Source organism: Pseudomonas sp. EU05-FHT14B02 (genome assembly GCF_058791055.1).
The window spans coordinates 1-111,394 of record NZ_JBYTDD010000026.1; the positions used below are offsets into that span (position 1 = coordinate 1).

General features: G+C 60.7%; 85 protein-coding genes and 3 pseudogenes. 30 read left to right on the plus strand and 58 right to left on the minus strand.

The window, feature by feature from the left end; translation table 11 throughout:
* The first annotated feature begins 98 nt into the window (after positions 1-98).
* The 6 genes from AC3WTM_RS21815 (at position 99) to AC3WTM_RS21840 (ending at position 2,859) form a co-directional block, all read left to right on the plus strand.
* Entirely contained in the window at positions 99-437 is a 339-nt protein-coding gene (locus tag AC3WTM_RS21815) for a DUF5629 family protein (RefSeq protein WP_102670972.1), read from the plus strand.
* Positions 430-1,599 (plus strand): lactonase family protein, encoded by a 1,170-nt coding sequence (locus tag AC3WTM_RS21820; protein ID WP_102670971.1) that lies wholly within the window; start codon positions 430-432, stop codon positions 1,597-1,599. The genes AC3WTM_RS21815 and AC3WTM_RS21820 overlap by 8 nt, the downstream gene beginning before the upstream one ends.
* Before the next feature lie 156 nt (positions 1,600-1,755).
* Positions 1,756-1,935, plus strand: coding sequence for a hypothetical protein (locus AC3WTM_RS21825; RefSeq protein WP_057715012.1), 180 nt, complete (start codon positions 1,756-1,758; stop codon positions 1,933-1,935).
* A gap of 216 nt (positions 1,936-2,151) precedes the next feature.
* Entirely contained in the window at positions 2,152-2,277 is a 126-nt protein-coding gene (locus AC3WTM_RS21830; protein ID WP_256586109.1) for a hypothetical protein, read from the plus strand.
* A 115-nt stretch (positions 2,278-2,392) separates the two neighbouring features.
* Positions 2,393-2,605: a hypothetical protein gene (locus AC3WTM_RS21835; protein ID WP_102670970.1), complete on the plus strand. Its 213-nt coding sequence runs from the start codon at positions 2,393-2,395 to the stop codon at positions 2,603-2,605.
* Entirely contained in the window at positions 2,602-2,859 is a 258-nt protein-coding gene (locus AC3WTM_RS21840; RefSeq protein ID WP_102670969.1) for a hypothetical protein, read from the plus strand. Before AC3WTM_RS21835 ends, AC3WTM_RS21840 begins: the two co-directional genes overlap by 4 nt.
* A 114-nt stretch (positions 2,860-2,973) precedes the next feature.
* Here the strand turns inward: AC3WTM_RS21840 and AC3WTM_RS21845 are convergent, their stop codons facing one another.
* From AC3WTM_RS21845 to AC3WTM_RS21855, 3 genes are read right to left on the minus strand one after another with little or no spacing between them, the layout of a single operon-like run.
* Positions 2,974-3,570 carry a glutathione S-transferase gene (locus AC3WTM_RS21845; RefSeq protein WP_102670968.1) on the minus strand — a complete coding sequence of 199 codons (597 nt, stop codon included), beginning with the start codon at positions 3,568-3,570 and terminating at the stop codon, positions 2,974-2,976.
* On the minus strand, positions 3,567-7,208 hold the full coding sequence (locus AC3WTM_RS21850; protein ID WP_102670967.1) for an AAA family ATPase: 3,642 nt from the start codon (positions 7,206-7,208) through the stop codon (positions 3,567-3,569). Before AC3WTM_RS21850 ends, AC3WTM_RS21845 begins: the two co-directional genes overlap by 4 nt.
* Positions 7,205-8,449, minus strand: a complete 1,245-nt coding sequence (locus tag AC3WTM_RS21855) for an exonuclease SbcCD subunit D C-terminal domain-containing protein (RefSeq protein WP_057715008.1) — start codon at positions 8,447-8,449, stop codon at positions 7,205-7,207. Before AC3WTM_RS21855 ends, AC3WTM_RS21850 begins: the two co-directional genes overlap by 4 nt.
* 410 nt (positions 8,450-8,859) lie before the next feature.
* On the opposite strand from AC3WTM_RS21855, the gene AC3WTM_RS21860 reads away from it, so the two are divergent.
* Positions 8,860-10,443, plus strand: coding sequence for an ATP-binding cassette domain-containing protein (locus AC3WTM_RS21860; RefSeq protein ID WP_102670966.1), 1,584 nt, complete (start codon positions 8,860-8,862; stop codon positions 10,441-10,443).
* 6 nt (positions 10,444-10,449) lie between these two features.
* On the opposite strand, the gene AC3WTM_RS21865 is transcribed toward AC3WTM_RS21860, so the two are convergent.
* From AC3WTM_RS21865 to AC3WTM_RS21895, 7 genes are all read right to left on the minus strand, one after another.
* Positions 10,450-12,099 carry a BatD family protein gene (locus tag AC3WTM_RS21865; RefSeq protein ID WP_102670965.1) on the minus strand — a complete coding sequence of 550 codons (1,650 nt, stop codon included), beginning with the start codon at positions 12,097-12,099 and terminating at the stop codon, positions 10,450-10,452.
* Entirely contained in the window at positions 12,096-13,829 is a 1,734-nt protein-coding gene (locus AC3WTM_RS21870; RefSeq protein WP_102670964.1) for a VWA domain-containing protein, read from the minus strand. Before AC3WTM_RS21870 ends, AC3WTM_RS21865 begins: the two co-directional genes overlap by 4 nt.
* The gene (locus AC3WTM_RS21875; RefSeq protein WP_102670963.1) at positions 13,826-14,908 is read right to left on the minus strand and encodes a vWA domain-containing protein; all 1,083 of its coding nucleotides are present in this window, start codon (positions 14,906-14,908) and stop codon (positions 13,826-13,828) included. The genes AC3WTM_RS21870 and AC3WTM_RS21875 overlap by 4 nt, the downstream gene beginning before the upstream one ends.
* Positions 14,901-15,395, minus strand: coding sequence for a DUF4381 domain-containing protein (locus AC3WTM_RS21880; RefSeq protein ID WP_057715004.1), 495 nt, complete (start codon positions 15,393-15,395; stop codon positions 14,901-14,903). The genes AC3WTM_RS21875 and AC3WTM_RS21880 overlap by 8 nt, the downstream gene beginning before the upstream one ends.
* The gene (locus AC3WTM_RS21885) at positions 15,392-16,336 is read right to left on the minus strand and encodes a DUF58 domain-containing protein (RefSeq protein ID WP_102670962.1); all 945 of its coding nucleotides are present in this window, start codon (positions 16,334-16,336) and stop codon (positions 15,392-15,394) included. Before AC3WTM_RS21885 ends, AC3WTM_RS21880 begins: the two co-directional genes overlap by 4 nt.
* A 5-nt stretch (positions 16,337-16,341) precedes the next feature.
* Positions 16,342-17,301, minus strand: coding sequence for an AAA family ATPase (locus AC3WTM_RS21890; protein WP_057715002.1), 960 nt, complete (start codon positions 17,299-17,301; stop codon positions 16,342-16,344).
* 285 nt (positions 17,302-17,586) lie between these two features.
* Positions 17,587-17,940: a hypothetical protein gene (locus AC3WTM_RS21895; protein WP_102670961.1), complete on the minus strand. Its 354-nt coding sequence runs from the start codon at positions 17,938-17,940 to the stop codon at positions 17,587-17,589.
* A gap of 503 nt (positions 17,941-18,443) precedes the next feature.
* Between AC3WTM_RS21895 and AC3WTM_RS21900 the strand changes: the two genes are divergently transcribed.
* Positions 18,444-23,342, plus strand: a complete 4,899-nt coding sequence (locus AC3WTM_RS21900) for an NAD-glutamate dehydrogenase (RefSeq protein WP_102670960.1) — start codon at positions 18,444-18,446, stop codon at positions 23,340-23,342.
* A gap of 90 nt (positions 23,343-23,432) precedes the next feature.
* On the opposite strand, the gene AC3WTM_RS21905 is transcribed toward AC3WTM_RS21900, so the two are convergent.
* From AC3WTM_RS21905 to pdxR, 5 genes are all read right to left on the minus strand, one after another.
* Positions 23,433-24,008: a hypothetical protein gene (locus tag AC3WTM_RS21905; RefSeq protein ID WP_102670959.1), complete on the minus strand. Its 576-nt coding sequence runs from the start codon at positions 24,006-24,008 to the stop codon at positions 23,433-23,435.
* A gap of 145 nt (positions 24,009-24,153) precedes the next feature.
* Complete coding sequence (locus tag AC3WTM_RS21910; RefSeq protein WP_102670958.1) at positions 24,154-24,867, minus strand: ATPase; 714 nt, start codon at positions 24,865-24,867, stop codon at positions 24,154-24,156.
* A gap of 228 nt (positions 24,868-25,095) precedes the next feature.
* Entirely contained in the window at positions 25,096-25,515 is a 420-nt protein-coding gene (locus AC3WTM_RS21915) for a cupin domain-containing protein (RefSeq protein ID WP_102670957.1), read from the minus strand.
* Positions 25,516-25,755: 240 nt separating this feature from the next.
* Entirely contained in the window at positions 25,756-26,049 is a 294-nt protein-coding gene (locus tag AC3WTM_RS21920) for a putative quinol monooxygenase (protein ID WP_102670955.1), read from the minus strand.
* 123 nt (positions 26,050-26,172) lie between these two features.
* The gene (gene pdxR / locus AC3WTM_RS21925; protein WP_102670954.1) at positions 26,173-27,606 is read right to left on the minus strand and encodes a MocR-like pyridoxine biosynthesis transcription factor PdxR; all 1,434 of its coding nucleotides are present in this window, start codon (positions 27,604-27,606) and stop codon (positions 26,173-26,175) included.
* A 204-nt stretch (positions 27,607-27,810) separates the two neighbouring features.
* On the opposite strand from pdxR, the gene AC3WTM_RS21930 reads away from it, so the two are divergent.
* The 4 genes from AC3WTM_RS21930 to AC3WTM_RS21945 all read left to right on the plus strand — a co-directional run bounded on the left by AC3WTM_RS21930 (position 27,811) and on the right by AC3WTM_RS21945 (position 30,551).
* Positions 27,811-28,251, plus strand: a complete 441-nt coding sequence (locus AC3WTM_RS21930) for a carboxymuconolactone decarboxylase family protein (RefSeq protein WP_102670953.1) — start codon at positions 27,811-27,813, stop codon at positions 28,249-28,251.
* Between the two features lie 73 nt (positions 28,252-28,324).
* Positions 28,325-29,305: a LysR family transcriptional regulator gene (locus AC3WTM_RS21935; RefSeq protein WP_102670952.1), complete on the plus strand. Its 981-nt coding sequence runs from the start codon at positions 28,325-28,327 to the stop codon at positions 29,303-29,305.
* Positions 29,306-29,389: 84 nt separating this feature from the next.
* Positions 29,390-29,911, plus strand: a complete 522-nt coding sequence (locus AC3WTM_RS21940) for a GNAT family N-acetyltransferase (RefSeq protein WP_102670951.1) — start codon at positions 29,390-29,392, stop codon at positions 29,909-29,911.
* Between the two features lie 145 nt (positions 29,912-30,056).
* Positions 30,057-30,551: a hypothetical protein gene (locus AC3WTM_RS21945; RefSeq protein ID WP_102670950.1), complete on the plus strand. Its 495-nt coding sequence runs from the start codon at positions 30,057-30,059 to the stop codon at positions 30,549-30,551.
* A gap of 57 nt (positions 30,552-30,608) precedes the next feature.
* Here the strand turns inward: AC3WTM_RS21945 and AC3WTM_RS21950 are convergent, their stop codons facing one another.
* Complete coding sequence (locus tag AC3WTM_RS21950; RefSeq protein ID WP_102670949.1) at positions 30,609-30,830, minus strand: CcoQ/FixQ family Cbb3-type cytochrome c oxidase assembly chaperone; 222 nt, start codon at positions 30,828-30,830, stop codon at positions 30,609-30,611.
* The gene (ccoN, locus tag AC3WTM_RS21955; protein ID WP_102670948.1) at positions 30,830-32,257 is read right to left on the minus strand and encodes a cytochrome-c oxidase, cbb3-type subunit I; all 1,428 of its coding nucleotides are present in this window, start codon (positions 32,255-32,257) and stop codon (positions 30,830-30,832) included. The genes AC3WTM_RS21950 and ccoN overlap by 1 nt, the downstream gene beginning before the upstream one ends.
* 262 nt (positions 32,258-32,519) lie before the next feature.
* On the opposite strand from ccoN, the gene AC3WTM_RS21960 reads away from it, so the two are divergent.
* A complete protein-coding gene (locus AC3WTM_RS21960; protein WP_102670947.1) occupies positions 32,520-34,193 on the plus strand; it encodes a nitrite/sulfite reductase in 1,674 nt (557 codons plus the stop codon).
* A complete protein-coding gene (locus AC3WTM_RS21965; protein WP_102670946.1) occupies positions 34,190-34,669 on the plus strand; it encodes a DUF934 domain-containing protein in 480 nt (159 codons plus the stop codon). The genes AC3WTM_RS21960 and AC3WTM_RS21965 overlap by 4 nt, the downstream gene beginning before the upstream one ends.
* A gap of 121 nt (positions 34,670-34,790) precedes the next feature.
* Here AC3WTM_RS21965 and AC3WTM_RS21970 read toward each other — a convergent pair whose 3' ends face one another.
* From AC3WTM_RS21970 to AC3WTM_RS22035, 14 genes and pseudogenes are all read right to left on the minus strand, one after another.
* A complete protein-coding gene (locus tag AC3WTM_RS21970; RefSeq protein WP_102670944.1) occupies positions 34,791-37,151 on the minus strand; it encodes a tetratricopeptide repeat protein in 2,361 nt (786 codons plus the stop codon).
* 156 nt (positions 37,152-37,307) lie between these two features.
* On the minus strand, positions 37,308-39,821 hold the full coding sequence (locus AC3WTM_RS21975) for a fused MFS/spermidine synthase (protein WP_102670943.1): 2,514 nt from the start codon (positions 39,819-39,821) through the stop codon (positions 37,308-37,310).
* A 205-nt stretch (positions 39,822-40,026) separates the two neighbouring features.
* Positions 40,027-41,607 carry an arylsulfatase gene (locus AC3WTM_RS21980; protein WP_102670942.1) on the minus strand — a complete coding sequence of 527 codons (1,581 nt, stop codon included), beginning with the start codon at positions 41,605-41,607 and terminating at the stop codon, positions 40,027-40,029.
* A 73-nt stretch (positions 41,608-41,680) separates the two neighbouring features.
* Positions 41,681-42,709: an HAD family hydrolase gene (locus AC3WTM_RS21985; RefSeq protein WP_102670941.1), complete on the minus strand. Its 1,029-nt coding sequence runs from the start codon at positions 42,707-42,709 to the stop codon at positions 41,681-41,683.
* A complete protein-coding gene (locus AC3WTM_RS21990; protein WP_256586110.1) occupies positions 42,706-44,052 on the minus strand; it encodes a hypothetical protein in 1,347 nt (448 codons plus the stop codon). The genes AC3WTM_RS21985 and AC3WTM_RS21990 overlap by 4 nt, the downstream gene beginning before the upstream one ends.
* Entirely contained in the window at positions 44,049-45,629 is a 1,581-nt protein-coding gene (locus tag AC3WTM_RS21995; RefSeq protein ID WP_102670939.1) for a VWA domain-containing protein, read from the minus strand. Before AC3WTM_RS21995 ends, AC3WTM_RS21990 begins: the two co-directional genes overlap by 4 nt.
* 1 nt (position 45,630) lies before the next feature.
* On the minus strand, positions 45,631-46,623 hold the full coding sequence (locus tag AC3WTM_RS22000; RefSeq protein ID WP_102670938.1) for a vWA domain-containing protein: 993 nt from the start codon (positions 46,621-46,623) through the stop codon (positions 45,631-45,633).
* The gene (locus tag AC3WTM_RS22005; protein ID WP_102685571.1) at positions 46,610-47,194 is read right to left on the minus strand and encodes a DUF4381 domain-containing protein; all 585 of its coding nucleotides are present in this window, start codon (positions 47,192-47,194) and stop codon (positions 46,610-46,612) included. The genes AC3WTM_RS22000 and AC3WTM_RS22005 overlap by 14 nt, the downstream gene beginning before the upstream one ends.
* Positions 47,191-48,126, minus strand: coding sequence for a DUF58 domain-containing protein (locus tag AC3WTM_RS22010; protein ID WP_102670936.1), 936 nt, complete (start codon positions 48,124-48,126; stop codon positions 47,191-47,193). The genes AC3WTM_RS22005 and AC3WTM_RS22010 overlap by 4 nt, the downstream gene beginning before the upstream one ends.
* Positions 48,123-49,103, minus strand: coding sequence for an AAA family ATPase (locus AC3WTM_RS22015; protein WP_102670935.1), 981 nt, complete (start codon positions 49,101-49,103; stop codon positions 48,123-48,125). Before AC3WTM_RS22015 ends, AC3WTM_RS22010 begins: the two co-directional genes overlap by 4 nt.
* 8 nt (positions 49,104-49,111) lie before the next feature.
* A pseudogene (locus AC3WTM_RS22020) lies at positions 49,112-50,059 on the minus strand (SphA family protein).
* A gap of 28 nt (positions 50,060-50,087) precedes the next feature.
* Positions 50,088-50,543, minus strand: a pseudogene (locus tag AC3WTM_RS22025) (DUF1254 domain-containing protein); the annotation flags it as partial.
* Positions 50,544-50,580: 37 nt separating this feature from the next.
* Positions 50,581-50,736: a hypothetical protein gene (locus AC3WTM_RS22030; RefSeq protein ID WP_158247452.1), complete on the minus strand. Its 156-nt coding sequence runs from the start codon at positions 50,734-50,736 to the stop codon at positions 50,581-50,583.
* 364 nt (positions 50,737-51,100) lie between these two features.
* Entirely contained in the window at positions 51,101-51,526 is a 426-nt protein-coding gene (locus AC3WTM_RS22035; protein ID WP_057714975.1) for a YciI family protein, read from the minus strand.
* Positions 51,527-51,841: 315 nt separating this feature from the next.
* Between AC3WTM_RS22035 and tpx the strand changes: the two genes are divergently transcribed.
* From tpx to AC3WTM_RS22070, 7 genes are all read left to right on the plus strand, one after another.
* On the plus strand, positions 51,842-52,342 hold the full coding sequence (gene tpx, locus AC3WTM_RS22040; RefSeq protein ID WP_102670934.1) for a thiol peroxidase: 501 nt from the start codon (positions 51,842-51,844) through the stop codon (positions 52,340-52,342).
* A gap of 319 nt (positions 52,343-52,661) precedes the next feature.
* The gene (locus AC3WTM_RS22045; RefSeq protein ID WP_102670933.1) at positions 52,662-53,978 is read left to right on the plus strand and encodes an MdtA/MuxA family multidrug efflux RND transporter periplasmic adaptor subunit; all 1,317 of its coding nucleotides are present in this window, start codon (positions 52,662-52,664) and stop codon (positions 53,976-53,978) included.
* Positions 53,975-57,079, plus strand: a complete 3,105-nt coding sequence (locus tag AC3WTM_RS22050; protein WP_102670932.1) for an MdtB/MuxB family multidrug efflux RND transporter permease subunit — start codon at positions 53,975-53,977, stop codon at positions 57,077-57,079. The genes AC3WTM_RS22045 and AC3WTM_RS22050 overlap by 4 nt, the downstream gene beginning before the upstream one ends.
* Positions 57,076-60,183 (plus strand): efflux RND transporter permease subunit, encoded by a 3,108-nt coding sequence (locus AC3WTM_RS22055; RefSeq protein WP_102670931.1) that lies wholly within the window; start codon positions 57,076-57,078, stop codon positions 60,181-60,183. The genes AC3WTM_RS22050 and AC3WTM_RS22055 overlap by 4 nt, the downstream gene beginning before the upstream one ends.
* On the plus strand, positions 60,180-61,661 hold the full coding sequence (locus tag AC3WTM_RS22060; RefSeq protein ID WP_102670930.1) for an efflux transporter outer membrane subunit: 1,482 nt from the start codon (positions 60,180-60,182) through the stop codon (positions 61,659-61,661). Before AC3WTM_RS22055 ends, AC3WTM_RS22060 begins: the two co-directional genes overlap by 4 nt.
* A gap of 196 nt (positions 61,662-61,857) precedes the next feature.
* Complete coding sequence (locus tag AC3WTM_RS22065) at positions 61,858-63,975, plus strand: putative bifunctional diguanylate cyclase/phosphodiesterase (RefSeq protein ID WP_102670929.1); 2,118 nt, start codon at positions 61,858-61,860, stop codon at positions 63,973-63,975.
* Positions 63,976-64,060: 85 nt separating this feature from the next.
* A complete protein-coding gene (locus AC3WTM_RS22070) occupies positions 64,061-64,807 on the plus strand; it encodes an SDR family oxidoreductase (protein WP_057714967.1) in 747 nt (248 codons plus the stop codon).
* Between the two features lie 150 nt (positions 64,808-64,957).
* Here the strand turns inward: AC3WTM_RS22070 and mapR are convergent, their stop codons facing one another.
* From mapR to AC3WTM_RS22085, 3 genes are all read right to left on the minus strand, one after another.
* A complete protein-coding gene (gene mapR / locus AC3WTM_RS22075) occupies positions 64,958-66,367 on the minus strand; it encodes a GntR family transcriptional regulator MpaR (protein WP_102670928.1) in 1,410 nt (469 codons plus the stop codon).
* 78 nt (positions 66,368-66,445) lie between these two features.
* Entirely contained in the window at positions 66,446-67,858 is a 1,413-nt protein-coding gene (gene ccoG / locus AC3WTM_RS22080) for a cytochrome c oxidase accessory protein CcoG (RefSeq protein WP_102670927.1), read from the minus strand.
* 192 nt (positions 67,859-68,050) lie between these two features.
* Entirely contained in the window at positions 68,051-68,284 is a 234-nt protein-coding gene (locus AC3WTM_RS22085; protein WP_102670926.1) for a DUF3203 family protein, read from the minus strand.
* Between the two features lie 121 nt (positions 68,285-68,405).
* Between AC3WTM_RS22085 and AC3WTM_RS22090 the strand changes: the two genes are divergently transcribed.
* On the plus strand, positions 68,406-68,906 hold the full coding sequence (locus AC3WTM_RS22090) for an MgtC/SapB family protein (protein ID WP_102670925.1): 501 nt from the start codon (positions 68,406-68,408) through the stop codon (positions 68,904-68,906).
* A 26-nt stretch (positions 68,907-68,932) separates the two neighbouring features.
* Here the strand turns inward: AC3WTM_RS22090 and AC3WTM_RS22095 are convergent, their stop codons facing one another.
* Positions 68,933-69,169, minus strand: a complete 237-nt coding sequence (locus AC3WTM_RS22095) for a hypothetical protein (RefSeq protein WP_102670924.1) — start codon at positions 69,167-69,169, stop codon at positions 68,933-68,935.
* A gap of 245 nt (positions 69,170-69,414) precedes the next feature.
* Positions 69,415-69,582, minus strand: coding sequence for a hypothetical protein (locus AC3WTM_RS22100; RefSeq protein ID WP_167362862.1), 168 nt, complete (start codon positions 69,580-69,582; stop codon positions 69,415-69,417).
* Positions 69,583-69,797: 215 nt separating this feature from the next.
* Here AC3WTM_RS22100 and AC3WTM_RS22105 point away from each other — a divergent pair, with 215 nt between their 5' ends.
* From AC3WTM_RS22105 to glgB, 3 genes are all read left to right on the plus strand, one after another.
* Positions 69,798-71,792: an alpha-1,4-glucan--maltose-1-phosphate maltosyltransferase gene (locus tag AC3WTM_RS22105; protein WP_102670923.1), complete on the plus strand. Its 1,995-nt coding sequence runs from the start codon at positions 69,798-69,800 to the stop codon at positions 71,790-71,792.
* A 167-nt stretch (positions 71,793-71,959) separates the two neighbouring features.
* Positions 71,960-75,301 (plus strand): maltose alpha-D-glucosyltransferase, encoded by a 3,342-nt coding sequence (gene treS / locus AC3WTM_RS22110; RefSeq protein ID WP_102670922.1) that lies wholly within the window; start codon positions 71,960-71,962, stop codon positions 75,299-75,301.
* A gap of 2 nt (positions 75,302-75,303) precedes the next feature.
* Positions 75,304-77,535, plus strand: coding sequence for a 1,4-alpha-glucan branching protein GlgB (gene glgB / locus AC3WTM_RS22115; protein WP_102670921.1), 2,232 nt, complete (start codon positions 75,304-75,306; stop codon positions 77,533-77,535).
* A 25-nt stretch (positions 77,536-77,560) separates the two neighbouring features.
* Here glgB and AC3WTM_RS22120 read toward each other — a convergent pair whose 3' ends face one another.
* The 9 genes from AC3WTM_RS22120 to glgA form a co-directional block, all read right to left on the minus strand.
* Positions 77,561-80,149 (minus strand): autotransporter family protein, encoded by a 2,589-nt coding sequence (locus tag AC3WTM_RS22120; protein WP_102670920.1) that lies wholly within the window; start codon positions 80,147-80,149, stop codon positions 77,561-77,563.
* Between the two features lie 181 nt (positions 80,150-80,330).
* A complete protein-coding gene (locus AC3WTM_RS22125; RefSeq protein WP_102670919.1) occupies positions 80,331-81,131 on the minus strand; it encodes an endonuclease/exonuclease/phosphatase family protein in 801 nt (266 codons plus the stop codon).
* 96 nt (positions 81,132-81,227) lie between these two features.
* Positions 81,228-81,986, minus strand: a complete 759-nt coding sequence (locus tag AC3WTM_RS22130) for a PIG-L deacetylase family protein (protein ID WP_102670918.1) — start codon at positions 81,984-81,986, stop codon at positions 81,228-81,230.
* A gap of 213 nt (positions 81,987-82,199) precedes the next feature.
* Positions 82,200-84,362: a glycogen debranching protein GlgX gene (gene glgX / locus AC3WTM_RS22135; RefSeq protein WP_102670917.1), complete on the minus strand. Its 2,163-nt coding sequence runs from the start codon at positions 84,360-84,362 to the stop codon at positions 82,200-82,202.
* Positions 84,363-84,505: 143 nt separating this feature from the next.
* A complete protein-coding gene (locus tag AC3WTM_RS22140; RefSeq protein WP_102670916.1) occupies positions 84,506-84,823 on the minus strand; it encodes a DUF2934 domain-containing protein in 318 nt (105 codons plus the stop codon).
* A gap of 21 nt (positions 84,824-84,844) precedes the next feature.
* Positions 84,845-87,640, minus strand: a complete 2,796-nt coding sequence (locus AC3WTM_RS22145; RefSeq protein ID WP_102670915.1) for a malto-oligosyltrehalose synthase — start codon at positions 87,638-87,640, stop codon at positions 84,845-84,847.
* Positions 87,637-89,715 carry a 4-alpha-glucanotransferase gene (gene malQ / locus AC3WTM_RS22150; RefSeq protein ID WP_102670914.1) on the minus strand — a complete coding sequence of 693 codons (2,079 nt, stop codon included), beginning with the start codon at positions 89,713-89,715 and terminating at the stop codon, positions 87,637-87,639. Before malQ ends, AC3WTM_RS22145 begins: the two co-directional genes overlap by 4 nt.
* The gene (treZ, locus tag AC3WTM_RS22155) at positions 89,712-91,508 is read right to left on the minus strand and encodes a malto-oligosyltrehalose trehalohydrolase (RefSeq protein WP_102670913.1); all 1,797 of its coding nucleotides are present in this window, start codon (positions 91,506-91,508) and stop codon (positions 89,712-89,714) included. The genes malQ and treZ overlap by 4 nt, the downstream gene beginning before the upstream one ends.
* 12 nt (positions 91,509-91,520) lie before the next feature.
* Positions 91,521-93,104, minus strand: a complete 1,584-nt coding sequence (gene glgA, locus AC3WTM_RS22160; RefSeq protein ID WP_102670912.1) for a glycogen synthase GlgA — start codon at positions 93,102-93,104, stop codon at positions 91,521-91,523.
* A gap of 558 nt (positions 93,105-93,662) precedes the next feature.
* Between glgA and AC3WTM_RS22165 the strand changes: the two genes are divergently transcribed.
* Together AC3WTM_RS22165 and nudC are read left to right on the plus strand one after the other, a co-directional pair.
* Positions 93,663-94,475 (plus strand): crotonase/enoyl-CoA hydratase family protein, encoded by an 813-nt coding sequence (locus AC3WTM_RS22165; protein WP_102670911.1) that lies wholly within the window; start codon positions 93,663-93,665, stop codon positions 94,473-94,475.
* 6 nt (positions 94,476-94,481) lie between these two features.
* Positions 94,482-95,312, plus strand: a complete 831-nt coding sequence (gene nudC, locus AC3WTM_RS22170) for an NAD(+) diphosphatase (protein ID WP_102670910.1) — start codon at positions 94,482-94,484, stop codon at positions 95,310-95,312.
* On the opposite strand, the gene AC3WTM_RS22175 is transcribed toward nudC, so the two are convergent.
* The 3 genes from AC3WTM_RS22175 to AC3WTM_RS22185 all read right to left on the minus strand — a co-directional run bounded on the left by AC3WTM_RS22175 (position 95,280) and on the right by AC3WTM_RS22185 (position 97,333).
* The gene (locus AC3WTM_RS22175) at positions 95,280-96,059 is read right to left on the minus strand and encodes a TSUP family transporter (RefSeq protein WP_057714950.1); all 780 of its coding nucleotides are present in this window, start codon (positions 96,057-96,059) and stop codon (positions 95,280-95,282) included. The genes nudC and AC3WTM_RS22175 overlap by 33 nt on opposite strands.
* A 178-nt stretch (positions 96,060-96,237) precedes the next feature.
* On the minus strand, positions 96,238-96,714 hold the full coding sequence (locus tag AC3WTM_RS22180; protein ID WP_020799197.1) for a nuclear transport factor 2 family protein: 477 nt from the start codon (positions 96,712-96,714) through the stop codon (positions 96,238-96,240).
* Positions 96,715-96,769: 55 nt separating this feature from the next.
* Positions 96,770-97,333, minus strand: a complete 564-nt coding sequence (locus tag AC3WTM_RS22185) for a TetR/AcrR family transcriptional regulator (RefSeq protein ID WP_102670908.1) — start codon at positions 97,331-97,333, stop codon at positions 96,770-96,772.
* 217 nt (positions 97,334-97,550) lie between these two features.
* Here AC3WTM_RS22185 and pssA point away from each other — a divergent pair, with 217 nt between their 5' ends.
* Positions 97,551-98,894, plus strand: a complete 1,344-nt coding sequence (pssA, locus tag AC3WTM_RS22190; RefSeq protein WP_102670907.1) for a CDP-diacylglycerol--serine O-phosphatidyltransferase — start codon at positions 97,551-97,553, stop codon at positions 98,892-98,894.
* A 183-nt stretch (positions 98,895-99,077) separates the two neighbouring features.
* Positions 99,078-100,094 (plus strand): AraC family transcriptional regulator, encoded by a 1,017-nt coding sequence (locus tag AC3WTM_RS22195; RefSeq protein ID WP_102670906.1) that lies wholly within the window; start codon positions 99,078-99,080, stop codon positions 100,092-100,094.
* A gap of 35 nt (positions 100,095-100,129) precedes the next feature.
* On the opposite strand, the gene AC3WTM_RS22200 is transcribed toward AC3WTM_RS22195, so the two are convergent.
* The 6 genes from AC3WTM_RS22200 to AC3WTM_RS22225 form a co-directional block, all read right to left on the minus strand.
* Positions 100,130-100,600: an LEA/WHy family protein gene (locus tag AC3WTM_RS22200; RefSeq protein WP_102670905.1), complete on the minus strand. Its 471-nt coding sequence runs from the start codon at positions 100,598-100,600 to the stop codon at positions 100,130-100,132.
* A gap of 58 nt (positions 100,601-100,658) precedes the next feature.
* Positions 100,659-102,131 carry a nucleobase:cation symporter-2 family protein gene (locus AC3WTM_RS22205; protein WP_102670904.1) on the minus strand — a complete coding sequence of 491 codons (1,473 nt, stop codon included), beginning with the start codon at positions 102,129-102,131 and terminating at the stop codon, positions 100,659-100,661.
* Positions 102,132-102,228: 97 nt separating this feature from the next.
* Positions 102,229-102,936 (minus strand): HPP family protein, encoded by a 708-nt coding sequence (locus AC3WTM_RS22210; RefSeq protein ID WP_102670903.1) that lies wholly within the window; start codon positions 102,934-102,936, stop codon positions 102,229-102,231.
* Between the two features lie 158 nt (positions 102,937-103,094).
* A complete protein-coding gene (locus AC3WTM_RS22215; protein WP_219736551.1) occupies positions 103,095-104,306 on the minus strand; it encodes an MFS transporter in 1,212 nt (403 codons plus the stop codon).
* Positions 104,307-104,488: 182 nt separating this feature from the next.
* Entirely contained in the window at positions 104,489-105,868 is a 1,380-nt protein-coding gene (locus tag AC3WTM_RS22220; protein WP_102670902.1) for a UDP-glucose dehydrogenase family protein, read from the minus strand.
* The gene (locus tag AC3WTM_RS22225; RefSeq protein WP_158247451.1) at positions 105,846-106,001 is read right to left on the minus strand and encodes a hypothetical protein; all 156 of its coding nucleotides are present in this window, start codon (positions 105,999-106,001) and stop codon (positions 105,846-105,848) included. The genes AC3WTM_RS22220 and AC3WTM_RS22225 overlap by 23 nt, the downstream gene beginning before the upstream one ends.
* Positions 106,002-106,254: 253 nt before the next feature.
* On the opposite strand from AC3WTM_RS22225, the gene AC3WTM_RS22230 reads away from it, so the two are divergent.
* Entirely contained in the window at positions 106,255-107,193 is a 939-nt protein-coding gene (locus AC3WTM_RS22230) for a site-specific integrase (RefSeq protein WP_102670901.1), read from the plus strand.
* Positions 107,194-107,197: 4 nt separating this feature from the next.
* On the opposite strand, the gene AC3WTM_RS22235 is transcribed toward AC3WTM_RS22230, so the two are convergent.
* The 4 genes and pseudogenes from AC3WTM_RS22235 to AC3WTM_RS22250 form a co-directional block, all read right to left on the minus strand.
* Positions 107,198-108,268, minus strand: a complete 1,071-nt coding sequence (locus tag AC3WTM_RS22235) for an ABC transporter ATP-binding protein (RefSeq protein WP_102670900.1) — start codon at positions 108,266-108,268, stop codon at positions 107,198-107,200.
* Positions 108,265-109,863, minus strand: coding sequence for an ABC transporter permease (locus AC3WTM_RS22240; RefSeq protein ID WP_102670973.1), 1,599 nt, complete (start codon positions 109,861-109,863; stop codon positions 108,265-108,267). Before AC3WTM_RS22240 ends, AC3WTM_RS22235 begins: the two co-directional genes overlap by 4 nt.
* A 3-nt stretch (positions 109,864-109,866) precedes the next feature.
* Positions 109,867-110,880 (minus strand): iron ABC transporter substrate-binding protein, encoded by a 1,014-nt coding sequence (locus tag AC3WTM_RS22245; RefSeq protein WP_102670899.1) that lies wholly within the window; start codon positions 110,878-110,880, stop codon positions 109,867-109,869.
* Between the two features lie 246 nt (positions 110,881-111,126).
* Positions 111,127-111,394 (minus strand): annotated as a pseudogene (locus AC3WTM_RS22250) (IS4 family transposase); the annotation flags it as partial.

Consider the following 111,394-nt stretch of genomic DNA (forward strand, 5'->3'; position numbering starts at 1 on the left):
GGATAGATGAAAGCAAGCCAAACACGCATCAAAACCAGTATTGCAGAAATGGGGGGATCCATAGATGTGGGAGCTTGCTCCCACAGAGGACGTGGCGCATGAGCTATCATTGGCGTTTTCCCATCCAAAGATTGACTGCCATGACTGCCGTAACCGACACCCTGCTCAATGCCCTCGAACACTGTGGAATGGTGAAAATCGACGGGCTGCATGCCTTCGAATTCGCCCTTGATGTCGATGACAACCTGCATATCGAATGCATGGACGGCCGCGCGGCCAAACATTGGGAGTTCACCCCGGTGCAGGTTCAGGCTGCGACATACGACACCTCACTGCAAAGCTGGTTGATCACCAATGATTCTGGCGAACACCGGCTGGTCTGCGTGGGTGACGTCGTCAGCGGTGACAACGATGACGATGAGCCTGAGGATGAATAAACTCTGGCCACTGTTGATGGCCGGCAGCATCGGCGCCATGGGCGTCCAGGTCGCATCCGCCGATGATTATCAGTTGCTGGTGGGCTCCTACACCGCCGGTCAGAGCCAGGGCATCTACCGCCTGGCTTTCGACAGCCGCACCGGGCAGATCGATGCCCGGCCCCTGCAGGTGATCAAAAGCGAAAACCCTTCGTGGCTGACCCTGTCGAAGGACCAGCGACACCTGTTCGCGGTCAATGAAAACGGCCCGGGTCAGGCCGATCCGGTGGGGCGCGTCAGCAGTTACTCGATTGATCCCAAGACCCATGCGCTGAGCCTGATCAGTCAGGTACAAAGCCTGGGCAACGAGCCGACCCATTCCAGTCTCAGCGCCGATGGCCGCCATCTGTTTGTCAGCAATTACTCGGTGGCCGAAGACCCGGGCGGCACTCTCGCGGTATTGCCGGTGGCGGCTGATGGCAAGCTCAAGCCCGTGGTGCAGATGAGCAGCCACCCGGCGAGCCGGGTCAATCCCGCGCGCCAGGCCTCGGCCCATGTGCACTCGACAATCCCGTCGCCGGACGGCAAATACGTGTTCGCCAATGACCTGGGCGCCGACAAGGTGTTTGCCTACCGCTTCGACCCCAAGGCCAACCCGGAACTGCCGTTGACTCCGGTCACCCCGGCATTCGTGGAACTGCCGCCGGGCAGCGGGCCGCGCCACCTGCTGTTCAGCGCCGATGGCAAACATGCCTGGCTGACCATGGAAATGAGCGCGCAAGTGGCGGTGTTCGATTACCACGACGGCCAACTCGAACAGACGCAGATGGTCGATCTGGCTGCCGGGCAACCGGTATCGGACAAGGCTGCGGCAGCGTTGCATGCCTCGGCTGATAGCAAGTTCCTCTACGTCAGCAACCGTGGCACGGCCAATCAACTGCTGGTGTTTGCCATTGATCCGGCCACCGGCCACCTCAGCGAGCTGCAACGCCGGGCGGTGGAGGGCGATCATCCGCGGGAATTCAGCCTCGATCCGAGCGGCAGATTTCTGTTGATCGCCAACCAGAAGAGCAACCAGATTGTCGTCGTCGAACGCGATGCCAAAACCGGTTTGCTGGGCAAGACTGTGCAAAAACTGCCGATGGACGCGCCGAGCGACGTCAGGTTTTTGCTGCGTCAATAAGCCGCAGGCCCCGGTTAATGGGGCCTGCCTGCTTTTATCAATGACGCTGATATCTGGTAATGCTACAAAGCATTTCAAGGCATGAACCCTCGAGGGTTAAGTTTGCTTCACGGCCCCACCGGGCAAGCAAGCCAACTGAATCCGAGGATTACCGCCATGAACTTCAACATCTTCTCTGTCATCGCCGCATCCGCCATTTCTGCCACCGTTGCGTTGCCAGCCAGTGCCAACGTTGAAATCAGCGACAAAAAAGCCCACACCCAGAGCTACACCCCGAAGTACCTGCAACAGAGCGCCAACTTCTACGCCGCGCTGGATCACAAAACCCAAGCCTGAACGTCAGCCCTGCCTTTATGCAGGAGCGAAGTCACTGATGATCGAAGAGCCTGATGTTGAAAAACAGGTGTTGAAAACGATCAGAGTGATGTCGCTCCTGCATAACGCATTTGCGACAGCATCACTTTGACATCAATGTCGCGCTTGATATCACATTGCCATGCGTTTAAATTGACGCTGATTTTTTGACTCCTCCTCACGGCAAGGATCGACAGCATGGTGACGCGTCTGGCATTGGCTCTACTTTTTCTCTATTCCACCCCCATTCTGTCGGCAGCCGACCCTGTTCCGGGTGAGCCGGATGCTGCGCGCGAGCGCTTGATGAGTTTTATTGAAGACTGAAATAGTCTGGCTTAATGATCAATGAAGTTGATGGTCACTATGGATATCCCTGAGTGGTTAACCAGGCTTTTTTGATCGATTCTGTGGGCATTGAAACATGCCTGCGGAGAACATCATGGCCAGCGCAATTCTCACTTCTGCCAAACACGGCGCCTATGTGGCAATCGGTCTTTACCTTGCCATGGTGCTGGTGGTCAGCCTTTCAGAACAGGCGCAATCCTCTTTCGAAGCACCGATCCAGGTCGCTCATCCGGGCATCCAGTTTGAACACCGTGCGCAAAACGCCAGCGCTGATCAGGCTGAACTCGCAGGAGTCGTCGGCGCATGAAAGGGCACAGACTTTGGGTCATCGCCTTCCTGGCGTTCATGACCAATGGATCCTCCCTGTTGGGGATCGGCCAGGGCTCGGCAGGTTCGGTGGCACGGGCTATCGAAGCCAATCACAACATTGCCCGCAGCATCGAAAACGCCAATGCCAAGGGCATGCTGGCCGGCAATCCGCCGATCAGGAGTGAAGGTGTGGTTTTCGGCCCGTTCCAGGTCGATTGCTCGGCCATCGGGATGTGTCAGGTGCTGGCCTGAGTCTTCGACGCACCACGGACCTTTGCAGGAGCCAGCTTGCTGGCGATGGTGTGTCAGGCACCGCAGCGTCAACTGACACACCTTCGCCAGCAAGCTGGCTCCTACAGGGGATGGTTATTTCTTCATGATCGATGTGAACAGGTCCGACTCCAAAAGCCGCTGTAGCCATGCCTGCAAGCGCAGGTAAGGCGTCTGCCCGAACCACTTGCGATCCACATGCGCAAACTGCCGTACAAACGGCATCAACGCCACATCGGCCAGGCTTGGATGACCGGCCAGCAAGTAGTCGCGCCCTTCCAGCAACTGATCCAGCCTGCGCAGGAACACTTCACCCTCGCTGCGATAAACCTCCATCGGCTGCTCGGGATAACGCTCGGCGTACTTGTAGCGATTCAAGTGCACCTTGAACACCTGATCGTTCTGTTCAATCAAAGGAGCGATTTGCTCCGCTGCGACAGGATCATCCTTGAGCAACCAGTCCTGCGGATCGTTCTGAGCCAGGGCCCAGCGCATGATGTCGAGGCTTTCGTCGATCACCCGGCCATCGACGCTGAGTACCGGCACCGTGCCTTTACCCGACAGTGCGAGCATCTCGGCGGGCTTGGCCTTCAGGCTGACTTCGACGATGTCCACCGCCACGCCCGAGTAGCGCAGGGCCATGCGCGCGCGCATGGCGTACGGGCAGCGGCGGAAGGAATACAGCGTGTTCATTTCACCTCCAGGGTACTCAGGCCGTTGCCCTGGCGCTGGACCTGAATCTGCACCGGAATCCGTTCATGCATTTCCTGTACGTGGGAAATCACCGCGACCTTGCGGCCCTGGGCCTGCAAGCCGTCGAGGGCATCCATGGCCAGTTGCAGGGATTCAGGGTCGAGGCTGCCGAAGCCTTCATCAATGAACAGCGACTCGATTTTCAGCGTGCTCGACGCCATCGACGCCAGACCGAGGGCCAGCGCCAGCGACACCAGGAAGGTTTCGCCACCGGACAGTGAGTGTACCGAGCGCAGTTCGTCGCCCATTTCCGTGTCCATCACCAGCAACCCGAGCATGCTGCCGCCGCGCTTGAGGCGATAGCGGCGCACCAGTTGGCGCAATTGCACGTTGGCGTGATGCACCAGCAGGTCGAGGTTGTAGGCCTGGGCGATCTTGCGGAATGTGTCGCCGGTGGCGGAGCCGATCAACGCATTCAGGCGTGCCCAGCGTTGATACTCGGTGTAGGCGTCGGCGATTTGCTGCGCCAGGGCCTGATTGGCGTTCTGCCGGCGCTGGTCCTCGGCCTGTTCGGCACGCAGTTCGGCGCAGTGTTGTTCGCTGGTGGCGGCGAGGTTTTGCAGGTCGATCAGCGCACTGGCCAATTGCTCGGCATCGAGGTTTCCGTTCTGTTGTGCCTGATGATTGAGCAGGTGTTTGTTGCGCTCCTGTACCAGGACGTTGGCCTGTTCGATGGCTTTCTCGCTGTGCTGCAAGCGCTGGCGCAGTTCGCTGACCTGGGGGGCGTCGACGCTCAACAGGTTTTCGAGGCCGCCGTCATCCAGCTCGGGATGGCGGGCACGCCAGTCGCCGATCTTGCCGGCGAGCTCAAGTTCTTCGCCTTCCAGTGCATGCAAGCGTTCGCGCTGGGCCTTGAGCTCGGCGGCGATTTGCACTGACTGCGTGACGACGCTTTGCAACGTCTGCGCAGTGCTGGCTTCGGCGCTGCGCGCCTGTTCCACGGCCTGTTCCAGTTGCTGCTGCCAATGCTCGGCGCTGCTGTGTTCGCCGAGTAATTGCCCGAGTGTGTGCTGGCTCGCCTGTTGCTGCTCAGCCAGCCCGGTGAATTGCTGTTCGGCGGCCTGCAATTGCTGCACGCGGCTTTGCTGGCGATCCTGTTCCTTCTCCAGCTGTTGCTGGCGTTGTTGCTGCTCGGCCAGTTCTTCCTTTTGTTGTTCGAGTTGCGCCAGGCGCTCGGCGATCTGCTGGTCGAGCTGCATGAAAGTCGCCGCCGGTTCGACGCGCAGCGCTTGCAGGGTTTCGGCCGGCAGCAGGTTGGCGAATGCCTTGAGTTCTTCGTCCAGACGCTGGCGGTCGTTGTTCAATTCGCGCTGTTGATTGCTCAGGTGCTGGGCCGCTTGCTGGTGGGCAGTTTCGGCATGGCGCAGTTGCTGGGTCAGGCGTGCGGCATCCTGTTGCAGGGTGAGCAGCGCGCTCTGCCGTTGCTCGTCCTGGCTGATGCTCTGGTTGAGCTGACTGTTTTGCTGGACGAGCCAGGCATCGCGTTTGGCGGCATCCTGATTCAGCAGTTGGGCCGCCAGCGGGTGCGCTTCCAGGCTTGGAGCGAGGGCTTGCTGCTGGGTCGCCAGTTGCTCCTGCTGTTGCAGCAGTTCCTTTTGCTGGGCGATCAGCCCGCCGACTTCGGCACGCAGGTCAGTGAGTTTTTCCTTGAGCAGGTCGACGGCCTTTTGCGCGTTGGCCTGTTCGCTTTCATCAAAACGACCGAGGCTTTGCAGCAGGGCTTCCGGCTGATGATACGGATGCTCGTTGCTGCCGCAGACCGGACATGGCTGGTCGTCCTGTAACTGCGCGCGCAGCTCTTCGACACTGGCACTACGCGCCAGACGCTGACGCTCCAGCAGTTCGCGAGTGACGTTGAGGGTCTGTTCGGCAACGCTCAGATCAGCCTTGGCCTTGACCCCGTCCTGGGTCAGGCGTTCACGTTCCTGCTGCGCGGTGAGCTGGCGCTGTTGCAGCTCGGCGCTGCGTTTGTCCAGGTCCTGCTGGCTGGCCCACAAGCGCGCCAGGTCTTCGACGGCGCGCAGTTGCTTGCGGTTGTCCTGCAACAGGCTACCCAGGATGCCGATCTGTTCGGCGACGGCATCCGGTTCGGCACCGGCCTCCTTGAACAGCACCTCCAGTTGCTGCTTCTGCGCGGTGAGCGCCTGGTCGGTGCTCGCGGCGTTTTGTTCGAGGCTGGCCAGTTCGGCCTGGCCCTGATTCAGTCGATTGCCGATCAGCATCAACTGTTGCAGCCGGTCGCGGTAGGCATTCCAGGCATCGCTCAGCGGTGCTAGATGCGTGCTTTGCTCAAGCCCGGTGGCGATGCGCTGCAAGTCCCCGGCGCCTCGGGCTTGCTGACCGAGCAAGGTCTCAATCGTGCCCTGGCCCTGGGTGCAGGCTTCTTGCGCCTGCTGCCTGGCTTCGGCGCTGAGGGCGGTGTCCCTGGCCAGGCGGGCGAGGGTGCTTTGGGCTTCGAAGGCCTGACGCAGCAACGGCGCGCTGTCGGCTTGTCGCTGTTGGGTTTCGCTCAAGGCGATCCGGGCGCTGCCGAGCTGGTGCTCAAGCTGCGTCTGGCGCTCGCCGAGTTCGCCATGTTGCTGCGTCTGCAAGGCAATTTGCGCCGCCAAGGGTGTCAGCAGCGCGTCGACCTCGGCTTTACGGGCGAACTGGTGCCGTTGCGGGGCCAGTTGTTCGAGACGGGTGAGCCTCAAACGCTCGCTGGCCAAGGCCTCCCAGTGGGACTGCGCCGATTGCAGTTGTTCGCTGGCGGCCAGATGCTCGTCCTGCAATCGTTGCAGGTCCTTGAGCCAGGTGTCCTGCAGTTCAAGCTGTTTGAGCTGCGCCTGCTGGGTCTTGAGTTGTTGCTGCGCCTGGCTGAAGCGCTCATCCAGTTCCGCGCGGGCATCGGGTGACAGCGGCGTTACCCCGCTGGCCTGATCCTGCAGCAGCTTGTGCGCCTCGCGGGCCTCCTTGGTCTTGTCGAAGGCCCGACGACCGAGGCGAGTGTAGAGCGCGGTGTCGGTGAGTTTTTCCAGCAGTTCGCTGCGGTCGTTGTCGTCGGCCTTGAGAAACGCGCTGAACTCGCTTTGCGCCAACATCACCGCGCGGGTGAATTGTTCGAAATTCAGCCCCAGCGCGGCTTCGAGCTGAGTCTTGTATTCGCCTTTCTGGCTGGCGAGCAATTGATCCTGATCGATGTCACGCAAGCTCTGGCGGCTGGCCTGCAGCTTGCCAGCGGCCTTGTCCCGGGCGCGATTGGCTTCCCAGCGGGCGCGGTAGCGGCGGCCGTCGACGCCGACGAAATCCACTTCCGCATAGCCTTCACCCGTGCCGCGACGCAGCAGGGTACGTGGGTCGCCGGTAGCGATTTCGCCGTCGGCGTCCGGCACCTTGGCGTCGCGGCCGGTGTTGTTCAGGCGCGGTACGGCGCCAAACAGCGCCAGGCACAGGGCATCGAGCAAGGTGCTTTTACCAGCGCCGGTGGGGCCGGTGATGGCGAACAGTCCGGCACTGGCCAGGGGTTCGGCAGTGAAGTCGATTTCAAATGGCCCGGCCAGGGAGGCGAGGTTTTTCAGGCGGATCGCGAGGATTTTCATGGTTGTTCGCTCTCCATCTGCACGTCCTGCAACAGCTCGGCAAAGTCCTTGAGGGTTTGCTCGTCGACCTCGCTGCCGTAGTTGTCCTGCCAGGCGCGGCTGAACAGTTCCTGAGGCGTGAGTTGGTCCAGTTCGATCAGCGTGCTGCCTTCGTCGGCACCGTCACGGCCGCCGTTGCCGGCGTACTCGGCGGCGATGCGCACCAGGCGCACAGCCTTGCCTTGCAGGGCGGTTTCCACTTGATTGCGCAGGTCGGGCTGCGGTTCATCGAGGCGAACCCGCACCTCCAGCCATGGCTGGCGCTGGATGTCGGCCAACAGGTCGATGTTCGGCAGGTCCGCCAATTGCACCAGGATCTCGCTCAATGGCGCCGGGCCGATGCGTTGCAGGTTGACCGCGCGGGGGATCAGTTTCGGCTCGACGCTGACCAGGGTTTCGCCATCGAGTTTGATGTCGAGGATCTGGTGCTGATAGCTGATCTCGGAGAACGACAGCGGAATCGGTGAGCCGCTGTAGCGGATGCGCTCCTCGCCGTTGACCTTCTGCGGCTTGTGCAAGTGGCCGAGGGCAACGTAACTGATGCTCGGTCCGAACAGGCTGGCGGGCAAGGCTTCGGCATTGCCGATGATCAGGCTGCGCTCGGAGTCTTCCGACACCGAACCGCCCGCCATGTGTGCGTGGCTGATGGCGATCAGCGCCTGGCCTTTCTTGCGCTTTGCGTTCGCCGCCTCGATCAGCCATTCATGGACCTGGCCAATGCCACGCAGGTAGTTGTCGCCCAGATGCGCGCCGGTGACTTCGGCAGGGCGCAGGAACGGCAGCGCCAGGCACCAGGCGACGGTTTTGCCTTTGGCATCCGGCAGCGGCAACAGCAAACGCTCGGCATCCAGTTGCCCGTCATCCAGCCACAACACACGACCGAGCGCGTGAGTGCGCAAGCGGCGCATCAACGGCGCGGGCAGTTCGATCCGCGAGCCGGAATCGTGGTTGCCGGCAATCATCACGATGGTCAGCAACGGCTGCTGTTCGTGGGCGCTGACGATGAAGTCGTAGAGACGCTCCTGGGCTTTGACCGGCGGATTGACCGTGTCGAAGATATCGCCGGCGATCAACAGCACATCCGGCTGGTCGAGCTTCAATTGACGCAACAGCCACTCGAGAAAACAGCCGTGTTCGAAATCGCGATCCTGGCCGTGCAGGTTCTGCCCGAGGTGCCAGTCGGAGGTGTGAAACAAGCGCAAGGCGAACTCCGCTACAAAATAGGTAATGGCCGCGTGAAAAATGAAGGCGGCGAAAGGGGGAAGAGTTTACTGGCAAACGGTCGGGAATGCAGAAGGCAAAAAAAGCAGCCTGCGACAGCTCCTACAGAGTATGCGCATATCCAATGTAGGAACTGCCGCTGGCTGCGCTCTTTCGAACTTGTTGTTGGTAGAGGGGCGCGCCTTGTCGAGATACATTGGCCTTCGGGACGTCTGGTGTTGAGGGTGATACAAGATCTTTCGACGTCGATCAGGGCCGGCATGCTGTTCGAAGGTCATTTTCAAATGTGGGCGGGCGCCGTGTTCACGGTTATTGCCCATCCACCGGGTGCTGTTGCGCACCATCAGGGAGTGGTTCAGTGCCTATCGGGCCGATTGTATAAGGAAGCGCCATGACTCAACGGTTACTCCAACTCGATCAAGTGTCGTTCAACCTGCCCGACGGGCGCGTGCTGTTCGATCACTTGAACCACACCTTCAGTACCAGGGCCACCGGCATCGTGGGTGCCAATGGCTGCGGCAAGTCGTTGCTCGGCCGGCTGCTGACGGGGGAGCAACTGTCCACCGGCGGCATCGTCCGTCGCGAAGGGCGGGTCTACACCGTGGCGCAATTACTGGAGCCCGAGTGCTACCCCAGCGTTGCCGCGCTGGCCGGGGTCGACCATATTCTCGCGGCGCTGGATCGCATTGCCCAAGGCAGTGTCGACGATGACGACCATTCGCTGGCGGTCGACCAATGGGATTGCGCCACACGTCTTGAGGCGCAGCTTGCGCAGATCGGTCTGGGTCATTTGAAGGGCGACTCCCGAACCGACGCACTCAGTGGTGGCGAGCGACAGCGGGTGGCACTACTCGGGGCATGGCTCTCCAGAGCCGACTGGCTCATTTTCGATGAACCCAGCAACCACCTGGATATTGATCAGCAACACAAGCTCGCGCAGCAGATCAATCGCTGGCCGAACGGCTTGGTGTTGATCAGTCACGACCGAGGCCTTCTGGAACACGTGAATGAAATTGTCGAGCTGTCGCCATTGGGGCTGGCGGTTTATGGCGGCAACTACAGTCAGTATGCGGCGGCACGCGAGCAAGAGCAGCAGTCGTTCCAGTCGGCATTGCAAGGGGAGCGGGCGCAAGCCAAGCGTGAACAACGTGATATGGTCGTGCAGATGGAGCGTCAGCAACGGCGTAATGCCCGCGGCGACCGTCAGGCCCGTGATGGTAATCAGACCAAGCTGATCACCAACGCCCAGAAAGAGCGCAGTGAAAACAGTCAGGGAAAATTGCGCCTCAATCAACAGGTGGCCCGGGAGCAGCAGCAACAACGGATCGCCGAGGCCCGCGCACGGTGCGCGCCGGACATTCAACGCATGATGTTGTCCCCAGAAAGCGTAGTGCCCAATGGCAAGCTGATTGTACAACTCAACGACGTGATTCTCCCGTTCGGTTACGCGGCACCGGTCAATCTGACGCTGACCGGGCCTATGCGCATGGCGATCCTGGGCGCCAACGGCAGCGGCAAGTCGACCCTGTTGCGAGTGATCGCTGGCCAACTGCCGGTGCACGAAGGCGAACTCATCCGCAGTTGCCATGTCGGTTGGCTGGATCAACACGCCGGGGTGCAGTACCCCGAACGTACGGCGGTGCAATGGCTCTACGAGAGCAATCCTGCGCTGCCCGAAGCCGAGGCACGAACCCGCTTGGCGCAGACGGGGATTGATGCTGACCGTGCGATGCTCAAGACCTGCCAGTTGAGTGGCGGCGAGCGCCTGAAAATAGCACTCGCTGCACAGTTGTATGCACAGCGGCCGCCGCAATTGCTGTTGCTGGATGAACCGGATAACCATTTGGATCTGCCCAGTAGAATCGCGCTGGAGCAGATGCTTAATCAATACCAAGGGGCATTGATCGTGGTTTCTCACGATTGCGCTTTTTTACACGCTATTCATCTAGATGCTGAGTTTCATCTCAAAAGCTAAAAACAATCACTTCGGATAAAGCGGCGGCAACCCACTGTCACCGACAGGGTCCTGAACCCGTTCGGCCATCGGGATCGCCTTGATCGCCCGCCACAGTTCGTCACCTTGCCAATACTGGCCGGTTTCGCTGTACAGCGCGCCGTTCAGGCCGTCGAGGGCGTCGGACAGAGGTACGAAGCGGGCGGCCATGTCGGCCAGGGTTTCCGGCTGCTGGCGGGCCCAGGCGTCGAGGGCCTGGCGGGTGGCGTGGGAGTCGTTGGCCTGGCAGGCGCGCTTGAGGTCGTCGAGCACGGTGCGCGGGCTCGGGCCGGTTTGCGCGACACGCGCCACCGCCGGTTGCCAGCGGCCACGCCACCAGAGGCCAAAGCCGAGCAGGGTGGTGCAGGCCAGGATCAAGGTACTGAGTTTCCAGCGCCAGAGTGCTTCGCTGTCGGCGCTGGCATCGACCGGTGAGGCGCCGGCCGGGGTGTCGGCCAGCAGGCTCGGATTGGCCACCACGTGCAGCGTGCGAGCAGGCAGGCTGCTGTGTTCCAGATGATCTTCGAAGGTGTTCCACCAGACCACGTCGACGGTGGGCAGTTCGATGGCGCCGGTCCTTGTCGGCACCAGGGCCTCGCGGTCTTCACGGCTGCCGACCAGGCCGCGTTCGCTGTTCTGGTTGCCGAGCACCGGTTGATCCGGATAGCGGCGCAGGCCGCCGACATCGGTGCCGGGCAGCGGAGGCAGTTGGGTGCTGGACAAGCCTTCGGCCTTCACCGTCAGGCTGCGGGTCAGCGAATCGCCGACCTGAGTGTGATCCGGCTCCGGGTTCCAGATTTCGCTCAGGGTCAGGCTGCGCGCAGGCAGCCATGGCGCGTCGGCCGGATAGGTGAGGGGCTTGGCCTTGACCGTCAACAGCAGTTCGGCCGAGGTAACGCGCATCAGTTTGCCGGCTTTTGGCCCCTGGGTTGCGTCCTGTACCGGTTGTGGGTCGACCAGCGCGGCGTTGAAGACCTGCGCCGGAATGACCAGCTCGCCGCTGTGTTGCGGGTAGATCGCGTAGCGCATTTCGATCACGCCATGGCGCAGGCCGTCGATGTCCTTTTCGTAGGTGCGTGAGTCACCCAATTGTTCGATGCGTGCGTCAGGTATCTGCAAGGGTGGCAGGCTGCTGTCGTCGTACAGCGACACCGAATGGTAGATGCGCAGGGTCAGGACGGCTTGCGCCTGCACGTACACGCTGGTTTGATCGAGGCTGGCATCGATGAATACCGCAGCCCGCTTGTTCGTGTTGTCCGGTGTTTCGCTCTCGACCACTTGCAGGGTGATCGGCTGGCTCTGCAGTTCCCCCAGTTGCAATGACGGAATCACCACGCTGCCGTTTTGCCGGGGCAGGAGGGTGACGATCCAGCGGGTGGTGGCCTGGTTTTCTCCGCTCAGGGTGTTCAGCTGGTTGACCTGGCGTGTGCCGCGCACTTCGAACAACGGTTCCAGCGCCGCCAGGTCCGGTTTGCCGAACTGAGTGACATCGCTGGATTCCAGGGTCAGCTCGACCGTCTCGCCTGAGCTCAGGCGACTGCGATCAACACTGGCGACCAGTTCTGCTGCCTGTGCCTGAACGGTGCAGAACAACAGGCCATGCAGCAGCGCGAGCAATAAAACGGTGAAGCGGGTCATCGAGTTTCTTCCTGATCCTGATGTTGTTGCTGTTCGTACCAGAATTTGCGCCTGAGCAGTTCACCGGGGTCATCCGGGATCTGTCGCAGCCATTGCTCCAGTGCCTGGCGCTGCTCACCTTCGATACTGTCGGTGGCCGGGCGCAAGGGCGGTGTGGTGTGTTGTTCGTCACCCAGTTCGCTGCCCGGAACCTCGTTGCCCACCGGTTTCGGCGGTGTGGTGGGTGGTTGTTCCTCACCCGGGCGGCTCGGTTGCCCCTCGGTTTTCGGTTCGCCGCTGCTCGAGGGTTGCGCGGCGGCACCGGGCGGTGGCTCCGGCGATTCGGCTTCGGGCCGGGCATTGCTGGCGGCGTCTGGCTCAGGAGGAGTATTTTTCTCCTTGAGCAGGCGTTCGACCAGCGCCTTGTTGGTCAGTGCCGGACGCAAATCCGGTTGACGTTCCAGTGCCTGTTCGTAAGCGTCCAGGGCAGCCTCCAGCTCACCGCTTTTGGCCAGGGCATTGCCTCGATTGTAGTGGGAGCGGGCATCGTCGCCTTCGGCAAACCGCTCGGCGGCGCCTGCGTAGTCGCCGGCCTCATAGAGCGCCACGCCTTGCCACTGATGGCTTTCGAAGCGTCGGGAGGCCTCCGCAGGGCGCTTCTGCTTGAGTAAATGCGCGCCTTGTTGGTCTGGACGCAGCCAAAGGTCTGCGAGGTCGAAGGCGTAGCTCGGTTGAGGCAGCGCCAATAGCAGCGGCAGGCACAGCAGCCAACCGCGACGTCCCGCGCAGGCCGCGAGCAGCAGCAGTGGCAGCAGCAACCAGTACCCCTGATCGGCCCAGGTGTCCAGGCGCAAGGTCTGACCGTCGTTGCGCAAGTGACGTGGACCGTCGAGCAGGCCAAGGGCGTGCAGATCGCTATCGTCCAGGCGTGCCTGGCGATAGCGGCCATCCAGGTCGTTGGCAAAACTTTTCAAGCCGGGTTCGTCCAGGCGCGGCACGAGAATGGCGCCTTGTTCATCCTTGAGGAAGCTGCCGTCTTCCTGGGTGATCGGCGAGCCTTCGGCGGTGCCGATGCCGAGCATCAAAAATTGGGTCGATTTGCCGTTCAGCGCGCGACGGATGCCCAGCCGCTCCTGGTCGGTCAGGGACGATCCAATCAGCAGGATCCGGCCATCGCCCAAAGCAGCCTGTTCGAGCAACGCCAGGGCCTTGAGCACCGCCAGATCGGCGCGATGACCGGCCGCTGGCATCAACGACGGTTTGAGTGCGTCCAACAGATTGCGGCTGGTGGAAAGATCATCTGACAGCGGCACCAGTGTGTGGGCACTGCCGGCGTAGACGACGATGGCGGTTTGCGCGTCGCTGCGAATCTGCAGCAGATCAAGCACCTTGCGTCGTGCCTGTTCGAGTCGGTTGGGTGTGACGTCGGTGGCGAGCATTTCCGGGGTCAGCTCGAGAATCACCACCAGCGGATCGGCGGGTTTTTGACTGGTCTGCTCGACACGCTGCCAGCCCGGACCCAGCAGGGCGAGCACGGTCAACAGCCACGCGAGACCGAGGGCGATCCAGGGCAATTTACTGTCACGTCCACTGCCACCGCTGAGCAATGTCGTGTGAAAGGCCGCAGGCAGGATCATTTGCCAGCGCCCGGCGCGCTTCTTGCGGTGCCAGAGTTGCCAGAGCAACCAGCCAAGCACCGGCAACAACAGCAGCCACCAGGGGCGGTACCAGTAAGGCCACAGCGCACTCATCGGCGCCTCCGCAGGCGCAGGCGTTTGAGACGCTGGCGCCAGTCGGGCAGCAATTGCGTTTGCAAAAACAGATCCCTGGTAAACAGGCGTTGCAACGGGTTGTCCGGCCAGAGTACGGGGGCCAGCAGCAGCATGCTCAACCACAGCGCCAGGGCCAGCGGCCAGTGATACAACGCTTGGGCCGGGCGGGCCTGGGTCGGTTGCTGGGTCACGGGCTCCAGTTGGTCAAGGGTGTCCTTGATCGATTGCAGTTCCTTGCCATCGTGGGCGCGGAAGTACTGACCGCCGGTGACTTCGGCGATGGCCTTGAGGGACGGCTCGTCGAGGTCCAGGCTCGGGTTGACGCCGAGGAAACCCACGGAGCCGCTTTGCTCTGGGTCGGCGCCAATGCCGATCGGATAGATTTTCACGCCTTCCTTGGCCGCCAGTCGGGCTGCGGTGAACGGGTCGATTTCACCGCCATTGTTGGCGCCGTCGGTGACCAGAATCAGCACGCGGCTTGTTGCCGGACGCGAGCGCAGGCGCTTGAGGGCCAGGCCGATAGCATCGCCGATGGCGGTGTTTTTGCCGGCAATGCCGATGCGCGCTTCATCGAGCCAGACGCGCACGGTGTGGCGGTCGAAGGTCAGCGGCGCCTGCACGTAGGCCTGGCTACCGAACAGGATCAGGCCGACCCGGTCACCTTCGCGGCTTTCGAGGAAATCGCCGAGCAGGTGCTGGACCAACGCCAGTCGGCTCACTTCTTCGTCCTGCCACTGCATGTCAGGGAAGTCCATGGAGCCGGAAACGTCCACCGCCACCAGCAAGTCACGGCCACTGGCAGCAATCGGCAAGGGGTCGCCGAGCCATTGCGGGCGTGCAGCCGCGACCAGCAGCAACAGCCACAGCACTATGAACGGTGCCTGCTGGCGCCATGCTGGCAGGTTGGCCCGGGCGCGACGCCCGGCGAGGCCTTCCAGGTCGCTGAGGAAGCTGACCTTGAGCGCCGGTTCGCCACTGTCGGCCACCGGCAATATGATGCGCATCAGCCACGGCAGCGGCAGAAGGGCAAAAATCCACGGCCAGGCGAACTCAAACATGCTTGCGAATCCATGTGTCGACGGCCTGGGTCAGGCCGGCGATGGCTTTGTCGTCGAGTTTGCATTCGGGTTTGTAGGCGCCTTCGACCAGCACCATCCAGCGAGTCAGGCCGGCGGCCGGGCAGCGATTGTCGAGGAACGCCAGCCATTTTCGTCCGTTGAGGGTGTGGCTTTGGCTGTAGGGGTAGTGGTTGCGGCACAGGCGTTTGAGCAAACCGTTGAGTTGCTGCAACCAGGCACCGGCCGGCGCACCGTCGTAGGGTTTGGGCATCAAGGCCAGCTCCGCCAGGGCGGCAAGACGCACCGGGTCAAGCGGCTGTTCTGCACGCACCACGGGACGCCTGTCCGGAATAAAACGACGTAGCTTCCACAGGCCCAAACCGATCAGCGGCACCAACAGAAGCAGCAACCACCAACCCGGTGCCGGAGGCCAGAATTCCACCGGTGGCGGGGATATCAGTGGTTGCAGTTGATCAAGGCTGCTCATCGACCTTTCCCCGGTTTCTGTGGGTTCAGGTATTCGCGCAATTGCTCGACCATTTCGCTCTGAGTGCTCAACGGCATCATCAGCACCCGCAGTTTTTGCGCGAGCAGCTCCCATCGCGCGATACGCGCTTCAGCCTGGGCCCGGTAAGCCTGGCGCAGGTCGAAATTCAGCGTATCGAGTTCCAATTGCGCTCCACGCTCGGCGAAACGTAAAAGGCCGGCGGCGGGCAGAGCATGATCCAGCGGATCGGACACCGGCAGCAGCAACAGGTCGCAATGACGCGATAACAGGCTCAGCTGTTGCTCGGCGCTTTCCGATAGCGCGCGTTCGTCGCAAATCACAATGACAAGGCTGCCCGGACGTGACACCTCACGCGCTCGGCGCAAGGCAATGCCAAAGGCGTCGCGGTCCGGCTCGCCCTCGGTGGTCAGCGACCGGTTGACCCGCACCAGACGGTTGAGCAACTGCAGCAGGCTTTGCTTGCTGCGCCGAGGCTTGATTTCATAGTGCTCATTGTCGCCATACACCAGCCCGCCGACCCGGTCGTTGTGGCCCAGGGCTGCCCAACCGATCAGGCTCGCGGCCTGGGCGGCGAGCACTGACTTGAACATCAGGCCTGACCCGAAAAACAACCGGCGGCTTTGTTCGACCATGATGAATATCGGCCGCTCACGTTCTTCGTGGAACAGTTTGGTGTGAGGCTCCTGGGTGCGCGCGGTCACACGCCAGTCAATGGTGCGCACATCGTCGCCGGCCTGATAGACCCGCACCTGATCGAAGTCGACGCCACGCCCGCGCAATTTGGAATGGTGCAGGCCGATCAGCGGACTGCGTTGGCCGGGCGTGGAAAACAGCTGCACTTCGCGCACGCGATGGCGCATCTCGATCAGGTCGGCGAGGCTGACACGAATGCCCGGCTCGGGCGGCAGGCTGGCGTTCATCGGGGTCAAGCGACGGCTACGACGTCGAGAATCCGCTGGACCACACGGTCCTGATCGATACCGGCGGCTTCGGCTTCAAAGGAAAGAATGATGCGATGGCGCAGCACGTCGAACAGCACGGCCTGGATGTCCTCCGGGCTGACGAAATCACGCCCGGCCAGCCAGGCGTGGGCGCGGGCGCAGCGGTCCAGGGCAATCGAGCCTCGGGGGCTGGCGCCGTAGGCGATCCACTCGGCCATCTCCGGATCGAATTTGGCCGGGGTGCGGGTGGCCATGACCAGTTGTACCAGGTACTCCTCCACGGCGTCGGCCATGTACAGACCGAGGATTTCCTTGCGTGCGACAAAAATCGTCTGTTGAGTAACCCGACGCTCAGGCTTGGCTTCGCCGTTCAGGGCTTCTCCACGGGCTTGCTGCAGAATCCGGCGCTCGACAGTGGCATCGGGAAAGCCGATTTTCACGTGCATCAGGAACCGGTCAAGCTGGGCTTCCGGCAACGGGTAGGTGCCTTCCTGCTCGATCGGGTTCTGCGTGGCCATCACCAGGAACAGCGGCGACAGCTCGTAGGTGCTGCGCCCGACACTGACTTGCCGCTCGCCCATGGCTTCGAGCAAGGCCGACTGGACCTTGGCCGGGGCGCGGTTGATTTCGTCCGCCAATACCAGGTTGTGGAAGATCGGGCCTTGCTGGAACACGAAGCTGCCGGTTTCCGGGCGGTAGATTTCCGTACCGGTAATGTCGGCCGGCAACAGGTCAGGAGTGAACTGGATGCGGTGGAACTGCGCTTCGATGCCTTCGGCAAGTTCTTTGATGGCTTTGGTCTTGGCCAGGCCAGGAGCACCCTCGACCAGCATATGGCCGTCGGCGAGCAGGGCGATGAGCAATCGCTCGATGAGTTTTTCCTGGCCGAGAATCTGCGTTGAAAGAAAGGTTCGCAGCGCTAGCAGCGCTTCACGATGTTCCATCGATGACTGTTCCTGCAAAAGGGTGGCCGAGGACGTTCGAAATGCGCCAGGGCTGGGGGCGTTACTTTAATCCATCGCGGGGGGTGGCGACTAACGGCATTTTGCGCAAAGTGCGGGAAAAGATGGGTGAAATTGTTGGAGGTTCGTTCCATTTCAGTATTGTGGCGGGCTTACTGACGCCATCGCGAGCGAGCTCGCTCCCACAGGGGACCACGCCGTCACTGAGGCATGCAATCAAATGTGGGAGCGAGCTTGCTCGCGATGAGGTCGGACAGGCACTGATTTTCAGAGCTGGCTAATGAAGGTGCCAGTGCCTTCAAGAATGTTCTGCAAGGTTTCTTCCACTTCGGCCATATCCACCATGTCGGCATCAAAGGCGATTTCCAGTACATCGTCGCCGTTGAGCGCATCGGCATCAGCCGCGGCAATTTCGATCTTCAGCAGGGAAGGGCTGAGGGTGACTTTCACGCCATCGAGGGTCGAAGGCTCGCCGTCCAGAGTGATTTCCAGCTCGTCTTCATCCGGGTAGCGGCTCATCAGGAACATTTCGCCCTGGTCGCTGTGGCAGCAGAGCATGGCCATGTTGTCTTCTTCGTCGTCGCAAGGGTTGACGATCAAGAGGGCGGTTTTCATTTTCATGGGAAATTCCTGGTTCGACGAGCGTGGTAAACGCAACAAGGGGCGATTCTGCCAGCCCGCGCACATTTCTGCTTGTCCGAGTGTCGATGACCGGGTATTGGACGGTCAGAGTGTTACTGGTCATTTCTGGTACGCATGTCCCGTAAAACCGGACGGAAATCCGTCATTTTCCTGTGCGAATGCTAGTGTTGTTCGATGCGCATGCGTTGAGCAGCGTACCGTTGACCGAATATGTCGCAGCACCGCAAGCACGGGCCTTGCCGCACTCGTTAAGCTGCGCAACGGATGAGCACCCGTAAAGACATTGCGCTGCACGCAGTCCAGTCGTTTTTGCAGATGCCCATTCACGGAAGGTGAATGTGACCTGAGTGTCTCGTCCAGCTTCACCCACCTGTCACCCTGTTTCCTCTGCCCGAGAATCAGGAACCGGGTGACGGACCACCCCGAAAGGGGTTTTGCACGCGACGCTTTCATCAATAACAAGCCCAAGCGGAGTACCACAGATGGCGTTCTTCACCGCAGCCAGCAAAGCCGACTTCCAGCACCAACTGCAAGCGGCACTGGCGCAGCACATCAGTGAACAGGCACTGCCACAAGTGGCGCTGTTTTCTGAACAATTCTTCGGCATCATTTCCCTTGACGAGCTGACCCAGCGTCGGTTGTCCGACCTTGCTGGCTGCACCCTTTCTGCATGGCGCATGCTTGAGCGCTTTGATCACGCGCAGCCGCAAGTGCGCGTCTACAACCCTGATTACGAACGCCACGGCTGGCAGTCGACCCATACCGCGGTCGAAGTGCTGCACCACGACCTGCCTTTCCTGGTGGACTCGGTGCGTACCGAGCTGAACCGCCGCGGCTACAGCATCCATACCCTGCAAACCACCGTGCTGAGCGTGCGTCGTGGCAGCAAGGGCGAGTTGCTGGAAATCCTGCCTAAAGGCACCCAGGGCGACGGCATTCAGCAAGAATCGCTGATGTACCTGGAGATCGACCGCTGCGCCAACACCGCCGAGCTCACTGTGCTCAGCAAAGAGCTGGAGCAGGTGCTCGGTGAAGTCCGCGTGGCCGTCGGCGATTTCGAGCCGATGAAGGCCAAGGTCCAGGACATCCTGACCAAGCTGGACAACAGCCAGTTCGCCGTCGATGGCGACGAGAAGAACGAAATCAAGAGCTTCCTGGAATGGCTGGTGGGCAACCACTTCACCTTCCTCGGTTATGAAGAGTTCGTGGTCAGCGATGAAGCCGATGGCGGCCATATCGTCTACGACAAGGACTCCTTCCTGGGCCTGACCAAGCTGCTGCGTGCCGGCCTGACCTACGATGACCTGCGCATCGAAGACTACGCCGTGAACTACCTGCGCGAACCGACCCTGCTGTCGTTCGCCAAGGCCGCGCACCCAAGCCGTGTACACCGTCCGGCTTACCCGGACTACGTGTCGATCCGCGAAATCGATGCCGACGGCAAGGTCATCAAGGAATGCCGTTTCATGGGCCTGTACACCTCGTCGGTGTATGGCGAGAGCGTGCGGGTGATCCCGTACATCCGTCGCAAGGTCGAGGAAATCGAACGCCGTTCCGGCTTCCAGGCCAAGGCTCACCTGGGCAAGGAACTGGCGCAGGTGCTCGAAGTGCTGCCGCGCGACGATCTGTTCCAGACCCCGGTGGACGAGCTGTTCAGCACCGTGATGTCGATCGTGCAGATCCAGGAACGCAACAAGATTCGCGTGTTCCTGCGCAAAGACCCGTACGGCCGTTTCTGCTACTGCCTGGCCTACGTGCCGCGTGACATTTATTCCACCGAAGTGCGCCAGAAGATCCAGCAGGTACTGATGGATCGCCTGAAAGCCTCGGACTGCGAGTTCTGGACCTTCTTCTCCGAGTCCGTGCTGGCCCGCGTGCAGTTGATTCTGCGCGTCGACCCGAAGAACCGCCTCGATATCGACCCGCTGCTGCTGGAAAAAGAAGTGGTGCAGGCCTGCCGAAGCTGGCAGGACGACTACGCCGCCCTGACCGTTGAAAGCTTCGGTGAAGCCCATGGCACCAACGTGCTGGCCGACTTCCCGAAAGGCTTCCCGGCCGGTTACCGCGAACGTTTCGCAGCCCACTCGGCTGTGGTCGACATGCAGCACCTGCTGAGCCTCAACGAAAAAAATCCGCTGGTGATGAGCTTCTACCAGCCGCTGGGTCAGGTTTCCGGTCAGCGCATGCTGCACTGCAAGCTGTACCACGCCGATACCCCGCTGGCGCTGTCCGACGTGCTGCCGATCCTGGAAAACCTCGGCCTGCGCGTGCTGGGTGAGTTCCCGTATCGCCTGCGCCACAACAATGGCCGCGAATTCTGGATTCACGACTTCGCGTTCACTGCCGCCGAGGGCCTGGAACTCGACATCCAGCAGCTCAACGACACGCTGCAGGACGCATTCGTCCACATCGTGCGTGGCGATGCCGAGAACGACGGGTTCAACCGTCTGGTACTGACCGCCGGCCTGCCATGGCGCGACGTGGCACTGCTGCGTGCCTACGCCCGCTACATGAAGCAAATCCGTCTGGGCTTCGACCTGGGCTATATCGCCAGCACCCTGAACAACCACACCGACATTGCCCGCGAGCTGACGCGGTTGTTCAAGACCCGCTTCTACCTGGCGCGCAAGCTGTCCGGCGACGATCTGGAAGACAAGCAGCAACGCCTGGAACACGCGATTCACAGCGCCCTGGACGACGTTCAGGTACTGAACGAAGACCGCATCCTGCGTCGCTACCTGGACCTGATCAAGGCCACCCTGCGTACCAACTTCTACCAGACTGACGCCAACGGCCATAACAAGTCGTACTTCAGCTTCAAGTTCAACCCGCACTTGATTCCCGAGCTGCCCAAGCCTGTACCGAAGTTCGAAATCTTCGTTTACTCGCCGCGCGTCGAAGGCGTGCACCTGCGCTTCGGCAACGTGGCCCGTGGTGGCCTGCGCTGGTCCGACCGTGAAGAAGACTTCCGTACCGAAGTCCTGGGCCTGGTAAAAGCCCAGCAAGTGAAGAACTCGGTCATCGTGCCGGTGGGTGCGAAGGGCGGCTTCCTGCCGCGTCGCTTGCCACTGGGCGGCAGCCGTGACGAGATCGCGGCCGAGGGCATCGCCTGCTACCGCATCTTCATTTCGGGTCTGTTGGACATCACCGACAACCTGAAGGACGGCGCCCTGGTGCCGCCGGCCAACGTCGTGCGTCATGACGACGATGACCCGTACCTGGTCGTAGCGGCGGACAAGGGCACTGCGACCTTCTCCGACATCGCCAACGGCATCGCCATCGACTACGGTTTCTGGCTGGGTGACGCGTTTGCGTCCGGTGGTTCGGCCGGTTACGACCACAAGAAAATGGGCATCACCGCCAAGGGCGCGTGGGTAGGCGTACAGCGCCACTTCCGCGAGCGCGGCATCAATGTCCAGGAAGACAGCATCACCGTGGTCGGTGTCGGCGACATGGCCGGTGACGTGTTCGGTAACGGCTTGCTGATGTCCGACAAGCTGCAACTGGTCGCAGCGTTCAACCACCTGCACATTTTCATCGATCCGAACCCTGAGCCGGCGTCGAGCTTCGCCGAGCGTCAGCGACTGTTCGACCTGCCTCGTTCGGCTTGGTCGGACTACGACACCAGCCTCATGTCCGAAGGCGGCGGCATCTTCTCGCGCAGCGCGAAGAGCATTGCGATTTCCCCGCAAATGCAGGAACGCTTCGATATCAAGGCCGAAAAGCTGACCCCGACCGAACTGCTGAACGCCTTGCTCAAGGCACCGGTGGATCTGTTGTGGAACGGCGGTATTGGTACTTACGTGAAGGCCAGCAGCGAAAGCCACGCCGATGTCGGCGACAAGGCCAACGACGCACTGCGGGTAAACGGCAACGAACTGCGCTGCAAAGTCGTGGGCGAGGGCGGTAACCTGGGCATGACCCAACTGGGGCGCGTCGAGTTCGGCCTCAATGGCGGCGGTTCCAACACCGACTTCATCGACAACGCTGGTGGCGTGGACTGCTCCGACCACGAAGTGAACATCAAGATCCTGCTCAACGAAGTGGTTCAGGCCGGCGACATGACCGACAAGCAACGCAACGAGTTGCTGGCGAGCATGACCGACGAAGTCGGTGGCCTGGTGCTGGGCAACAACTACAAGCAGACTCAGGCCCTGTCCCTGGCAGCCCGTCGCGCCTTGCCGCGGATTGCCGAATACAAGCGCCTGATGAATGACCTGGAAGGTCGCGGCAAGCTGGATCGCGCCATCGAGTTCCTGCCGGCCGAAGAAGCGATCAACGAGCGCATCGCCGAAGGCCATGGCCTGACCCGTGCCGAGCTGTCGGTGTTGATCTCGTACAGCAAGATCGACCTCAAGGAGCAGTTGCTGGGCTCCCTGGTGCCGGACGACGATTACCTGACCCGTGACATGGAAACCGCTTTCCCGCCAACACTGGTAAGCAAGTTCTCCGCGGCGATGCGTCGTCACCGTCTGAAGCGTGAAATCGTCAGCACCCAGATTGCCAACGATCTGGTCAACCACATGGGTATCACCTTCGTTCAACGACTCAAAGAGTCGACCGGCATGAGCCCGGCGAACGTGGCCGGTGCTTATGTGATCGTGCGTGACATTTTCCATCTCCCGCACTGGTTCCGTCAGATTGAAAACCTGGACTACAAGGTTTCCGCCGACGTACAACTGGAACTGATGGACGAGCTGATGCGCCTGGGCCGTCGCGCCACGCGCTGGTTCCTGCGTGCCCGTCGCAACGAGCAGAACGCTGCGCGTGACGTCGCGCACTTCGGTCCACATCTGGCGGCGTTGGGCCTCAAACTCGACGAATTGCTCAGTGGCGAGATCCGCGAAACCTGGCAGACCCGTTATCAGGCGTACGTCGAAGCCGGTGTGCCGGAGTTGCTGGCGCGCATGGTGGCTGGCACCACGCACCTGTATACGCTGCTGCCGATCATCGAGGCTTCCGACGTGACCGGCCAGGACCCTGCCGACGTGGCCAAGGCCTACTTCGCCGTGGGCAGTGCACTGGACATCACCTGGTACCTGCAACAGATCAGCGCTCTGCCGGTTGAAAACAACTGGCAGGCGCTGGCCCGTGAAGCGTTCCGTGATGACGTCGACTGGCAGCAACGTGCGATCACCATCTCGGTCCTGCAACAGGGCGACGGTTCCCAGGAGGTGGAAACACGCCTGGACCTGTGGATGCAGCAGCATGAAGGCATGATCGAGCGCTGGCGTGCCATGCTGGTGGAAATCCGTGCCGCAAGCGGTACCGACTACGCCATGTACGCGGTGGCCAACCGCGAACTGCTGGACCTGGCGTTGAGCGGTCAAGCGGTGGTGCCTGCCGCCGTCGCCGCCGCCGAGCTGGAACCGGCTGCCTGATCAGGCGTTGAATGAAAAAGCCCCGCATCGAGAGATGCGGGGCTTTTTTCATTCAAGGGGCAAGACAATACGCCGGCCCATGTTTGGAACTCAGCTGTAGGGTGTAGAGCTTGCAGGCGAAGAGACCTGCCTTTCCAGAATTTCCAGCTCGAACGTGACAGCGTCGCCAGTCTTATCGGTAAAGCACCTGCTGTACGCTGGATCACGCCAGATTTCTTGTCTGATAATTCCGGCGTTACGTGCTTTCAAATAAACGCTGGCTTTAGAGGCGTTCAAATCATCCAGTGTAATGATCTGATGATAACCATCCAGCAAATTGAAGGAGGTGGTATCACCGCCGGCCGCCGGATAGGCGCCAAGCACCCCTTGGTCGCCCTGGCTGAAATATTTCTGATAGTACGCTTCACTCAGAATCTGCATGTTGTAGTAGTCGTCATAACACCTGAAGTGGATGACCATGGCCGTCCGTTTTCTGCCTCCTACAGGGCGCATTGTTCGGCTTGCAGGATCATAGGCTTCAAAGGTAGACACTATATTGGGCGGGATCGGCGATTTGAGTCTCTGAGGTTCAAAATGACTCGCGCTCAATATCTGGTCAAAAAATGTCATGTTCATTCCATTGCACGTGATGCGGGCAATGAAGGATCTTTCCTGGTCTTTAGTCATGAGGACTTCCTTGTCTGTAGAAAATGGTGGTTGGCGCTGTAGCGCGGATCTGAAGATACCGCTATTTAAAAGTCGCGGTCTTGATTGATTGTGAGCAAACCCTTCCTGTCCCGGTCGGGGTTTACTCACAATATTTGTCGCAGCCTTAATACAGTTTCAGCTCTGACGCTGTGTCGATCATCGAGACATTACTTGTCGGGCTGGTCAATAAATTGCTGAGCGACCGGTCAAACTTCTGCAGCGCCCTTACTTGCACGTTTTGTTGCTCGTTAATATCGGCAACAATCTCTTCACTGCGTTTATAGTCCGCCCATACCGGGCTGAGCGCTCTGGCGTCATAACCTTGTGCCGTGCCGATGTAGTTGAATTGGCTGTCATAGAAATCGGCACTGACTTTGGACTCGACGTCCGAACTACGCGAGGTGATCAATTGGCTGCGGCTGTCGACAATGGCTACCACATCCGGTTTCGCGGCCTTGAGGCTCTGCATGTCCGGGTACACGGTGACCGATCCGAATTGCCGATGAAGCGAGGCCTTGACCCAATCTACTGCGAGGTCGGGTCTGGAGGTGGCGACATAGGCGTCGTGGATCTCCCGTACCAGCAGGCTCTGTCCGAAACCCGTGCCGGCATTGGCCTGGTAATTCTGTAGATAGGCACGGTTAGCCTGGGTGTTTTGGCTGTACACCACGCCCAGGGCCACATTGCTGCCGTTGGGAATACGAGTCGCGTTGCTGCGGCCGACCGGTTCGGTGAACACACTTTCCAGCGAAGGCCCCGCGGAGGGTGCGGTGGGAACCGAGCAGCCAGCCAAAAGTGCAGCTGATAGGGTAAGCGTACTGACAAGTGCAAGTTTCATTGTGTTACTCCAGTGAAACAACATTAGTAAGGAAATTGAAGTTGCCGGAATTGATCGGCAGTTGTTCCAGACTAAAGCGGGAAGTGCAGAATGAAACAGCCGATTGCGTGGATATCAGCCGGCCTATAGTTTTGTTTGATTTAAACAAGTTGGGTTAATTGCCCCGGGAAGTAAAAACGCCCGAATAGAAAATTTGGGCGTTTTTATTTATGGCTGTTCGTTCAGCGATCAGTTTTTCAGGGGGACCAGCACCTGTTCGTCCGGCGACAACACCATGAACACCAGCAACTTGGCAGGCTCGGTAGCGCTGGCGTTTTTCGATACCAGATGCTCGGATCCTGCTGCTTCATACCAGTATTCGCCCGCCTTGTACGTCACTGCTTTCTCGCCTTTCACCTGAGAGGTGACAGACCCCGACAGGACGTAGGCCATGGCGGTACCGTCGTGCTTGTGGGCGATGGACGATTGGCCGGGCTTGTAGTCGACTTCGATCATCAGTGCTTTTTTGCCCGGCACGTTTTTCAGCATGTGATCCTGCAATACCGTGACTTTTTCCGAGGGGGCGCCGGCTTCATGGGCGAATACCGGGGCACCGACGGTCAGGGTCAGGGCAACAAGGGGAGCGGCACAGAAGCGCAAAACGTTCATGGATCATTACCTGCGTTGGATAAGTGGTCAGGAACCAATCTAGTCCGCCGCGAGGGGCAATCAAACAGCCAATATTCGGGAAGGCCAGGGGACCAATGTCTGGGCAGCTCGCTCCAGCGGGGGGGTAATTCTGTAGGAGCGAGCTTGCTCGCGATGGATTCAGATTCACCGCGTTTAACCAGGAAGCACGCGTTATCGTTGACGACCATCGCGAGCGAGCTCGCTCCTACAAGGGGGGGCCTAGCGGATTGGAAAGCTGTTGAAGTCGACGGAGTTGGCCAGTTGGCAATCGATCAGGTCGATGAAACCCTGGACTTGCGGGCAGTTGAAATGCGATCGCATGGCCTCTTCCGATTGCCAGTGGGCGCTGACGGTCCAGCGATTGCTGTCCTCGGGGCAGCGGTCGACCATATAGGATTCGCACCCGGGAAGTTCACGCAGGGTTTCGACAATCTTTTGCAGTTGCTGACCCAGTTCATCCGAGCGCCCGGCGGCGGCTTGTACCTGTACGGTATTGATCACTTCATGGGACATTGCTCACACTCCTGAATCAGGCCGGACGAATCCTGCTCATTGAGGGATAACGCCTATGCAGGATAGGCCCCACCCCCGGGACCGCCAATAGCCAATCCCCGGATAAAACCGCAGGCCAATCCGTCAGGCCACTTGCTGCAGGATGTCGCGCAAACGGTCCAGGGCGATGTCGATGTCGAGGGTTTCGATGGCGCCAAAACCGAAAAAAAGCCCGGCCTTGGGCGTTTCCTGATAGAAAAAGCTATCGATGGCATATAGCCCGACTTCGACTTTTTTCGCCAGTTCGATCACCAATGGAATATCCATCGGCACTTTGCACATCACCACCATGTGGAAGCCGGCAGTGGACGGTACCGCCTCCAGCCAGGGCGAAAGATCGCCTGCCATGCGCGTCAGGATCCGCTCGCGGCGTCCGGCATAGATCGTATGGCAGCGCCGGATGTGCTTGAGCAGGCAACCTTCGGCGATGAACTTGGCCAGCGCCCATTGGGGCAGGGTCGAAGTGTGCAGGTCGGTGAGCTGCTTGGCGCGCATCACGGCCTCGAGGATCGCTGGCGGCAGGATCCCATAGCCGAGCCGCAGTTCCGGTAACAGGGTTTTGGAGAACGTCCCGACGTACGCGACGATTCCCCGTTCATCCATGCTTTGCAGGGAATCGGTGGGGCGGCCTTCATAACGGAACTCGCTGTCGTAGTCGTCCTCGATGATAATCGCACCCAACTCATGGGCCTTGGCCAGCAGTGCTTCCCGGCGCGCCTGACTCATTGGCATGCCCAGCGGAAACTGGTGCGAAGGGGTGACGTAGATCAGGCGCGTGCCGCGAGGAATCTGGTCCACCACAATGCCTTCGGCGTCCACCGGTACGCCAATGACCGTGGCGCCATGGGTGCCGAACAGCAGGCGCGCCGGCGGGTACCCGGGGTCCTCCATGGCGACCAGGCTGCCCGGACTGATCAGCACCCGGGCAATCAGGTCCAGCGCCTGCTGCGCGCCGTTGCACACCACCACATCCTCATCCTGACAATTGACCCCGCGGGAGAACGCGATGTGCTGCGCAATGGCGTTACGTAGCGCCGGCAAGCCCTCGGGCTGGCTGTATAAGCCCTTGGAACCGGCAATCTGGCGCAGTGCATGGGAGGTGCAGCGCCGCCAGTCATCCTGGGGAAACTGGCCCTTGCTGGTAGCACCACCAATGAAGTCGTAGCGCAGCGAGCCTTCCAGGGTCGGATGACGCAAAAACACCGGCAGGTTGCGCCAGTACTCGATCACCTCGAAGCCGCCGAGTTCGGTGTGGTTCTGTTTACGATGCACCTTCGACGAGCGCGCGTTGACATAGGTACCTTTGCCGACCACCCCGGTGAGGAAGTTTTCGTAAGTCAGTTGGGCGTAGGTGTCGGAAATGGTCTTGCGCGAAATACCCAGTTGTTCGGCCAGCAAGCGGCTGGGGGGCAGTTGTGTCCCGGCGGTCAGGCGACCGGACTCGATAGCGCTGCGCAGTTGGTTGTACAGCTGGCCGGCCAGGTCCTTGCGACCGTTGATGACAACATGTAGTTCCATACCGGCGAGGCTCCGGGGCTGTTGGGCGCGTGTGCGTCGCGCAAGATTACTCTTATCCGCTTGTTGTACAGAAGTTGTGCAGTGGAAAAACCGTCAATTGGTCTGGCGGCGGTGGCCCCCGGGGAAATCGCCTGATTGGATCTGTCATGCCCCTGCGCCAGCGACTACCGTGAAGATCACATCACGCCTGCACGAGATCGCCCCATGAACCCCCGTCTGGATTACTACAGCGCGTCCCCCAAAGCGATGAAAGCCATGATCGCCATGGAGGCCCTGGCCAGCAGCCTGAGTATCGAGCAGGGCCTGCTGCACCTGATCAAGATTCGTGCTTCGCAGCTCAATGGCTGTGCCTTTTGCACCGATATGCACTCAGTGGATGCACGGCGCCTGGGCGAAAGCGACCGGCGTCTGTATTCCATTGTGGTCTGGTGCGACAGCAACTTTTTCAATCCTCGGGAAAGAGCCGCGCTGGCCTGGACCGAGGCGGTCACCTTGCTCTCCGAAAGCCATGTGCCGGACGATGTCTACGCGCAAGCCAGAGAGCAGTTCAGTGAAAGCGAAATGGTCGACCTGACCATTGCCGTTACCACCATCAACAGCTGGAATCGCCTGGCCGTGAGCTTTCGGCAGACACCCAGCGCCTGAGTCATTGTCACAGCAGGTTCATGAACGATCCGCAGGATGCACCTGTCAGTGTCAGATCGACAGGGAGTCCTCGATGTCATTCATGCAAGCCAGCGCCCACCTGGGGGCTGCGGAGTATCGTGTAGCTATCGATAAAAACGCGTCATGGCGCCAGTTGGCGGCAGCTATCGACCCCGAACTGGCGCTGTGTTTCACCGTCAGCGCCCGTTGCGGTTGCTTCATGCAGGCCGCCCGCAGTCTCAACATCAAGACCACGCGCCTGCGCAGGCAACTGGTGCTGCTGGAAACGCAGCTCCAATGTTCGCTGTTCAACCATTGCGACAATGGTTTGAGCCTCAGCCGCGATGGCTTGCGCTTGCACGCACAATTGATCGCCCTGGCCCATGAGCGCGGTTTGCCGGTGGTCGAGCAGCCGTTGATTCGCCTGGCCGTGGCGGATTCGATCCTGCATGACATTCTCGGACGTGACCTGGTTGCACTGCTGCGGCGCAACGCCAGCGTTCGGCTGGAGATCATGACGCTCGACAGCGAGCTGGCTTTGCAGGCGGTCAGCGCCGACGTGGTGGTGTGGCTGGGCGAGACCGGATCGCCGTTACCGGGACCGAGTTTTGCCACCACCGAACCCCGGCGCCTGGCGCAACTCGATTACCTGCCGCACATTGCCAAGCGCTACTCGCGGGTTGCCTCCAGGCCGGAATGCCTCGATGACCTGGCCGATTTTCTCCTGGTGCAATGGCGGCAGGACGGCCAGGTTGAAAGCTTCCGGCCATGGAATACGCTGTTGGATCAGCGCCCGGCCGGGGTGGTGCAACTGCAATCCCGGGAGCTGATGCTGGAGATGATCCGTTGCAGTGCTGGCATCGGCCTGCTGCCGCACTACATGAGCCACTTCGACCGCGGGCTGATTGGCTTGCCGGGCCTGTTTGACCAGCCTATGCGGCGTCAGGTGTGGATGGCGATCAATGCTGATTCCGGGGACGACGAGCAGGTACGGATGATCGTCGAATTGATCGAAAACACTTTCAGCGAGCGCCGGGAGTGGTTCGAAAGCTGAGCCCGCTCCCACATTGTTTCGCGCCACACGCGAACGTCGCGTTGTAGAGTGAACGGCCATGTCTGCTTCAAGGATGATTCACCCATGCCAACCACCGAACCCGTCATTACCCTCGAACGCTTCAACGAATCCCATATCGAAGGCGTTGCGGCGCTGTACAACGACCCGGCCATCGCCCGTCAAACCCTGCAAATGCCGTTTCAGTCCACCGAGCTCTGGCGCGGTCGCCTGGCGCTGGATAACGAACGCTTGGTGCAAGTGGTGGCCCTGCATCAAGGCACGGTTATCGGCAACATTGGCCTGGAGCAGTTCTCACGCATTCGTCGCAGCCATGCCGGCAGTTTCGGCATGGGCGTTGCGGTGGCATGGCAGGGCAAGGGGGTGGGCTCGAATCTGCTCGCGACGGCGCTGGATATCGCCGACAAGTGGATGAATCTGCAGCGCATCGAGCTTTCGGTGTATGCCGACAACGAAGCGGCCATTTCCCTGTACCGCAAGTTTGGCTTCGAAACCGAGGGCCTGTTCCGTGAATATGCCGTGCGTGACGGCGTGCTGGTGGACACCTTGAGCATGGCGCGCCTGCGCCGCACGCCCAAGGCTGGTTGAGTCAGCCACCCAGGGCGAACGCCACCGCCTCCTGCGCATTCAGTCCGGCGGTGGCAGTACCGCTTACGCTTTTACTCGTACGCCCGCCACGCGCATCTGCCATGCTTGATATCCGCAACACCGCTTCAACCAAAGGAACACCGCTATGGACGATGTACAGCAACTGGGCGAAATGCTTCGCCACTACGCCGAAAGCGAAGCGCACAAAAAGCAAGTGTTCGAGTCGCAATCGGCCGAGTGGGCGAAGCGCATTGGTGCGCTGTTCGATCAGATCCAGCAGTGGCTGGAACCGGTCAAGGCACCTGACCTGCTCGAAGTGAACCGCGAAGTATACGTCGCGTCGGGGCCGAGTGTTCCGGTGGAGACCTCGCCGTTCAAGACCGAAAAGCTGAGCATCCTGATCGCTGGCAAACCGGTGGAATTCGTGCCGGAGGTGATGGGTGTCGGCGGGCAGATTTCCGTGGCGGTGATGGGCTTTACAGCAGCACGTTATGGCAGCGTGTCACTGGTGTGCCTGCCGCCATCCGCTGGCTGGCAGTGGCGCAAGACCAATGGCTTGAAAGACCCGGACACTTTTGAGTTCGATGCAAACTTCCTGGCGCAACAACTGCAAAGCCTGATTCCCCGAGAGCGTGCCTGAAATCTCGACATACAACCCTGTGGGAGCGAGCTTGCTCCCACAGTAATCGGTGCTACATCAGATATCGAGGGTATCCCAATCCGGGTTCGTCTCTTGCGGCGGCAGTGTTCTAACGGTTTTTCCGGTCGCCAATTCCACCCGCCGCGCCACTTCCGGGTCATCTGCAAACGGGATCAGGCTTGCATCGTCCAGGCTCTCGGCGGTCTGGTTGTGCAGACAATACTCGACGGCGAACCACAAAAATGCCACACCCAGAATGTTCAATATGACTTCAATCATCAGGCAAACCGCGCCTCGCGTTCGGCGATCGCCACGTCCGCTACCCGCACCGTGCGCCACACGTTGTAAGCCATCAGCAGCATGCCGCTGAGGAAGAACACTCCGCCGGCAAAGCGCACGACGAATCCAGGATGGCTGGCCTGCAAGGCTTCGACGAAGGAGTAGGTCAGCGTGCCGTCATCGTTGATCGCGCGCCACATCAGGCCTTGGGTGATGCCATTGACCCACATCGAGGCGATGTACAGCACTGTGCCGATGGTCGCCAGCCAAAAGTGCAGGTTGATCAGCGGCGTACTGTGCATCTGATCGCGCCCGAATACCTTCGGCACCATGTGATAGGTCGCACCGAAGGTAATCATCGCCACCCAGCCCAGCGCCCCGGCGTGTACGTGGCCGATGGTCCAGTCCGTATAGTGGGAGAGGGCGTTGACCGTCTTGATCGCCATCATCGGACCCTCGAAGGTCGACATGCCGTAGAACGCCAGGGACAGCACCAGGAAACGCAGGATCGGGTCGGTGCGCAACTTATGCCAGGCACCGGACAGGGTCATCATGCCGTTGATCATTCCACCCCAACTCGGCGCCAGCAGGATCAGCGACATGGCCATGCCCAGCGACTGCGCCCAGTCCGGCAGCGCGGTGTAGTGCAAGTGGTGCGGGCCGGCCCAGATGTACAGGGTGATCAGCGCCCAGAAGTGCACAATCGACAGGCGATAGGAATACACCGGCCGGCCCGCCTGTTTCGGCACGAAGTAATACATCATCCCCAGGAAACCGGTGGTCAGGAAAAAGCCCACGGCGTTGTGCCCGTACCACCATTGCACCATGGCGTCGGTGGCCCCGGAATACACCGGATAGGACTTGAACCAGTCGACTGGAATCGACAGGTGATTGACCACGTGCAGCATGGCGATGACCACGATGAATGCACCAAAAAACCAGTTGCCGACGTAGATTTGTCTGGTCTTGCGTTGCACTACGGTAGTGAAGAACACCACGGCGTATGCAACCCAGACCACGGTCATCCACACCGCGCCGGTGAATTCGATTTCGGCGTATTCCTTGGTGGTGGTGTAGCCCAGCGGCAGGGTGATCAGCATCACCACAATCACCGACTGCCAGCCCCAGAACGTGAAGGCAGCGAGTGTGTCCGAGAACAGCCGTACCTGGCAGGTACGTTGCACCGCGTAATAGCTGGCGGCGAATTGCGCGCTGCCGGCGAAACCGAAAATCACCAGGCTGGTGTGCAGCGGGCGCAAGCGGCCGAAGGTCGTCCACGGCAGGTCCAGGTTCATCTGCGGCCACACCAGTTGCGAGGCGACCCACACGCCCATCGCCATCCCCACGATGCCCCAGATTACGGTCGCCACGATGAATTGGCGGACGACCTTGTAGTTATAGGCCTGTCCGATGGTTGTTGTGCTCATGGTCAATGCTTCCTCGGTTGCAATGCCGTGCACTGTAAAAACACCGGTAAAAACAAAACAGGCTCAGGAAAAATTCATTTGTGCGGATCAGATTTTTCGCCACTCCTGCGGCTTTCAGTCGTGTTCTGATACGGTTTTTTAGAGTTCAAGTGAATCTGTAACGTACTGCGCCGCAAGCTCATAGTCGTTACCTCGAAACGAGCCGCAGAGCCCGACTTGCGCCCCTACAGGGGGCTGTGCCTAATTCTGATGAGGTAGCCAGATGTATCAGTACGACGACTATGACCGGGCACTGGTGCTCGAACGAGTTGCGCAGTTTCGCGATCAGGTCGAACGTTTCATGGCCGGTGAGCTGAGCGAGGAAGAATTCCTGCCGTTGCGCCTGCAAAACGGTCTGTACATGCAGAAACACGCCTACATGCTGCGGGTGGCGATTCCCTACGGCACGCTGAGTGCCCGGCAGATGCGCACGCTGGCGAGCATCGCCAGGGATTACGATCGCGGTTACGGTCATTTCACCACCCGGCAGAACATGCAGTTCAACTGGATCGAACTGGCCCAGGTACCTTCGATCCTCGAACGCTTGGCCGAGGTGGAAATGCATGCGATCCAGACCTCCGGCAACTGTGTGCGCAACATCACCACCGAAGCCTTTGCCGGGGTTGCGGCCGACGAAATGATTGACCCGCGACCGTTGGCGGAAATTCTGCGGCAGTGGTCGACCATCAACCCGGAATTCCTGTTCCTGCCACGCAAGTTCAAGATCGCCATCTGCTCGGCCGAGCAGGACCGCGCGGCGATCATGATGCATGACATCGGCCTTTATCTTTACCCAGGCCCCGAAGGACACATGCTCCTGCGAGTCATGGTGGGCGGCGGTCTGGGGCGCACGCCGATCCTCGGCGTGCAGATCCGAGAAGGCTTGCCGTGGCAGCACCTGCTGTCTTACGTAGAGGCGGTGCTGCGGGTGTACAACCGCCATGGCCGGCGGGACAACAAGTACAAGGCGCGAATCAAGATTCTGGTCAAAGCCCTGGGCATCGAGGCCTTCGCCCGGGAAGTGGAAGAAGAGTGGCAGTTCCTCAAGGACGGCCCGGCGCAACTGACCCTTGACGAGTTCGAGCGGGTGGCCAGTGCGTTCGTCGCTCCGTCATATCGTGATCTATCCGACACCAATCTCGATTTCGGCACGCACCTGGCCGAAAACCCGGCGTTCGCTCGTTGGGTGCAGCGTAACGTGCAGCCGCACAAAATATCGGGCTATGCCAGCGTGGTGTTGTCGACCAAGCCCGGCAGCGCTGCGCCACCGGGCGATGTCACCACCGAGCAGATGGAGGCGGTGGCCGAGTGGACCGAGCGCTTTGGCTTCGGTGAAATCCGCATTGCCCATGAGCAGAATATCGTCCTTCCGGACGTGCCCAAGGCCGATCTGTTCACCCTGTGGCGCCTGGCCTGCGAACACAATCTGGGCAGCGCCAACGCTGGATTGCTCACCGACATCATCGCCTGCCCCGGTGGCGACTTCTGCGCACTGGCCAACGCCAAGTCGATCCCCATCGCCAAGGCTATTGCCGCACGCTTCGAAGACCTCGACTACCTGCACGACCTGGGTGATATCAGCCTCAATATTTCCGGCTGCATGAATGCCTGCGGTCACCATCACATCGGCAACATCGGCATTCTGGGGGTCGATAAGAACGGCACCGAGTGGTACCAGATCACCCTCGGCGGCGCCCAGGGCAAGAACAGCGCGTTGGGCAAGGTCATTGGCCCGTCCTTCAGCTCCACCGAGGTGCCCGAGGTGATCGAGCGCATCATCGACACCTTTGTGCGTTATCGCGAGAGCGAAGAACTGTTCGTCGACGCCTTCCAGCGAATCGGGCTAGAGCCGTTCAAGGAGGCGGTCTATGCGAAAGTGCTGGAGGTGTCGGCATGAACAATCTGTTGCGGCTGGAAGAAGGCGTGGCGCGGATTGTCGCGGATGATCCGTGGAAGCTCGTGCGCGACCCGCAAGCACCGCTGCCCGTGGGTGCGACGATTCTGCCGCTGAGCCGTTGGCTGGAAAACCCGTCGCAAAATGGCGTGTGGCTGGGGCCGGACGATGAAGTGGAAAGCCTCCAACCGTGGTTTACCCAACTGCCCTTGATCGCCCTGGATTTTCCGTGCTTTCGCGATGGCCGCGGGTACAGCCAGGCGTATCTGCTGCGTGCGCGATTGGGTTGGGCCGGCGAGTTGCGCGCCATCGGCGATGTGTTGCGCGATCAACTCAGCCACATGCGCCAATGCGGTTTCGACAGCTTTGCCGTGCGTGAAGACAAATCCGCAGAAGATGCATTGAAGGGATTGGCGGGGATGAGCGTGTTGTACGGGCGTTCGGTGATTGAGCCGCGGCCGTTGTTCAGGCGGCGCTGAATTCGGTCCTTGCAGGAGCGAGCTTGCTCGCGATGAACGTCAACGAAAACGCGATTTTTTTGAATAAACGCGTCGCCTGTAACGCCATCGAGAGCAAACTCGCTCCTACAAGAATCTCCCGTCACTTCAACGCCGGATCTCCCATGTTCATTTTCTTCCAGCCCTGCAACAGCACTTGTGCCTTGGGCTCCTGGCCGTTGTCCAGGTAATACTGGATCAACGACAACCGGGCATTGCGATTGGCCGGCTGCACCTTCAACAGCCGTTCCAGTTCGGCGCACGCCTGGTCAATCTTGCCGCTGTCATGCAGGGCCACTGCCAGCACATAGCCGAACTGCCCGCTCTGGGGTTCCAGTTGTGCGGCCTTGCGCAGGTACGGCATGGCTTGAGCGGCCTGACCCGCACGAATCAGCGCCAGGCCCTGGGTGTGTTGCAGCAAGCCAGAGTCGGGGTGATCCTTGAGGCTTTGCGCCAGAAGGGCACGAGCCTCCTGACTGCGACCGTTGGCCTCCAGCCATTGCACCAGGGTAACCAGCGCCGGGTAGAAGTCGGGATCACGCTGCAGGGCGGTACGCAGCAAAGCTTCGACTTCTGCGCTGCGGCCATCGGCCTGATAGAGCATGGCCAGGTTCAGGTTGGCCTCGGCGCGCTCGGTCAGACTTTTTTGCACCGCTTCGTGCTCGGCAATGGCGGCATTCCAGGCGTTCTGGGCGCTGCCCAAGCCATTGCGTGCAACGCTGAGCAGGTCCCGGGCGACGGCGATGCGTACAGCGCGCACCGGGTCGCTCAGCAACGGCGTCAACAATGGTGCGCGCTCAGCCGGCGGCAGGAAGGCGCTGACCGCCCTCACTGCGCTCTCGCGGACTTGTGGCGCCGGGTTGCCCAGATCCCTGGTAGCCAGTTTCAATGCCTGTTCGCTCGGGTACGCTGGCAGTTCGGCCAGCAGCGTCGCGCGCTGGATCGCCGGCAGGTTGCTGCGTTGCAGTTGTTCGAACAGCGCCTGCGCCGCACCCGGTTGGCCGTTGCGAATCAACCACAGGCTTTCGTCGTAGCGAGGGGCTTGCACCGCGCTGGCGTTGACGGTGTTCCACAGCTTGAACTGCTCGGTGACCTTGTCGCCGGCCTTGCCTTTGTGGCAGGTCAGGCAGGCGTCAGGTGTACCGAGTTTCTTTGCCCGATCGGGGTTGGGAATGCTGAAGCTGTGGTCATGCCGCAAGTCGTTGCCCATGTAGAACTTGCCGGGCATGTGGCAATCCACGCACTGCGAACCCGGCTGGCCCATGGTGTGGCGAGTGTGTTCGATGGAATCGTAGTTTTTCGCTTGCAGGCCCTTGCCGTCGACGCCTTCCACGGTGGTTTTGCCAGCGGTGTTGTGGCATTGCAGGCAAACACCGTTGCCGGGTGCCTTCAACTGTGTACTGTGGGGGTTGTGGCAGTTGCTGCAACGCACGCCCTTGTCGAACATTTTGCTCTGGGCGAAGGAACCGTGCTCGAACACCTCGTCCTTGATCTTGCCGTCCAGTGCGTACAACTCACGGGTCAGGACGCTCGGCAGGTAGTCATCCATCAGCCGCTTGCCGACCGTGTAGCCATCGTCCAGGGGCGCGCGGCGAGAGTGGCAGCGGGCACAGGTTTCGATTTCGACGGTGGCGCTCTTGTCCTTGAGGTCGACGGCAAAGCCTGCGTGGATCAGGTCGGTTTTCTTCGCGGTCCATTCCAGGTGATTGGACGCCGGGCCATGGCAGGCCTGGCAGCCGACACCGAGGCTGTTCCAGTGACTGTCGAAGGTGTTTTTCGCCGCATCGAAATTGCGCTTGTAACCGGTGGTGTGGCACTCGACGCACATGAAGTTGGCGTTCTGGCTCGGCTTGCTCCAGTGCAACGGGTTCTTGAAGGTCACGCCCTGACCCGGATAGAGGTGAAACCAGCGCTGCTTCTCGGTATCCCAGGCCACGCCGAGGGCCTGGAGCCGGCCTTCGCCGACCTCGATCAGGTATTGCTGCAAGGGGGCGATGCCAAAGGTGTAGGCGACCTTGAAGTCGGCATTCTTGCCATCGATACCCGGCGTGTTGACCCAGAATTCTTCACCTTTGCGCGAGAACACCGTGGTCTCTTTTTCGGCCTTGAAGGTGACGTTGTTGAAGTCGCCGAGCAGGGTGTCCGCGTTGGCTTGCTGCATCGCCAGTTGGTGATGGGAGCCTTGCCAATCCTTGATCTGCTCGCCGTGGCAGCCCTGGCAATGTTGCTCATCGACCATTTTCGCAGGCTCGACAGCGACCGGTTGCGGTTTGGCCGATTGCACGGCAGGCGTGCTGACGGGGACTGGCTTGAGCGGCGTCGGTGTACTGCCCAGCAAAAACCAGCCAATACCCGCCACAGCCAGCAGCAGGATGCCGATGGTGACAGGGAACAGGTAACGGTTGATCAGGGTCGGTTGCGAATCAGGGTTTGGGGTTGCAGCTTTATTTTTATGTTTCGGCATTACGACTTCCATGGTCCAGGTGCGATTGCCTTGCGGCGCGCGATGAAACTCGATGCAGCTTTGCCGGATGGTCGGCGTGTGTCAAATGGCGGATGTCGTGAAGCTGATGCCCCCCATCGCGGGCTTGCCCGCGATGGCGATCTGTCAGGCGCCACGTCACTCCCCGACAAACCACCGGTAATACGGATTCCCGGAATCCCCACGCATCACCTCGCGCATATCCCTGGCCCAGGCATCACGGTTTCCGTCGTACGCATGCAGGCTCGCCCGATAGAACTGCATCAGGCGTTGTTGCTGGGTGTTCATGCGCTCGATAAACCCGGCGTCGGCGTTCAACACGGCTGGCGACTGGTGCAGGGCGAGCAGGGCTGGCAACACGCGGCTGATCTCTTTCGAGCGAACCCAGGGCGCGTATTCGATTCTGGGCTGATCGTCCGTCACCGGTTGTGCATCGCCAGCGAAGCGTTCAAGCCCCTCACGATCAGTCACCCATGTTGCGAGCAACGCTGCGGCCGAGCCGACGCCTACATCCTGCAAGGTGCTGCGAACGCTGTCCTGCTGGAAGTGCGCGTTGATTTTCGCCGCATCCAGTTCAATCGGCTCCATCGAACCCACCAGCAGCATCTCGTGGAACTCGCTAGTCCACAGGGTCGCGTACGGGAACACGTCGAGGAAGCTGCGCACCAGTGAGCGTGAGTCGTCGATGTTCTGCGTCGGCAGCGGCAGCCATTGCGCGACCAGACCTTGTTTGTGCAAACGGCTGGCGGCCAGTTGATAGAAGTCCCGGGAGTACAGGTTGACCACGCCGGCAGCGGAGGGCGGTGGTGGCTCGAGCGTGATCAGGTCGTGGCGCTGCGGATTGCGCAGCAGTTCCTGGCGACCGTCACGCAAGCGCACATCGACCCCCGGATCGGCCGCGGCGTTGAAATTACCCTTGAACAAGGGGGCTGCCTTGACCACCGAAGGCAGCAGTTCGGCAACCACGCGATGTTCCAGGCCGGGATAGCGGGTCAGGGCGCCCGCGGTGATGCCGGTACCGAACCCGATCACCAATGCCGAGCGCGGCTCACCGTTGTGGATCAGCAGGGGCAGCAGCGCCTGGATCCGCATGTAGCGCAGGGACGGCATGGCGTCACCGGTATTGGATACGCCCTGAATGTACAAACGCTGGAATGCTCTTTCTCCCTTGCCCTGGGTGACCACGGCGACGGTGCCGCCACGGCCTTCTTCGTAGAACGTCAGCGTGCCATTGCGCGCGCCCGGCAGCAGGCTGGCGAGCTTGTTGACCGGCGTGAACACGGCAAGCGCCAGGGACACCAGGCCAATGGCAACCACCGCCTGACGCCGGCCTTTCTTCACACCATGGCCCTTGCGCACGGCGAGGTACGCGATACCGGCGGCAATCAGCGCCAGCAGGCCCAGGGTCCGTACCAGACCCAGCATCGGGATCAGGACAAAGCCGCAGAGCATCACGCCGACAATCCCGCCAAGGGTATTGAACGCGACGACTTCGCCGACATGGCGCCCCACCTGTTCGCCGCCGACGCTCAAGCGCAGGGCCAAGGGGAACGCAGCCCCCAACAACAGGGTCGGCACAAACACGATGCTCAAGGCAGCCACCGCAAACCGCGTGCTCATGCCAGCCAGTTCACTGCCGCCCAAAGACAATACCCAGGATTCGGCCAGGGTCTGGGCGAGCACCAGCCAGCGTCCGAGCAACGCCACTTCCAGCAAGGCAATCGCGCCGGCTGCGGCAATCAGCACACCGAACACTCCCCAGGGATCGCGCAGGCGATCGACCCGACGGGCCAGCAGCATGCTGCCCAGGAACAAGCCGGTCAGGTAAGTCGCCAACACCACGGCAAAGGCGTAGGTGCGGGTGCTCATGAATTGCACGATCGATTGCGACCACACCACTTCGTAGCCCAGGGCTACGCCACCGGCAATGGAATACAGCCACAGGGCCAGGCGGTCGGGGGCTTTTTCAGTGTGATGTTTCACCGGGGCATCGACGGGGGCCACGCGCTGGCGCTGGAACCACAAGGCCCCAGCGGCGGCCAGCAGGTTCAACATGGCGGCGGCCAACGCGCTGCCGCGTACACCGAGGGTGGCAATCAGTACGAACGCGGCGAGCAGAGTGCCGGCGATGGCCCCGGCGGTGTTCGCCGCATACAGCTGCCCACCGGCCTTGCCCAGGTGTTGCGGGGCAGTGGCCAGGGAGCGAACCAGCACTGGCAGGGTGCCACCCATCAACAAGGCGGGAATACCCACCAGCGCGAACGGCAGTGCCCAGGCCAGCAAGCCCACGTGTGCTTCCAGCCAGGCAAAGAGGCTGGCCGCCAGGCTCATGGCAAAGGTCGCAGCGACACCGAGCACGGCCACCAGCACTTCCAACCCGGCGTACAGCACAACCGGTTGCTGCATCCGGTCCGCCCAGCGCCCGAATAGCAAGCCACCCAGGGCCAGCCCAGCAAAGAACGCGCTAATCCCGGTGGTGATGGCATAGACCTCGACGCCTACGACCAACGACAACTGCTTGATCCACAGCACCTGATACACCAGCGCCGCGGCGCCGGAGACAAACAGCAGCAGGGCGGGGATCAACAGCGCCGGGGCGGTGACTTGAGGGGCAGCTATGGCCGGCGATTTGCTGGCGACACGTGAGGTCATTGCGGATTGCCTTTGCAATTCAAGAAAACTGCGACTGTACGGGCCTCATCTCGGGCAAGTCGGATCGCCGCACCGCCGCTCCCACACTGGATCTTCGGTCCGACAAAATCCCTGTGGTAGCGGGCTCGCCCGCGATTGTGGCCAATACGGTCCCAAGTCAAAAAAAGTCCGCTCGCCGATTAGGGCGAGCGGTGGTCCAGCGGTCTTACTGTGCGGCTTTCATTTTTTCCGCGATTTTGGCATCTACCGCAGCACGGATCTGGTCGATGCTGAAGCTGGCCGGTTTCTGGCTGGGTGGATACTCGATGAAGGTCTGCAGGAACGTTGCCGATTTTTCGACGGCTACAGCCGCCAGGTAGACGTTCTTGGTTTGCCAGTCGTAATACTGGTCGGAAACCACGTCGGCACGTTCATACGGGTCCATGCGCAGGTTGAAGATCTTCGGTACGCGCAAGCATACGAACGGTTCGCTCCAGACCTTGAAGCCGCCCGGTGCGCGCTGTTCGCAGAACACGGCTTTCCAGTTGTCGAAGCGCATCGACACCAGCACGCCGTCATCGTTGAAGTAGTAAAACTCCTTGCGCTCACCCTTGGGCGCCTGGCCGGTCAGGTAGGGCAGTTGGTTGTAACCGTCCAGATGCACCTTGAAGTTGGTGCCGCCGGAAGTCGGTGCCCACCCCTTGAGCAGCTTGGTTTTCACGTCGGCATCGCCAGCGGCGGCCAGCAAGGTCGGGAACCAGTCCATGCCCGAGAACATCTCGTTGGACACCTCACCGGCCTTGATCTTGCCCGGCCAGCGAACGATTGCCGGTACGCGATAGGCACCTTCCCAGTTAGAGTTCTTCTCGTTGCGGAACGGCGTGGTCGCCGCGTCCGGCCAGGAGAACTGGTTCGGGCCGTTGTCGGTGGTGTAGACGACGATGGTGTTGTCGGTGATTTTCAGGTCATCGAGGGTTTTCAGCAGTTTGCCGACGTCGCCGTCGTGCTCGATCATGCCATCGGCATAATCGTTGCCGGGCATGCCGCTCTGGCCCTTCATCGATTCACGCACGTGAGTGAACAAGTGCATGCGAGTGGTGTTCATCCAGACGAAGAACGGCTTGTCCGCCTTGGCCTGTTTCTCGATGAACGCCTGTGCGGCGGCGGTGGTTTCGTCGTCGATGGTTTCCATCCGCTTGGTGTTCAGCGGGCCGGTGTCTTCGATCTTGCCATCGGCGAAGCTGTGGATCACGCCACGCGGCGAGTAGGCCTTGACAAACGCCGGGTCGTCCTTGGGCCAGTACGGACGCTCGGGTTCTTCTTCGGCGTTGAGGTGATACAGGTTGCCGAAGAATTCGTCGAATCCGTGGTTGGTCGGCAGGTATTCATCTTTGTCGCCCAGGTGGTTCTTGCCAAACTGACCGGTGGCGTAGCCTTGGGACTTGAGAGCCTGGGCGATGGTGATGTCGCGTTTTTGCAGACCGACCGGGGCACCCGGCATCCCGACTTTCGACAGCCCGGTACGTAGCGCCGACTGTCCGGTGATGAATGTCGACCGGCCGGCGGTGCAACTGTTCTCCGCATAGTAGTCGGTGAACATCATGCCTTCTTTGGCAATCCGGTCGATGTTCGGAGTCTTGTAGCCGACCACGCCCATGGAGTAGGCGCTGATGTTGGTCTGGCCAATATCGTCGCCGAAGATCACGAGAATGTTGGGTTTCTCAGCGGCCCCGGCGCTTGCCGAAAACGCCATGACCGTAGTCGCCACCAGGGCGAGTTTCGGTATCCACTTACGTATGCGAGTCATCTGACTGGCTCCTTATGCTCACTTGCGTCGCGTGCTGCGACAAACGTTTATTGCGGTCCTGCGTAACGTCTTTTTATTGCACTTGCTCGGAAGTGGCGGCATCGAACGGGTAGATACGACGCCATTCGGACGCCATGTCGACGACCGTCCAGCCACGCCTGTTTGCTTCGTCCAGGGCCTTGTCCAGACGACCGATCTGCGACTGCCGGTCGTATGCCCATTCGCGTTTGGCGTCGGTGTGATGCACCAGGCCCATGAAACGTTTGCCGGGACCGGCGGCGGTCCACTGGAGCATTTGCAGGTCGCCGTCGGAGTTGCCGAAGGCAAGGATTGGCCGACGACCGATCACCGCGTCGATGCTTTCCGGCTTTCCCGGGCCATCGTCGTTGTGGGCCAGTTTTGGCGTGCGCAGGATCGACGCCTTGCCATCCTTGTATTCAAAGCTGGTAACGAAGGTCGTGCCGATAACCTGCTCGGGCGGTACCCCATAGACCTTCTCGGCGAAGGCTCTCATGAACCCGGTGTCGCCACCGGAGACGATGTAGGTCTTGAAGTCTTTGCCGCGCAGGTAGTCGAGCATCTCCAGCATCGGCTGGAAGATCATTTCGGTGTACGGCTTGCCGGTTTTCGGATGTCTGGCCTGACTCAGCCAGGTCTTGGCATAGTCATCGAACGCTTCGGTGGTCATGCCGGTGTGGGTCGCACCAAAGATCTTCAGCAAGCCCTCCATGCCGGTGGCGGCCAGTGCCTTGTGATCGTTCTCCAGCACGGCCTGGAACGGCTGGGTGGTTTTCCATTCCGGGTGCTGCGGCGCGGTGCGTTTGACTTCTTCCAGGGCAAACAACAACTCGAAGTACATCGGTTGCTCGCTCCACAAGGTGCCGTCGTTGTCGAACACGGCAATGCGGTCCTCGGGTTTGACGAAGTCCTTGCTGTTTTGATCGGTGACCGTCTGCACGAACTCGATGATCTGCTTTTTCGACGGACCGTCGTTCCACGAGGGAAGCGGCTCGGCTGCCTGCACCAGCAGCGGCAGGCTCAAGGCCAGGGTCAGCAGGAAACTGAATGCGCGATGATGGCGTAGCGATGTCGAGTTCGTCATGGCAAGTCCTTCTCGTGAACGGGGTTGAGCGGATGAAGAGCAGAGATGACTGTTTCTCTGTTGCGTCCGGACTGACTATGCAGCGTAGACAAGGACTCCCCGATTTGGCGCAGCGCCTGGTCTTTGTCCGGTTCGCGGCCATAACAGGCGCGCAGGAAGGTTTGCAGGCGTGGGCCGAGGCCGGTCAGTTTCAGGCCCCGGCGGCTGCGTCGGGTCCACAGATACAGGGCGCTGAGTAGCGCCGGTTTGCCTTCGATCTGCGGCGGGATCTGCCGCCATGCGTAGTCGGCGGACTCCAGCCAGGCGGCATGTCGGGCGCGGCGTCGGGCTTGCCACTTGAGGTGCGTGCGGTGTACGAACGGGCGACCGAACCAGCCGAGTGCCACCACCGCCAGCACCAGTGTCAATAGTCCGAACCAGTGCCCGGAAAGGTGCAGGCGATTCTGCTGGCCGAGTTTCTTCAGGTCTTCGGTGATGGAAAACACCGGCTTGTAGGTGCTGTTGGCCACCGCATCGAAGGTCACGGCAGGCACCGTGGCCATTCGGGTTTGCTGGCTGCTGGCATCCCACCATTTGATTTCGACGGATGGCAGGCTGTAGTGGCCTTCGGTGTCGATTCGATAAGTCACGCTGTCGATGCGCTGGCCGCCATTGAAGTTGCCGCGACCGTCATCCAGATTGCGGATTTGCGGTGCTTTCGGGTAACGGCTCAGGCCCTTGATGACATCCTGCGTTGGTGTCGGCAGTGACATGGCCAGGGCACCGTCGGCCTGCAAGGTCAGTTCCCGGGTGATACTGTCGCCGACCTTCAGCGGCGTGGCCGAATTGGTGGTCTTCTGGGTAAACCGCAGCCCTCGAGCCACCAACACCGCCTCACCGGGCTGGAACCCGGGTGGTTGCGCGGCGTTGAAATGCAAAGGCTGGCTCCGGGCGCTGAGTTCGTGGCTGGCCTGACCCGGTGTGGCTTGTACCGTCAGTGCCGGAATTTCGTAGCCCTGGGCCAGGTTCGGGGTGATCAGGTAGCTGTAGCGCATGCCGCTGAAGGAGTGGCCGTCGAAGGTCTGGTTGATGTGCTGGGCATGGCCGTCCGGTGGCATCACCAATGCACCGGGCAGTTTCAGGTCGGGCAGGTTGGGGGCGCTGGTGAACCAGGAGTCGGTGAATACATCGAGTTGCAACTTGACCAGGCTGCCGACCATGACGGGGTCGGCGGGTTGCAGGCTGGCACTGACTCTCAGTTCCGGTTCATTGCCCCAAGCTCCGAGGCTAGTCAGGCATAGAAGCATGGTGCCAATCGCTGCGGTGATTGATCTGACGCCATCGCAGTCATGAAGGTAGGTCATGGCTTGACCCCCTCCTGATCCTGCAAGCTGAATTTCTGCTTGAGGAATTTCGCCGGCGATGTGGTGAGGTTCTGCAGCCATTGCTCATCCGAGGCCGCTTGCTGGGTTTCCATCTTTTTGCTTTGGCCTTTACCCGGCGCCTTGTCCATCTTGATTTCGTCGGGTTTGACCTCTGGCGTGTTTTTCTCGGCGCTTTCGGTGTCTTTTTGCAAGGCAATGGCCAAGGCCAGGTTGGCCGTGGCTTCCGGGAACTGCGATTGCAGCTTCAGCGCCTGTTGATAGGACGCGATGGCCTGATCGAACTTGAAGCGGCGCACGTAAATGTTGCCCAGGTAGAAATACGCCTGCGGTGTATCGAGCCGAGCGAAGCTGGCCAGTGCCAGGTCGAAATCGGCGGCGTTGTAGGCGGCCACGCCTTTCCAGTACGGATCGACAAACAGCGCCGCCGCCTGAGGGTAGTGCTCATGTTCGAAGGCCCAGCGACCTTGCTGGTCGCGGGTGAAAAAGGCATCGGTCAGCGCGTTGGCCTGTGCCGGCGCCGGTTGCAGGCCCAAGCCCACCGTCAGCAGCAGTGCAACCATCCAGTTCAGGCTCCAGCCCCGGCGTACGCTGAAGAAAGCGAGCAACAACAGCGGCCAGCACAGCCAGTAACCGGCGTCTTTCCAGTGCAATTCGCGCTGTTCGTCACTGGCTGACTGGAAGTGCTGCTCGGCGTGCAGTTCGATCCAGTCCAGATCGTCATTGTTGAGGGTCAGGCTGCCCAGAGGGGCATCCATCGTCGAGGCAAGCTGCTTGAGGGCGTCCTGATCGAAGCTGCCGAGTTGCGGGCGACCGTCGCTGTCGGTGCGTGGCTGGCCGCTGGCATCGCGGATGATCCCGCCGTCGCTGATGCCGGCCGCCAATATCAGCACTTGCAGCGCACTGTCTGCCAGTTGCTTGTCCAGCCCGGCCAGTGCCGAGATGTCGGCGCCATCGGTGATCAACAGCAGGGTGCCGGGCGTTTTCTCGGCGGCGAGCAGGCGCTTGGCCTGATCGATGACCGCGCTGACATTTTTCCCCGGTTTGTTGATCAAATCGGTGCTCAGGGCCTGAATGAACGTATCAAGCAGCGCCGGATCGTCGGTGGCGGGCAACACCAGATGCGCGCTGCCAGCGTAGGCAATCAAGGCATTGCGTGAACCGGCGCGGCGTTGGGTCAAGTCGTGGAGCTTGTGCTTGACCGCTTCCAGGCGACTGGGTGGAACGTCGCTGGCGTCCATGGAGGGCGACAGGTCGACGGCAATGATCAGCGGCGCACGGTTTTCCAGAAAGTCCGGCCGATCCTGCTCCCAGGTCGGCCCGGCGGCGGCGATGGCGCCCAGTATCAGCAGCGCACACACCAGATGCACGGGACGCAGACGTTGCCGGTCCTGCGGGGTGATCAGCAGATGCGGCAGCAGGTGCGCGGCAATGTTGCTGCGCAAGCGCCGTTGCAGGTCCTGGTTGCGCCGCCACAGCAATGGCAGCAATGCGCCGAACACCGCGAGCAACAGCCACAGCGGGCGCAGGAAATGGAAGTCGCTGAGGTTGATGTCCATGTCAGGCTTCCTGGCGTTGACGGGCGAGCATCAACCGTGGACGCAGCAGGGCGCCCAGGTGATAACACGCCAGCAGGGCAATGGCAGCACCCAGAGGCCACCAGAACAGATCGTGTTTGGGTTGGTGGCTGAGGGTTTTCACCTGATGCGGGGTGAGTTTGTCCAGGGTGCTGTAGACCTGATCCAGAGCATTGCGGTCTTCGGCGCGGAAGAAACGCCCGCCCGTGGTTTGGGCAATGTCCTGCAAACCTTGCAGGTTGACCCTGGCTTCGCCCTCGGCAGTCGGGTCGCCGATGCCGATGGTGTGAATCACCACGCCTTTGGCCGCGGCCATGGCGGCTGCGTGATCCGGGGTGATGGCGCTGCTGGTGTCATTGCCGTCAGTGAGCAGGATCAGCACTTTTTCCTGCTCGTGGGCCTGAGCCAGCAGTTTCAGGCTCAGGCCGATGGCGTCGCCGATGGCGGTGTTGGGGCCGGCCATGCCGATGCCGGTGTCGTCCAGAAGTAGCGACAGGCTGGCGTGGTCGAGGGTAAGCGGTGCTTGCGGATAGGCGCCTGTGCCGAACACGATCAGTCCGATTCGATCGTCTTTACGTTTGTCGATGAACCCGTGCACCACTTCCTTGACTGCGGCCAGGCGATTGATTTTCTGGCCGTTGGCGTCGGTGAAATCGGTGGTTTCCATTGACTGGGAAATATCGATGGCCAGCATCAGGTCCCGCACCGGCTGCTGGCGCTCGATGGGCTTTTCCACCAACACCGGCCGACTCGCCGCCACCAGCAGCAGTGTCCAGACCAGCAGATTCAGGAGCAATTGCCAGTGGTTGCTGCGAGTGCCGGCCTGGCTCGGTACCTGGCCGACGGCGCGGCTCATCGCCCCGAAAAACGGTACACGCACGGCGCTGCGTGCTTCGCGGTAGTCGGACAGGTAGCGATAGCCGAACCACGGCAGCGGCAGCAGGATCAGCAGCCAGGGATAATCAAGCTGCCACATGATGACGCTCCACCCAGTTTTTGCAGGTGCTGAACAGCTGTTGGCGCTGTTCATTGGGCATGGCCCGCAATGTTGCCTCGGGGGCGTAGGCCAGCAGCGACAGTTGTTGGCTGAAGTCGACGGGTAGCGGCTGTTTACTGTGCCGCTGCAAAAATGCCTGCCAGTCCTCTTTCCCAAACGCCGCAGGAGAGTCCTGTGGGAGCGAGCTTGCTCGCGATGAGACCGTTACATTCAAAGGTGGTGGTGACTGACCGGACGCCATCGCGAGCAAGCTCGCTCCCACAGGTTTTGCGCAGGGCATCGAGAGGGCCACGCGCTTGAGCAACTCAGGAAGCTCACGCAACGCGCTCAGGTCATTGCTGCGCTGCTGTAATTCCTCCAGCCGCACCAACGCCTCGCGCCGATAGCGATCGCGCCGCCATTGCCGGTAGCGGCGCGCGCCGGTCACCACCAGCGTAACGATCAACAACGCCAGTAACGCCCACCAACCCCAGGTTTGCGGTGCATAACTGACCGGCGCCGGCAGCGCCATTTCCTTGAGCTGGTCGATGCTCGGGATAGCGGGGTTCATCGGCGCCCTCCGGTAAGCTTGCCCAGTTCGGCGCGCAGTTGTTCGTGGGCTTCTGTTGCGGTGCTGAACATCATCAGTGGCACCTGGCTGCGGCGCAGCAAAGTCGCGACATCCTTGAGCCGCCCGCTGAGAAAATCCCCAAGCGGCTGGTGCACCTGTTGCCGATCCACCGCCAGCTCCACCTGCAATTGCCCCTGGGTGACCAGCACACGGCCGTTTTCCGGCAGGTTAAGCGCCAGCGGGTCATACACCTGCATGGCAATTACATCGTTGTGCGCCGCCAGTTGCCGCATCAGTTGCAAGGTGCGTTCGCCGGCCCCGGCGAAGTCGCTGACGATGCAGATCAGGTGATCGTGACCGGCCACGGCCAGGCAATGCTGCAGGACCTTGTCGAGCTGGTCTTCGCCCTCGGCGTCCGGGTTGGTGGCATTGAGCGCCTGGTTCTGCTGGGCGATGCGGCTGCACAGCGCTTCGATCCGTTTGCGGCTGCGCAGCGGGGCGATGCTGTCGATGTGTTGATCGTTGAAGACCAGTCCACCGACGCGGTCGCCGGCGTTGAACACCATCCACGCCGCCAGGGCGCCGAGCTCGGCGGCGACCGCGGATTTGAAGCTGCGTTGCGAACCAAAGAACATCGACATGCGCTGGTCGACGAGGATCAGCGCCGGGCGGTCGCGCTCTTCGGTGAATGTCCGTACCACCGGTTTTCCGGTGCGCAGGGATGCGCGCCAGTCGAGGTGACGCAAATCGTCCCCCGGCTGATAGCGCCGCAGTTCATCGAAGTTCAGGCCCCGGCCACGCAAACGCGAAGCGTGGTTGCCGGCCAGGATGCTGCCCTGGGGCTGACGCGCCAGAAAGCTCAGGTCACGGGCCTTGAACTCCAGGGCCATCAACTGCGCCAGAGAGACATACACCAGGCCATCAATGTTCACGCAGGAATCGCCACTTTATCGAGCAGACGGTCGAGCACCTGATCGGCGCTCACGCCATCGGCCACCGCGTCGTAGCTCAGTTGCAGACGATGGCGCAGCACCGGGTGCACCACGGCGCGGACGTTGTCCGGAGAAACGAAATCCTGGCCCTGCAACCAGGCGTCCGCCCGGGCGCAGCGGTCCAGACCGATGCCGCCGCGAGGGCTGGCGCCGATGCTGATCCAGCGCCCGAGGTCGGCGTCGTAATCGACAGGGTGGCGAGTGGCGTTGATCAGGTCGATCAGGTAACGGTCGATGGCCGGGGAGACGTGCACGGCACTGACTTCTCGGCGCGCGGCGAACACCACGTCCTGAGACAACGAGAATCCCTGCACCGCAGCGGTCCTGGCGCCGAGGGCCTGTTCTTCTTCGCGCAGCAGACGCAGCACCTGGCTTTCGTTTTCCGCGCTCGGGTAATCGAGCAACACTTTCATCAGGAAGCGGTCCATCTGCGCTTCCGGCAGCGGGTACGTGCCTTCCTGTTCGATCGGGTTCTGAGTTGCTACCACAATGAACAGTTCCGGCAGCGCATGGCTGTTGCCGGCCACGGTGATCTGGCGTTCTTCCATGGCTTCGAGCAACGCCGCCTGGACCTTGGCCGGCGCACGGTTGATTTCGTCGGCGAGAATCAGGTTGCCGAACAGCGGGCCGGGCTGGAAGCGGATTTCGTTCTTGCCTTCGACCTGATGCAGCACCTCGGCGCCGGTGATGTCCGACGGCAGCAAATCCGGGGTGAACTGGATGCGGCTCATCTTCGCGTCCAGGTGTTTGGCCAACGCTTTCACCGTGCGGGTCTTGGCCAGGCCGGGCAGGCTTTCCAGCAGCAGATGACCGTTGGCCAGCAGGCCCACAAGGATTTGTCGAATGACCTGATCCTGGCCGAGCACGGCTTCGGCGATGCTGGCTTGCAGGGCATTGAGGTTGTTGAGTGCGGTCATGGGGTCTCCTAGAAAAACGCCAGGGTCATGTTGACGCTGAAACCATTGCCTTCAGGCCGGTTCTTGGTATCGAACTCCGGGACCCAGCGAGCACTGATATTGGCCTGGGCGTCGGCGAACTTGCCGGTTCAGCCCACTGTTGGGCCGGCGCCCACGGAGCGCCCGCGAAAGCCACTGGTTGCGCCGGATCCGGAGTCATCGGTGAGCTGCTGGATATAGCCTGCCACCATGCCGGCGTTCCAGCCGTTGCCGAATCCATGAGTCCACAGTGCATCGAGGGTGAAAATGTTGCCGTTGCGATAATCCGTGGCGTCGTTCTCGGTGTAGAACTCCAGGCCGCTCGACAGGGTGAATTCGCCGCCTTTGCCATCCAGGTGGGTGAACGCCACGGTAGGCATGAAGGTGTAATTGTTCTGCCCGGGGTTGGCCAGGCGATCGACGTTGTAGGCGCCTGTCGGCACGTAGATCGGTAGCGAGAACGAGATGTGGTTGAGTTCGTCGAAGTGGTAGCCGGCCGCAATCGGGGTCACCAGCATGTCGGCGAACTGGGTGCCGGTGTCCGAGGTACCCAGGGTACGGCCCCGGGGGCCGGTCACGTTGGCGGTAATGTCGGTGTACTGCACTGGCACGCCTATGGCCGAGGCATAGTTCCAGGGACCCTTGCCGGTGTCCCAGACATGGGTGAAGTTGGCCATGGTGTAGGAAACCTTCATGTCCAGCCCGGTACTGATGGCACCCACGATCGGCACTTGAGCGTTGCCCTTGAGTTCGCCGTCGTACCAGATGCTGGTCAGGGACATGACCCAACCCGGCTCCGGGGGCACGATCCCGGCGTTGGAAAACACTTGCTGCCCGGTGATGGGGCGACCAACGCCGCCCTCGGCCGCCAGTACCAATGGACTACCGCTGACCATGCACAGCGCCAACAAGGGGCGCACTACGAGAGGCCTGAACATGCCTGACTCCGTTTATTGTTTTGGGGTGACGGGAGTCAGCAACGGCATGTGCCATTGGCCGTTGGTGACTTCCGGTTTTCAGCTTAAACGGCTTGCCGGCTTCGACACCTATTTTGGCGGAGCGCGCAAGCAGGTCCTTCTCGACGTCCTGGGCCGGAGCGAACGACAGCATGAAGTTCAGGTAACGGAACAGGGCCGGGGTTTCGCTCATGGTCGGCGTGGGTTTTGGCCAGTCGATGTTCAGTGGTTGTTGGCCCTGCCAGTTGGGCCCGGCGACCATGAAGTGGCCACCGTTATTGCCGGTACTGCGGGTGCCCAGGTACGCAAAGTTCTGCTTGTAGGCATCAATCAGCTGCACCGAGTAGTAGCGGCGCTCTTCGATGGTCGGCAGGGTCAGTACCACCGGCTGGGCGCGCAAATCCATCCAGACGAAGGAATAGGGCGTCTTGTACATCTCTACCACCGGAACGCCGTACAGATAGGCTCGACACAGACGTTGAGCAGGAAAATATAGAACACGTTCAGGCCGCCGATGCCGGTGCTGTAGCCGTAGTGCGGACCAGGTTCAGCAGGTAGTTGCTTTTGTTGGCGGTCTCGGCGTTATCCGCGTAAGCACAAAAAGCAGGTGCGAGTGAAGTCACCCATACAAAGGCGTACGGCCGCAAATTCTTAGACATTAATCCCCCGGTTCCCTGGTGGCTGATTGGGCAGACAGCCCCTGAGTCTGGCCGCAACTGCGTAATCCCTTTCTGATCAAGCCTGTAGGACTTGTCAGATGAACTTAGCAGTTAACTGCGGGTTAACCAGTAGGAAGGACTAATTCTTTCGTTTTGTGGGCGGTTTCTCGTTAATTCCGTGTACTAAAAAGTTAATACGGATCAAGCGTTTGGCCAAACAAGTTAAGTGGCTATCTAGCCGATGCAGGAGCGGGCCTGCTCGCGAAGGCGGCCTGTCAGTCAATATAAGCGTTGGATATGACGACCTCTTCGCGAGCAGGCGCGCTCCCACAGGAAACTGAAGCAACAGCCGGTTGAGTCAACCTCAGTTCTTCTTCGCCTGTTCCCAAACCCGCTGTTCCTGCTCACGCAGTTCCGGTGTGAACTCTGCACCAAAGTCTTCGGCTTCAAACACCTGGCGAATCTCGATCTCGGCCTCGGTGCCCGGCATCGGGTTGGGGCAGCGCTTGACCCACTCGATGGCTTCTTCTTTGGACTTCACTTTCCATAACCAGAAACCGGCAATCAGTTCCTTGGTTTCGATGAAGGGGCCGTCGATCACCGTGCGTTTGTCACCTGAAAACTTTATACGAGCGCCTTTGCTGCTCGGGTGCAGGCCTTCGCCCGCGAGCATGATGCCGGCCTTGACCAGTTCTTCGTTGTAGTTACCCATGGCGGTCAGCAGTTCCTGGCTGGGCATCACGCCGGCTTCGGAATCCTGGCTGGCCTTGATGATGATCATGAATCGCATGGTCTCGTCTCCTTTGCAGTTAAGTGGCTCGATTGATAGTCGAACGACGGTGGAGCAATTCGACAGAGTGTAAAAAAAGTTTTCATCGATGACGTGTTGCGTACCTTTCGTCATGTACATCGGGAAGCGGCGAGTGAGGGCGTACTCTGTACTTTTGCCGACTTGTTCGGCTAACACAGGAACCCTGTGGGTTGTATTCAGTTTTGTGCCCCGATCAATGACAATTTATGTTTGGCCATAGGTCGTCGGACAATTTCGTGGTTAACTTCGGCCTCGTCAAAATTCTCCACCACAACGTTCAGAAGGACTCCGTTCATGGCTCAAGTCACTCTCAAAGGCAACCCGGTTCAAGTCAACGGCCAACTGCCACAAGCCGGTTCCAAGGCGCCAGCCTTTTCCCTGGTTGCCGGCAATCTGTCCGACGTCACCCTGAAAGACTTTGCTGGCAAGCGCAAAGTGCTGAACATCTTCCCAAGCGTTGACACCCCGACCTGCGCCACCTCCGTGCGCCAGTTCAACGCCAAGGCCAATGACGTCGCCAATACCGTTGTACTGTGCATTTCCGCTGACCTGCCATTCGCCCAGGCGCGTTTCTGCGGTGCCGAAGGCCTGGAAAACGTACAGAACCTGTCGACCCTGCGCGGTGCCGAGTTCATCCAGAACTACGGCGTGGCCATCGCAGACGGTCCACTGAAGGGCCTGACCGCCCGTGCCGTGGTGGTGCTGGACGAAAACGACAACGTGCTGCACAGCGAACTGGTTGGCGAAATCGCTGACGAGCCGAACTACGAAGCGGCACTTGCCGTTCTGAAGTAAGTAAGCACCTTTACAATTGTTAACACCCCCGCTGTCAAAAATGCTGTTCATTTGAAGACTTGTAGGAGCGAGCTAGCTCGCGATGGAGTTACAGGCGACGCGTTTATCCAAAGAACTCGCGTTTTCGTTGACGTCCATCGCGAGCAAGCTCGCTCCTACAGCAGCATTACCCTCTGTCCAGGCCGTTTTCATTTGTGTTTCAGTGTCTTGGATAAAACACCTGTTACGTAAGCCAAAGGTAAATTGCCGGTAAAGGCGCTTTGCTTAAGACACGCCAGTGCTTATCGTTCAGCCTCATGTAAAAAAGCCCACGCGCCCAATGGTTGATCACTCAATGCAATCCTCCGCTCCCCGTAGTCCTCGTCGCTGGCTGTTCGGCCTGCTTGTCCTGTTGGTCATCGCTGGCCTGTGCTGGAAGTTCTGGCCCGGCAGCGCTGCACCCAAAGAGGCAGCGGGGCAGAAAGCCGTCGCCGGGCATACCGGCCGATCAGGGGGGATGCGTCCGGGTTTCGGCGGGGCTTCCGGGCCGGTGCCGGTGCGAGTGGCTCCGGCAGTCACCGGTGACTTCCCGCTGTATTTCAAGGCGCTGGGCACGGTCACGGCGCTCAACACCATCAATGTCCGCAGCCGCGTCGGCGGTGAGCTGGTCAAGATCTATTTCGAAGAAGGGCAGATGGTCAAGGCGGGCGACCTGTTGGCCGAAATCGACCCGCGTCCTTACCAGAACGCCTTGCTTCAGGCTGAAGGCACCTTGTTGCAGAATCAGGCGCAGCTGAAAAACGCCCAGGTCGACGTCGAGCGCTATCGCGGCCTGTACCGCGAGGACAGCATTGCCAAACAGACCTTGGACACCGCCGAAGCGCTGGTCGGTCAGTTCCAGGGCACGGTCAAGACCAATCAGGCGGCGGTCAACGACGCCCGGCTCAACCTCGAATTCACCAGGATCCGCGCCCCCATCACCGGTCGCGTTGGCCTGCGTCAACTGGACGTCGGCAACCTGGTAGCCGCCAATGACACCACCGCATTGGCGATCATCACCCAGACCCAGCCGATCAGCGTGGCCTTCACCCTCCCGGAAAACAGCCTCGACACCGTGCTGGCCCGTTATCGCAGCGGCGCCAAACTGCCGGCTGAAGCCTGGGACCGCGGTGATACCAAACTGCAAGCCACGGGCGTGCTGCAGAGCCTGGACAACCAGATCGACGTCACCACCGGCACCCTGAAATTCAAGGCCCGTTACGAGAACCGCGATCAGTCGCTGTTCCCCAATCAGTTCGTCAATGTGCGCCTGTTGGCCGACACGCTCAAAAGCGTCGTTTTGGCGCCTTCCGCGGCGATCCAGTTCGGCACCAATGGCACGTTCGCGTATGTCCTGGACGGTGACAAGAAGGTCAGGATCCGTCAGTTGAAAGTCGGCGCCAGCGACGGCCTGAACACTGTGGTCACCGAAGGACTGTCGGCGGGCGATCGGGTCGTACTGGAAGGCACTGACCGCCTGAAAGACGGCAGCGATGTGGAGGTGGTCAACGACAGCCAGGACGTGCCGACCACGCCGACCGAACACCTGCAAGGCAAATCGGCGGTCAACGCGGCTGAGCCTGCGACCACCGAAAAGGCGAAAAAGGGCGGCGCATGAATCTCTCGCGGCTGTTCATCCTTCGCCCGGTAGCCACCACCCTGAGCATGCTGGCGATTATCCTGGCCGGTGTCATCGCCTACCGGTTGCTGCCAGTGTCGGCGTTACCCCAGGTCGATTACCCGACCATTCGCGTCATGACCTTGTACCCCGGCGCCAGTCCGGATGTCATGACCAGTGCGGTGACCGCGCCACTTGAGCGGCAGTTCGGGCAGATGCCTGGCCTGACGCAAATGGCGTCCACCAGTTCCGGCGGCGCGTCGGTGCTGACCCTGCGGTTCAGCCTCGACATCAACATGGACGTAGCCGAGCAGCAAGTGCAGGCGGCGATCAACGCCGCGACCAACCTGTTGCCCAAGGACCTGCCGGCTCCGCCGGTGTACAACAAGGTCAACCCGGCCGATACGCCGGTGCTGACCCTGGCCATCACTTCCAAGACTATGTTGTTGCCCAAGCTCAACGATCTGGTCGATACGCGCATGGCGCAGAAGATTGCCCAGATCAGCGGTGTCGGCATGGTCAGCATTGCCGGTGGTCAACGCCAGGCCGTGCGGATCAAGGTCAATCCCGAGGCTTTGGCGGCCAACGGCCTGAACCTGTCGGATGTGCGCACGCTGATCGGCGCCTCCAACGTCAACCAGCCCAAAGGCAACTTCGACGGCCCGACCCGGGTCTCGATGCTCGATGCCAACGATCAACTGACGTCGCCCAAGGATTACGCCAACCTGATCCTGGCCTACGCCAACGGCGCGCCATTGCGGCTCAAGGACGTGGCAGAGATCGTCGACGGTGCCGAGAACGAGCGGCTCGCTGCGTGGGCCAACGAGAACCAGGCCGTGCTGCTGAACATCCAGCGTCAGCCCGGCGCCAACGTGATCGAGGTGGTGGACCGGATCAAGGCCCTGCTGCCGAGCATCACTGACAATCTGCCGGCCGGCCTCGACGTGGTCGTGCTGACCGACCGCACCCAGACCATCCGCGCCTCGGTCAAGGACGTGCAGCACGAATTGCTGATCGCCATCGCCCTGGTGGTCATGGTCACCTTCCTGTTCCTGCGTCGCGCCAGCGCCACGATCATTCCGTCGGTGGCCGTGCCGCTGTCGCTGATCGGTACGTTCGGCGTGATGTACCTGGCTGGGTTCTCGGTCAATAACCTGACCCTGATGGCCCTGACCATCGCCACCGGATTCGTGGTGGACGATGCGATCGTCATGCTGGAGAACATTTCGCGTTTTATCGAGGAGGGCGACAGCCCGCTGAACGCGGCGCTCAAAGGCGCCAAGCAGATCGGTTTCACCCTGATCTCCCTGACGTTGTCGCTGATCGCCGTGCTGATTCCGCTGCTGTTCATGGCGGACGTGGTCGGGCGGTTGTTCCGCGAATTTGCCATTACGCTGGCGGTAGCGATCCTGATTTCCCTGGTCGTTTCCCTGACCCTGACGCCGATGATGTGCGCGCGGTTGCTCAAGCGTGAACCCAAGGAAGCAGAGCAGGGCCGCTTCTACCGTGCCAGCGGTGCGTTCATCGACTGGATGATCGCCGCCTACGGGCGCAAGTTGCAGTGGGTGCTCAAGCACCAGCCGCTGACCTTGATGGTGGCCATTGGCACCTTGGCGCTAACGGTATTGCTGTACATGGTGGTGCCCAAGGGCTTCTTCCCGGTGCAGGACACCGGCGTCATCCAGGGCATTTCCGAAGCGCCGCAATCGATTTCCTTCGCCGCCATGAGCTCGCGTCAGCAGGAACTGGCCAAGGTCATCCTGGCCGACCCGGCGGTCGAGAGCCTGTCCTCCTACATTGGCGTGGATGGCGACAACTCGACCCTCAACAGTGGCCGGTTGCTGATCAACCTCAAGTCGCACAACGACCGTGACCTGAGCGCCACGCAAGTGATTGCCCGCCTGCAACCGGAACTGGACAAACTGGTTGGCATCCGCCTGTTCATGCAGCCGGTACAGGACCTGACGATCGAAGACCGGGTCAGCCGCACGCAGTATCAGTTCAGCATGTCGTCGCCGGATTCGGAGCTGCTGAGCCTGTGGAGCGGGCGTCTGGTCGAGGCTTTGGCCGACCGGCCGGAATTGACCGACGTCGCCAGCGATTTGCAGGACAAGGGCTTGCAGGTGTATCTGGTGATTGACCGCGATGCGGCGTCGCGGGTCGGTGTGTCGGTGTCGAACATCACCGACGCACTTTACGACGCCTTTGGTCAGCGGCAGATTTCCACGATCTACACCCAGGCCAGTCAGTACCGCGTGGTGCTGCAATCGCAGTCAGGCGAGAAGATTGGCCCGCAGGCGCTGGATCAGATTCACGTCAAGACCACCGATGGCGGTCAGGTGCGCCTGTCCAGCCTGGCGCATGTCGAGGAGCGCCAGGCGCAACTGGCGATCACCCACATCGGCCAGTTCCCGGCGGTGATGATGTCCTTCAACCTCGCGCCCGGCGTGGCGCTGGGGCATGCGGTCGAGCTCATCGAGCAGGTGCAGAAGGACATCGGCATGCCGATTGGCGTGCAGACCCAGTTCCAGGGCGCGGCGCAGGCGTTCCAGGCTTCGTTGTCGAGCACCTTGCTGCTGATTCTGGCGGCGGTGGTGACCATGTACATCGTGCTGGGTGTGCTCTACGAGAGCTACATCCACCCGATCACCATTCTTTCGACCTTGCCTTCGGCGGCGGTGGGCGCTTTGCTGGCGTTGATCCTCAGCGGCAACGACCTGGGCATGATCGCGATCATCGGCATCATCCTGTTGATCGGCATCGTGAAGAAGAACGCGATCATGATGATCGACTTCGCCCTCGACGCCGAGCGCAACCAGGGCATGGACCCGCAAACGGCGATCTATCAGGCGGCATTGCTGCGTTTCCGGCCGATCCTGATGACCACCCTGGCGGCTTTGTTCGGTGCCGTGCCGTTGATGCTGGCCACCGGTTCCGGCGCGGAACTGCGCCAACCCCTGGGTCTGGTGATGGTCGGCGGCCTGTTGCTGAGCCAGATTCTGACGCTGTTCACTACGCCTGTGATCTACCTGTACTTCGACCGCCTCGGTCGGCGCTGGGGTCGCAAGCCTGAGTCTGTGGAAGTGGTAGAGCAGCCATGAACCTTTCGGGACCTTTCATCAAGCGCCCGGTCGCGACCATGCTGCTGAGCCTGGCGATCATGCTGCTGGGCGGCGTGAGCTTCGGTTTGCTGCCCGTGTCGCCGCTGCCGCAAATGGACTTTCCGGTGATCGTGGTCCAGGCCAGCCTGCCCGGGGCCAGCCCCGAGGTGATGGCGTCGACCGTGGCCACGCCTTTGGAGCGCTCCTTCGGTAGCATTGCCGGGGTCAACACCATGAGCAGCCGATCCAGCCAGGGTTCGACCCGGGTGATTCTGCAATTCGACCTGGACCGCGACATCAACGGCGCGGCGCGGGAAGTGCAAGCAGCGATCAATGCCTCGCGCACCCTGCTGCCGAGCGGGATGCGCAGCATGCCGACCTACAAGAAGGTCAACCCGTCCCAGGCGCCGATCATGGTGCTGTCGCTGACCTCGGATGTGCTGGAAAAAGGCCAGCTCTATGACCTGGCATCGACCATCCTGTCCCAGAGCCTGTCCCAGGTGCAGGGCGTCGGCGAGGTGCAGATCGGCGGCAGTTCGTTGCCGGCGGTACGTATCGAGCTTGAACCGCAGTCATTGAACCAGTACGGCGTGGCCCTGGACGATGTGCGCAACACCATCGCCAATGCCAACGTGCGCCGGCCCAAGGGCTCGGTAGAAGACGATCAACGACTGTGGCAGGTCCAGGCCAACGATCAGCTGGAAAAAGCCAAGGACTACGAGTCGCTGATCATCCACTACAACGGTGGCGCGGCCCTGCGCCTGAAGGATGTGGCCAAGGTCAGCGATGGCGTCGAGGACCGTTACAACAGCGGTTTCTTCAACGACGACGCGGCGGTGCTGCTGGTGATCAACCGTCAGGCCGGTGCGAACATCATCGAGACGGTCAACGAGATCAAGGCCCAGCTGCCGGCGTTGCAGGCGGTGCTGCCGGCCAGCGTCAAGCTGAACCTGGCGATGGACCGCTCGCCGGTGATCAAGGCCACGCTCCACGAGGCGGAAATGACCCTGCTGATCGCCGTGGCGCTGGTGATACTGGTGGTGTTCCTGTTCCTCGGTAACTTCCGTGCCTCGCTGATCCCGACCCTGGCGGTGCCGGTGTCGCTGGTCGGCACCTTTGCCGTGATGTACCTCTACGGTTTTTCGCTGAACAACCTGTCGCTGATGGCGCTGATCCTGGCCACCGGGCTGGTGGTGGACGATGCCATCGTGGTGCTGGAGAACATTTCCCGGCACATCGACGAAGGCGTGCGGCCGATGAGGGCAGCGTACCTTGGCGCCCAGGAAGTCGGTTTTACCTTGCTGTCGATGAACGTGTCGCTGGTGGCGGTGTTCCTGTCGATCCTGTTCATGGGCGGGATCATCGAAAGTCTGTTCCGCGAATTCTCCATCACCCTGGCGGCGGCCATCGTGGTCTCGCTGGTGGTGTCGTTGACCCTGACCCCAATGCTCTGCGCTCGCTGGCTCAAGCCGCACACGCCGGGGCAGGAGAACCGCCTGCAACGCTGGAGTCGGCGGACCAACGACTGGATGGTCGGCAAATACGCCACCAGCCTCGACTGGGTACTGCGCCACAAGCGCCTGACCTTGCTCAGTCTGTTCGTGACAATTGGTGTGAATATTGCGTTGTATGTGGTTGTTCCTAAAACGTTTTTACCTCAGCAGGATACTGGTCAGCTGATCGGTTTCGTGCGCGGCGACGACGGCCTGTCGTTCAGCGTGATGCAGCCGAAGATGGAGATTTTCCGCCGGGCGGTGTTGAAGGATGAGGCGGTAGAAAGCGTCGCCGGGTTCATTGGCGGCAATAACGGCACCAACAACGCCTTCATGCTGGTGCGCCTCAAGCCGATCAAGGAGCGCAGCATTTCCGCGCAGAAAGTCATTGAACGCCTGCGCAAGGAAATGCCCAAGGTTCCCGGGGCACAACTGATGCTCATGGCGGACCAGGACCTGCAATTCGGTGGCGGCCGTGAACAGACCACCTCGCAATACTCGTACATCCTGCAGAGCGGGGATCTGGGGGCATTGCGTGAGTGGTATCCGAAAGTCGTCACCGCGCTCAGGGCCTTGCCGGAGCTGACGGCGATCGATGCGCGGGAAGGCCGGGGTGCCCGCCAAGTGACCCTGATCGTCGATCGTGACCAGGCCAAGCGCCTGGGTGTCGACATGGACATGGTCACGGCGGTGCTGAACAACGCCTACAGTCAGCGGCAGATTTCGACCATCTACGACAGTCTTAACCAGTACCAGGTGGTGATGGAGGTCAATCCGAAATACGCCCAGGACCCGATCACCCTCAAGCAAGTCCAGGTGATCACCGCTGACGGCGCGCGAATCCCGCTGTCGACCATCGCCCATTACGAAAACAGCCTGGAAAACGACCGGGTCAGCCACGAAGGCCAGTTTGCTTCGGAGAGCATTGCCTTCGACATGGCCGAAGGCGTGACCGTGGAGCAGGGCGGTGCCGCCATCGAGCGGGCGATTGCCAAGGTCGGCCTGCCGGAAGACGTGATCGCGAAAATGGCCGGCACCGCCAACGCTTTCGCGGCGACCCAAAAAAGTCAGCCGTGGATGATTCTGGGGGCACTGGTGGCGGTGTATCTGGTCTTGGGTGTGCTGTACGAAAGCTACATTCACCCGCTGACGATTCTCTCAACCCTGCCGTCGGCCGGGGTCGGCGCGTTGCTGTCGATCTATGCGTTGGGCGGCGAGTTCAGCCTGATTTCGTTGCTGGGGCTGTTTCTGCTGATCGGCGTGGTGAAGAAAAACGCGATCCTGATGATCGACCTGGCGTTGCAACTGGAACGAAACCAGGGCATGGCACCGCTGGAATCGATCCGCAGCGCCTGCCTGCAACGTTTGCGACCTATCCTGATGACCACCCTGGCGGCGATCCTCGGTGCCTTGCCGTTGCTGCTGAGCCGCGCCGAAGGGGCGGAAATGCGCCAGCCGCTGGGCCTGACCATCATCGGCGGGCTGATCTTCAGCCAGGTACTGACGCTTTACACCACCCCGGTGGTTTACCTCTATCTCGACAACCTGCGCCATCGCTTCAATAAATGGCGTGGGGTGCGTACTGATGTTGCTCTGGAAACTCCGCTATGACTGACCGTTCGCTTTTCAACCTGGCTGCACCGCTGATCACGGCTCGAGGCTCGCGCCTGTTGAGCCTGTCACTGTGCGTGGCGATGCTCAGTGCCTGCGCCGTCGGCCCGGATTACGAGCGCCCGCAAACCGCGGAGCCTGCGCAGTACAAGGCAGCGGAGGGCTGGCGTCAGGCCAACCCGAGCGATGCCCTGGCGCGTGGAGCGTGGTGGGAGTTGTATGGCGACCGGCAGCTCAACGACCTGATCGGAAAACTCAACAACGCCAACCAGACCGTCGCCCAGTCCGAAGCGCAGTATCGTCAGGCCCAGGCCTTGGTGCGCAGTGCACGCGGGGCGTTTTTCCCGACGGTGGACCTGAACGTCAGCAAGAACCGTTCAAGCCAGGGCACCGGCAGCAGTAGCTCCAGCCTGAGCAGTTCGTCCAGCGGTATTCGCGACACGTACTCGGCCCAGGCTGGCGTCAGTTGGGAAGCGGACGTATGGGGCAAGCTGCGCCGAGGCCTCGAAGCCGACACCGCCAATGCCCAGGCAAGCTTTGCCGATCTGGCGGCCATGCGCCTGAGTCAACAGTCCGAGCTGGTGCAGAATTACCTGCAACTGCGCGTGATCGATGGCCAGAAACGCTTGCTCCAGGACACGGTCGAGGCATATCAGCGTTCGTTGAAGATGACCGAAAACCAGTACCGCGCAGGCGTATCGGGCAAGGACGCGGTGGCCCAGGCCCAGACACAGCTCAAAAGCACCGAAGCCGATATGGTCGACCTGATCTGGCAACGCGCCCAGTTCGAGAACGCCATCGCTGTGCTGATCGGCCTGCCGCCGTCCGAGTTCAGCCTGGCGGAAAGCCAGGACATCCCGCAATTGCCGCAAGTACCGCTGGCGCTGCCTTCGCAGTTGCTGGAGCGTCGTCCGGACATCGCTTCGGCCGAGCGCTCGGTGATGGCCGCCAACGCCAACATTGGTGTGGCCAAGGCTGCCTATTACCCGGACCTGACCCTGAGCTTGAACGGTGGTTACAGCAGCAGTACCTCCAAAGACTTGTTCAGCCTGCCGAACCGCTTCTGGTCGGTCGGACCGCAATTGGCCATGACCCTGTTCGACGGTGGCCAGCGCTCGGCGGAAGTCGATCGCAGTGAAGCGGCCTATGACGAAACGGTGGCCAAGTACCGCCAGACCGTACTGGATGGGTTCCGCGAAGTGGAAAACTACCTGGTGCAGCTCAAGGTGCTTGAGGATGAAGCCGTCGTGCGCGAACAGGCACTGGATGCCGCCCGTGAATCGTTGCGCCTGACTCAGAACCAGTACAAGGCCGGTTTGATCGCGTACATCGATGTGGTGGTGACCCAGGCGGCGGCGCTGAGCAATGAACGCAGCAACCTGGACCTGTTGCAAAGCCGCCTGATAGCCAGTGTGCAGTTGATTGCCGCGTTGGGGGGTGGCTGGGACGGGCAGCTTGAGGTGAGCGAAAACCGATAGCGTAATCCCACAGGTTTTGTCAGGTGCCAGCAGCTTGAAACGAGTTAATGTAAAACCTTAAAACAAGCGTTTCATCGGACTGATGGCCATTTGCTCATTTTGTGAGTGCGTTCTCATTTGGAATCAGTACAATCGCCGCATTTGCCCCACCCGAGAATGAAAGCCATTAACAAGGGGGCATTCGCGAGAAGTCTCCATGCTCATCGGCAGCTATTCCCCCACCCTGGTCATCATTTCGCTCTGTGTAGCGATTCTCGCCTCATACACCGCACTGGACATGACCGGACGCATTGCCACCGCGAAAGGCAGCGCCGTGCATTTGTGGACTGCGGGCGGGGCCGTTGCCATGGGCATCGGCATCTGGTCGATGCACTTTATCGGCATGCTCGCGTTTAAGTTGCCGATCGAGCTGGGGTACGACGGCACCATCACCCTGTTGTCGTTGCTGATCGGCGTGCTGTCCAGCGGTTTTGCGCTGTGGCTGGTCAGCCAGCCGCAATTGCCGGCCTGGCAACTGGCCTTTGGCGCGTTGGTCATGGGCGCCGGCATCAGCGCGATGCATTACACCGGCATGGCCGCCATGCGCATGCAACCGGGCATCGACTATGACCCGACGCTGTTCGGCGCCTCGCTGCTGATCGCTGTCGGTGCTTCGGGCGCAGCATTGTGGATCGCTTTCCATCTGCGCCAGAACACGCCCTATGTCCATCTGATCCGTGGTGGCGCCGCCGTGATCATGGGCATCGCCATTGTCGGCATGCACTACACCGGGATGGCCGCCGCACGCTTTGCCGACGGCAGTTTTTGTGGCGCGGCGGTCAGTGGATTGAGCGGCAATGGCCTGGACAACCTGGTGCTGGTCACCACGTTGGCGGTGCTGAGCATTGCCTTGCTGACCTCGATCCTCGATGCACGCCTGGAGGCGCGCACCGCGAGCCTGGCCCAGTCGTTGACCGAGGCCAACCGTGAACTGACCCAATTGGCCCTGCATGACACCCTCACCGGGTTGCCGAACCGGACGTTGCTCGCCGATCGAATCGATCAGGCCATGTCACGGGTCCGGGAAGAGGGGGGGTGCTTTGCCCTGATGTTCATCGATCTGGACGGCTTCAAACCGGTCAACGATGCCTTCGGCCACCATATGGGTGATCTGTTGTTGCGCGAAGTAGCCCTGCGCCTGCGCGAAGACTTGCGTAGCCAGGACACCCTGGCACGGATCGGTGGCGATGAATTCGTGTTGCTGGTGCAATTGAGTGAACAGAACGACGCCCTGAACCTGGCGGCCCGTCAGGTTGGGTTGATCGCGCGCGCGTTCCGGGTTGCCGAACATGATTTGCATATTTCCGCCAGCGTCGGCATCGCGCTCTACCCGGGTAACGGGCAGTCCGCTCACGAATTGCTGATGAACGCCGACGCAGCGATGTACCACGCCAAGGGCGCGGGTAAAAACGGCTACAGCTTTTTCGATGTCTCGATGAACAACAACGCCCGCAAACAGCTGCAATTGCTGCAGGATCTGCGCAATGCCGTGGAGCAGCAGGAGTTCAGCCTGCATTACCAGCCCAAGTTCGACGCCGCCAATGGCCGGCCGGTGGGCGCCGAGGCCTTGTTGCGCTGGGAACACCCGACTCAAGGAATGCTGTTGCCGGACAAATTCATCGAGCTGGCGGAAAAAACCGGGTTGATCATTCCGCTCGGCGAGTGGGTGCTCAACGAAGCCTGCCGTCAGATGCGCGAGTGGTATGTGCTGGGCTACACCGACTGGCGCATCGCGGTGAACCTTTCGGCCATTCAGTTTTGCCATGCCGGGTTGGTCCAGAGCGTCGCCAAGGCGCTGGCGACGCACCATCTGCCACCCAATAGCCTGACCCTGGAAATCACCGAAACCACCGCCATGAGCGATGCCGATGCGAGCATGACGGTGCTGCAGGAACTGTCGGAAATGGGTGTTGACCTGTCCATTGACGATTTTGGTACCGGCTATTCGAGCTTGATGTACCTCAAGCGCCTGCCGGCCAACGAGCTGAAGATCGACCGCGGTTTTGTCCGGGACCTGGAGCGCGACAGCGATGATGCCGCCATTGTTTCGGCCATCGTCGCCCTCGGGCAGGCGCTGGGGTTGCGCATCGTCGCCGAAGGCGTGGAAACCGGCGTGCAGCAAGACTTCCTGACTCAGCTCGGCTGCGATTCGTTACAGGGTTACCTGTTGGGGCATCCGCTGCCGGCCGCAGGTTTCATGGTGGAAATCCATCGCGGGGAGCAGTTGGTCGAGCAGTTGAAAGCCAGTGCCAGGCGCGAGATGTCGATGACATGACAGCTGATGTGAAGCCATGCAAAAACCGCCAATGGCGGTTATTCTTGCCCCCTACCGCTTAAGCTTTGATTGGGGGAAAGCTCGCATGGACAAAGTCATCGTCATCACTGGCGGTAGCCGCGGCATCGGTGCCGCCACCGCTCTGTTGGCCGCCGCGCAGGGCTATCGGATCTGCATCAATTATCAGGCGGACGAACAGTCTGCATTCGGCGTGCTGGAGCAAGTCCGCGCCCTCGGTGCGCAAGCCATTGCGGTACGGGCCGACGTCAGCATCGAAGACGAAGTGATCGCGCTGTTCAATCGGGTGGACAGTGAACTGGGGCGGGTCACTGCGCTGGTGAACAACGCCGGCACCGTCGGGCAGAAGTCCCGGGTCGACGAAATGTCCGAGTTCCGCATTCTCAAAATCATGAAAACCAACGTCCTGGCGCCGATGCTCTGTGCCAAGCACGCGATCCTGCGCATGTCGCCCAGGCACGGCGGGCAGGGCGGCAGCATCGTCAACGTATCGTCGGTCGCCTCGCGTTTGGGATCGCCCAACGAGTACGTGGATTACGCAGCGTCCAAAGGCGCGCTGGACACCTTCACCATCGGCCTGTCCAAGGAAGTGGCGGGTGAGGGGATTCGGGTCAACGCCGTGCGTCCGGGTTACATCTACACCGATTTCCATGCCTTGAGCGGCGATCCGGATCGGGTCAGCAAGCTGGAATCGGCGATCCCGATGGCGCGGGGCGGCCGTCCGGATGAAGTGGCGGAGGCGATTGTCTGGTTGTTGTCGGACAAGGCTTCTTATGCGACGGGGACTTTTGTTGATCTGGGTGGTGGGCGTTAGTTCCTGAGACAAGCGTTGTCTGCGCTGGCCTCATCGCGAGCAAGCTCGCTCCCACAGTGGATCTCAAGTGCTCACAAATCTTGTGTGTACAGAGAAACCTGTGGGAGCGAGCTTGCTCGCGATAGCAATTTATAAAACGACATGGCGCTGTCAGAACGACCGCACAATCCGCCCCAACGTCTCCATCGCCTTCTCCGAGTCCTCGGTCCACGGGCTGCCGTAATTCAACCGAATACAATTCCTGAAGCGCTGGGTTGGTGAAAAGATCGGCCCCGGTGCAATGCTGATGCCTTGCGCCAATGCCATCTGGAACAACTTCAACGAATCCATCTGTTGCGGCAACTCCAGCCACAGAAAGTACCCGCCGGCCGGTTGGCTGACCCGCGTCTGCGCCGGGAAATAGCGGGCGATGGCGGCGAGCATGGCACTTTGCTGGTCTTCCAGGGCGTGGCGTAATTTACGCAGGTGCCGGTCGTAGCCACCGTGTTGCAGGTAATCGGCGATTGCCGCCTGGGCCGGCATCGAGGCGCACAGCGAGGTCATGAGTTTCAGCCGTTCGATTTTCTGTGCGTAACGCCCGGCAGCCACCCAGCCGATGCGATAGCCAGGGGCCAGGCTCTTGGCGAATGAACCACAGTGCATCACCAGGCCTTCGGTATCAAAGGCCTTGGCCGGTTTCGGTGCTTGCTGGCCGTAATAGAGTTCGGCGTAGACATCGTCTTCGATCAGCGGCACCTGGTGGTGGCGCAACAACTCCACAAGCTGCTGTTTCTTGGCCTCGGGCAGGGTCGCGCCCATGGGGTTCTGGAAACTGGTCATACACCAGCAGGCCTTGATCGGATGCCGCTCCAGGGTTTGCTCGAGCACACCGAGGTCGATGCCATCGCGCGGGTGCACGGGGATTTCCACGGCCTTGAGTTTCAGTCGTTCCAGCACCTGCAGACAGGCGTAGAACGCCGGGGCTTCGATGGCTACCAGATCGCCAGGTTCGGTCACTGCTTGCAGGCAAAGGTTCAGGGCTTCGAGCGCGCCGTTGGTGATCAGCAGTTCCTCCATGGGCAACATCAGCCCGCCGACCATATAGCGCAGGGCGATTTGCCGGCGCAGTTGCGGGTTGCCCGGCGACATGTCGGTAACCACCATGCGCGGATCCATGTCGCGGCTGGCGCTGGCCAGGGAGCGGGACAAACGTTGCAGGGGAAACAGCGTCGGGCTGGGGAACGCCGAGCCGAAGGGCACGGTGTTCGGGTCCTTGATCGAGTCGAGCACCGAAAACACCAGTTCGCTGACGTCGACTTCCGTCGACTCGTTGACCTCATTGCTGATCACCGGCTCGGAAAACGGCCGGGGTGCGTGGGCGTTGACGAAATAGCCGGAGCGCGGCCGAGCGCGGATCAGGCCGCGACGCTCCAGCAGGTAATAGGCCTGGAACACCGTCGACGGGCTGACCCCGTAGGTCTGGCTGGCGTAGCGCACCGACGGCACCCGCTGACCGGGACCCAGGACGCCGGAGCGGATCAGTTCTGCGATGTCGTCGGCGAATTTTTCGTAGCGTTTCATCGGTGTCCCGCAATGGAGTCGGTTCGATTAATTGTGGCGAGGGGGACCACAACTCACAAAGGTCAGCATCTTAAAGGCTCAGCGATTCATTGGCGCCACAAACCGGCTCTTCGCCACGCTGTAGACACCAGGCTCATCGCTGTCGACCACCTTGAAGCCGATGCTCTGTGAACTGCTGGCCGGACGTTCCGTGAGCATCGCCACTGACACCGGCACATCGACAATCTCGCCCGGCGCCAGGCTGAATCCGGTCTTGCCCTGCAACTGGAAATCCTCGGCATCCACCAGACTCAATTGATAGTTCTGACGCTGCTGGGTTTTGTTGATCACCTTCAGACTGTAGATGTTTTCGATCTGCCCCTGGCTGTTCTCGCGGAACAGGCCCCGGTCTTTGCTGACATCAAGGGACACCATCGGTCGTTCCACCAGCGCCATCACCAGGGCTGCGATCATCACCAGCAGCACGGCGGTGTAGCCGATAAGACGTGGGCGCAGCAGGTGTGTCTTGCCACCCTGCAACTGATGCTCGGAGGTGTAGCTGATCAACCCTGGGGCGTAGCCCATTTTGTCCATGATCGAGTCACAGGCGTCGATGCACGCCGCACAACCGATACATTCCATCTGCAAGCCGTCGCGGATATCGATGCCGGTGGGGCAGACCTGTACGCACAGCTGGCAGTCGATGCAATCACCCAGTCCGACCTCGGCCGGTTTGACTTCGCGCTTGCGTGGGCCACGATTCTCACCACGGGCCACGTCGTAGGAAATGGTCAGAGTGTCCTTGTCGAACATCACGCTCTGGAACCGCGCGTAGGGACACATGTGCATGCACACCGCTTCACGCAGCCACCCGGCATTAATGTACGTGGCGCCGGTAAAAAACAGCACCCAGAACAGGCTGACGCCACTCATCTGGAAGGTCAGCAGCTCTTCGGTCAGCGGCCGGATCGGCGTGAAGTAGCCGACGAAGGTCAGGCCGGTCAGCAGGCTGATGGCCAGCCACAAGGTGTGCTTGGCCGCGCGACGCATCAGCTTGTTCGGGCCCCACGGCGCGGCTTGCAATTTGATCCGCTGGTTGCGTTCGCCTTCGGTGATCTTCTCGCACCACATGAAGATCCAGGTCCATGAACTTTGTGGGCAGGTGTAGCCGCACCAGACCCGGCCTGCGAACACGGTGATCGCAAACAGGCCGAACGCGGCAATGATCAACAACGCCGACAGCAGGATGAAATCCTGTGGCCAGAAGGTCGCACCGAAGATATGGAACTTGCTTTCGGAAAGATCCCAGAGCACCGCCTGGCGACCGCCCCAGTTCAACCACACGGTGCCGAAGAACAGCAGAAACAGAAAACCCGCGCCGCTGATGCGCAGGTTGCGGAACAGCCCGGTGAAGCTGCGGGTGTGAATCAGGTTATCGCTGGATTTGGCCTTCATCTTGGGGGGCGAAGGCTCGAATGTTTCTACGGTTCGGACGGGGATTCTTTCGCTCATGGTCTTTCGCTCATCAGCCTCCATCAGGCATGAGCACTATGAGCGGCGATCTGTTTGCATAACAGACTCAGGTATTACGTAAAAAAGCGGATCAGATGAGCCTGTTTGCACGGACTGCGACAACTTGAAGCAGCCGCCGCAGGGTTCATGGGGCTTTGCAAAACAGCGGCGGCAAGTGCGGATCAATCCCGGTCAAATCACCGAACCACTGTCGCTAGCTTTCAGGTGGCGGCGTCCATCCACAGCGCCTGCGACAGTCAAGGCGTCGGCCTCGGCTTCCGTGATGTAGATGCGTTCGCCTTCGATGTCCACTGCCGACATGGCCTTGGCACCGTCGGTGATGATGGTCACGTCGGGGCACAGACGAATGAGTTCGCCATTTTCAGTGGGGAAAAAGCAGGTCTGGTTCTCGATGCGTACGGTCATGGCAGGATCCTTTTTCCAGTGGAAACTAAAGTTTCAGGCCGCAACCGCCGGTCATCGTTCTGTGCAACCGATTAATGGTCGCTGCGGTCCACCGTCCATGGCCCCTCACAAGGACAATCCCATGAACACTTGGTGGCACGAAGTCTGGGTGACCCTGCAAGGCGAGTTCGCTGACATCACCGATGCCTCGCAACTGACGCGGGTAACCGTGCGCCTGTTGATGGCCGCGGTGCTGGGCGGGATTCTCGGGTTCGAGCGTGAACACCAGGGCAAGGCCGCCGGCGTGCGCACCCACATGCTGGTGGCAATGGGGGCGGCGCTGTTCGTGTTGGTGCCGCAGATGTCCGGCTCACAGGCCGATGCCATGAGCCGGGTGGTGCAGGGCGTGATTGCCGGGATCGGCTTCCTGGGGGCTGGCACTATCCTGAAAAATCGCGACGGCGATGAGGGGCACGTCAAGGGCCTGACCACCGCCGCCGGCCTGTGGATGACGGCCGCCATCGGCGTCGCGGCCGGGCTGGGCCGGGAGGCGACGGCGGTGTTCAGTACGTTGCTGGCGCTGGGAGTGTTCAGTGTGATGCCGGGGATTGTGAAACTGATCGACAAGGATCACGTTCCGTAGGCGCAACCTTCGGCAACTCCTGCTGATCAAGGCTCTACCTTGTCCGCGTTAGTTGTTTCACGACCTGATTCCTGCTCGTTGATCTTCGTTTCTGAGAGTTCGTGTTGGCTGTAGTCAATATCACCCTGCAGCAAATGATTCTCCAGATCCTTGATTATTGAACTTTTGGTGCGCTGTTCTGCAGTGTTGCGCCCGGCTTCGAAGTAAAGAAATTCGTAGTTGAATATTTTCAAAGGAAGGCCAGCCGTCGATTGGTCGTTCACGGGTGAGCGCCTGGTACCGTGCGCTCGCTCTGTTTGTGAGTTCGTAGACGCTGGGGAAAAAAGTATTCATGGCTGGCCACACTCAAGGCTGATGGAGTGATGGCCATATAAGGCGTGGGATGTCAGATTCGTAAAGTATCGGATGGGCAGAATTAGCGCTTCAGGACCGGTACTACGCGTTCTTGGGAAATGTCATTCATTTTTATGATCGTCCCTGGTTACGATGCGGGAGCGATCAACTGTCGTCATTCAGGGGGCACAATCACCGGCGGCATCGTCGTTGGCGGTTCTTCCCTTGGTGGCGGGTTCGTGCCGGGCGGGTCCTGTTCGGGCACCGGTTGCGGATCGCTGGGTGGGATCACCGGGTTGTCTATGTTTGGATCGGGGGTTTCAGCCGGGAATGGATTGTTCATTGTTCAAACCTCCAGTGGCACATGGCGTGAGTCGTGCTTAAGTAGGTGGACTGATTGGTTGACCGCAGCGCGAAGGACTTGATTCCGGGAATCGCCGATGAAACTTTCCCGGCGACTGTCGCTCGGAATCTAAGTGAGTGCATCCCGGGGCGGATTGCCCGGTGGGGTGGCGACCAGACACAAGCGCGTCCATGGGGCGTAAGGAGAGAGGCTCAATGACGGCTGAAAAACCGACTGAGTTGAGCTACAACCCGCACATGCCGCTGTCGCAGGCGTTGTTGCTGCCGCGTATCGTCATTGAAAACATCATGCCGATCCTTGAAGGTGGACAATTCGCCGTCAAGGCCGTGGTGGGGCAGGACGTGGTGGTGACGGCCAAGGTCTTCGCCGACGGGCATGACAAGCTGGCGGTGCGCCTGCGCTGGCGGGCCGAGGACGAGGATGCCTGGCAAAGCGCGGCCATGAACGACTTGGGCAATAACGGCTGGCAAGGGCAGTTCCGGGTCGACAGCCAAGGCCGTTATCTGTTCTGTATCGAAGCCTGGATCGATCAGTTCGCCAGTTTTTGCCATGAGCTGGAAAAGAAGCATGCGGCGGCAGTGCCCGTCAGTCTGGAATTGCAGGAAGGACGGATTCATGTCCAGCAGGCCGCCGAACGTAGCGAAGGGCTACTCAGCGAGCAACTGGCGGCCTTGCACCATGAACTGTCAGGACTGCTCGAAACCGAGCAGGTCGCACTGTTTTTGCACCCGCGTAGCGCCGACCTCATGGCCCGCGTCAATCATCGCGCCTATCTGAGCCTGAGCCCGGAGTACCCGGTGGATGTCGAACGCGAACTGGCGCAGTTCGCCAGTTGGTATGAATTGTTCCCGCGCTCGATCACCGACAGCCCGACGCGCCATGGCACCTTCAATGACGTGCATACGCGGCTGGCGATGATCCAGGACATGGGTTTCGATGTACTGTATTTCCCGCCGATTCACCCGATCGGTCGCAGCTACCGCAAAGGCCCGAACAACTCGCTGACGGCGGGTCCCGATGATCCGGGCAGCCCCTATGCGATTGGTAGCGAGGAAGGCGGGCACGAGGCGATTCACTCGCAATTGGGTACCCGCGAAGACTTTCGCCGACTGGTCGCGGCTGCTGCGGCCCATGGTCTGGAAATCGCCCTGGATTTTGCCATCCAGTGCTCCCAGGACCATCCATGGCTCAAGCAACACCCCGGTTGGTTCAATTGGCGGCCGGACGGCACGATCAAATATGCCGAGAACCCACCGAAGAAATACCAGGACATCGTCAACGTCGACTTCTATGCCCCCGAGGCGATTCCGAGTCTGTGGTTGGAACTGCGCGACATTGTGGTGGGCTGGGTCGAGGAGGGTGTGAAGATCTTTCGCGTCGATAATCCGCACACCAAACCGTTGCCGTTCTGGCAATGGCTGATCGCCGATGTACGGGCGCTGTACCCCGAGGTGATCTTCCTCGCCGAAGCCTTTACCACCCCGGCAATGATGGCGCGCCTGGGCAAGGTCGGTTACTCCCAGAGCTACACCTATTTCACCTGGCGCAACACCAAGGCCGAACTGGCGACCTACTTCACCGAACTCAACGAGTCGCCGTGGCGAGAATGCTACCGGCCGAATTTCTTCGTCAATACACCGGACATAAACCCGGCGTTCCTCCACGAATCCGGGCGTCCCGGGTTTCTCATTCGCGCCGTGCTGGCGACCATGGGCTCGGGCCTGTGGGGCATGTATTCGGGTTTCGAGTTGTGCGAGTCGGCACCGGTACCGGGTAAGGAGGAATACCTCGATTCCGAGAAGTATGAGATCCGCCCGCGGGACTTCAACGCGCCGGGCAACATCATTGCCGAGATCGCCCAGCTCAACCGCATCCGACGGCAGAACCCGGCGTTGCACACGCATCTGGGCCTGAAGATCTACAACGCCTGGAACGACAACATCCTGTATTTCGGCAAGCGCAGCGCCGATGGAGGCAATTTCATTCTGGTGGCGGTCAGTCTCGATCCGCACAACGTGCAGGAAGCGAACTTCGAGTTGCCGTTGTGGGACATGGGCTTGCCTGACTACGCCAGCACCCAGGGCGAAGATTTGATGAATGGTCATCGCTGGACCTGGCATGGCAAGCAGCAGTTCATGCGGATCGACCCGGCGTACCAGCCGTTCGGGATCTGGCGCATTACTGCCTAGACGCTGAACCTGTAGGAGCGAGCTTGCTCGCGATATCAATTTCGTGGGCAGCCTCTTTGTTGAATGTTCAATTGTCATCGCGAGCAAGCTCGCTCCCACAGAAATCTCATTACGTTTGACTCGTGTGATCAGCCCGGCGGAACTTTCGAACTCACCAGGAGTTTCAAATGGCGAAGAAACCCAAGGCAGCCACGTTCATCAAGGACCCGCTCTGGTACAAGGACGCGGTGATCTATCAAGTCCACGTCAAATCGTATTTCGACTCCAACAACGACGGGATTGGCGACTTTCCCGGCCTCATCGCCAAGCTCGATTACATCGCCGACCTGGGCGTCAACACCATTTGGCTGTTGCCGTTCTATCCCTCGCCACGGCGCGATGACGGCTACGACATCGCCGAATACCGTGGCGTACACAGCGACTACGGCACCATGGCCGATGCCAGGCGTTTCATTGCCGAAGCGCACAAACGCGGCCTGCGGGTGATCACCGAACTGGTCATCAACCACACCTCCGACCAGCACCCGTGGTTCCAGCGGGCGCGCAAGGCCAAACCCGGATCGGCGGCGCGGGACTTCTACGTGTGGTCCGATGACGATCAAAAATACGATGGCACCCGCATCATCTTTCTCGATACAGAGAAGTCCAACTGGACCTGGGACCCGGTCGCCGGCCAATACTTCTGGCACCGTTTCTATTCCCACCAACCGGACCTGAACTTCGATAACCCGCAAGTCATGAAAGCGGTGCTGTCGGTGATGCGTTACTGGCTTGACATGGGCATCGATGGCTTGCGCCTGGACGCGATTCCCTACCTGATCGAGCGCGACGGCACCAACAATGAGAACTTGCCGGAAACCCACGACGTCCTGAAAAAGATCCGTGCGGAAATCGACGCCAACTACCCCGACCGCATGTTGCTGGCCGAGGCCAATCAGTGGCCGGAGGATACTCAGTTGTACTTCGGCGACACCGACAAGAAAGGCCTGAACGGCGATGAATGCCACATGGCTTTCCACTTCCCGTTGATGCCGCGCATGTATATGGCGCTGGCCCAGGAAGATCGTTTCCCGATTACCGACATTCTGCGCCAGACCCCGGATATACCCGCCAACTGCCAATGGGCGATCTTCCTGCGCAACCACGATGAGCTGACCCTGGAGATGGTCACCGACAAGGAACGCGACTACCTGTGGAATTATTACGCCGCCGACCGTCGCGCCCGGATCAACCTGGGGATTCGCCGCCGCCTGGCGCCGCTGATGGAACGCGACCGCCGTCGGGTCGAGCTGCTCAACAGCCTGCTGCTGTCCATGCCTGGCACGCCGACCCTGTATTACGGCGATGAGATCGGCATGGGCGACAACATCTACCTCGGCGACCGCGACGGTGTGCGCACGCCCATGCAATGGTCCATCGACCGCAACGGCGGTTTCTCCCGCGCCGACCCGGCAAGCCTGGTGCTGCCGCCGATCATGGATCCGCAATATGGCTATCTGTCGGTCAACGTCGAAACCCAGGCTGGCGACCCGCATTCGCTATTGAACTGGACCCGGCGCATGCTCGCCGTGCGCAAGCAATCCAAGGCCTTCGGGCGTGGTACGTTGAAGATGCTGTCGCCGAGCAACCGGCGGATTCTGGCCTACACCCGTGAATACACCGGGGCGGACGGCAAGCACGAAGTCATTCTGTGCGTGGCCAACGTGTCGCGCAGCGCCCAGGCCGCCGAGCTTGATTTGTCGGCCTACGTCGGCATGGTGCCGGTGGAGATGCTCGGGGGTAACGCATTCCCCCCCATCGGCCAGCTGAACTTCCTCCTGACGCTGGCGCCTTACGGCTTCTACTGGTTCGGCCTCGCCGCGGAAAACCAGATGCCGAGCTGGCACGTGGAGCCCGCACAGAGCCTGCCGGACTTCACCACGCTGGTGCTGAAAAAACGCATGGAGGAACTGCTCGAAGCACCGTCACGCACCACGCTGGAGCAAAGCATCCTGCCCAACTGGTTGCAGAACCGCCGCTGGTTCGCGGGTAAGGACGCCGCCATCGAACAGGTCGAACTGGCCTATGGCGTGCGATTCGGCGATCCGCAGCACCCGGTGCTGTTCAGCGAGATCAATGTCACCAGCGGTGGCCAGAGCAGCCGCTACCAGTTGCCGTTCGGTTTTATCTCGGAAGATCAGGTCGGTACTCCCTTGCCGCAGCAATTGGCATTATCGCGGGTACGGCGTGGGCGCCAGGTCGGCCTGATCACCGATGCCTTCAGTCTGGACACCTTTGTGCATGCCATATTGCAGGGCATTCAGGCCGGCACCGTATTGGCCTCCAGCGATGGCGACATTCGCTTCGAGTCCACCGCCGAACTGGAAAAACTCGGCCTCAATGCCGAGTCGCCGGTGCGTTACCTGTCGGCCGAACAGTCCAACAGCTCGGTGGTGATCGGCAACAGCCTGGTGCTGAAGCTGATCCGCAAGGTCGCCTGCGGCGTGCACCCTGAGCTGGAAATGAGCGCGTACCTGACGCATGCCGGGTTCAGCAATATTTCACCATTGCTGGGGGCCGTGGTGCGCCGGGACGGGGCGGGTGAAGATAATTTGCTGATGATCGCCCAAGGCTACCTGAGCAATCAGGGCGACGCCTGGGAATGGACCCAGAACAACCTCGAACGGGCGCTTCGTGATGAACTGGCCGACGCCGTGTCCGAGCAGCAACAGCATTACAACGCGCTCGGCGAACTGAAAGATTTCGCCGCTATGCTTGGTCAGCGTCTGGGGGAAATGCACCAGGTGCTGGCGGCGCCGAGTGCCAACCCGGACTTCTCGCCCCAGGTCACTACGCAGAAGGAGGCGCAGGCCTCGGCCAAGGATGTCGCGGCGCAAATCGAGCACGCGCTGAACTTGCTCAAGCAGCATAAAAATCAACTTGGCCCGGCGGACCAGACCCTGGTCGGCCGTCTACTGGACAACAAGAAAACCATCCTTGGCCATGTACAAGCGTTGGGCAAAAAGACCGCGGGCGGCTTGCGCATTCGTGTGCACGGCGACCTGCACCTGGGGCAGGTGCTGGTGATCAAGGGCGATGCCTACCTGATCGACTTCGAAGGCGAACCGGCCCGGCCATTGCATGAACGACGAGGCAAACACAGCCCGTACAAGGATGTCAGCGGCGTGCTGCGGTCCTTCGACTATGCGGCGGCGATGGCGATCAACGTGCAGAGCGTCGATAACACCGCAGCGGCCGATGCCGCGCGCTTGCGGGTCACCGATCGCTACTTGGGCGAAGCGCGGCAAGCATTTGTCGACGCTTATCGGCTGGCGGCAGCTAGTCTTGCCCATGCATGGCAAGATCCCGAAGGCGAGGATGCCGCGCTGGCGTTGTTCGGTCTGGAGAAGGCGGCGTATGAAGTGGCTTATGAGGCGGAAAATCGCCCCGCTTGGTTGCCCGTGCCGTTGCACGGTTTATATGGATTATTGAGTGGGCTTAAACCCTTTTCCGATCTTGGTGGAGAGTAGTCATGAGTGTCTCGAACAAGGAACAGGGTCATCACAAAGAAGTGCTGCTGCCCAAGGCGCGGGATATCGACGCTTTGGTGCGCGCCGAGCATATCGATCCTTTTGCGATTCTTGGCCCTCACGCTGATGGTGCTGGCGGGCAATTCATTCGCGCGTATCTGCCGGGTGCCTTGAGTGTGCAGGTGTTGGCCAGGGATTGCGGACAAGAGCTCGGCCAACTTGAAGCCACAGAGACGCCGGGATTGTTTGTCGGGCATTTCGAACGTGCGCAAGCGTATCTGCTGCGTACCCGTTGGGCCGGCGGCGAGCAAACGGCAGAAGATCCTTACAGCTTCGGTCCGTTGTTGGGCGAAATGGATTTGTATCTGTTTGCCGAAGGCAATCACCGCGACCTCAGCGGGTGCCTGGGCGCGCAACTGACAACCGTGGACGGCATCGACGGCGTGCGTTTCGCCGTGTGGGCGCCAAATGCCCGGCGGGTGTCGGTGGTCGGTGATTTCAACGTCTGGGACGGGCGCCGGCACCCGATGCGCCTGCGTCACCCCACAGGCGTCTGGGAATTGTTCATCCCGCGCCTGCAAGCCGGGGACACCTACAAATACGAGATTCTCGGCGCCCACGGCATCCTGCCGTTGAAGGCCGACCCCGTGGCGTTGGCCACCAGCCTGCCACCGGACACCGCCTCGAAAGTCGCTTCACCGTTGAACATCGACTGGCAGGATCAGGACTGGATGATGTCCCGGGGTGACCGCCAGCGGGTGACGGCGCCGTTGTCGATCTACGAATTGCACGCCGGGTCGTGGCAATGCGAGCTGGACGATCTGGGCGAAGTGGCCCGCCAGTACACCTGGCCCGAGTTGACCGAGCGGCTGATTCCCTATGTCAAAGACCTCGGTTTCACCCACATTGAACTGATGCCGATCATGGAGCACCCGTTCGGCGGCTCGTGGGGTTATCAGTTGCTGTCGCAATTCGCGCCGAGTGCGCGCTATGGCACGCCGGACCAGTTCGCAGCGTTCATCAACGCCTGCCACCAGGCCGAACTGGGGGTGATTCTCGATTGGGTGCCGGCGCATTTCCCCACCGATACCCACGGCCTGGCCCAGTTCGACGGCACGGCGCTGTACGAGTACGGCAACCCGCAGGAAGGGTTCCATCAGGACTGGGACACGCTGATCTACAACCTGGGTCGCACCGAAGTGCATGGTTACATGCTGGCGTCGGCGCTGCACTGGCTCAAGCATTTCCATGTCGACGGCCTGCGGGTCGATGCGGTGGCCTCGATGCTCTACCGCGACTACTCGCGCAAGGCCGGCGAGTGGGTGCCCAACCGCCATGGCGGGCGGGAGAACCTGGAAGCCATCGACTTCCTGCGTCACCTCAATGACGTGGTAGCCCTCGAAGCGCCCGGTGCGCTGGTGATCGCCGAGGAATCCACCGCATGGCCCGGTGTTAGCCAGGGCACGCAGCAGGGTGGCTTGGGCTTCGCCTACAAATGGAACATGGGCTGGATGCACGACTCACTGCATTACATTCAGCAGGACCCGGTGTACCGAGCCCATCACCACAACGAACTGAGTTTCGGCTTGGTGTATGCATGGTCCGAGCGCTTCATCCTGCCGATCTCCCACGATGAAGTGGTGCACGGCAAACACTCGCTGATCGACAAGATGCCCGGCGACCGCTGGCAGAAATTCGCCAACCTGCGGGCCTACCTGAGTTTCATGTGGGCGCATCCGGGCAAGAAACTGCTGTTCATGGGCTGCGAGTTCGGCCAGTGGCGCGAGTGGAACCATGACCAGCAATTGGACTGGTACCTGTTGCAATACCCCGAGCACCAAGGGGTGCAGAAACTGGTGGCCGACCTCAACCGCTTGTACCGCGAAGAGCCGGCGCTGCATGAGCAGGACGACGTGCCGCAGGGTTTCCAATGGCTGATCGGCGATGACGCGATCAACAGCGTTTATGCGTGGTTGCGCTGGAGCAAGGACGGCAAACCGGTGCTGGTGGTGGCCAACTTTACGCCGGTGCCACGCGAGGCTTATCGCGTCGGGGTGCCGTTTGCCGGGCAGTGGAACGAGGTGCTCAACAGCGACTCGTCCATCTATGCCGGTTCCAACTACGGCAACAGTGGCGGGGCGGTTGCCGAGGAAACGCCGAGCCATGGCCAGGCGTTGTCGCTGGTGCTGAATTTGCCGCCATTGGCGGTGTTGATGTTAAGGCCGCAGGGCTGATCCACAGCCGCGTTGCTGCCTTTCATCACCACTCCACCCGAACCCCCAGGTTACCGACTGTTTTCCGTTGTTGGTTGCTGTCGATATTGCTGGTGTAGTCGACTCCGGCGTACATGCTGACCCAGGTCGCAACGCTCAGCACCATACCGATACCGAGGTCGGCGGACGAGGTGCGTTGTTGGGTTTCGACTTGATCGAGATGGTCAAAGGTGACCGTATCGGTACCCGTGAAGGTGTGCCAGATGTTGGCCCGCAGATAGGGTTCCACCGGCCGCCCGCCGACCTCGTAGCGACCCTTCAGGCGTGCGCCGACGCGGCCGGTCCACACACTGTCGGAATCGAACGAGACATGGGAAATACCGTCGTCCTGGCTGTCGAGTTTGACTTTCTGATAAATCGCCTGGGCCTGGGGTTCGACCACCCAGTTACCGGTCACCGGGATCGGGTATCCGACTTCTGCCGATAACGTCGTTATTCTCCCGTTATTGTCGATCTTCAGTCCACGTTCGGAACGATTGTCGCCATTGAGCCAGGTGTACATGGCCACGGTATCGAGATACGCGCCGGCGGGGTTGGTCAGGGTCCAGTAAACGCCAAGGCTGTCGCCTTTCAACTCGACGTTGCCGGAGCGCTTGCCTTCGAAACCCTGATTGAAACCGTCGACATCGCCTTGCAGGCGGCTGTGGCCGATGAAGAAGCCGCTGCGCTGGGTTTGCCCGCCTGCCAACTCTGAGCCGAACAGATCATTGCCGACCTGAAAGCCATTGAGCGAGCCGTCCAGTCTTGGCGTGACGGTGCCGGCCCAGGTCTGCTCAAGGTTCTTGCCGTAGACCCGGCCCCAACCCGCACTCAGCGCACCGGTTTGCGTTAGCAGGCGCTGATCGCCCTGACGGTCATGGAAGGTGCCCAAAGCGGTAAGGCCCAACTGTGCTGCTGCCGGCGGCACCACCGACCAGGTTGGCACCGCCTCGCGATACAGAGGGATTGGTGCGGCGCCGGGTACGGCAGTCGGCAACACCGGGACTTCGACCGTTGCTACCCCTTCAGCCGTTGTGGCCACAACCACTGGTGCAGCCACCGGCACTGCCACGATCGGCACCAGCGTCGGCGGCAAGGCGGGATCAGGGCTGGCGACGGCAACCACTGGCGGTGCCACTACAGAGGAACGCAAATACCAGCTGTTTTCGCTACCTGGTGTGATACCGCCTTTGAACAGGCGGTAATCGAAGGCGCCAACCGACACCGGGGTTTTGAGGGCGAACGCGGTGTTGTCGCTGACTGCCGTGCCTTGGGCCTGTACCAACTGGATACCGTTTTGCCGGGTCAGGGCACCCGCGCCGCCAACATTGGTGACGCTGATCAGGGTGCTGCCGGTCAATGTGCCGTTGTTGACCACCAGCTTGTCGCTGGGAGAACTGTCATCGCCCACGGCACTTTGCAGCAGCAACTGGCCGCCGTTACCCACGTAATTGCCTTCAACCGTCAGGCTGTCATTGGTGCGCGCGTTGCCACCAGTGAGGTCGATGACCCCGCTGTTGTTCAAGGTCGCGAGCCGGCCCGCGGTCAATGGCGTAATGCTGCCCTGCACCGACGTCAGCGTACTGCTGCCGTCGATATTGAATACGCCCGTGCCGCTGGTGCTGTCTCCCAGTTGAAAGTTGCCATCCAGATCAAAGCGCGAGCGGCTGTCCAGTCGGACGGTTTCCCAGTTGACGTACCGGGCCGCGCCCGATGAGGTGGTGTGATCGAAGGTCAGCAGGTCATTGCCGATACCGCCATCGATGCTCGGGGTCGTCGCGAGGTTGCTTTCGGTCAGATTGCGCAAGGCGGCGCGGTCGTCGCCCGCCTGCAGGAGGACTGGCGAGCGGATGATCCCGCCGCCGTCCCAGACCAAGGTGTCATCGCCGTTGCCGGTGCGGATCTCGCCAACGATTTCCCCGCCCGTGATCGTGATGCTGTCGTTGCCGTTGCTGACACTGATATTGCCGCCGATTCGGCCACCGGAAACGATGATGGTGTCGGTGCCTAACCCAGTCACCAGATTGCGTTGGATCTGCCCACCGGACATATCGAAAATATTGTTATCGAGTTTCATGTCGACGCGTTCAATGATGCCGCCGGTCATTCTGGCGACGTCGCCATCCTCGAAGGCACCGACGATAGTGCCACCGGTCATCAGGAAGGTGTCGCGGCCGTCCCCTTGGGCCAGAGACTGAATAGAGCCGCCCGACATGACGAAGTGATCGATGCCATTGCCCTGGCTGACCGCCCCGGTGACTTGCCCGGCGCTGATCGTGAAACTGTCCGCCCCGTCGCCCAGATCCACGACGCCGGCCACGATGCCGGAAGCCATGTTCACAGTATCGGCGCCAGCGCCGAAGGTCACATTGCCGTTGATCCTGCCGGTGCTGTTGGCAGGGAAGGTCAGGGTGTTATTACCGGACAAGTCGGCCAACGGCCCACTGGTGGCGCTGTCGCAGACGAAGTTGTCGTTACCGGTGGTGGGGGTTAGTGTGCAGGCGGCGTCGGCAGCCTGGGGCCAGTAAGCGCATAACCAGATCGAGAACAGGCAGGCGCTGAAACGGTATTTGGGCAGATCTGTCGAAAACTCCATGGTTGCCTCCGCGATGGGGTCAACGTCCGTTCCTTTGGTCGCCAGCAATGGCCAGGACCGATTGCCCCTGACGGCATCGGCAGGGCATCACCAACGTAGCAGGCACCGCTTGAATGTGGCTACTGTCAGAAATAACAGGTGGGGGGCAGTTTCAAAGGAGCAGACGCCTGATGGCCGTGATTCAGAGATGCACTTCCACCGCCAGAGGCAAATGGTCGGACAGGTGCGTCCACGGCTTGTTTCCCAGTATTTGTGGCTCATGGCTGCTGGCGTTGCGCAGGTAGACACGGTCCAGGCGCAGCAAGGGAAACCGCGCGGGGTAGGTTTTGGCAGGACGACCCAGGTGGCGTTCGAAGGCTTCGTGCAAGTAATCGCGGCGGACAAGGGTGGCATTGCCCTGCATCTGCCAGTCATTGAAGTCGCCGGCAATGATCACCGGCGCATCATCCGGCAGGGACTCGAGGAGCTGACAGAGCAACTGCAATTGCAGCTGACGATGGCTTTCCAGCAGGCTGAGGTGAACGCAGATCGCATGCACTTCGCGATGACCTGGCACGTCCAGCACACAGTGCAGCAAGCCACGGCGTTCCGGCCCGGTAATGGAAACATCCAGGTTTCGATACTCGCGGATCGGATATTTCGACAGCAGGGCATTGCCATGGTGACCGTCGGGATAGACGGCATTGCGCCCATAGGCGAAGTCGCTCCACATGCTGTCGGCGAGGAATTCATACTGCGAGGTTTGTGGCCAATCGTTGTAGCGGGAGGAGTGGCGGTCGTGCTCACCGACGACTTCTTGCAGAAACACCAGGTCTGCCGACGTGCTGCGCACCGCTTCACGCAATTCAGGAAGGATGAAGCGCCGGTTGAGCGCGGTAAAACCCTTATGGGTGTTGACCGTCAGCACGCGAAGCCGATGAATCGCCTGTGGCCTGTTCAAGGAGGTCGATTCGGCTGCTTGCTGTTTTGAATGACTGGCCACTTACACTCCTCTGACTCGGGGTTGCTTATGTATGCGACTGATGCGACGACAGGCAGTTCAGTCCGATGGGCTGCGCCGAACCGATAATCGATGATTTCATACCAATACAATTTCATAAGGCAAACGGATACGCTCCAGCAGCGGCCGGGGCAGCAACGGCGCGAGGCCGATGGCCGGTTCGCCGTCCAGTTGGCTGGCGTAGGCATGGGTGGCGTGACTCTTGCGGGCGACGGTCCAGGTATCGAGGCGCACCTTGCGGGCACGGTGCCAGGGAATCAGCTCCCGGTCCCGTGCCGGCCAGTGCCAGGCCCAGAACGGTACGTCGTTGTAGGTGGCCCCGATATTGGCCGCCGCCCTGGCGCTCGCGCGGCCAACCGTGTCGTGGTCGACATTGCCGTCCTGGCGCCAGGTGCTGAACACCACATCACCTGGGCGCAGGTAGCGCGTGATGAATCGGGCGATCTGATCTTCCTGCTCCGCCAGCGCGTTATCGGTAAACCCGCCACGAATCCACTTGAGGCTGTGCATCGGCAACCCGAGTCGGCGTATGGCTTCCACGCTTTCCTGGGGACGAAATACGCTGAGGCGTTTTTCCGACCACTGCTGTGACCCCGGATGGCTGGCGCTGCCGTCGGTGATCGAGATCAATTGCAGCGGGTGGCCCAGGCTACTGAGCAATTGCAGCAGGCCGCCGCAGGTCACGACTTCATCGCCGGGGTGCGGGGCAATGAGCACCGCGCGGGCGCCGGTGGGTACCAGGGATTGGGTGTTGATGACCGGAATGCTGTCCAGTTGCGGGGCGCTGTTCCAGATCTGTGAGGGCAGGCTGACTTCGCTCAGGGAAACGGGTTTCATGGTGGATACGTCCTTGTTCTGCGTCGCCTTCAGTCGTGCATGGGACAAGCCCGGCAGACCCGTGAGGGCTGGTGGATAGCGGCGCGACAAGCCAAACCCTGGATTGCCGCGAATCGAGTATTGCTCATGTAACGCTATTCGTCGCGTCGCGACGTTATCTGGAGTGATATTTCCGCCCTGTGGCCTTACGGCCATGAATACCTGGCGTCTCTTTTACTCTTCATCCTCATGCTGTAATTCGAACAGCAGCAACGAACGGCCAGTGACCGAGTACTCGTGGCCAAACTCAAAGCGCTCCTGGCCGCGGATCGACAGTTGGTTGGTGTCGATCATGCATGTCCAGAAACCGCCGTCAGGCACTTCAGGCAGCCGGAAATTGACGATGTCGTGATGTGCGTTGACCACCAGCATCAATGTCGCGTCGACGCCTTTGCGGCGAATGCCGGTTTCCTGGGCGCGGCCATCGAGCAGCATACCCAGGCATCGATTGTGCGCATCGTGCCAATGCTCGGTGGTCATTTCCGTACCGTCCGGCGCCAGCCAGGTCACATCCTTGACGCCGATGTCCTCGTTGTAATTACCCACCAGGAAACGCCCGCGGCGCAGGACCGGGTAGGTCAGGCGCAACTTGATCAGGCGTTTGACGAACTTGAGCAGGGTCTTGCCGTCGTCGCTGAGGTCCCAGTTGACCCAGCCGATCTCGCTGTCCTGGCAGTACGCATTGTTGTTGCCGTCCTGGGTGCGGGCGAACTCGTCGCCGGCCACCAGCATCGGCGTGCCTTGGGCCAGCAGCAGGGTGGCAAAGAAATTGCGCATCTGCCGATGGCGCAGCACGTTGATGTCGGGATCGTCGGTGGGGCCTTCGACGCCGTGGTTCCAGGACAGATTGTTGTTGCTGCCGTCTTGATTGTTTTCGTCGTTGGCTTCGTTGTGCTTGTCGTTGTACGACACCAGGTCGTTGAGGGTGAAACCGTCGTGGGCGGTGACGAAATTGACCGAAGAGTAAGGCCGTCGACCACGTTGGTTGAACATTTCGCCGGAAGCGGTCAGGCGGTTGGCAAAGTCCGCCAGTTGCCCGTCGTCGCCTTTCCAGAAGGCGCGCACGGTGTCGCGGAACTTGTCGTTCCACTCGACCCAGCCCGGCGGAAAATTGCCGACCTGATAACCGCCGGGGCCGCAGTCCCACGACTCGGCGATCAGTTTGACCTGGCGCAGCACCGGGTCCTGGCGGCAGGCCACCAGGAAACTGTGGCGTTCGTCGAAACCGTCGTGATAGCGCCCAAGGATGGTTGCGAGGTCGAAGCGAAAGCCGTCCACGTGCATTTCCGTGGCCCAGTAGCGCAAAGAGTCGGTGACCATTTGCAGCACGCACGGGTGGCTCAGGTCCAAGGTGTTGCCGGTGCCGGAATCGTTGATATAGAAGCGTTTTTCATCGGGCATCAGGCGGTAGTAGGAGGCATTGTCGATGCCGCGCATGGACAGTGTCGGGCCTTGTTCGTTGCCCTCGGCGGTGTGGTTGTAAACTACGTCGAGGATCACCTCCAGGTTGGCTTCGTGCAGGTGCGCGACCATTTCCTTGAATTCGGCAATCTTGCCACTGGCCAGGTACCGCGGGTCGGGGGCGAAGAACGCAATGCTGTTGTAGCCCCAATAGTTGGTCATGCCCTTGTGCAGCAAATGCTGGTCGTTGACGAACGCATGGATAGGCAACAGCTCCACGGTCGACACACCAAGTTTGCGGATATGCTCGACCACTTCATCGACCATCAACCCGGCAAAGGTGCCGCGTAAATTTTCGGGGACAGCAGGGTGACGCATGCTGAAGCCGCGCACATGGGTTTCATAGATGATCGTCCTGTCCCACGGCACGCTGACACGATGATCGTGACCCCAGGTGTGCGCCGGGTCGATGACCTTGCATTTGGGCACGAAGGGCGCGCTGTCCCGCTCATCGAAGCTGAGGTCGGCGTCAGGGTGGCCGATGGTGTAGCCGAACAGCGCTTCGGACCATTTCAACTTGCCCACCAGTTGTTTGGCGTAGGGGTCGATCAGCAGTTTGTTGGGGTTGAAGCGATGGCCGTTTGCCGGGTCGTACGGACCGTAGACGCGATAGCCATAAACCAACCCCGGATGGGCGTCGGGCAGGTAGCCGTGGTAAATCTCGTCGGTGTATTCGGGCAGTTCGATGCGTTCGAGTTCCACTTCGCCGGCGTCGTCGAACAGGCACAGTTCAACCTTGGTGGCGTGGGCGGAAAACAGGGCGAAGTTGACTCCCAGTCCATCCCAGGTAGCACCCAGCGGAAAGGGCAGGCCTTCGCGGATTCTTGTGGCTTCGGCACGAGGGGCTGGCGCGGCGGCTTTCTTCGGACTGGTCATAGGTACTCCTGTAAACGGGGGTTACCTGTAGGAGCGAGCTTGCTCCGGGCGGCGCTCCGACGAAAACGGTGTGTCAGGCAACATCAATGCTGGAAGTGATGGCCTCTTCGCAGGCTTGCCCGCGAAGGGGCCTCAAGACATATTCAAACCGTTGGCGGTTTTCGCGCAGCCCGGGGCTTTTTCGCGACGGCTTTTTCCCCCGGCGGGATTACCTTCGAAGCCGCCGCCGGTTTGGCCTTGGTTTTTGGCGCGGCGACCTTGGCATCACCAGCCTTGCCATTGGCCGTTTTGCTGACCGGGGTTTTCGGGGCAGCCTTGGTCGGTTTTTTCGGGGCCAGGGCTTCGGCTTCCGCCAGTTTGCACGCCATCTCCCAGTGGCGGGCTTCCTGGCCTTCGGGTTTTCCTTCGGATTCCCAGATCTGATAGGCAAATTCGCGGATGCGTTTTTCGTCGGTACTCATTGCAATGCTCCTGAACTGAACTCAAGTGTGGGTAGTTTGAATAATGAGATTGACCGGGAAATCCCCCAGCGCGGCGCTGATCAACAGCTCCCTGTGTTTTGTGACTGTGATGCCGGAAAAAAGTCCCTGCAGATGTTCGTCAGGGACGGCGAACGGCAGTTTGACCCGGGTTTCGCCCCACCGCGGCGCGTGAACCTGTGGTTCGGCACCGTTTTCCAGCAGATCGGCACAACGTATCGGCACAATCACAATGGCGCGTTTCCCCTCCCGTTCACGGACAAATCCCAGCACTCGGTGGGCCTCGCTGCCCACCACTTCCAGGGCCTGGTAGGTGCCACGCCGAAACAGCTCGGCATGCTCGGCGCGCAGGCTCAAGGTGCGCGCAATCAAGGTTTGCTTGATGCGTCCGTCACGCCAGTTCTGCAACAAGTCCGGCAGGTCCACCGCTTGCTGCAACGCTTGCTGGCGGCTGGCGTAATCCACGGGGCGACGGTTGTCCGGGTCGACCAGGCTGAAGTCCCAGAAATCGTTGCCCTGATACAAATCAGGCACGCCGGGCACGGTCATGCGCAGCAAGGTTTGCGCCAAACCATTGAGTGCGCCGGGGGCGGCAATCGAACGGGCAGCCTTGGCCAGGGCCGTACGCAACAGCTCACCTTCGGGGCTGAGCAACAGGCGCTGGATGAAGTCCTCTGTCGCTTGCTCGTAAGGGTCATTGGGCGCGCTCCAGCTGCTTTGCAGTTTGGCCTCGCGCAGGGCCTTGCGTTGCCACTGCCAGATACGTTTTGCGTAGTCCTCGAGGGACGGCGGATGATCGATCCCCAACTCCAGCGGCCAACTGCCGAGAATCGTCTGGTACAGAATCATTTCATCGCCCGACGATGGCATTTGATCGTCGTTGCGCAAGGGCCGGGCAAGGGCGCGCCACAGGCCGATCTGGTCGACGTACCAGCCGCTGCGCTCGCTCAATACCGCCAGCCGCGCTCGTGAATCTTCGCCGCGCTTGTGGTCGTGGGTGGCGCTGGCCAGCAGATTGTCCGGGAAGGTGTCGAGGCGCTCGATGCAGGCCTGATGAAAGTCCGCGGCTGGTGCGCTGAACTGTTCGGTGTTGAAGCCAACGTCATTGCGCGAGAGCAGGACGGCCGATCGATAGAGCGCGGTGTCTTCCACCGATTTCGCCGCCGCCGGCGAGGTCAGTTGCTGGAAACGTACGCAGGCGTGCTTCAGACGCTTGCGTTCGCGCCCGGCCGGTCGCGAGCGCCAGGGTTCACCGCCGAGCCAGCCGGCCAGGCAGTCGAGCACCGGCCAGTCCGCTTCGCCCAGGGTTTGGCGGGCACCGTCCATGGCCTGGCGGAAAAACGCGTCGTCCCGGGCTGAACGGCCAAGGGGGCCTATGTAGGTGCGGTACACCGGAAAATGCACGATCAGCGCCTGCAAGGCCCGGCGAATGGCGCCGAGGGTCAGGTCGCGGGTCATGAGGTTGTCGCGGGCCACTTGCAGCAGAGCCTGGGCGACGCTTTCGAAATCTCCGGCCAGGGAACCACCGAGGATTTGTTGACGGGCCAGTTGAGCTTCCTGGCGAAAGTCGGCGGGCCGTTCGCTGTGACGATGCCAGAGTTCGGCCAGTGCCTGTGCGCCCCGTGGATCCTGTTGCAACAGTGACAACTGGTTCATGAATTCGTAGCCGGTGGTGCCGTCCACCGACCAGTCACGATGCAGGGTTTCCCCTTCGCCGAGGATCTTTTCCACATAGATGGGCAGGTGGCGGCCCGCTGACAGCCTGTCGACCCGGCGGCGCAGTTTTCGGCAGTAACCCCGGGGGTCGGCGAGGCCGTCGATGTGGTCGATGCGCAACCCGTCGATCAGCCCTTGAGCCACCAATTGGAAGATCTTCGCGTGGGTGGCTTCGAACACGGCGGGACGCTCGACGCGCAGTCCGCCCAACTCATTGATATCGAAGAAGCGCCGCCAGTTGATGTCATCGGCGGCGGTGCGCCAACTGGCAAGGCGATAGCTCTGGCGTTCCAGCAGGTTGTGCAGACGCTGGAAGCCTTCGGCGGTCAGTGAGACGTAGTTGTTCAGGTGCTGCTCAATGGCTTGGGCAAGGGCCGGATCGCTGACCAGATCGCGAAGTTCTGCTTTCAATGGCTGGGCCAGGCTGTGGGCGTCGGTCTGGTAGCTCAGAGTGCTGAAGCGATCGGCCAGGTTTTTTAATTGTTCGGCCTGTTGCGTATCGAGCGGTGCATCGGTCCTGAGCAGTTCCCCGTAATCGCAGGGGCAAATGGGAAAGCGGTGTTCGTAGTGCTCGACATGGAAAGTGCCATGCCAGGCATCGAATCGCAGGGGCAGGGTGCCGTCCTGCAACGCGACGCCGTAGTCGCTGCCCAGAAACGGCAGGAGCAACTGGCCTTCCATCAACGGGTCGGATGAGTGCCACTGGATGTCGAAAAATTCTCCGTAAGGACTCAGGCGTCCCCACTCCAGCAAATCCAGCCACCAGGGATTGTCGTTGCCGCCGACCGCCATGTGGTTGGAGACAACGTCGAGGATCAGCCCCATGTTGTGCCCATGCAGGGCGCTGACCAGGCTGTTCAGCGCCGCTTCACCACCCAGTTCCGGATTGACCCTGGTCGGATCTACCACGTCGTAGCCATGCATCGACCCGGCACGGGCGCGCAACAGCGGGGAGGCATAGACATGGCTGATGCCGAGGCGGGCGAAATACGGCACCAGAGGCACCGCATCTTCGAGCGTGAAGCCTTTGTGAAATTGCAGGCGCAAGGTGGCGCGCAGTGGTCGGGTCGGCACTTGGGTCATCGATCACGCTCGGCCGCCTGGAGCCGCGCGCAGGCGAGCAGTTCCAGGCGTCGTGCGGCATCGGCTCCGTCGAGCAGGGCTTCGCTGTAACCGGGCAAGCGCCGCGACCAGTTGGGGTGGGTGGCGGTGGTGCCGGGCAGGTTGGCTTGCTGTTCGACGCCAAGGGCATCTTCCAGGGGCAGCAGCACCAAGGGTGCCCGGGTATGACCGAGGAAGCGCACGCTGGCATCGAGCACCTGGTCGGTTTCGTGGGACTCTTCGCGAAAGTTCTGCGGGTCCTGGCTCAACGCCCGGCGCAGGCCTTCGCGCTCGCGTTCGCGGTGCTGGCGCCATTCGATTTCACCGCTGGCATCGACCATGCCGAGCCGGGCATTCCAGTCGATATCGCGACCGTGCCACCAGCCGTTGAGGGTCGGCAGGTCATGGGTGCTGGTGGTGGCCAGCGCGTTGTCGGGCCAGTCGAGGATCGGCTTGAAGTGCGTGTTGTCCTGTTCGAACAGTAGTACCCGCATGCCCAGCATCGAACGGGCGATGAGTTTTTCTCGCAGGCCGTCCGGCACGGTGCCGAGGTCTTCGCCGAGGACGATGGCCTGGTGACGATGGGATTCCAGGGTCAGCAAACGCAGCAGATCGTCCACCGGGTAGTACAGGTAAGCGCCGTCGGCTGGCGGCGAACCGTTGGGGATTACCCACAGACGCTGCAAGCCCATGACGTGATCGATGCGCAAGCCGCCGCAGTGGGCGAAGTTGGCCCGCAACATTTCGATGAAGGCCCGGAAACCATTGCGCACCAGTCCTTCAGGGGAGAACGCGGAAATCCCCCAGCCCTGGCCGGTGCGGTTGAGAATATCCGGTGGCGCGCCGACGGTGAGGGACGCGAGCAGTTCGTCCTGACGGCTCCAGGCCTGGCTGCCGCCGCCATCGGCGCCAACGGCCAGGTCGGCGATCAGGCCGATACTCATGCCGCTGGCGCGGGCGGCGGTTTGCGCGCGCTCCAGGCAGCGAGTGATCAGCCACTGACAGAAGGCGAAGAAGCCGATGCGCCCGGCATTCTCTTCGGCGAATGCCGCCAGTTCGGCGCTGCGCGGGTTGCGCCAGGGTTCGGGCCACTGCCGCCAGTCGAGGTGTTCACCCCGGGCGGCGCGTGCCTCCTGGATGGCTTCGAAGCGGCAGTGGTTTTCCAACGCTTCGCCAGCGGCATGACGAAAGCTGCTGAAGTCCTCGTGCAAGGGGTGTTCACCCTGGACGAAACCTTCGTACAGCGACTGCAACAGCCGATGCTTGGCTTCGGCCGCGGCCGGCCAGTCAATCAGCGGACGCTCTTCCAGCGCCTTGAGTTCAATGGCCAGCCCGGTTGCATCGATGGCGGTACGCAGTGCGCGTTCGCCGAGAATGGTGCCGGGGGCGCAGTAAAGGCTGTTGAGAAACAAACGGCTGGACGGCGAATACGGGCTGTAGCGTTGGGTGTCACTGGAAAACATCGCATGCAGCGGGCTGATCGCCAGCGCCTCGGCACCACGCTCGCCGGCTACCCGGGCGAGGTCCTCCAGCGCCTGGGTGTCACCAAGCCCGCCGTCGCCGGGGCGGCGCAGTCCATACAACTGCACGCTCAGGCCCCAGGCTCGGGGGATCGGGTTGTCCACGGCATCGGCCACGCTGTAGCAACGGGCGGGGGCCACGGCGAGAGTGAAGCTTTGTCCGTCCATGCTGATCTGTTGATAGCCGACCGGCACCAGCCCCGGCAGCACCGCGTTGGCGTCCAGTTTCAGGTTGAGCCGCGAACCGTCCTCCAGGTGGATTTCGCAAGGGGTCCCGGGCTCGAAAAAGCGCGCCAGGTCCAGGCCCATCCCCGCATCGGCGGTGATCAATGGCGGCAAGTGATGGGTCTGTTGCGCCTCTTGCAGTTCCAGCAGGCTGGCGTCGATTTCCTGGGCACTGCCGGCCGGGTGGCCCAGGCCGGCCAGCACGTTGCGCAACACGGACGGCGCGACTTTTTGCGGGCGGCCGTTGGCGTCGATCCAGTCGACGGCGAGGCCGGCACGGCTGGCCAGGATTTCCAGTTGCGCATCACTCATGGACGCTCTCCAAACGAGGTAGCAAAGGGGACTGCGGCGGCGAGGCTGACGAGCGCGCAATACGGGGCAAGAGTGTTTGCAGCCGGCAGGACGGGGTTCTGTGGCGGGTATTCGAACAAGCGCATGGCATCGGTCTGTGAGGTATGGGCTACAGGCCTGGCGCTGAGGTTCAGGTCAATGCGCAGCTGGCTGCCATCGCCCAAGCGCCAGGATGCACTGACCGCGCCTTCGCCCAGCACATCGGTTCCCAGTGCCTGGACGCCTGGCAGGCGCGGGATGATGTGCCGGTGACGGATCTGCAACAGGCGGCAATACAGGTCGTGCATCTCGCAATGGCCGGTCGATGGCAGGACCGGGCGGGACGCTGCAAACGTCTGCGGATCATTCGGGTCCGGAATGTGTTCGCGCAGGATCGGGTCGGCAAAGGCGCTGAACGCCGCGAACTCGCTGCGCCGGCCGTCGCGAACCTGCTTGGCCAATTCACCATGATGGCTGGTGAAAAACAGGAAGGGCTGCTCGACCGCAAATTCGTCGCCCATGAACAGCAACGGAATCATCGGCGATAACAGCAGCAGCACCGTGGCGGCCCGCAGCGCTTGCGGGTGGGCGAGTTGATGCAGGCGCTCGCCGAAGGCCCGGTTGCCGATCTGGTCATGGTTCTGCAAAAACAGGATGAATGCACTGGGCGGCAGATGCCCGCTGGGTTCACCCCGCGCCACACCATGGCGGTTGAGATGGCCCTGAAACACGAAACCCTGGCTCAGGCAGCGCGCCAGTTGTTCGGTGGGGTTTTGCGCGTAATCGGCGTAATAGGCGTCGGCTTCCCCGGTCAGCAACACATGCAGAGCGTTGTGGCCGTCATCGTTCCACTGCGCGTCGTATCCCTGTTCGAGCAGGCTGGCCTGGTTGTGCTCGTTCTCCACCATCAACCACACATGCCGCGCCGGCCCCGTCTGCTGGCGCACCCGTCGTGCCAGTTCCTGGAGGAAATCCGGGTCTTCGATGGCGTGCACCGCGTCCAGGCGCAAACCGTCTAAACGATATTCCAGCAGCCACATCAAGGCGTTTTCAATGAAGAAGTCCCGTACTTCGCGACGGCGAAAGTCGATGGCCGCGCCCCACGGCGTGTGTTTGTCTTCGCAAAAAAAGCCCTTGGCATAACGATGCAGGTAATTGCCATCCGGGCCGAAGTGGTTGTAGACCACATCGAGAATCACCGCCAGGCCATGGCCGTGGGCGGTGTCGATCAAGTGCTTGAGTTGCTCGGGGGAGCCGTATGACGCCTGGGGCGCGTAGGGCAGGACGCCGTCATAGCCCCAATTGCGCTCACCGGGAAACTGCGCGATGGGCATCAGTTCGATCGCGGTGACACCCAGTTCGACCAGCCGCGCCAGATGCTGCTCGACGGCGCTGAAGCCGCCGAGCGCACCGACATGCAGTTCGTAGATCACCGCTTCGTTCCATGGCCGTCCCTGCCAGGCACTGTGTTGCCAGGCATAGACCAGCGGATCGACCACCACACTGTGCCGGTCGATATCGCCGGCCTGAGCGCGGGAGGCCGGGTCGGGCACTTCCAGTTCGCCGTCGATGCTGTAGCGGTAATGCGTGCCCGCCGCGCATCGGATGTTGCTCACGAACCAGCCGTCGGCCTGGGGCAGCAACGGCAAGGACTGTCCATTTTCCAGTTCGACACTGACGTAGAACGCATCTGGCGCCCACAACGCGAATCGCGTGTGCTCTGCGTCCAGCATGATTGCGCCGTGGGGCCAGGTCTCAAGGGTCCGTAACGGCATCTTGAAAGCCTCTTACTGTTTGTGCGATTTCCCCAATGCCTTCGCCACAAGCTGTTCGTAGAGCTCGGCGTAGGGTTCAACCGCCTTGCACCAGTTGAACGGTGCCGCCATGGCCCGGCAGCGCATGGCGTGCAGCAGGTCGGGAAAGGCGAACACCTTGAACGCGCGGCTCAGGGCGTCCTGGTAGCTTTGCACCGTGGATTCATCGAACAGGAATCCGGTCACGCCGTTTTCGATGGTGTCGGCCAGGCCACCGGTGTTGCGCGCCACCGGCAACGAACCGAATCGCTGGGCGTACATCTGGCTCAGGCCGCATGGCTCGTAACGCGAAGGCATCAGCAGGAAGTCGCTGCCGGCGAACATGCGCCGGGCGTCGGTTTCATTGAAGCCGATGCGTACGCCGATCTGCCCGGGGAAACGCAGGGCCAGTTCGCGCATCGACTGTTCCTCTTCCGGCTCGCCACGGCCGATGATCGCGATCTGGCCGCCGGACTTGACGATGTATTCGGAGACCGCTTCGGTCAGGTCCAGGCCTTTCTGGTAGACCAGGCGCGAAACCACGGCGAACAGCGGCCCTTGGGAATCTTCCAGACCGAACAGCTCGCGGACATGGGCGGCGTTCACCGCCTTGCCATCCCAGTCGCCGATGCTGAACGGGCAGAACAGGTGCGGATCGGTGGCCGCATCCCAGCTTTCATCGATGCCGTTGGGAATCCCGCTGAGCAGGCCTTGCTGGGTCTTGGCGGCGAGGAAACCGTCCAGGCCGCAGCCGAAATCCGGGGTGGTGATTTCCTGGGCGTAGGTCGCGCTGACGGTGGTGATGTGGCTCGAATAGGCCATGCCGGCCTTGAGGAACGACATCTTGCCGTAGAACTCCATGCCTTCCTGTTGCAGCGCGTGATGGGGAATGCCCAGTTCAGGGCACGAGCCCAGGCTGGTCACGCCTTGATACGCCAGGTTGTGAATGGTGAACAGCGTCGGCGTGCGCTGCCCACGCCAGTGCATGTAGGCCGGGGCCAGGCCGGCGGGCCAGTCGTGGGCGTGCACCAGGTCCGGGCACCAGTGGATTTGCGCGAGGTTGGCGGCAATATCGGCCGCCGCCAGGCCCAGGCGGGCGAAACGGATATGGTTGTCCGGCCAGTCGCGGCCGTTGTTGGCGCCATAGGGCGAACCTTCGCGCTCGTAGAGTTCGGGGCAGATCAGTACGTAAATGACCAGACCGTCGGGCATGTCCATGCGCCCGATCTTGCACGGTGGCAACGCAGCATGACCGCCCAGTTCGCCGATGATATGAATGGGGTTCTCGCTGTGCAGCACCTGCGTGTAACCGGGGATCAACACTCGTACATCGTGCAGGTGGGCCATGGCCCTTGGCAGCGCCGCGGAAACGTCGCCCAGACCACCGGTTTTCACCAGGTCGGCAATTTCAGAGGTGACGAACAAGACTTTTTTACGGTTGGGATTCTGGTTGGCTGCCGGGGTCAGCGTCCTGGTGCCGGAAACGCTGACAGATTGGGTGTTTGCGGCAGTTGCGGCGCTCGATTCGCCGATCTGATGAGCACGCTCTCCCTTTATTTCCAAAGCCGTACTGATCATATGAATCTCCCGTGTTGTTGATCTAATTCTCAGGTCTGGCAAACGGTGTTTCATGGCCAATTCCCGTGGCCGGCGCAAACGCGCTACGCATCAGTGAGCAAGCGCTGCCCAATGCGTCGACGCAAAAGGGTTGAATCAGCCGTTGCAAAGATTGCACCAGTCGCAACGCACCTTCTTGTCAGAGGACTGATCGGGATTGGAAAAAGTTTCGACTATTTTTCCATTTTGTGACCGACCGGTTTCGCCACGAGAAAATGAGTCTAGGCCAGAACTTAGAGCGGTAAAGGGCAGATGGCAAAATTGTTCGACAATCGGTTTGTAGCGGTACGGACGTGCCTGTTCGAGGTGCAAACGCCCCGACGAAGTGCATGTTTTTTTGCGTTTTAGCCTCAAAAAGTCACTGGGCAGTCATATAAATGTGCGACACGATTCATTAGTAGTGCACTGTTCTGGTGCGTTGGTGTGAGTCCCGCATTTGGCCGAACCGCTGCCTTACTGCCCACCTTGATGCCTTGGTATAGTTCGGGCCTCATTTTTGCCCGCAAAAGGATCATTGGCATGTCTCAATACAGCGCGTTCAACGTCGAGCTGGTCGATAAAATCGCCCACGTACAGATCAACCGCCCGGAGAAGATCAACTCGATGAACGCGGCGTTCTGGAGCGAGATCGTCGAGATCTTCCAGTGGATCGACGACACCGATGAAGTGCGCGTGGTAGTCCTCAGCGGGGCAGGCAAGCATTTCTCCTCGGGGATCGACCTGATGATGCTCGCCGGCGTGGCCAATGAGCTGGGCAAGGACGTCGGGCGCAACGCGCGCCTGTTGCGGCGCAAGATCCTCACCCTGCAAGCGTCGTTCAATGCAGTCGATAATTGCCGCAAACCGGTGCTTGCGGCCATTCAGGGTTACTGCCTGGGGGGCGCCATCGACCTGATCGCCGCGTGCGACATGCGTTATGCCGCCGAGGACGCACAGTTTTCGATCAAGGAAATCGACATCGGCATGGCCGCCGACGTTGGCACGCTGCAACGCTTGCCGCGGATCATCGGTGACGGCATGCTGCGCGAACTGGCTTACACTGGTCGCACCTTCGGCGCCGACGAAGCGCGGGGCATGGGCCTGGTCAATCGCGTCTACAGCGACAACGCCAGCCTGCTCGACGGCGTCATGGGCATTGCCCGCGAAATCGCCGGCAAGTCGCCGATCGCCGTCACTGGCACCAAAGAGATGATCAGCTACATGCGTGACCATCGCATCGATGACGGCCTCGAATACATCGCCACCTGGAACGCCGCCATGTTGCAATCCACCGATCTGCGCGTGGCCATGGCCGCCCATATGAGCAAACAGAAACCCGAATTTCTGGATTGATTAACCATGATTCCTCGCTGGACCACTGCAGTACTGGACACCGATCAACCTGGCGGCTGGGCCATCGCGCGCAGTCCTGAAGGCTTTCTGTTCGATGACAATGGCGCACTGTTCGCTCGCGAATGGCTCAAGCGCCAGGACCTGTCGATTCTTGCCGAGCATGGCATCGGTCAACTCGATGGCGAGCCGGTCTATCTGCTGGAGTTGCGCAGCCACAGCGAGGTGCCGGGCTGCAACTGGAAAGGCTTGCGGGCGTTCATGCTCGAAGGCGATCACACGCTCTACAAGGTACTCGGTTACGCCGCACAGATCGGCACCTGGGCTCGTGAACACCGCTATTGCGGTAACTGCGGTCAGGCCATGACCCAGGTGCCACGCGAACGGGCGATGTATTGTCAGCCGTGCGATCTGCGCAGCTACCCACGGATTTCGCCGAGCATGATCGTACTGGTGACCCGAGGCGATGAAGTGCTGTTGGCGCGCTCACCGCGTTTTGTCAGCGGTGTCTACAGCACCCTGGCCGGGTTTGCCGAGCCGGGCGAATCGGCCGAGGACTGCCTGATTCGCGAAGTTCGCGAAGAGGTGTGCATCGAGGTCAGGAACATCCAGTACATGGGCAGCCAGTGCTGGCCGTTCCCGCACTCGATGATGCTTGGCTTTCACGCCGAATATGCCGGTGGCGAGATCGTCTGTCAGGAAGACGAGATCGAGGATGCCCAGTGGTTCAACGTGCACGAGCTGCCGCCGTTGCCAGCGTCACGCTCGATTGCCCGTTACCTGATCGACGTCTACGTGGCGCGGCGTTTAGGCCACGCTGAACCAGTGCTGCCAGGCTAGGCGCACGGTCAGGCCCAGCACCACGGTGATGAACACCGGACGAATGAATTTCGCACCGCCGCTGATGGCGGTGCGGGCGCCGAAGAAGGCGCCGACCATCAACGACAAGCCCATGCACAGGCCGATGATCCAGTCCACCTGACCGGAAAAGATGAAGATCGACAGCGCCGCCGCGTTGCTGACGAAGTTCATGCTGCGTGCCACACCGCTGGCTTTCACCAGATCGATGGGGTAGAGCAGCAGGCTGCTCACCGTCCAGAACGCGCCCGTGCCGGGCCCCGCCACACCGTCATAGAAGCCGAGGCTGAAGCCTTGGGTCGACTGCCACTTTTTCTTGATCGGTGCTTCGCTGTCCAGTGGCGCTTTTGGCGTGCCGCCAAACAATAGATAGACACCGCAAGCGAAGACGATTACCGGCAGCATCTTGTTCAGCCATTCCGCCGGTAGGTAATGCGCGACCACGGCACCGGTCAGTGCACCGACCAGAGTGCCGACGATGGCATGAATCCATTGCGCGGGGTGGAACAGCTTGCGGCGATAGAAGGTGAAGCTGGCGATGGCCGAGCCGAAGGTCGAGCTGAGTTTGTTGGTGCCCAGCACCAGGTGTGGCGGCAGGCCAGCGGTCAACAAGGCCGGGGTGGTCAACAGCCCACCGCCACCGGCGATGGCGTCGATGAAACCGGCAACAAAAGCGACCAAGGCCAGGATGGCCAGGGTGGAGAGGTCAACGCTGAGTTCGAAAGGCATGGGATCGGCTTATTCGGCGGGTGCAGAAAGAGGCTGCGGGGAAGGGCAGCATCTTACTCATCTGTACAACACAAAACCAATGTGACAGCGAGCTTGCTCGCGATGGCGGTGTGACAGGCAACAGATCTGTTGAATGTACAACCGCTATCGCGAGCAAGCTCGCTCCCCCAGGGTTTAGTTACAAGCCAAGATCCGACAAACTCGGATGATCGTCAGGTCGACGACCCAGCGGCCAGTGGAACTTGCGCTCGCTTTCCTTGATCGGCATGTCGTTGATGCAGGCGAAGCGGCGGGCCATCAGGCCGTCCTCGTTGAACTCCCAGTTTTCGTTGCCGTAGGAGCGGAACCAGTTGCCCGAGTCGTCATGCCATTCATAGGCATAACGCACGGCAATTCGGTTGTCGGTGAACGCCCACAGCTCCTTGATCAACCGATAATCAAGCTCCTTGGCCCATTTGCGGGTCAGGAAGCCTTTGGCTTCTTCGCGGTTATAGGCGAACTCGGCGCGATTGCGCCACTTAGTGTCCAGGGTATAGGCCAGGGACACCCGCTCCGGGTCCCGGGAGTTCCAGCCGTCTTCGGCCAGGCGAACTTTTTCAATGGCCGATTCACGGGTGAAAGGGGGTAATGGCGGACGAACTTCGGCATTAGACATTTAAAGTCTCCGTATCAAGTTAAAGTTAAAACAACAGTCGAGCTTGATCAGGTTGCTACAGGTCCAATAACTTTCGCGCCATGCATTGCGCATTATCGGCGGCACTGTGATCACCCATGACAAGCGCCACGGTAATGGCACCGTCGATCAGGATCAGCAGCTGTTTGGCCAGCAGTTGCGGATCCTCGGCGCCATGTTCGGTACACAGCTCGCACACGTAGTCGAGCAGCTTCTGTTTATGCTCTTTGGCGAGCAGGCGCACCGGGTCTCGCGGGTCGCCGGTTTCGCCACTGGTGTTGATGAACGCGCAGCCTCGGAAACCTTCGGAGGCGAACCACGATTTGAGTACGGTAAACAGGTTGAGCAGTCGCTCGGCCGGGGTTTTTGCCTGGCCGACTGCGCCTCTGTACCAGTGCATCCAGCGCTGATCCCGGCGTTGCAGGGCGGCCACCACCAGTTCGTCCTTGTTGGCGAAGTAGCGGTAGATACTTTTTCTGGAGACGCCGGCGGTTTTCACCAGAAGATCCATGCCAGTGGCGGCTATGCCACTTTTGTAGATCAACTTTTCGGTGACATCCAGAATGATGTCGCGTGTGTCATTGCTAGTGGTTTCGTTCATGCTGCAAACAGTAGAACGATCGTTCTCCATGGTCAATCGATATTTTTCTAGTGCCTGATAAATGGTCTTCGCGAGCAGGCTCGCTCCTACATGGGAATGCATTCAGCCAGTGGGAGCGAGCTTGCTCGCGAAGGGGGCATTACAGACGGTAACAAGACCCGAACCTTTGCATGGTGTAAGCTCATGGGTTCTTCGGATTCGACCCATTGCGAGCCCTATGCCGTCGCTTTTCAAACGCTCCCTGCTGCCCAAGTTGCGCAGTTTTCCGCTGACGGCCGATGCCGTTGGCGTCCTTTGCGGCGCTGCCGAATTCCGTCGTTGCCTGCTGGAGAAAATCGCCAGCGCGACCCGGCGCATCTACATCGTTGCGCTGTACCTGCAACAGGATGAAGCCGGCCAGGAAATTCTCGATGCCTTGCACGCCGCCAAACTGGCGCGTCCGGAACTGGACGTGGTGGTCGTCGTCGACTGGCTGCGCGCCCAGCGCGGCCTGATCGGTGCCGGCAAGCAACCGGGCAATTCCGCCTGGTATCAGGAAATGACCCGCACCCATGCCAGCGAAGTGCCGATCTACGGCGTCCCGGTACAAACCCGCGAACTGTTCGGTGTGTTGCACCTTAAAGGCTTCGTGATCGATGACTGCGTGATCTACAGCGGTGCGAGCCTGAACAACGTCTATCTGCACAAGTTCGACAAGTACCGCTACGACCGCTATCACCTGCTGCACAATCGTGAACTGGCCGATTCGATGCAGCACCTGGTGCAGCACGGCCTGGTGGCTTCCAAAGCGGTGCACCGCCTCGACCTGCCAAACCTGCCGACCACCCGCAGCCTGCGCAATGACATCGGTGACCTGCGCAGCCGCCTCAAGCACGCGGCGTACGACACTACGCAGGGCACCACTGACAGGACAGGTTTGTCCGTCAGCCCGCTGCTTGGCGTCGGCAAGAACAATCCGCTGAACCGGGTGATCTGCGAGCTGATCGCCAGCGCCCAGCAGCAACTGACCATTTGCACACCGTACTTCAACCTGCCGCTGGCGATCATCCGAGAGATCAACCGCGCCCTGGCCCGCGGGGTGAAGATCGACATTGTGGTCGGCGACAAGACGGCCAACGACTTCTACATTCCGCCGAGCGAACCATTCCGGGTCATTTCGGCGCTGCCGTACCTGTACGAAATCAGCTTGCGCCGGTTTGCCAAGCGTCATCAGCGCAACATCGACAGCGGGCAGTTGAACCTGCATCTGTGGCGTGACGGTGACAACACCTACCACCTCAAGGGCATGTGGATCGACCGGCGCTATACCTTGCTGACCGGTAACAACCTCAACCCGCGGGCGTTTCGACTCGATCTGGAAAACGCCTTGTTGCTCGATGATCCCCATGGCGAACTGCTGGAACCGCGTGGCAAAGAGTTGGCGGAAATCTTCCAGCACACCCGGCGAATCGAGCACTTCCAAGACCTGGAAACCCTGGCGGAATATCCGGCGGGCGTGGCCAAGTTCCTCAAGCGCGTGAGTCGTGTGCGGATCGAACGGTTGCTCTACCGCATTCTGTGAATTCAGAAAAGCTACCGCGAGCAAGCTCGCTCCCACAGGAATCCGGGTGTTCACAGCATTTGTGAACAACGCAGATCCAGTGTGGGAGCGAGCTTGCTCGCGATAGCGGTGGATCAATCAACAGGGATACTGTTTCAGCTAATATGCCCCCCACTCAAACAAGAACAGGGCTTGCCGCGACCCATGTCGGAAAAAGACACCATCTCCATTCAACTGGTGCGTGAAGCACTGTTGCAAAGCTGCGCGCCAGGAATCGCCACGGATGAGGTGTTGATCAAGGTCGGCATCGACCCGCAACTGTTGGGCAGCAGCGACGCCCGCGTTCCGGCCACGGCTTATGCGCGGCTGTGGCGGTTGCTGGCACGGCGCGGGGATGATGAGTTCTTTGGCATGGACCCACGCAAACTCAAATCCGGCAGCTTTGCGTTCCTGTGTCGCAGCGCCATGCTCCAGCCCAACGTGGCGGCGGGAGTGGCCTGCGGCCTGGCGTTTCTGTCGTTGATCCTCGAATACTTGCCGGCGCAGTTGGTACGTCAGCAAAGCCTGGCGGAAATCGTCCTGCTGGAGGACGACAAGGACCCGCGCCGGGCCTTCACTTATTTCACTTACTGGATGATCGTGCACGGCGTTGCCTGCTGGCTGGCAGGACGGCGGATTCCGATCCTTGCCATCGAACTGCGCTGTTCCAGGCCGGATTTCTGCGATGACTATCAGGTGATGTTTTCCGAGAACCTGCGCTTCGACCGCCCACGCACCCGGATGATTTTCTCCGCCGATTGCCTGGACCTGCCCATCAAGCGCAGCCCTGAAGAGCTCGAGCGATTCCTGGCCCGTGCGCCGGCGAACATTCTGGTGAAGTACCGCGATCCGCAGAGCCTGGCCAGCCGCATCAAACACGACCTGCGCCACCTGCCGGCCGAACACTGGCCGGAAACCGAAGCCCTGGCGCAACGCCTGTGCATATCGGCTTCAACTTTGCGCCGCCGACTGGCCGAAGAAGGGCAAACCTATCAAGGCCTCAAGGACGGCGTGCGCAAGGAGTTGGCGATTGTCTGGCTCGCAGAACCCATGATCAGCTTCAGCGAGATCGCCACGCGGCTCGGTTTCGCTGACGTCAGTTCGTTCTACAAGGCGTTTCGCAAATGGTCGGGGTCAAATCCGGGGCATTACCGCAGCCTGATTCTCAATGACACCGAGTGAATTTCGCAGCGCAACAGCCATTTCATCCAAGGCGTTTAACGGCTGCCAGTGGTTGGTTCAGGCAGATTGAGCGTGCCACTGTCCACGAAGCGCTTCGTGTTGAACACCCCACCCGAGAGCTTGCCGCGCAGGACATAAGGCATGTTGTTGAGGGTTTCCATCTGGCTGATGCCATAGGTCTGGCGGATCACCGAAAACGCCGAAACGCTGACCGGTACGCTGACGATGGTGTCGGAAAAGCGCCCGATCGTACCCCTCTCATCGGTGACGCCAGAGGCGAAGGGCTGGCCGTTGATGTCCAGGTCCAGGGCAACGCCGCTGTAGGTGAGGGTGTAGTCATTGGGGTTCTGCACGCGGATTCTCACGGCAAAGCGCACTTCCATGCCTTCGCCTTGCAGGGGTAGGACATCCACGACGTTGATTTTCAACGGGTCTCGATTGGGCAGCGAGGAACAGGCGCTCAGACAGAGCAGGAGGGAAACCAGGACCGCGTTGAGGCTGCGCATCGACGTGCTCTCATCTGAAAAAAGGCTGAACCACCAGCGGCTCAGCCCTTGAGCCCGTCTAGTGGTTCGACTGTGCAACCACCGCAGCCTTGGCGGGTTCATCCCTGGCGGTCACATCGGGGTTCTGCATCACCTGAAGCACGGAGGCTTCCGGATCGAATTCGTCCTCCTCCAGCTCGATGAACTCCTCGGGCAGGAAGATATTAAGAACGATAGCGCACAGCGCGCCGACGGTGATGGGCGATTCGAAAATGTTGTGCAGGGCCTTGGGCAGTTCACGCAAGACTTCCGGCACAGCGGCCACGCCCAGGCCCATGCCGATGGAAATCGCCACGATCAGCATGTTGCGCCGATGCAGACCGGCTTCGGCGAGAATCTTGATCCCGGCCACGGCGACGGTGCCGAACATCACCAGTTCCGCGCCACCGAGCACGGGTTTCGGCATCAGTTGCAGTACCGCGCCGATCATCGGGAACAGGCCAAGCACCACCAGCAATCCGGCAATGAAAAACGCCACGTAGCGGCTGGCCACGCCGGTGAGCTGAATCACCCCGTTGTTCTGGGCGAAGGTCACCATCGGCATGCTATTGAACACCGCGGCCATGGCCGAGTTGAGGCCATCGGCGAGCAGGCCGGACTTGATCCGGCGAATGTACAGCGGGCCTTTGACCGGTTGCCGGGAGATCATCGAGTTGGCGGTGAGGTCACCGGCGGCCTCCAACGGCGACACGAGGAAAATCACCGCCACCGGAATGAACGCCACCCAATCGAAGGAGAACCCGTACTTGAACGGCACCGGTACGCTCATCAGCGGCACTTCGGGCAGGCTGTTGAAATCCACCTGGCCCATGAGCCATGCCACCCCGTAGCCCAGGGTCAGGCCGATGACAATCGCCCCCAGGCGTAGAAACGGCACATCCACCCGGTTCAACACCACGATGGTTCCCAGCACCAGCGCCGCCAGGGCCAGGTGGCTGGCCGCGCCCAGATCCGGGGCGCCGAAGCCGCCGGCGATGTCGGTCATCGCCACCTTGATCAGCGACAAACCCATCAGCGTGATGATGGTGCCTGTCACCACCGGGGTGATCAGCATGCGCAATTTGCCGATGAACTGGCTCAACACCACCTCGATGAATGCGGCAAAAAAGCACACACCGAAGATGGTCGAGAGAATCTCATCGGTACTGCCACCACGAGCCTTGACCATGAAGCCGGCGCTGAGAATCACACTGATGAACGAGAAACTGGTGCCTTGCAGGCACAACAGGCCAGAGCCCACCGGGCCGAAGCGCCGCGCCTGCACGAAGGTGCCCAGGCCGGAAACGAACAGCGCCATGCTGATCAGGTAAGGAATTTCGCTTTGCAGGCCCAGGGCGCTGCCCATGATCAGGGTTGGGGTGATGATGCCGACGAAACTTGCCAGCACGTGCTGCAGGGCGGCAAAGACGGTAGCGGTCAGATGCGGGCGGTCATCGAGGCCGTAGATCAGGTCGCTGTGGCGTGGAGCGGGGGCTTTTTCGGAGGCGGTCATGGTGGTTTGCGTGCCAGAAGGCGGGCCGGGTCAGAAAATGGAGGCGCAGGATGCCAGAACCGCCCGGCCACGGCAAAAGAACCTCCAAAACAGCGACTTACAGTCGTGGGGCGAGCACTTCGCCAACGCTGCGGCGTTTGGCGTGCAGTTCGCTGGCCTGGATCAACTGTTCGAGGTCTTCGGGGGTCACGTCATAGAACGCTTCCATGTCGGCCAACGCCAGTTTCAGGTCTTCGGCAGTGATGGCCTGACGGTCGACTGGCGGGTGATCGGCAGGAATCCTGGCGACGGACTCGCTTGCGCTCTTGGGGTAACGGACGCGGGTCAGGTTGTTGTAGGTCAGGGCGCACAGCAACATCGTCGCCGCGCTGAGCATCACCGGTCCAATGGCTTGCCAGTCCATGGCAATGGTTGCCGGATCGGCCAGCACCAGGGTCAGGGCCAACGCACCGGCCGGTGGATGCAGGCACCGCAGCCAGCACATCAGGATCAACGCCATGCCCGCCGCCAGGCAAGCGCTACCCAGGGTCCGGCCCAACACATGGGCCACCAGCAGGGCAATCACACCGGCGCTCAAGTAACCACCGAGAATCGACCAGGGCTGGGCGAGCGCGCCCGACGACACGGCAAACAACAGCACCGCCGACGCCCCCAGCGGGCCGATCAGGTGCTGGGCCACCTCAATGCCGAACACCTGGCTACAGAGCCACACGCTCATCAGTGTCCCCAGGGCCATGCCGATGGCGGCGCGGCTCCATTCGGTGGGGCGGGTGTTGATGGCGGCGGGCAACCAGCGAGCAAGCATTTCGAAAAGACTCCGGCAGAAAATCCAGGCAAAAAAAAGGGCTTGGCTGGGGAACCCAGAAAGCCCTTGAAGTTGTTCCAACTGTTGGGGGAGGAACGCGCACAGTGTGCCGTCCAATCCTGCTTCTGACAAATTCATATTAATGAGCTTTCAGTGCATTAATTTTGCTGTAATTTGCTCCGTCGACCGCTTGTGTAGCACAGCAAACCGCCCAGGGCCGCGAGTGCGCTCAAGGCATAAAACATCGTCGGCGCCGGGGTGTGCATCAGCATGAAGCCGCAAATCACCGGGCTCAACGCACCGCCAAGGGCAGCAAGGTTTTGCGCGCCGTAGTAGCTGCCCCGCAGTTCTTCCGGTGCCAGGGTGTCGACGAAGAGAAACTCGGCCGGGTAAATGATGATTTCACCGAGGGTGAAGATGAACATCGCCACGCACCAGCTCACCAGGCTGTCCGCCAGGCTGAAACCGATCAGCCCGAGGATGAACAGGCCGGTGCCGGCCACGATCCACTGACGCAGTTGCTCGCGCTTGAGAAAACGCCCGATCTGGTATTGCAGCAAGATCACACTGATGGCGTTGCAGGCGAGCAGGGCGGCCATGATTTCCATGGTGTGTTGGGGATTGCTGGTCACCAGCAGGTACTGCGACAGGTAAAAGGTAAATCGTCCGTGCACCACGGTGCTGAGCAGGCAGCCGGCGGTGAACAGGATCAGGGTGCGGTCGTTTTTCAGGGTGATCAGGGTTTTGAGGAAACTCTGCCCCTGGCCGCCGACAGGCGAGCGCGCCGGGTCCTTCGTGATCCCGGTCATCAGGAAAATACTGAAAAAAGCGATGGCCGCAGCAATCAGGAAGGGGGCACTGGTAAAAGCCCCGGCAATCAGCACACCGAGCATCGGCCCGACAGCGTAGCCAATGTTGGTCAGCGTATAGCTCAGGGAAAACGCCTTGGCGCGTTGACCCACCGGGAGGTTGTCGCTGAGGATCGCTTTCGAACCGATGAGGAACAGCGATGAAGCGGTTTCGGTGACGATCAGGGTGATGGTCGTCAGGTAGAGGTTTTCAGCAAAGGTCAGCAACACCAGGCCGACAGCGCTGGACGCCATCGAGAGAATCAACAACCGGCGCTTTTCGAAGCGATCGATGATGTAGCCGCCATACAGGGAGAGCAGGGTGGCGACGAACACCGCAATGCCGAGCAGCAAGCCAACGTCCTGCTGGTTGAGACCCAGCTTGTCGCTGACGAACAGCGTGAGCAAAGGGCTGGTGATGGCGCGGCTGACGACGATGGTCAGCGAGCAGATCAACAGGCGGCGGATGAGGGGGGAGTAGCTGGTCACGGCGCGAATATCCTTATTCAATCGGGCCGGCATCAGCCCGATCGTGAGCGCTACTCTAGCAGTCAGACACGCGGTCGTTGCTATGGGATTTGCTTGAGGTGCCGCAGCACAAAATCATTCTTGTCGAACCGCCCGCCCAGCACTGGCGGCAATGCACCGACGGCCGTGCAGAGCCAGCGCGGGAGACTGTTGGCGGATGTGAGGGAACAGGCTGTTCAGGCGACCACTGACTCGGCAAACCATTGCTGGTACGGAATCGGCAATTTGCTCGACTCGCCCCGACCGATCGGGAAGTAGGTGAAACCGATGCGTGCCAGACGGTCTGTGTCGTAAAGGTTGCGGCCATCGAAGATCAGCGGTGCGTTGAGCCGCTGCTGGATCAGTTGAAAGTCCGGTGCCTTGAACTGTTGCCATTCGGTGCAGATGATCAGTGCATCGGCACCGGACAAGACCGACTCGGGTGTACCCATGAGCATCAGCTTCGATTCATCGGGATACAGCTTCTGGGTTTCCTGCATGGCTTCCGGATCGAACGCACGGACATTCGCTCCGGCGGCCCACAAGGATTCGAGCAACACCCGGCTCGGCGCATCGCGCATGTCGTCGGTGTTCGGCTTGAATGCCAGGCCCCACAGAGCAAAGGTCCTGCCACGCAAGTCGCCCTTGTAGAACGCGTTGATGCGCTCGAACAGCTTGTATTTCTGCCGCTCGTTGATGGCTTCCACCGCTTGCAGAAGGTCGCTGGAGCAATGGGCCTGTTCAGCGCTGTGGATCAGGGCGCGCATGTCCTTGGGGAAACATGAGCCACCGTAGCCGCAACCGGGATAGATGAAGTGGTAGCCGATGCGGGAGTCGGCGCCGATGCCCAGGCGTATCGATTCGATGTCGGCACCCAGGTGTTCGGCCAGTTCTGCGATCTGGTTGATGAAGCTGATCTTGGTCGCCAGCATGCAGTTGGCGGCGTACTTGGTCAGCTCGGCGCTGCGCAGGTCCATGAACATGATGCGCTCATGGTTGCGGTTGAAGGGCGAGTAGAGATCACGCATCACCTCACGCACTTCTTCGCGTTCACAGCCGATGACGATACGGTCGGGGCGTCGGCAGTCGGCCACGGCCGAACCTTCTTTCAGAAATTCCGGATTGGAGACGATATCGAACTGCAATACGCGCCCGACGCTGATCAGGCATTTGTCGATGTGTGCACGCAAGGCATCGCCGGTGCCGACCGGGACGGTGGACTTCTCCACCAGGATCGCCGGTTGCTCGCGATGACGGGCCACGGCGTCGCCCACCGACATCACGTAGCGCAAGTCCGCCGAACCGTCGTCCCGGGACGGAGTGCCAACGGCGATGAACAGCACCTGTCCGTGCTGGACGGCGAATTTTTCGTCGCTGGTGAACTGCAACCGCCTGGCGTCAAGACCTTCGCGTACCAGGCTGGCCAGCCCGGGTTCGAATATACTCACGTGGCCCTGTTGGAGCAGTTCGACTTTATTTTCGTCAACGTCCATGCAGACCACATCGTGGCCGACTTCCGCCAGTACCGCTGCCTGTACCAGGCCGACATATCCGCTACCAAATACACTGATTTTCATGGGTCACTCCTTGATTCAGGCGCACGAGCAGGTCGGGATATTGATGGTTATGGCGCCGAGGATGAGCAATGCCACGCCAAGGCTTTTCCAGGCGGCTCAGCAGACAGGCGACCGGCAGCAATTGCAGGTTCATGGTGCCGCCTGAGGAATAATCAAAACCGAGTCAGGATAGGCAAGGTCATATTTCAATTTGTCTATCGTGTTGAAAAAAGCCACATCCGGCCGTTTCAACCGTCAGGACAATGCCGACGCTGTCCAGTACTGCAACGGACGCAATGTCTGACTCTTGGGCAACCCAGGGGCTGTAAACCTAAATAGCCTTTACATCATTGTTTTTTTACTTATTAGTTGTTTCACTTAACTGTTTTAATTCAAGGCCGTTTCGTTTGATTGACTTACCTGTATCTGATTCACGCACACCCCTCATCAATCCACTGACCCTGTATCTGGCGCGACTGGCGCCGTCCAGCCAACTGACCATGCGTTATGTGCTGCAGGATGCCGCCGACCGCCTGGGCTTCGAAGACCACGATATCGAGGAAATTCCCTGGCACAATCTGCAGCCAGAGGACGTCATTGCGTTGGTGGCCACCTTGCGTTCGGACGGTTATGCGCCGAACACGTCTTCGCTCTATGTCAACGCAGTGCGCGGGGTGATGAACGAAGCGTGGCGCATGAGCCTGATCTCTCAGGAGCATCTGTTGAAGATGCGTACGGTGAAGGGCTTGGCCGGTACACGGCTGTCCCAGGGGCGCAATCTCAGGCGTACGCTGATCCAGGAACTGATGGAGGTCTGCGCCGCCGATCCGCGACCGCAAGGCCTGCGGGATGCCGCGATCATCGGGATTTTGTACGGTTCCGGGATGCGCAAATCCGAATCGGTGAACCTGGAACTGAGCCAGGTCGACTTCACCGAGCGCAGCCTGCGGGTGACGGCCAAGGGCAACAAACAGTTGATCAAGTACGCGCCGGCCTGGGCCTTCGCCAAGCTTGAAGCCTGGCTTGAGTTACGCCGTTCGATGCTCAAGGAGGGCGAGACGGACGACCTGTTCCTGTTCAACCGTATCCGCCGTGGCAGCCACATCACCCGGGAGCGCATCACCAAACACGCGATTTACTACATCGCCCGGCAACGTGGCGCGCAGGTCGGGGTGAAAATCATGCCCCACGACTTCCGGCGTTCATTCATCACCCGGGTGATCGAAGAGCATGACTTGTCGATTGCACAGAAGCTGGCGCACCACAGCAATATCCAGACCACGGCCAACTATGATGTGCGCGATGACAACGAGCGGCGTCGGGCGGTGGATCGATTCGATCTGTGAACGATCACACCTCGCGCAGTACATGGGCATGGCCGATGGTCGAGACTTGAACCGAGCTGCCGGCGGGTGGTGCATACATGCCTGAACTGCGCACCAGCAGTGATCGGCCCGACTGCGCGTTGCGGGTCAATGGCTGCAGTTCCACCGTCAGCGTGCAGGTGTTGCCGCTGAAATCCCTATCGGTGACCACGGCCCGGCAACCGCTGGCTTCCGGGTCGCTGGGGAGGATGCTGGCCAGTTGCAGTTGTTCGGGGCGCAGCATGATCTGCGCCGAACTGTTGTTGCGGTGGTTGTTGACGGGGATCCGGCCCAGGTCGCAATGGGCCCAACCGGCCTCGATGCGTGCGGGCATCACCACGGCATCCCCCAGGAACAGCGCGGTTTGCTCGTCTTCGGGATAGCGGTAAAGGTCCAGCGGATGCCCTGACTGGACCAGTCGGCCATGACGCATCACCGCCAACTGGTCGGCGAACGACAGTGCTTCACTCTGGTCATGGGTGACCAGAATGGTGGTGACGCCCGCGTCCTCCAGTAGCCGTGCAACCATCTTGCGCATGGCGGCGCGCAATCCGGTATCGAGCGCCGAGAACGGCTCGTCCAGCAGCATCAGTCGTGGCTGTTGCGCCAAAGCTCGGGCCAGGGCCACGCGCTGTTGCTGGCCACCGGACAATTCATGGGGCCAGCGATCGGCCATCTTCGCGTCCAGCGCCACGCTGTCCATCAGTTCGGCAACGCGCTGCTGTTTTTCAGTGCCCTTGGTCGCCAGGCCGAAGCCGATGTTCGCTGCCACGGTCATGTGCGGGAACAGTGCGCCGTCCTGTGGCACGTAGCCGATCAGACGTTGATGGGCCGGCACTTCGTGGGTGCCGTCGACCAGCGTCTGGCCATTGAGCGACAGGCGCCCGGAATCGGGGAACTCGAAACCGGCAATCATCCGCAGCAACGTGGTCTTGCCCGAACCGGAGGGGCCGACGATGACCGTGCGACTGCCGCTGGGCACCGAGAGGCTGACGTTGTCCAGGGCGCAATGGGCGCCATAGGACTTGTAGAGGGCATTCAATTCAAGAGTGTTCATCGGCCAGCCGTTTTTTTCGATTGGTGATAAAGAAGTCCGGTCAACGGAAGCGACAGCACAACCATCAATAAGGCGTAGGGCGCGGCGGCTGCGTAATCGATTTCGCTGGTCAAGGCCCAGAAACCGGTCGCCAGGGTGCGCGTACCGTTCGGGGCCAGCAGCAGTGTGGCGGTCAATTCGTTGGTGATCGCCAGGAACACCAGCGCAGCGCCGGCGGCCGCCCCCGGGGCAGCCAGGCGCAAGGTGATCAGCCACAGTGCCCGGGCTGGCGAGCGGCCAAGGCTGCGGGCAATGTTTTCCAGTTCCACCGGGGCCTGGGCAATGCCCGCGCGCAGGCTCACCAGAGCACGGGGCAGGAACATCAACAGGTACGCCAGCAACACGCTGAAGGTGGTCTGGTATATCGGCCGGGCAAAGTGGATCGTGACGGTCACCAGTGCCAGCGCCACGATAATGCCGGGCAAGGAACTGGTGATGTAGTTGCAGCTTTCCAGCACCCGCTGCAGTCGACCGGGATAGCGGATCGACAGCCAGGCAATCGGGATCGCCGCGCAGGTGGTCAGCGCCGCGCCCCCGATGCCCAGCAGCAGGGTTTGCTCAAGTGCAGGCAACAATTCGGCCATGTCCCAGACTTCCACGCCTCCGGCGATTAGCCACTTGCCCAAGGTGATCAAGGGCACGCCAAGGGCCAGGGCGCAGGTCATGATCTGCAGCGTCAGCGAGAGCAAGTTGGATACCGGTTTCAGGCGTACGACCCGTTGCTCCCGGGCGCTTCCCGAACCGACGCGGGCGTAACGCGCAGAACCCCGGGCGGCGGATTCGCTCGTCAACATCACCAGGCAACACAGCGCCAGCACACTGGCCAGCATGTGCGCCGCTGCACCGTTGAAGGTCGATTTGAACTGATCGAAGATCGCGGTGGTAAAGGTGTCGAAGCGGATCATGGCGTACAGGCCATATTCGGCCAGCAGGTGCAGGCCGACCAGCAAGGCGCCGCCGCAGATCGCCAGGCGCAATTGCGGCAATACAACGCGGAAAAACACTTTCCAGGGTTTGAGCCCCATGGACTCGGCGACGTCTTCGATGGCCGGATCGAGCCGGCGCAAAGTGGCCGCTACCGGCAAATACAGGAACGGGAAGTAGGCGATGACCGAGACCAGGACACCGGCAAACAAACCGTGAATAGGAGGCACCAGGCTGACCCAGGCGTAGCTGTGAACGAACGCAGGCACTGCCAGCGGCGCGGTGGCCAGCAACGACCACCAGCGCCGCCCCGGCAGATTCGTGCGTTCCGTGAGCCAGGCCAGCGTCACCCCCAGCGCGATGCACAAGGGAATCGTCAGCAGCACCAGCAGCACGGTGTTGACCAGCAGTTCACCGACCCGAGGGCGGAACACCAGGGCCACAACGGTTGACCAGCCGGTCTGCAGGGACACACCAATAACGTAGGCGATCGGTAGCAGTGCCAGTAATGAAACCAGCACCGACAAACCGATCACCCATACACCGCCACGCCCCGCAAAAACTCCGCGGGAGCGTCGACGCAAATGCGCGGGTGTCGCCTCAGCGACCTCCGCAGGCAGGGTTTCTGGTATCAATTAGAGCAGTCCGGCCTGTGTCATCAGCTCCACGGCTTTCTTGCTGTCGAGCTTTGAGGCATCGACAGTCGGCGCATCGAGTTGATTCAGAGGCACCAGTTTAGGGTTGGATTCAGCGCCTTTGCCCACGGCGTATTCAAACGACTTGCCGTTCTTCAGGACATCCTGGCCATCCTTGCCGGTAATGTACTTGAGGAACGCCTGGGCTTGGTCCTGGTGTTTACTGGAGGCGAGGACGCCGCCGCCGGAGATGCTAACAAAAGCGCCCGGGTCTTTGTGCCTGAAATAGTGCAGGGCGGTGTTCTTGCTGTTTTCGCCGGTCTTGGACTGATCCACCAGGCTGTAATAGTGGTAAATCACACCGCTGTCGATCTGCCCGGCATTCACTGCCTTGAGTACCGAGCTGTTGCCACGGTAGTTGGCATAGTTGGTTTTCATCGCCTTGAGCCAATCCAGCGTGGCGGCTTCACCCTTTTGCTGGAGGATGGCAGCGACGATGGCCTGGAAGTCAGCACCACCGGGCGATGCACCCCAGCGACCCTTCCAGCTTGGTGAAGCCAGGTCCATGATCGATTTCGGCAGGTCGGCTTCTGGCAGTTTGCTCGGGTTGTAGACGAATACCGTGGAGCGCGCGGCGATGCCTACCCATTTGCCGTGGGCCGGACGGTAGGCGGAGTCAACCTGCTCCAGCGTGGCCTTATCGACAGGCGCAAGCAGCCCGGCGTTGTCGACCAGAACCATGGCCGGGGAGTTCTCGGTCAGGAATACGTCCGCTGGCGAAGCCGCACCTTCCTGCACGATCTGGTTGCCCATTTCGGTGTCATCGCCATTGCGCAACGTGACGGGAATACCGGTCTCCTGGGTAAAGCCCGCGACCCAGGCCTTGGTCAGGCCTGCGTGTTGCGCGTTGTACACCACGATGCCGACGGAGTCTGCTGCATAGGCCTGGCCAGCGCTCAGCAAAGCGGTGGCCAGAAGGGCCTTTTTCAAGAACGAAGGGATTTTTGGAATCATTCTGTGGGCTGCTCCTGGTACATTTTTTGAAAGTCATGCGTATTGAAACGACAGTTAACCAATGCGAATCATTTGCATGCTTTTGAAGTGCGGGAAATGTAGTGATCCAAATGAGAAAATAACGTAAAAAAAACCGTTAATACATGTAATTTTCATTCAGATTAGCAGCGCTGTGTCCGCTATGTTTCGACTCATCGATCAAACGATGCCGCCGATGAGAATATGACGCTGCCCGGCTAATGCCAGTCAGTTAAGCTGACTGGCATTTTTCTTTCTGATCGGATATTTCGGCGATTTGAGTCGGATGGCCCGGGGATAAATGCGCTCCTCTCGCCGATGAGGCAGGACATAGTGCGGGGCTGAGGCATGCAGCTCGACCAGATACTTGGGGATATTGCCGGAGCGGTCGGCCGAAACGCTGTTGATAAACCCTAAAATTGCCCATGTACACGCGGAAAAGCTCATTTCGCACGGGTAAACACCTGGGCAGTGACGGCTCATTTCGACCATCTGA

Excerpts from the sequence above, each read along its gene's own strand:
- AC3WTM_RS21815 (WP_102670972.1), top strand. The coding sequence starts at position 99 with ATGAGCTATCATTGGCGTTTTCCCATCCAAAGATTGACTGCCATGACT.
- AC3WTM_RS21820 (WP_102670971.1), top strand. The coding sequence starts at position 430 with ATGAATAAACTCTGGCCACTGTTGATGGCCGGCAGCATCGGCGCCATG.
- AC3WTM_RS21825 (WP_057715012.1), top strand. The coding sequence starts at position 1,756 with ATGAACTTCAACATCTTCTCTGTCATCGCCGCATCCGCCATTTCTGCC.
- AC3WTM_RS21830 (WP_256586109.1), top strand. The coding sequence starts at position 2,152 with ATGGTGACGCGTCTGGCATTGGCTCTACTTTTTCTCTATTCCACCCCC.
- AC3WTM_RS21835 (WP_102670970.1), top strand. The coding sequence starts at position 2,393 with ATGGCCAGCGCAATTCTCACTTCTGCCAAACACGGCGCCTATGTGGCA.
- AC3WTM_RS21840 (WP_102670969.1), top strand. The coding sequence starts at position 2,602 with ATGAAAGGGCACAGACTTTGGGTCATCGCCTTCCTGGCGTTCATGACC.
- AC3WTM_RS21845 (WP_102670968.1), bottom strand. The coding sequence starts at position 3,570 with ATGAACACGCTGTATTCCTTCCGCCGCTGCCCGTACGCCATGCGCGCG.
- AC3WTM_RS21850 (WP_102670967.1), bottom strand. The coding sequence starts at position 7,208 with ATGAAAATCCTCGCGATCCGCCTGAAAAACCTCGCCTCCCTGGCCGGG.
- AC3WTM_RS21860 (WP_102670966.1), top strand. The coding sequence starts at position 8,860 with ATGACTCAACGGTTACTCCAACTCGATCAAGTGTCGTTCAACCTGCCC.
- AC3WTM_RS21865 (WP_102670965.1), bottom strand. The coding sequence starts at position 12,099 with ATGACCCGCTTCACCGTTTTATTGCTCGCGCTGCTGCATGGCCTGTTG.
- AC3WTM_RS21870 (WP_102670964.1), bottom strand. The coding sequence starts at position 13,829 with ATGAGTGCGCTGTGGCCTTACTGGTACCGCCCCTGGTGGCTGCTGTTG.
- AC3WTM_RS21875 (WP_102670963.1), bottom strand. The coding sequence starts at position 14,908 with ATGTTTGAGTTCGCCTGGCCGTGGATTTTTGCCCTTCTGCCGCTGCCG.
- AC3WTM_RS21880 (WP_057715004.1), bottom strand. The coding sequence starts at position 15,395 with ATGAGCAGCCTTGATCAACTGCAACCACTGATATCCCCGCCACCGGTG.
- AC3WTM_RS21885 (WP_102670962.1), bottom strand. The coding sequence starts at position 16,336 with ATGAACGCCAGCCTGCCGCCCGAGCCGGGCATTCGTGTCAGCCTCGCC.
- AC3WTM_RS21890 (WP_057715002.1), bottom strand. The coding sequence starts at position 17,301 with ATGGAACATCGTGAAGCGCTGCTAGCGCTGCGAACCTTTCTTTCAACG.
- AC3WTM_RS21895 (WP_102670961.1), bottom strand. The coding sequence starts at position 17,940 with ATGAAAATGAAAACCGCCCTCTTGATCGTCAACCCTTGCGACGACGAA.
- AC3WTM_RS21900 (WP_102670960.1), top strand. The coding sequence starts at position 18,444 with ATGGCGTTCTTCACCGCAGCCAGCAAAGCCGACTTCCAGCACCAACTG.
- AC3WTM_RS21905 (WP_102670959.1), bottom strand. The coding sequence starts at position 24,008 with ATGACTAAAGACCAGGAAAGATCCTTCATTGCCCGCATCACGTGCAAT.
- AC3WTM_RS21910 (WP_102670958.1), bottom strand. The coding sequence starts at position 24,867 with ATGAAACTTGCACTTGTCAGTACGCTTACCCTATCAGCTGCACTTTTG.
- AC3WTM_RS21915 (WP_102670957.1), bottom strand. The coding sequence starts at position 25,515 with ATGAACGTTTTGCGCTTCTGTGCCGCTCCCCTTGTTGCCCTGACCCTG.
- AC3WTM_RS21920 (WP_102670955.1), bottom strand. The coding sequence starts at position 26,049 with ATGTCCCATGAAGTGATCAATACCGTACAGGTACAAGCCGCCGCCGGG.
- pdxR (WP_102670954.1), bottom strand. The coding sequence starts at position 27,606 with ATGGAACTACATGTTGTCATCAACGGTCGCAAGGACCTGGCCGGCCAG.
- AC3WTM_RS21930 (WP_102670953.1), top strand. The coding sequence starts at position 27,811 with ATGAACCCCCGTCTGGATTACTACAGCGCGTCCCCCAAAGCGATGAAA.
- AC3WTM_RS21935 (WP_102670952.1), top strand. The coding sequence starts at position 28,325 with ATGTCATTCATGCAAGCCAGCGCCCACCTGGGGGCTGCGGAGTATCGT.
- AC3WTM_RS21940 (WP_102670951.1), top strand. The coding sequence starts at position 29,390 with ATGCCAACCACCGAACCCGTCATTACCCTCGAACGCTTCAACGAATCC.
- AC3WTM_RS21945 (WP_102670950.1), top strand. The coding sequence starts at position 30,057 with ATGGACGATGTACAGCAACTGGGCGAAATGCTTCGCCACTACGCCGAA.
- AC3WTM_RS21950 (WP_102670949.1), bottom strand. The coding sequence starts at position 30,830 with ATGATTGAAGTCATATTGAACATTCTGGGTGTGGCATTTTTGTGGTTC.
- ccoN (WP_102670948.1), bottom strand. The coding sequence starts at position 32,257 with ATGAGCACAACAACCATCGGACAGGCCTATAACTACAAGGTCGTCCGC.
- AC3WTM_RS21960 (WP_102670947.1), top strand. The coding sequence starts at position 32,520 with ATGTATCAGTACGACGACTATGACCGGGCACTGGTGCTCGAACGAGTT.
- AC3WTM_RS21965 (WP_102670946.1), top strand. The coding sequence starts at position 34,190 with ATGAACAATCTGTTGCGGCTGGAAGAAGGCGTGGCGCGGATTGTCGCG.
- AC3WTM_RS21970 (WP_102670944.1), bottom strand. The coding sequence starts at position 37,151 with ATGCCGAAACATAAAAATAAAGCTGCAACCCCAAACCCTGATTCGCAA.
- AC3WTM_RS21975 (WP_102670943.1), bottom strand. The coding sequence starts at position 39,821 with ATGACCTCACGTGTCGCCAGCAAATCGCCGGCCATAGCTGCCCCTCAA.
- AC3WTM_RS21980 (WP_102670942.1), bottom strand. The coding sequence starts at position 41,607 with ATGACTCGCATACGTAAGTGGATACCGAAACTCGCCCTGGTGGCGACT.
- AC3WTM_RS21985 (WP_102670941.1), bottom strand. The coding sequence starts at position 42,709 with ATGACGAACTCGACATCGCTACGCCATCATCGCGCATTCAGTTTCCTG.
- AC3WTM_RS21990 (WP_256586110.1), bottom strand. The coding sequence starts at position 44,052 with ATGACCTACCTTCATGACTGCGATGGCGTCAGATCAATCACCGCAGCG.
- AC3WTM_RS21995 (WP_102670939.1), bottom strand. The coding sequence starts at position 45,629 with ATGGACATCAACCTCAGCGACTTCCATTTCCTGCGCCCGCTGTGGCTG.
- AC3WTM_RS22000 (WP_102670938.1), bottom strand. The coding sequence starts at position 46,623 with ATGTGGCAGCTTGATTATCCCTGGCTGCTGATCCTGCTGCCGCTGCCG.
- AC3WTM_RS22005 (WP_102685571.1), bottom strand. The coding sequence starts at position 47,194 with ATGAACCCCGCTATCCCGAGCATCGACCAGCTCAAGGAAATGGCGCTG.
- AC3WTM_RS22015 (WP_102670935.1), bottom strand. The coding sequence starts at position 49,103 with ATGACCGCACTCAACAACCTCAATGCCCTGCAAGCCAGCATCGCCGAA.
- AC3WTM_RS22030 (WP_158247452.1), bottom strand. The coding sequence starts at position 50,736 with ATGTCTAAGAATTTGCGGCCGTACGCCTTTGTATGGGTGACTTCACTC.
- AC3WTM_RS22035 (WP_057714975.1), bottom strand. The coding sequence starts at position 51,526 with ATGCGATTCATGATCATCATCAAGGCCAGCCAGGATTCCGAAGCCGGC.
- tpx (WP_102670934.1), top strand. The coding sequence starts at position 51,842 with ATGGCTCAAGTCACTCTCAAAGGCAACCCGGTTCAAGTCAACGGCCAA.
- AC3WTM_RS22045 (WP_102670933.1), top strand. The coding sequence starts at position 52,662 with ATGGTTGATCACTCAATGCAATCCTCCGCTCCCCGTAGTCCTCGTCGC.
- AC3WTM_RS22050 (WP_102670932.1), top strand. The coding sequence starts at position 53,975 with ATGAATCTCTCGCGGCTGTTCATCCTTCGCCCGGTAGCCACCACCCTG.
- AC3WTM_RS22055 (WP_102670931.1), top strand. The coding sequence starts at position 57,076 with ATGAACCTTTCGGGACCTTTCATCAAGCGCCCGGTCGCGACCATGCTG.
- AC3WTM_RS22060 (WP_102670930.1), top strand. The coding sequence starts at position 60,180 with ATGACTGACCGTTCGCTTTTCAACCTGGCTGCACCGCTGATCACGGCT.
- AC3WTM_RS22065 (WP_102670929.1), top strand. The coding sequence starts at position 61,858 with ATGCTCATCGGCAGCTATTCCCCCACCCTGGTCATCATTTCGCTCTGT.
- AC3WTM_RS22070 (WP_057714967.1), top strand. The coding sequence starts at position 64,061 with ATGGACAAAGTCATCGTCATCACTGGCGGTAGCCGCGGCATCGGTGCC.
- mapR (WP_102670928.1), bottom strand. The coding sequence starts at position 66,367 with ATGAAACGCTACGAAAAATTCGCCGACGACATCGCAGAACTGATCCGC.
- ccoG (WP_102670927.1), bottom strand. The coding sequence starts at position 67,858 with ATGAGCGAAAGAATCCCCGTCCGAACCGTAGAAACATTCGAGCCTTCG.
- AC3WTM_RS22085 (WP_102670926.1), bottom strand. The coding sequence starts at position 68,284 with ATGACCGTACGCATCGAGAACCAGACCTGCTTTTTCCCCACTGAAAAT.
- AC3WTM_RS22090 (WP_102670925.1), top strand. The coding sequence starts at position 68,406 with ATGAACACTTGGTGGCACGAAGTCTGGGTGACCCTGCAAGGCGAGTTC.
- AC3WTM_RS22100 (WP_167362862.1), bottom strand. The coding sequence starts at position 69,582 with ATGAACAATCCATTCCCGGCTGAAACCCCCGATCCAAACATAGACAAC.
- AC3WTM_RS22105 (WP_102670923.1), top strand. The coding sequence starts at position 69,798 with ATGACGGCTGAAAAACCGACTGAGTTGAGCTACAACCCGCACATGCCG.
- treS (WP_102670922.1), top strand. The coding sequence starts at position 71,960 with ATGGCGAAGAAACCCAAGGCAGCCACGTTCATCAAGGACCCGCTCTGG.
- glgB (WP_102670921.1), top strand. The coding sequence starts at position 75,304 with ATGAGTGTCTCGAACAAGGAACAGGGTCATCACAAAGAAGTGCTGCTG.
- AC3WTM_RS22120 (WP_102670920.1), bottom strand. The coding sequence starts at position 80,149 with ATGGAGTTTTCGACAGATCTGCCCAAATACCGTTTCAGCGCCTGCCTG.
- AC3WTM_RS22130 (WP_102670918.1), bottom strand. The coding sequence starts at position 81,986 with ATGAAACCCGTTTCCCTGAGCGAAGTCAGCCTGCCCTCACAGATCTGG.
- glgX (WP_102670917.1), bottom strand. The coding sequence starts at position 84,362 with ATGACCAGTCCGAAGAAAGCCGCCGCGCCAGCCCCTCGTGCCGAAGCC.
- AC3WTM_RS22140 (WP_102670916.1), bottom strand. The coding sequence starts at position 84,823 with ATGAGTACCGACGAAAAACGCATCCGCGAATTTGCCTATCAGATCTGG.
- AC3WTM_RS22145 (WP_102670915.1), bottom strand. The coding sequence starts at position 87,640 with ATGACCCAAGTGCCGACCCGACCACTGCGCGCCACCTTGCGCCTGCAA.
- malQ (WP_102670914.1), bottom strand. The coding sequence starts at position 89,715 with ATGAGTGATGCGCAACTGGAAATCCTGGCCAGCCGTGCCGGCCTCGCC.
- treZ (WP_102670913.1), bottom strand. The coding sequence starts at position 91,508 with ATGCCGTTACGGACCCTTGAGACCTGGCCCCACGGCGCAATCATGCTG.
- glgA (WP_102670912.1), bottom strand. The coding sequence starts at position 93,104 with ATGATCAGTACGGCTTTGGAAATAAAGGGAGAGCGTGCTCATCAGATC.
- AC3WTM_RS22165 (WP_102670911.1), top strand. The coding sequence starts at position 93,663 with ATGTCTCAATACAGCGCGTTCAACGTCGAGCTGGTCGATAAAATCGCC.
- nudC (WP_102670910.1), top strand. The coding sequence starts at position 94,482 with ATGATTCCTCGCTGGACCACTGCAGTACTGGACACCGATCAACCTGGC.
- AC3WTM_RS22175 (WP_057714950.1), bottom strand. The coding sequence starts at position 96,059 with ATGCCTTTCGAACTCAGCGTTGACCTCTCCACCCTGGCCATCCTGGCC.
- AC3WTM_RS22180 (WP_020799197.1), bottom strand. The coding sequence starts at position 96,714 with ATGTCTAATGCCGAAGTTCGTCCGCCATTACCCCCTTTCACCCGTGAA.
- AC3WTM_RS22185 (WP_102670908.1), bottom strand. The coding sequence starts at position 97,333 with ATGAACGAAACCACTAGCAATGACACACGCGACATCATTCTGGATGTC.
- pssA (WP_102670907.1), top strand. The coding sequence starts at position 97,551 with ATGCCGTCGCTTTTCAAACGCTCCCTGCTGCCCAAGTTGCGCAGTTTT.
- AC3WTM_RS22195 (WP_102670906.1), top strand. The coding sequence starts at position 99,078 with ATGTCGGAAAAAGACACCATCTCCATTCAACTGGTGCGTGAAGCACTG.
- AC3WTM_RS22200 (WP_102670905.1), bottom strand. The coding sequence starts at position 100,600 with ATGCGCAGCCTCAACGCGGTCCTGGTTTCCCTCCTGCTCTGTCTGAGC.
- AC3WTM_RS22205 (WP_102670904.1), bottom strand. The coding sequence starts at position 102,131 with ATGACCGCCTCCGAAAAAGCCCCCGCTCCACGCCACAGCGACCTGATC.
- AC3WTM_RS22210 (WP_102670903.1), bottom strand. The coding sequence starts at position 102,936 with ATGCTTGCTCGCTGGTTGCCCGCCGCCATCAACACCCGCCCCACCGAA.
- AC3WTM_RS22215 (WP_219736551.1), bottom strand. The coding sequence starts at position 104,306 with ATGCCGGCCCGATTGAATAAGGATATTCGCGCCGTGACCAGCTACTCC.
- AC3WTM_RS22220 (WP_102670902.1), bottom strand. The coding sequence starts at position 105,868 with ATGAAAATCAGTGTATTTGGTAGCGGATATGTCGGCCTGGTACAGGCA.
- AC3WTM_RS22225 (WP_158247451.1), bottom strand. The coding sequence starts at position 106,001 with ATGAACCTGCAATTGCTGCCGGTCGCCTGTCTGCTGAGCCGCCTGGAA.
- AC3WTM_RS22235 (WP_102670900.1), bottom strand. The coding sequence starts at position 108,268 with ATGAACACTCTTGAATTGAATGCCCTCTACAAGTCCTATGGCGCCCAT.
- AC3WTM_RS22245 (WP_102670899.1), bottom strand. The coding sequence starts at position 110,880 with ATGATTCCAAAAATCCCTTCGTTCTTGAAAAAGGCCCTTCTGGCCACC.